The sequence below is a fragment of the Shinella sp. R2-11 genome (genome assembly GCF_055330205.1).
In genome coordinates, this window is the sequence record NZ_JBVAPC010000002.1 from 432318 (window position 1) to 545761 (window position 113444).

The 113444-nt window shown below is 66.1% G+C and carries 102 protein-coding genes (2 of these 102 cut by a window edge); 50 read left to right on the top strand and 52 right to left on the bottom strand.

Features of this window, described 5'->3' with window-relative positions; translation table 11 throughout:
* The 4 genes from map to ACZ1A1_RS06835 form a co-directional block, all read left to right on the top strand.
* Positions 1-222 carry the 3' end of a type I methionyl aminopeptidase gene (gene map, locus ACZ1A1_RS06820; RefSeq protein WP_203318795.1) on the top strand. It extends 606 nt beyond the left edge of the window, so the window shows 222 of its 828 coding nt (coding positions 607-828); the start codon falls outside the window, past its left edge; the stop codon is at positions 220-222.
* Between the two features lie 7 nt (positions 223-229).
* Complete coding sequence (gene radC, locus ACZ1A1_RS06825; RefSeq protein WP_463619278.1) at positions 230-1063, top strand: RadC family protein; 834 nt, start codon at positions 230-232, stop codon at positions 1061-1063.
* Between the two features lie 160 nt (positions 1064-1223).
* Positions 1224-2630: a Si-specific NAD(P)(+) transhydrogenase gene (gene sthA / locus ACZ1A1_RS06830; protein ID WP_415212038.1), complete on the top strand. Its 1407-nt coding sequence runs from the start codon at positions 1224-1226 to the stop codon at positions 2628-2630.
* 26 nt (positions 2631-2656) lie between these two features.
* On the top strand, positions 2657-3460 hold the full coding sequence (locus ACZ1A1_RS06835) for an endonuclease/exonuclease/phosphatase family protein (RefSeq protein ID WP_463619279.1): 804 nt from the start codon (positions 2657-2659) through the stop codon (positions 3458-3460).
* 39 nt (positions 3461-3499) lie between these two features.
* On the opposite strand, the gene ACZ1A1_RS06840 is transcribed toward ACZ1A1_RS06835, so the two are convergent.
* Positions 3500-4363 (bottom strand): AraC family transcriptional regulator, encoded by an 864-nt coding sequence (locus ACZ1A1_RS06840; RefSeq protein ID WP_463619280.1) that lies wholly within the window; start codon positions 4361-4363, stop codon positions 3500-3502.
* 182 nt (positions 4364-4545) lie between these two features.
* Here ACZ1A1_RS06840 and ACZ1A1_RS06845 point away from each other — a divergent pair, with 182 nt between their 5' ends.
* Positions 4546-6225 carry a SulP family inorganic anion transporter gene (locus ACZ1A1_RS06845; RefSeq protein ID WP_463619281.1) on the top strand — a complete coding sequence of 560 codons (1680 nt, stop codon included), beginning with the start codon at positions 4546-4548 and terminating at the stop codon, positions 6223-6225.
* Here ACZ1A1_RS06845 and ACZ1A1_RS06850 read toward each other — a convergent pair.
* The 3 genes from ACZ1A1_RS06850 to recA form a co-directional block, all read right to left on the bottom strand.
* Positions 6222-7451: a GGDEF domain-containing protein gene (locus ACZ1A1_RS06850; RefSeq protein WP_463619282.1), complete on the bottom strand. Its 1230-nt coding sequence runs from the start codon at positions 7449-7451 to the stop codon at positions 6222-6224. The genes ACZ1A1_RS06845 and ACZ1A1_RS06850 overlap by 4 nt on opposite strands.
* Positions 7452-7560: 109 nt before the next feature.
* On the bottom strand, positions 7561-10221 hold the full coding sequence (gene alaS, locus ACZ1A1_RS06855; protein WP_463619283.1) for an alanine--tRNA ligase: 2661 nt from the start codon (positions 10219-10221) through the stop codon (positions 7561-7563).
* 359 nt (positions 10222-10580) lie between these two features.
* On the bottom strand, positions 10581-11666 hold the full coding sequence (gene recA, locus ACZ1A1_RS06860; RefSeq protein ID WP_415212044.1) for a recombinase RecA: 1086 nt from the start codon (positions 11664-11666) through the stop codon (positions 10581-10583).
* Between the two features lie 231 nt (positions 11667-11897).
* Between recA and ACZ1A1_RS06865 the strand changes: the two genes are divergently transcribed.
* On the top strand, positions 11898-12845 hold the full coding sequence (locus tag ACZ1A1_RS06865) for a carbohydrate kinase family protein (RefSeq protein ID WP_463619284.1): 948 nt from the start codon (positions 11898-11900) through the stop codon (positions 12843-12845).
* A 57-nt stretch (positions 12846-12902) separates the two neighbouring features.
* Positions 12903-13829, top strand: a complete 927-nt coding sequence (locus ACZ1A1_RS06870; RefSeq protein ID WP_463619285.1) for a pseudouridine-5'-phosphate glycosidase — start codon at positions 12903-12905, stop codon at positions 13827-13829.
* 409 nt (positions 13830-14238) lie between these two features.
* On the opposite strand, the gene cckA is transcribed toward ACZ1A1_RS06870, so the two are convergent.
* On the bottom strand, positions 14239-16848 hold the full coding sequence (cckA, locus tag ACZ1A1_RS06875; RefSeq protein ID WP_463619286.1) for a cell cycle histidine kinase CckA: 2610 nt from the start codon (positions 16846-16848) through the stop codon (positions 14239-14241).
* 295 nt (positions 16849-17143) lie between these two features.
* On the opposite strand from cckA, the gene ACZ1A1_RS06880 reads away from it, so the two are divergent.
* Positions 17144-18136, top strand: a complete 993-nt coding sequence (locus ACZ1A1_RS06880; RefSeq protein WP_463619287.1) for a flagellar biosynthetic protein FliO — start codon at positions 17144-17146, stop codon at positions 18134-18136.
* A 36-nt stretch (positions 18137-18172) separates the two neighbouring features.
* Here the strand turns inward: ACZ1A1_RS06880 and ACZ1A1_RS06885 are convergent, their stop codons facing one another.
* Positions 18173-18547, bottom strand: coding sequence for a VOC family protein (locus ACZ1A1_RS06885; protein WP_463619289.1), 375 nt, complete (start codon positions 18545-18547; stop codon positions 18173-18175).
* 194 nt (positions 18548-18741) lie between these two features.
* Complete coding sequence (gene dksA / locus ACZ1A1_RS06890; protein WP_119256227.1) at positions 18742-19161, bottom strand: RNA polymerase-binding protein DksA; 420 nt, start codon at positions 19159-19161, stop codon at positions 18742-18744.
* A 361-nt stretch (positions 19162-19522) separates the two neighbouring features.
* Between dksA and ACZ1A1_RS06895 the strand changes: the two genes are divergently transcribed.
* From ACZ1A1_RS06895 to ACZ1A1_RS06910, 4 genes are all read left to right on the top strand, one after another.
* Complete coding sequence (locus ACZ1A1_RS06895; RefSeq protein WP_313192999.1) at positions 19523-20047, top strand: SixA phosphatase family protein; 525 nt, start codon at positions 19523-19525, stop codon at positions 20045-20047.
* Between the two features lie 69 nt (positions 20048-20116).
* Positions 20117-21592 carry a YcjX family GTP-binding protein gene (locus ACZ1A1_RS06900; protein WP_463619290.1) on the top strand — a complete coding sequence of 492 codons (1476 nt, stop codon included), beginning with the start codon at positions 20117-20119 and terminating at the stop codon, positions 21590-21592.
* A complete protein-coding gene (locus tag ACZ1A1_RS06905) occupies positions 21589-22653 on the top strand; it encodes a YcjF family protein (protein ID WP_463619291.1) in 1065 nt (354 codons plus the stop codon). The genes ACZ1A1_RS06900 and ACZ1A1_RS06905 overlap by 4 nt, the downstream gene beginning before the upstream one ends.
* Positions 22654-22800: 147 nt before the next feature.
* Positions 22801-23349: a hypothetical protein gene (locus ACZ1A1_RS06910; RefSeq protein ID WP_463619292.1), complete on the top strand. Its 549-nt coding sequence runs from the start codon at positions 22801-22803 to the stop codon at positions 23347-23349.
* A gap of 3 nt (positions 23350-23352) precedes the next feature.
* On the opposite strand, the gene folK is transcribed toward ACZ1A1_RS06910, so the two are convergent.
* The 3 genes from folK to folP are packed head-to-tail and all read right to left on the bottom strand — an operon-like array spanning position 23353 to position 25122.
* Entirely contained in the window at positions 23353-23868 is a 516-nt protein-coding gene (gene folK / locus ACZ1A1_RS06915; protein ID WP_463619293.1) for a 2-amino-4-hydroxy-6-hydroxymethyldihydropteridine diphosphokinase, read from the bottom strand.
* Positions 23858-24226 (bottom strand): dihydroneopterin aldolase, encoded by a 369-nt coding sequence (gene folB, locus ACZ1A1_RS06920; RefSeq protein ID WP_454635555.1) that lies wholly within the window; start codon positions 24224-24226, stop codon positions 23858-23860. Before folB ends, folK begins: the two co-directional genes overlap by 11 nt.
* Positions 24223-25122 carry a dihydropteroate synthase gene (gene folP / locus ACZ1A1_RS06925; protein WP_463619294.1) on the bottom strand — a complete coding sequence of 300 codons (900 nt, stop codon included), beginning with the start codon at positions 25120-25122 and terminating at the stop codon, positions 24223-24225. The genes folB and folP overlap by 4 nt, the downstream gene beginning before the upstream one ends.
* A gap of 151 nt (positions 25123-25273) precedes the next feature.
* Here folP and ACZ1A1_RS06930 point away from each other — a divergent pair, with 151 nt between their 5' ends.
* The gene (locus ACZ1A1_RS06930; RefSeq protein WP_463619296.1) at positions 25274-25882 is read left to right on the top strand and encodes a DUF922 domain-containing Zn-dependent protease; all 609 of its coding nucleotides are present in this window, start codon (positions 25274-25276) and stop codon (positions 25880-25882) included.
* Between the two features lie 402 nt (positions 25883-26284).
* Here the strand turns inward: ACZ1A1_RS06930 and ACZ1A1_RS06935 are convergent, their stop codons facing one another.
* A complete protein-coding gene (locus ACZ1A1_RS06935; RefSeq protein ID WP_119256218.1) occupies positions 26285-26605 on the bottom strand; it encodes a 2Fe-2S iron-sulfur cluster-binding protein in 321 nt (106 codons plus the stop codon).
* 184 nt (positions 26606-26789) lie between these two features.
* Positions 26790-27158, bottom strand: a complete 369-nt coding sequence (locus ACZ1A1_RS06940; RefSeq protein WP_313192992.1) for an Hpt domain-containing protein — start codon at positions 27156-27158, stop codon at positions 26790-26792.
* Between the two features lie 528 nt (positions 27159-27686).
* Here ACZ1A1_RS06940 and ACZ1A1_RS06945 point away from each other — a divergent pair.
* Together ACZ1A1_RS06945 and ACZ1A1_RS06950 are read left to right on the top strand one after the other, a co-directional pair.
* Positions 27687-33572, top strand: coding sequence for an apolipoprotein A-IV repeat region-like domain-containing protein (locus tag ACZ1A1_RS06945; RefSeq protein WP_463619297.1), 5886 nt, complete (start codon positions 27687-27689; stop codon positions 33570-33572).
* Between the two features lie 180 nt (positions 33573-33752).
* Positions 33753-34712 (top strand): Tim44 domain-containing protein, encoded by a 960-nt coding sequence (locus ACZ1A1_RS06950; RefSeq protein WP_463619537.1) that lies wholly within the window; start codon positions 33753-33755, stop codon positions 34710-34712.
* A 366-nt stretch (positions 34713-35078) separates the two neighbouring features.
* On the opposite strand, the gene ACZ1A1_RS06955 is transcribed toward ACZ1A1_RS06950, so the two are convergent.
* The 4 genes from ACZ1A1_RS06955 to ACZ1A1_RS06970 all read right to left on the bottom strand — a co-directional run bounded on the left by ACZ1A1_RS06955 (position 35079) and on the right by ACZ1A1_RS06970 (position 39189).
* Complete coding sequence (locus ACZ1A1_RS06955; protein ID WP_432430850.1) at positions 35079-35696, bottom strand: ABC-type transport auxiliary lipoprotein family protein; 618 nt, start codon at positions 35694-35696, stop codon at positions 35079-35081.
* A 130-nt stretch (positions 35697-35826) separates the two neighbouring features.
* A complete protein-coding gene (locus tag ACZ1A1_RS06960) occupies positions 35827-37197 on the bottom strand; it encodes an MlaD family protein (RefSeq protein ID WP_415214516.1) in 1371 nt (456 codons plus the stop codon).
* Between the two features lie 46 nt (positions 37198-37243).
* Positions 37244-38026 (bottom strand): ABC transporter ATP-binding protein, encoded by a 783-nt coding sequence (locus ACZ1A1_RS06965; RefSeq protein ID WP_463619298.1) that lies wholly within the window; start codon positions 38024-38026, stop codon positions 37244-37246.
* Between the two features lie 8 nt (positions 38027-38034).
* Complete coding sequence (locus tag ACZ1A1_RS06970; RefSeq protein WP_463619299.1) at positions 38035-39189, bottom strand: MlaE family lipid ABC transporter permease subunit; 1155 nt, start codon at positions 39187-39189, stop codon at positions 38035-38037.
* 128 nt (positions 39190-39317) lie between these two features.
* On the opposite strand from ACZ1A1_RS06970, the gene dgcA reads away from it, so the two are divergent.
* The gene (gene dgcA / locus ACZ1A1_RS06975; RefSeq protein ID WP_463619300.1) at positions 39318-40301 is read left to right on the top strand and encodes an N-acetyl-D-Glu racemase DgcA; all 984 of its coding nucleotides are present in this window, start codon (positions 39318-39320) and stop codon (positions 40299-40301) included.
* Here dgcA and ACZ1A1_RS06980 read toward each other — a convergent pair.
* Both ACZ1A1_RS06980 and ACZ1A1_RS06985 read right to left on the bottom strand, forming a co-directional pair.
* Complete coding sequence (locus ACZ1A1_RS06980) at positions 40271-41494, bottom strand: MFS transporter (RefSeq protein WP_463619301.1); 1224 nt, start codon at positions 41492-41494, stop codon at positions 40271-40273. The two genes, dgcA and ACZ1A1_RS06980, sit on opposite strands and share 31 nt — an antisense overlap.
* A 315-nt stretch (positions 41495-41809) precedes the next feature.
* Positions 41810-42655, bottom strand: coding sequence for a UDP-2,3-diacylglucosamine diphosphatase (locus ACZ1A1_RS06985; RefSeq protein ID WP_463619302.1), 846 nt, complete (start codon positions 42653-42655; stop codon positions 41810-41812).
* Positions 42656-42888: 233 nt separating this feature from the next.
* Here ACZ1A1_RS06985 and ACZ1A1_RS06990 point away from each other — a divergent pair, with 233 nt between their 5' ends.
* Entirely contained in the window at positions 42889-45201 is a 2313-nt protein-coding gene (locus tag ACZ1A1_RS06990) for an NADP-dependent malic enzyme (protein ID WP_415214522.1), read from the top strand.
* Between the two features lie 50 nt (positions 45202-45251).
* Here the strand turns inward: ACZ1A1_RS06990 and ACZ1A1_RS06995 are convergent, their stop codons facing one another.
* Entirely contained in the window at positions 45252-46829 is a 1578-nt protein-coding gene (locus ACZ1A1_RS06995) for an ABC-F family ATP-binding cassette domain-containing protein (RefSeq protein ID WP_463619303.1), read from the bottom strand.
* Positions 46830-47070: 241 nt separating this feature from the next.
* On the opposite strand from ACZ1A1_RS06995, the gene ACZ1A1_RS07000 reads away from it, so the two are divergent.
* Entirely contained in the window at positions 47071-48177 is a 1107-nt protein-coding gene (locus ACZ1A1_RS07000; protein WP_463619304.1) for a DUF2865 domain-containing protein, read from the top strand.
* 17 nt (positions 48178-48194) lie between these two features.
* Here the strand turns inward: ACZ1A1_RS07000 and ACZ1A1_RS07005 are convergent, their stop codons facing one another.
* Positions 48195-49013 (bottom strand): SDR family oxidoreductase, encoded by an 819-nt coding sequence (locus ACZ1A1_RS07005; protein WP_463619305.1) that lies wholly within the window; start codon positions 49011-49013, stop codon positions 48195-48197.
* Between the two features lie 199 nt (positions 49014-49212).
* On the opposite strand from ACZ1A1_RS07005, the gene ACZ1A1_RS07010 reads away from it, so the two are divergent.
* Positions 49213-50244, top strand: coding sequence for a LacI family DNA-binding transcriptional regulator (locus tag ACZ1A1_RS07010; protein WP_463619306.1), 1032 nt, complete (start codon positions 49213-49215; stop codon positions 50242-50244).
* On the opposite strand, the gene ACZ1A1_RS07015 is transcribed toward ACZ1A1_RS07010, so the two are convergent.
* The 3 genes from ACZ1A1_RS07015 to ACZ1A1_RS07025 form a co-directional block, all read right to left on the bottom strand.
* Complete coding sequence (locus tag ACZ1A1_RS07015; protein WP_463619307.1) at positions 50241-51737, bottom strand: sensor domain-containing diguanylate cyclase; 1497 nt, start codon at positions 51735-51737, stop codon at positions 50241-50243. The genes ACZ1A1_RS07010 and ACZ1A1_RS07015 overlap by 4 nt on opposite strands.
* A 96-nt stretch (positions 51738-51833) precedes the next feature.
* Positions 51834-52592, bottom strand: a complete 759-nt coding sequence (locus tag ACZ1A1_RS07020) for an NYN domain-containing protein (RefSeq protein WP_463619308.1) — start codon at positions 52590-52592, stop codon at positions 51834-51836.
* Positions 52593-52687: 95 nt separating this feature from the next.
* A complete protein-coding gene (locus ACZ1A1_RS07025) occupies positions 52688-54367 on the bottom strand; it encodes an NAD+ synthase (protein WP_463619309.1) in 1680 nt (559 codons plus the stop codon).
* Between the two features lie 299 nt (positions 54368-54666).
* Between ACZ1A1_RS07025 and ACZ1A1_RS07030 the strand changes: the two genes are divergently transcribed.
* The 4 genes from ACZ1A1_RS07030 to ACZ1A1_RS07045 all read left to right on the top strand — a co-directional run bounded on the left by ACZ1A1_RS07030 (position 54667) and on the right by ACZ1A1_RS07045 (position 59561).
* Positions 54667-56589 (top strand): LTA synthase family protein, encoded by a 1923-nt coding sequence (locus ACZ1A1_RS07030; RefSeq protein WP_463619538.1) that lies wholly within the window; start codon positions 54667-54669, stop codon positions 56587-56589.
* Between the two features lie 158 nt (positions 56590-56747).
* Positions 56748-57278: a DUF1003 domain-containing protein gene (locus tag ACZ1A1_RS07035; RefSeq protein ID WP_463619310.1), complete on the top strand. Its 531-nt coding sequence runs from the start codon at positions 56748-56750 to the stop codon at positions 57276-57278.
* A 143-nt stretch (positions 57279-57421) separates the two neighbouring features.
* Positions 57422-57844 carry a TadE/TadG family type IV pilus assembly protein gene (locus ACZ1A1_RS07040; RefSeq protein ID WP_313192977.1) on the top strand — a complete coding sequence of 141 codons (423 nt, stop codon included), beginning with the start codon at positions 57422-57424 and terminating at the stop codon, positions 57842-57844.
* A gap of 1 nt (position 57845) precedes the next feature.
* Positions 57846-59561, top strand: coding sequence for a pilus assembly protein TadG-related protein (locus ACZ1A1_RS07045; RefSeq protein ID WP_463619311.1), 1716 nt, complete (start codon positions 57846-57848; stop codon positions 59559-59561).
* Between the two features lie 3 nt (positions 59562-59564).
* Here ACZ1A1_RS07045 and ACZ1A1_RS07050 read toward each other — a convergent pair whose 3' ends face one another.
* The 3 genes from ACZ1A1_RS07050 to ACZ1A1_RS07060 form a co-directional block, all read right to left on the bottom strand.
* A complete protein-coding gene (locus ACZ1A1_RS07050; protein ID WP_463619312.1) occupies positions 59565-59960 on the bottom strand; it encodes a GFA family protein in 396 nt (131 codons plus the stop codon).
* A gap of 121 nt (positions 59961-60081) precedes the next feature.
* Entirely contained in the window at positions 60082-61455 is a 1374-nt protein-coding gene (locus ACZ1A1_RS07055; RefSeq protein WP_463619313.1) for a class II 3-deoxy-7-phosphoheptulonate synthase, read from the bottom strand.
* Between the two features lie 170 nt (positions 61456-61625).
* Positions 61626-61856: a hypothetical protein gene (locus ACZ1A1_RS07060; RefSeq protein ID WP_463619314.1), complete on the bottom strand. Its 231-nt coding sequence runs from the start codon at positions 61854-61856 to the stop codon at positions 61626-61628.
* Positions 61857-62006: 150 nt separating this feature from the next.
* Between ACZ1A1_RS07060 and ACZ1A1_RS07065 the strand changes: the two genes are divergently transcribed.
* Positions 62007-62909 (top strand): LysR family transcriptional regulator, encoded by a 903-nt coding sequence (locus ACZ1A1_RS07065; protein ID WP_463619316.1) that lies wholly within the window; start codon positions 62007-62009, stop codon positions 62907-62909.
* Here ACZ1A1_RS07065 and gor read toward each other — a convergent pair.
* Positions 62887-64275 carry a glutathione-disulfide reductase gene (gor, locus tag ACZ1A1_RS07070; RefSeq protein ID WP_463619317.1) on the bottom strand — a complete coding sequence of 463 codons (1389 nt, stop codon included), beginning with the start codon at positions 64273-64275 and terminating at the stop codon, positions 62887-62889. The genes ACZ1A1_RS07065 and gor overlap by 23 nt on opposite strands.
* Positions 64276-64545: 270 nt before the next feature.
* Here gor and ACZ1A1_RS07075 point away from each other — a divergent pair, with 270 nt between their 5' ends.
* Positions 64546-64881, top strand: coding sequence for a hypothetical protein (locus ACZ1A1_RS07075; protein ID WP_463619318.1), 336 nt, complete (start codon positions 64546-64548; stop codon positions 64879-64881).
* A gap of 82 nt (positions 64882-64963) precedes the next feature.
* On the opposite strand, the gene ACZ1A1_RS07080 is transcribed toward ACZ1A1_RS07075, so the two are convergent.
* Both ACZ1A1_RS07080 and rpiA read right to left on the bottom strand, forming a co-directional pair.
* On the bottom strand, positions 64964-65503 hold the full coding sequence (locus tag ACZ1A1_RS07080) for a DUF2059 domain-containing protein (RefSeq protein WP_463619319.1): 540 nt from the start codon (positions 65501-65503) through the stop codon (positions 64964-64966).
* An 18-nt stretch (positions 65504-65521) separates the two neighbouring features.
* On the bottom strand, positions 65522-66220 hold the full coding sequence (gene rpiA, locus ACZ1A1_RS07085) for a ribose-5-phosphate isomerase RpiA (protein ID WP_463619320.1): 699 nt from the start codon (positions 66218-66220) through the stop codon (positions 65522-65524).
* Between the two features lie 192 nt (positions 66221-66412).
* Here rpiA and ACZ1A1_RS07090 point away from each other — a divergent pair, with 192 nt between their 5' ends.
* A complete protein-coding gene (locus tag ACZ1A1_RS07090; protein ID WP_463619321.1) occupies positions 66413-67087 on the top strand; it encodes an HAD family hydrolase in 675 nt (224 codons plus the stop codon).
* A 60-nt stretch (positions 67088-67147) separates the two neighbouring features.
* Here the strand turns inward: ACZ1A1_RS07090 and ACZ1A1_RS07095 are convergent, their stop codons facing one another.
* The gene (locus ACZ1A1_RS07095) at positions 67148-69028 is read right to left on the bottom strand and encodes a L,D-transpeptidase family protein (RefSeq protein ID WP_463619322.1); all 1881 of its coding nucleotides are present in this window, start codon (positions 69026-69028) and stop codon (positions 67148-67150) included.
* Between the two features lie 503 nt (positions 69029-69531).
* Between ACZ1A1_RS07095 and fumC the strand changes: the two genes are divergently transcribed.
* From fumC to ACZ1A1_RS07110, 3 genes are all read left to right on the top strand, one after another.
* Positions 69532-70956, top strand: coding sequence for a class II fumarate hydratase (gene fumC, locus ACZ1A1_RS07100; protein WP_463619323.1), 1425 nt, complete (start codon positions 69532-69534; stop codon positions 70954-70956).
* Between the two features lie 167 nt (positions 70957-71123).
* Entirely contained in the window at positions 71124-72194 is a 1071-nt protein-coding gene (locus tag ACZ1A1_RS07105; RefSeq protein WP_313192964.1) for a GGDEF domain-containing protein, read from the top strand.
* A 387-nt stretch (positions 72195-72581) separates the two neighbouring features.
* Positions 72582-73229 carry a L,D-transpeptidase gene (locus ACZ1A1_RS07110; protein WP_463619324.1) on the top strand — a complete coding sequence of 216 codons (648 nt, stop codon included), beginning with the start codon at positions 72582-72584 and terminating at the stop codon, positions 73227-73229.
* Positions 73230-73244: 15 nt separating this feature from the next.
* On the opposite strand, the gene ACZ1A1_RS07115 is transcribed toward ACZ1A1_RS07110, so the two are convergent.
* The 3 genes from ACZ1A1_RS07115 to ACZ1A1_RS07125 all read right to left on the bottom strand — a co-directional run bounded on the left by ACZ1A1_RS07115 (position 73245) and on the right by ACZ1A1_RS07125 (position 75399).
* Positions 73245-73991: a M15 family metallopeptidase gene (locus ACZ1A1_RS07115; RefSeq protein WP_463619325.1), complete on the bottom strand. Its 747-nt coding sequence runs from the start codon at positions 73989-73991 to the stop codon at positions 73245-73247.
* Positions 73992-74028: 37 nt separating this feature from the next.
* Positions 74029-74415 carry a hypothetical protein gene (locus tag ACZ1A1_RS07120; RefSeq protein ID WP_463619326.1) on the bottom strand — a complete coding sequence of 129 codons (387 nt, stop codon included), beginning with the start codon at positions 74413-74415 and terminating at the stop codon, positions 74029-74031.
* A gap of 75 nt (positions 74416-74490) precedes the next feature.
* Entirely contained in the window at positions 74491-75399 is a 909-nt protein-coding gene (locus tag ACZ1A1_RS07125) for an alpha/beta hydrolase (RefSeq protein ID WP_463619327.1), read from the bottom strand.
* Between the two features lie 47 nt (positions 75400-75446).
* Between ACZ1A1_RS07125 and ACZ1A1_RS07130 the strand changes: the two genes are divergently transcribed.
* Entirely contained in the window at positions 75447-75923 is a 477-nt protein-coding gene (locus ACZ1A1_RS07130; protein WP_463619328.1) for a MarR family winged helix-turn-helix transcriptional regulator, read from the top strand.
* Between the two features lie 19 nt (positions 75924-75942).
* On the opposite strand, the gene ACZ1A1_RS07135 is transcribed toward ACZ1A1_RS07130, so the two are convergent.
* From ACZ1A1_RS07135 to ACZ1A1_RS07150, 4 genes are all read right to left on the bottom strand, one after another.
* Positions 75943-77154, bottom strand: coding sequence for a low temperature requirement protein A (locus ACZ1A1_RS07135; protein WP_463619329.1), 1212 nt, complete (start codon positions 77152-77154; stop codon positions 75943-75945).
* Positions 77155-77169: 15 nt separating this feature from the next.
* A complete protein-coding gene (locus tag ACZ1A1_RS07140) occupies positions 77170-77736 on the bottom strand; it encodes a TMEM175 family protein (RefSeq protein ID WP_463619330.1) in 567 nt (188 codons plus the stop codon).
* A gap of 71 nt (positions 77737-77807) precedes the next feature.
* The gene (locus tag ACZ1A1_RS07145) at positions 77808-79640 is read right to left on the bottom strand and encodes a monovalent cation:proton antiporter-2 (CPA2) family protein (protein WP_463619331.1); all 1833 of its coding nucleotides are present in this window, start codon (positions 79638-79640) and stop codon (positions 77808-77810) included.
* A gap of 47 nt (positions 79641-79687) precedes the next feature.
* Entirely contained in the window at positions 79688-80062 is a 375-nt protein-coding gene (locus ACZ1A1_RS07150) for a gamma-butyrobetaine hydroxylase family protein (protein ID WP_463619332.1), read from the bottom strand.
* A 200-nt stretch (positions 80063-80262) separates the two neighbouring features.
* On the opposite strand from ACZ1A1_RS07150, the gene moaA reads away from it, so the two are divergent.
* On the top strand, positions 80263-81249 hold the full coding sequence (gene moaA, locus ACZ1A1_RS07155; RefSeq protein WP_463619333.1) for a GTP 3',8-cyclase MoaA: 987 nt from the start codon (positions 80263-80265) through the stop codon (positions 81247-81249).
* Positions 81250-81268: 19 nt separating this feature from the next.
* A complete protein-coding gene (locus ACZ1A1_RS07160; RefSeq protein ID WP_463619334.1) occupies positions 81269-81907 on the top strand; it encodes a DUF1176 domain-containing protein in 639 nt (212 codons plus the stop codon).
* A gap of 60 nt (positions 81908-81967) precedes the next feature.
* On the opposite strand, the gene ACZ1A1_RS07165 is transcribed toward ACZ1A1_RS07160, so the two are convergent.
* Positions 81968-84511 carry a methyl-accepting chemotaxis protein gene (locus tag ACZ1A1_RS07165; protein ID WP_463619335.1) on the bottom strand — a complete coding sequence of 848 codons (2544 nt, stop codon included), beginning with the start codon at positions 84509-84511 and terminating at the stop codon, positions 81968-81970.
* A gap of 358 nt (positions 84512-84869) precedes the next feature.
* Between ACZ1A1_RS07165 and ACZ1A1_RS07170 the strand changes: the two genes are divergently transcribed.
* Genes ACZ1A1_RS07170 through mobB form a run of 3 tightly spaced genes read left to right on the top strand, consistent with a single transcriptional unit; the run spans position 84870 to position 86971 of the window.
* Positions 84870-85772 carry a DMT family transporter gene (locus ACZ1A1_RS07170; protein ID WP_463619336.1) on the top strand — a complete coding sequence of 301 codons (903 nt, stop codon included), beginning with the start codon at positions 84870-84872 and terminating at the stop codon, positions 85770-85772.
* 57 nt (positions 85773-85829) lie between these two features.
* Positions 85830-86465, top strand: coding sequence for a molybdenum cofactor guanylyltransferase MobA (mobA, locus tag ACZ1A1_RS07175; protein ID WP_463619337.1), 636 nt, complete (start codon positions 85830-85832; stop codon positions 86463-86465).
* The gene (gene mobB, locus ACZ1A1_RS07180; RefSeq protein WP_463619338.1) at positions 86462-86971 is read left to right on the top strand and encodes a molybdopterin-guanine dinucleotide biosynthesis protein B; all 510 of its coding nucleotides are present in this window, start codon (positions 86462-86464) and stop codon (positions 86969-86971) included. The genes mobA and mobB overlap by 4 nt, the downstream gene beginning before the upstream one ends.
* Before the next feature lie 61 nt (positions 86972-87032).
* On the opposite strand, the gene ACZ1A1_RS07185 is transcribed toward mobB, so the two are convergent.
* Positions 87033-89141 (bottom strand): OmpA family protein, encoded by a 2109-nt coding sequence (locus ACZ1A1_RS07185; RefSeq protein ID WP_463619339.1) that lies wholly within the window; start codon positions 89139-89141, stop codon positions 87033-87035.
* 340 nt (positions 89142-89481) lie between these two features.
* Between ACZ1A1_RS07185 and ACZ1A1_RS07190 the strand changes: the two genes are divergently transcribed.
* The 4 genes from ACZ1A1_RS07190 (at position 89482) to ACZ1A1_RS07205 (ending at position 92508) form a co-directional block, all read left to right on the top strand.
* Positions 89482-90264 (top strand): ABC transporter substrate-binding protein, encoded by a 783-nt coding sequence (locus ACZ1A1_RS07190; RefSeq protein ID WP_313192947.1) that lies wholly within the window; start codon positions 89482-89484, stop codon positions 90262-90264.
* Between the two features lie 201 nt (positions 90265-90465).
* On the top strand, positions 90466-91269 hold the full coding sequence (locus ACZ1A1_RS07195) for an ABC transporter permease (protein ID WP_313192946.1): 804 nt from the start codon (positions 90466-90468) through the stop codon (positions 91267-91269).
* Positions 91266-92096, top strand: coding sequence for an ABC transporter permease (locus tag ACZ1A1_RS07200; protein WP_313192945.1), 831 nt, complete (start codon positions 91266-91268; stop codon positions 92094-92096). The genes ACZ1A1_RS07195 and ACZ1A1_RS07200 overlap by 4 nt, the downstream gene beginning before the upstream one ends.
* A 145-nt stretch (positions 92097-92241) precedes the next feature.
* Complete coding sequence (locus tag ACZ1A1_RS07205; RefSeq protein WP_463619340.1) at positions 92242-92508, top strand: usg protein; 267 nt, start codon at positions 92242-92244, stop codon at positions 92506-92508.
* Positions 92509-92520: 12 nt separating this feature from the next.
* Here ACZ1A1_RS07205 and ACZ1A1_RS07210 read toward each other — a convergent pair whose 3' ends face one another.
* A complete protein-coding gene (locus tag ACZ1A1_RS07210) occupies positions 92521-93249 on the bottom strand; it encodes a DUF2270 domain-containing protein (protein WP_313192943.1) in 729 nt (242 codons plus the stop codon).
* A 127-nt stretch (positions 93250-93376) separates the two neighbouring features.
* Here ACZ1A1_RS07210 and ACZ1A1_RS07215 point away from each other — a divergent pair, with 127 nt between their 5' ends.
* The 3 genes from ACZ1A1_RS07215 (at position 93377) to ACZ1A1_RS07225 (ending at position 95560) form a co-directional block, all read left to right on the top strand.
* Positions 93377-94192, top strand: coding sequence for a methyltransferase (locus ACZ1A1_RS07215; RefSeq protein WP_463619341.1), 816 nt, complete (start codon positions 93377-93379; stop codon positions 94190-94192).
* A gap of 125 nt (positions 94193-94317) precedes the next feature.
* Complete coding sequence (locus tag ACZ1A1_RS07220) at positions 94318-95190, top strand: NAD(P)-dependent oxidoreductase (protein WP_415213982.1); 873 nt, start codon at positions 94318-94320, stop codon at positions 95188-95190.
* 1 nt (position 95191) lies between these two features.
* Complete coding sequence (locus ACZ1A1_RS07225; RefSeq protein WP_463619342.1) at positions 95192-95560, top strand: hypothetical protein; 369 nt, start codon at positions 95192-95194, stop codon at positions 95558-95560.
* Between the two features lie 7 nt (positions 95561-95567).
* On the opposite strand, the gene ACZ1A1_RS07230 is transcribed toward ACZ1A1_RS07225, so the two are convergent.
* From ACZ1A1_RS07230 to ACZ1A1_RS07240, 3 genes are all read right to left on the bottom strand, one after another.
* Entirely contained in the window at positions 95568-96056 is a 489-nt protein-coding gene (locus tag ACZ1A1_RS07230; protein ID WP_160784461.1) for an Lrp/AsnC family transcriptional regulator, read from the bottom strand.
* Positions 96057-96123: 67 nt separating this feature from the next.
* Complete coding sequence (locus tag ACZ1A1_RS07235; protein WP_463619343.1) at positions 96124-96762, bottom strand: uracil-DNA glycosylase family protein; 639 nt, start codon at positions 96760-96762, stop codon at positions 96124-96126.
* Positions 96762-97331, bottom strand: a complete 570-nt coding sequence (locus ACZ1A1_RS07240; RefSeq protein ID WP_463619344.1) for a thermonuclease family protein — start codon at positions 97329-97331, stop codon at positions 96762-96764. Before ACZ1A1_RS07240 ends, ACZ1A1_RS07235 begins: the two co-directional genes overlap by 1 nt.
* Positions 97332-97497: 166 nt before the next feature.
* On the opposite strand from ACZ1A1_RS07240, the gene ACZ1A1_RS07245 reads away from it, so the two are divergent.
* A complete protein-coding gene (locus ACZ1A1_RS07245; RefSeq protein WP_313192937.1) occupies positions 97498-99033 on the top strand; it encodes a sensor histidine kinase in 1536 nt (511 codons plus the stop codon).
* A gap of 14 nt (positions 99034-99047) precedes the next feature.
* On the opposite strand, the gene ACZ1A1_RS07250 is transcribed toward ACZ1A1_RS07245, so the two are convergent.
* Positions 99048-99425 (bottom strand): diacylglycerol kinase, encoded by a 378-nt coding sequence (locus ACZ1A1_RS07250; RefSeq protein WP_463619345.1) that lies wholly within the window; start codon positions 99423-99425, stop codon positions 99048-99050.
* Positions 99426-99521: 96 nt separating this feature from the next.
* Positions 99522-100538: a nicotinate-nucleotide--dimethylbenzimidazole phosphoribosyltransferase gene (gene cobT, locus ACZ1A1_RS07255; RefSeq protein ID WP_463619346.1), complete on the bottom strand. Its 1017-nt coding sequence runs from the start codon at positions 100536-100538 to the stop codon at positions 99522-99524.
* A gap of 261 nt (positions 100539-100799) precedes the next feature.
* Between cobT and ACZ1A1_RS07260 the strand changes: the two genes are divergently transcribed.
* Genes ACZ1A1_RS07260 through ACZ1A1_RS07270 form a run of 3 tightly spaced genes read left to right on the top strand, consistent with a single transcriptional unit; the run spans position 100800 to position 102575 of the window.
* Complete coding sequence (locus ACZ1A1_RS07260; protein ID WP_463619347.1) at positions 100800-101633, top strand: adenosylcobinamide-GDP ribazoletransferase; 834 nt, start codon at positions 100800-100802, stop codon at positions 101631-101633.
* Positions 101634-101682: 49 nt separating this feature from the next.
* Positions 101683-101880, top strand: a complete 198-nt coding sequence (locus ACZ1A1_RS07265) for a DUF1289 domain-containing protein (RefSeq protein WP_463619348.1) — start codon at positions 101683-101685, stop codon at positions 101878-101880.
* Positions 101877-102575, top strand: a complete 699-nt coding sequence (locus ACZ1A1_RS07270; RefSeq protein ID WP_463619349.1) for a retropepsin-like aspartic protease family protein — start codon at positions 101877-101879, stop codon at positions 102573-102575. The genes ACZ1A1_RS07265 and ACZ1A1_RS07270 overlap by 4 nt, the downstream gene beginning before the upstream one ends.
* 43 nt (positions 102576-102618) lie before the next feature.
* On the opposite strand, the gene ACZ1A1_RS07275 is transcribed toward ACZ1A1_RS07270, so the two are convergent.
* The 6 genes from ACZ1A1_RS07275 to ACZ1A1_RS07300 form a co-directional block, all read right to left on the bottom strand.
* On the bottom strand, positions 102619-103005 hold the full coding sequence (locus tag ACZ1A1_RS07275; RefSeq protein ID WP_463619350.1) for a VOC family protein: 387 nt from the start codon (positions 103003-103005) through the stop codon (positions 102619-102621).
* Between the two features lie 141 nt (positions 103006-103146).
* Entirely contained in the window at positions 103147-103908 is a 762-nt protein-coding gene (locus ACZ1A1_RS07280; RefSeq protein WP_313192930.1) for an ABC transporter permease, read from the bottom strand.
* Entirely contained in the window at positions 103905-104831 is a 927-nt protein-coding gene (locus ACZ1A1_RS07285; RefSeq protein ID WP_454633432.1) for an ABC transporter ATP-binding protein, read from the bottom strand. Before ACZ1A1_RS07285 ends, ACZ1A1_RS07280 begins: the two co-directional genes overlap by 4 nt.
* A gap of 416 nt (positions 104832-105247) precedes the next feature.
* On the bottom strand, positions 105248-106033 hold the full coding sequence (locus ACZ1A1_RS07290) for an aminoglycoside adenylyltransferase domain-containing protein (protein ID WP_463619539.1): 786 nt from the start codon (positions 106031-106033) through the stop codon (positions 105248-105250).
* Positions 106030-107190 carry an extensin-like domain-containing protein gene (locus ACZ1A1_RS07295; protein ID WP_463619540.1) on the bottom strand — a complete coding sequence of 387 codons (1161 nt, stop codon included), beginning with the start codon at positions 107188-107190 and terminating at the stop codon, positions 106030-106032. Before ACZ1A1_RS07295 ends, ACZ1A1_RS07290 begins: the two co-directional genes overlap by 4 nt.
* A 255-nt stretch (positions 107191-107445) precedes the next feature.
* Positions 107446-109266 carry a methyl-accepting chemotaxis protein gene (locus ACZ1A1_RS07300; RefSeq protein ID WP_463619351.1) on the bottom strand — a complete coding sequence of 607 codons (1821 nt, stop codon included), beginning with the start codon at positions 109264-109266 and terminating at the stop codon, positions 107446-107448.
* A 189-nt stretch (positions 109267-109455) separates the two neighbouring features.
* Between ACZ1A1_RS07300 and ACZ1A1_RS07305 the strand changes: the two genes are divergently transcribed.
* Positions 109456-109842 carry an acyl-CoA thioesterase gene (locus ACZ1A1_RS07305; RefSeq protein ID WP_119256151.1) on the top strand — a complete coding sequence of 129 codons (387 nt, stop codon included), beginning with the start codon at positions 109456-109458 and terminating at the stop codon, positions 109840-109842.
* 15 nt (positions 109843-109857) lie between these two features.
* A complete protein-coding gene (locus ACZ1A1_RS07310) occupies positions 109858-110448 on the top strand; it encodes a hypothetical protein (protein ID WP_313192926.1) in 591 nt (196 codons plus the stop codon).
* A gap of 4 nt (positions 110449-110452) precedes the next feature.
* Here ACZ1A1_RS07310 and ACZ1A1_RS07315 read toward each other — a convergent pair whose 3' ends face one another.
* Positions 110453-110806 (bottom strand): DMT family protein, encoded by a 354-nt coding sequence (locus ACZ1A1_RS07315; RefSeq protein ID WP_415215648.1) that lies wholly within the window; start codon positions 110804-110806, stop codon positions 110453-110455.
* A gap of 176 nt (positions 110807-110982) precedes the next feature.
* Here ACZ1A1_RS07315 and ACZ1A1_RS07320 point away from each other — a divergent pair, with 176 nt between their 5' ends.
* Positions 110983-112971 (top strand): putative bifunctional diguanylate cyclase/phosphodiesterase, encoded by a 1989-nt coding sequence (locus ACZ1A1_RS07320; RefSeq protein WP_463619352.1) that lies wholly within the window; start codon positions 110983-110985, stop codon positions 112969-112971.
* An 85-nt stretch (positions 112972-113056) separates the two neighbouring features.
* Positions 113057-113444, top strand: the 5' end (the start) of a protein-coding gene (gene uvrB / locus ACZ1A1_RS07325) for an excinuclease ABC subunit UvrB (protein WP_463619353.1). It continues 2675 nt past the right edge of the window; the window shows 388 of its 3063 coding nt (coding positions 1-388); it begins with the start codon at positions 113057-113059; its stop codon lies beyond the right edge, outside the window.

The window sequence follows — 113444 nt, forward strand, 5'->3', positions numbered from 1 at the left end:
AATGAAGGCCCGGAAATGAAGGAAGGCATGATCTTCACCATCGAGCCGATGATCAATCTCGGCCGCCCGCATGTGAAGGTGCTGTCCGACGGCTGGACGGCGGTCACGCGCGACCGCTCCCTCTCGGCGCAGTACGAGCACACGGTCGGCGTGACGGCCGACGGCTGCGAGATCTTCACGCTGTCGCCCGGCGGCCTCGACCGCCCCGGCCTTCCCGCATAGGCCGCCCATGACGGGATCGCGCGGCCGCACGGACATTTCGCCCTCCATCTTCACGGCGGACGATCCGGCGGGCGTCGACGATCTTTTCGGTCCCGGCGACGAGCGTGGGCACTTCTACGAGCGCCCTGCCCGCGCCGCGCCCGCCAAGCCGATCCCCGCCGCCGTGGAAGACAAGCACTATCACGGTCACCGCGAACGCCTGCGCACCCGCTTCCGCGACAATGGCGACACGGCGCTCGCCGATTACGAGATCCTGGAGCTGCTGCTCTTTCGCCTGATCCCCCGCCGCGATACCAAGCCGGTGGCCAAGGCCCTGCTCGACCGCTTCGGCACGCTGTCCGGCGTCTTCGGCGCAACGCCCGCGCTGCTGCAGGAGGTCAAGGGCATCGGCGAGGCGGTGGCGCTGGACCTCAAGCTCGTCTCCGCCGTCGCCCAGCGCACGCTGAAGAGCGAGATTCGCAACAAGACGGTGCTCGCCTCCTGGTCCGCGGTCATCCAGTATTGCCACGCCGCCATGGCGCACGAGCCGCGCGAACAGTTCCGCATCCTCTTCCTCGACAAGCGCAACACGCTGATCGCCGACGAGGTGCAGGGCCACGGCACGGTCGACCATACGCCGGTCTATCCGCGCGAAGTGGTGCGCCGCGCCCTGGAACTTTCGGCGACGGCCATTATCCTGGTGCACAACCATCCTTCCGGTGATCCGACCCCGTCACGGGCGGATATCGACATGACGAAGACCATCGTGGAGACGGCCCGGCCGCTCGGCATCACGGTGCATGACCACATCATCATCGGCAAGGACGGCCACGCCAGCCTCAAGGGGCTGCGGCTCATGTAGTTCCGAAGCGGCTTCGGGGCGCGATACGGGAAACCGGGGAGCGCGCCTTCATCCGTTTGAAACGGTTTGATGCCACATTCGGTTGACGGAAATTGCTCGGCGGAGAAAATTGCTGCAACGCAATACGATTCTCCGCCGCAGAAGACTGGGACAATCACACATGCAGGAATATGATCTCGTCGTCGTGGGCAGCGGCCCCGCAGGCCGCCGCGGCGCCATCCAGGCAGCAAAGCTCGGACGCAAGGTGCTCGTCATCGAGCAGGGCAAGCGCGTCGGCGGCGTGTCGGTGCATACCGGCACGATCCCGTCGAAGACGCTGCGCGAAACGGCGCTCAACCTTTCCGGCTGGCGCGAGCGCGGCTTCTACGGCCGCGCCTACCGCGTGAAGCAGGAAATCAGCGCCGACGACCTGCGCCGCCGCCTGCTCATCACGCTCGACCACGAGGTGGAGGTGCTTGAGCACCAGTTCGCCCGCAACCGCGTGCAGCATATCCGCGGCAAGGCGAAGTTCCTGACGCCCGAGACCATGGAGATCGTCAAGGACGACGGCGAGACCATGCATGTCAGCGGCAAGAGCATCATGCTCGCCGTCGGCACCAAGCCCTACCGCCCCGACAACATCCCCTTCGACAGCGAGAGCGTGCTCGACAGCGACGAGCTGCTCGACATCAAGGAACTGCCGCGCTCGATGGCCGTCATCGGCGCGGGCGTCATCGGCATCGAATATGCGACGATCTTCTCCGCGCTCGACACGCAGGTGACGGTGATCGATCCGAAGCCGACAATCCTCGACTTCATCGACCGGGAAATCGTCGAGGACTTCATCTACCAGCTTCGCGACCGCAACATGAAGCTCATCCTCGGCCAGAAGGCCGACAAGGTGGAGAAGCTTGCCAACGGCAAGTGCGAGATCACGCTGGACAACGGCCGCCACGTCACTTGCGACATGGTGCTCTATGCCGCCGGCCGCGTCGGGGCGACGGACAGCCTGAACCTTGCCGCCGCCGGCCTCACGGCCGATTCGCGCGGCCGCCTCAGCGTGAACCCGGAAACCTTCCAGACCGAGGTACCGCATATCTACGCCGCCGGCGACGTCGTCGGCTTCCCGAGCCTTGCCTCGACCTCGATGGAACAGGGCCGCATCGCCGCCCGCGTCGCTGTTGGAGCGATCGCCAAGGAGCCGCCGAAATATTTCCCCTACGGCATCTATGCCGTGCCGGAAATCTCCACCTGCGGCCTCACCGAGGAAGAGGTGAAGGAGCGCGGCATTCCCTATGAATGCGGCATGGCGCGCTTCCGCGAGACCTCGCGCGGCCACATCATGGGCCTCGATTCCGGCCTGCTGAAGATGATCTTCTCGCTGAAGACCCGCCGCCTGCTCGGCGTGCATATCGTCGGCGAGAACGCCACCGAGCTCGTCCATATCGGCCAGGCCGTCTTGAACCTGAAGGGCACCGTCGAATATTTCGTCGAGAACACCTTCAACTATCCGACGCTCGCCGAAGCCTACAAGATCGCCGGCCTCGACGCCTGGAACCGCATGGGCGACCTGTCCCAGACCGGCTGACCACTTGCCGGGAAGGAGCGGCGCGCATGAGGATCCTGTCGCTGAATGTCTGGGGCGGGATGCTGCATGCGCCGCTCCTCGACTATCTCGCCGCCGTCGACGCCGATATCTATTGCCTGCAGGAGGTGCCGCGCGCCGTCGCCGCCCGTTCCGAATGGCTGACCTATCGCGACGGCGCTATGGAGCTTCAGCAGCGCGCCAATCTCTACCGCGAGATCGCCGCCGTCCTGCCCGGTCACGACGGCTTCTTCGCCCCGACCGCCCGCGGCGGGCTGATGGATGGCGACCGCCCCTGCCACCAGGAATTCGGCCTCGCCACCTTCATCCGGCAGGACATCGCCGTCATCGGCCAGGCACTCGATTTCGTGCACGGCGCCTTCTCTCCGCACGGCTTCGGCGCCCATCCCCGCGCCCGCAACGCCCATGCCTTCCGGCTCTACGACTACAAGGCGGACCGCCCGCTTTCCGTCGTGCAGTTTCACGGGCTTCGCGAGATCGACGGCAAGGGCGACACGGCGAGCCGCGCTGCGCAGGCCGAAGCCCTCACGGCCCTCATCCAGCGCCTTCATCGGCGGGAAGAAGGCCTTATCCTCTGCGGCGATTTCAACGTGCTTCCCGAAAGCCGCACCTTCCAGACCCTCTCGCGCCTCGGCCTCACCGATCTCGTCACCACGCGCGGCTTCACCGACACGCGCACGTCGCACTACACCAAGCCCGGCCGCCATGCGGACTACATGCTGGTGAATGCGGCCGTGCCTGTCTCGGATTTCACCGTGGTGGAAACACCGGAGGTTTCCGACCACAGGGCGCTGCTGCTGACTGTCGATTGACGGTCGGGCCGCTTTGGGAACGACCCGAGCATGTCTCAACTAGACGGCAACCGGCTGTAGCGGCAGGCAGATTTCCGTCAGCAACTCGTTCGGCGGCACCTCGCGGGGATTGTTGAGATATAGCTCGAACATCACCTCGTCGCGGATCGAGCGGCCGGAGCCGGGCAGCCATGTGCCGTAGAGCCACCGATAGGCCGCGCCCATATTCGCATAGGGCCCCTGATGGCGCAGTACGGCATAGTCCCCGCCCGCCAGGACGCGCCGCGTCAGGGGCGGCTCGACGGGGATATTCTCGTCAGCGGTAACGCAGGCGAAGGAGCGCAGCTTTTCTTCCGCCACCAGATCGGGATCGTCGAGGAAGACGCCGATCATGCGCATGTCCGGCCGGAAGAGGTTGCGGGAAAAGAGCGTGCCGTAAAGCGCCTCGAAGGCCTTGCCGATACCCATATAGGATCCGGCATGGGGAACGGCGAGCAGCGGCTGCCCGGCAAGGGTGCGGATGGTGACGTCGAACATGCGCGAAGACTCCTCGTCGCTTTCGGGGGCATAGGCGCGATGGGAACCCTCCCTGCGGTAGCGCGCCGGCGGCATGCCATAGGCGGCCGCGAAGGTGCGCGTGAAGGATTGCAGGTTGGGATAGCCCCATCGCACGGCGATGTCCCGGACGGAGCGCTCGCTGCGCACCAGATCGCCCGCCGCACGATGGAGACGCAGCCGGCGCACGGTCGCCGCCAGCGTCTCGTTGTGCACGGCCCGGTAGACGCGGTGCCAGTGATGGGCGGAAAGGCAGGCGATCTCGGAAAGCCGGTCGAGGTCAAGATCCTCGTCCAGATGTTCGTGGATATAGGCCGAAACCCGCAGCAGGCGTTTTTCATAGGCCGCCCAGATCTCGTTCTCGCTCATGCTGTTTCCTCTCGCCGGAACGCATTGAACCAAGCACGAAGCAATTTCACAAATCCTGCGCTTCTGTCTTGCCTTGCAATTTTCGCATAGCCTTGCCTTCCGTTATTGCAAAATCGGGCGACTCGGCGTGAGATGCCCTCGCCGGCCCCTTTCCCCCAATCCACCGGCCTTTCGAGGCTCCCATGACCGATACATTGATGCCGAAGCTCGCCAGCGTTTTCGCGGAGGGCTACAGCCCCGCGCGTCTGCGCGCCGATGCGCTTGCCGGCCTCACCGTGGCGATCGTCGCCCTGCCGCTTTCCATGGCGATCGCCATCGCCTCGGGCGTCACGCCCGACCGCGGCCTCTACACCGCCATCGTCGGCGGCTTCCTCGTCTCCGCGCTCGGCGGCAGCCGCTTCCAGGTGGGCGGGCCGGCGGGCGCCTTCATCGTGCTGGTCTCGGCAACCGCCGCCCGGCACGGGGTCGAGGGCCTGCTGCTCGCCACCTTCCTCTCCGGCATCATTCTGGCCATCGCCGGCTATCTCCGGCTCGGCAAATACATCAAGTTCATCCCCTATCCGGTGACGGTCGGCTTCACGGCCGGCATCGCCATCATCATCTTCTCCAGCCAGATCGGCGAGCTGCTGGGGCTGAAGCTCGAAGGCCGCGAACCGGGACCGTTCATCGAGAAGCTCGCCGCCCTCTGGGCCGCGCGGCCCACCTTCAACCTCGCCGCCTTCGGTGTTGCGGGGCTCACCATCGCGGTCATCCTGCTTCTGCGCCGCTTCCGCCCCTCCTGGCCGAACCTTCTCATCGCGGTCGCCGTCGCCTCGGCCGCGACCGCGCTCCTCGCCCTGCCGGCGGATACCATCGGCACCCGCTTCGGCGGCATCCCGCGCAGCCTGCCTGTTCCGGCTCTGCCCTCCTTCTCGCCCGACCTCGTCGTCGCCGTGCTGCCCGATGCGGTCGCCTTCGCCCTGCTCGGTGCGATCGAATCGCTGCTCTCCGCCGTCGTCGCCGACGGCATGACGGGCCGGCGGCATCGCTCCAGCATGGAGCTCGTCGCGCAGGGCTTCGCCAATGTCGGCTCGGCGCTCTTCGGCGGCATCTGCGTGACCGGCACCATCGCCCGCACGGCGACGAATGTCCGCTCCGGCGCCACCAGCCCGGTCTCCGGCATGCTGCATGCCCTCTTCCTGCTCATCTTCATGCTCCTCGCCGCGCCGCTCGCCAGCTACATTCCGCTCGCCGCCCTTGCCGGCGTGCTCGCGGTCGTCTCCTTCAACATGATCGAACGCCCGGCCATCGGCGCACTCTTCCGCTCGTCGCGCGGCGATGCGGCGGTGCTCGTCGTGACCTTCCTCCTCGTCGTCTTCCGCGATCTCACCGAAGGCATCGTCGTCGGCTTCCTGCTCGGCGCCGTGCTCTTCATCGACCGCATGGGCAAGGCGGTGGATATCCGGGAGGAAACCGTGCCGCGCCTCGTGCGCGCCATCGAGGAGGCCGGCGAGGACAGCGGCCTGCCCGAGCGGCCGGTCGTGGCGGACGACCCGGATACGGTCGTCTATCGCATCAGCGGCGTGTTCTTCTTCGGCGCGGCCGCCAGCGTCGGCTCCGTGCTCGACCGCATCGCCGACCAGCGGCGCAATTTCGTGCTCGACTGCACCGACGTTCCGCTGCTCGATTCCACCGCCGCCAGCGTCATCGAAGGGCTGGTGCGCAAGGCCGACCGCGCGGGCGTCCGCGTCTTCATCGCGGGGCTGAAACCGGACATGCGGCGGCTGCTGGAGGCCCATGAACTGCACGCCCCGCGCGTCACCTATACCGCGACAGCCAATGCCGCCCTGGCGGAAATCGCCGGCAGGCCGGCGGAAAATTAGCCGGCTATGGAAATACCACTCTGCTCAGGGGAAATCCGCATGCGCTCGGCAAGCGCGGTAAGGTTTCCGCCGGGCCGGGCGAGCATCACCCGGTTGCGCCCCGCTTCCTTGGCAGCATAGAGCGCGCTGTCGGCCGCCGAATGCAGGCGGTCGAAATCCGCGCCGAAGGCCGCCACATCGGCAAGGCCGATGCTGACCGAAACGCCGATCTCGCGCCCCTCGCAGGTCACCGACATGGCGGCGATCTCGCGGCGGAGCGCTTCGGCGAAGGGTTCTACCCGTTCGGCGCCCTGCCCAGGCGCGAAAAGCGCGAATTCCTCGCCGCCGAACCGGCAGAACAGCATGCCCTCGTCCAGCCAGGAGGAAACCCGGGCGGAAAAGCGCTTCAGCACCGCATCGCCCGCGACATGGCCATAGGTATCGTTGATCGCCTTGAACCGGTCGAGGTCGAAGATCATCAGCGTGCCCTCGCCCTTGCCGGAAAGATGCAGCCGCACATCCTCCAGGAACGAGCCGCGATTGGCGATACCGGTCAGCGCGTCGGTGCGCGAGGCCTGGCGATAGATCGCCTCGCCGCGCTCCTTGATCAGCACCAGCATGGCGACGGCCGCCAGGATCGTATGGGCGAAGAGCTCCAGCGAGAAGATGGCGAACCAGGCCGAATGCGCCGTTCCGTCGGCGAGCGGCGCCGGGAAGAAGATCGCCAGCGGCACGCGCAGGAAATAGATCAGGCCATGCGTCACGAAGAAAAGCGCAGCGATGGAGCGGGTCGGCAGCCGCTCGGTCCTGCGGCCGCGCCAGATATCGATACCGATGGCGCCCGAATAGCCGGCGATGATGATCGAGGACAGGATGATGCGGTTGTTGACATTGCTCGCCACCGCATCGAAACCGAGATAGGCTGCGGTCCAGAGCAGCGGCCCGGCCAGCACGACCAGAAGACTGGCGGACCGGCGGTCGAAGACCCGGAAACCGGCCCACATGAACGCGTAGCCGAAAGCGGCGAACGCATTGCCGAGGCCGACGGTCAGGACCGGAAGGCCGATGGGCCGCAACGCGAAGAGCAGCGTGCAGGCCGAACCCACCCACATGGACATGCACCAGTAGCCGGCCGCCGCATGGCGCCGGTCGGTAAGCCAGACCTGCAGCATGAAAATCCCGACGACCATGGTCGACAGGAAGGTACAGATCATCAAGGTCGAGATGCTGATAACGTCTTCAATCAATATGGGCACTCCACACGCCGGAATGCTAGGTGCAAACCTTGAAGACTTCGCAAACGAAACGGCGGGCCAAGGCCCGCCGTTCGATGGATTGTGGAGTAAAAAGGAACGTTTAGCCGGCCAGCGCCGCAGCGACGGCCTCGACCGCATCGCCGGCCCTCGAACCATCCGGCCCGCCGGCCTGCGCCATGTCCGGACGGCCGCCGCCGCCCTTGCCGCCGAGCGCCTCGGAGGCGCGGCGGACGAGATCGACGGCGCTGAAGCGGCCGGTGAGGTCTTCCGTCACGGCGACCACGGCGCTCGCCTTGCCGTCGGGCGAGACGCCGACGAAGGTGACGACGCCCGAGCCGAGGCTCTTCTTGCCTTCGTCCGCGAGGCTCTTGAGGTCCTTCGGCTCGACGCCGGTGACCACCTTGCCGAGATATTTCACGCCGGCAACCTCGCGCATGCCGTCGTCGCCGCCGGCAGAGCCGCCGGAGAGCGCCAGCTTCTTCTTGGCTTCCGTCAATTCGCGCTCCAGCTTGCGGCGTTCGTCGACCAGCGCCTCGACACGGGAGAGAACCTCGCCCGGCTGGGCCTTGAGCGCGTTGGCGAGCGCCTTCACGCGCTCGTCCTGCTCGGCGAGATAGGCGCGGGCAGATTCCCCGGTCAGCGCTTCGAGACGGCGCACGCCCGAGCCGACGGCGCTGTCGGAAAGGATGCGCACGAGGCCGATCTCGCCCGTGGAGGAGACATGCGTGCCGCCGCACAGCTCGACCGAATAGGGCCGGTTGGCCTTGGCGCCGCGGATGCCTGTGCCCATGGAGACGACACGGACCTCATCGCCGTATTTCTCGCCGAAGAGCGCCATGGCGCCCTCGGCGATCGCGTCGTCCACCGTCATCAGGCGGGTGGTGACCGGCGAATTCTGCACGATGATCTCGTTCGCCATGTCCTCGATGACGCGCAGTTCCTCGGCCGTCATGGGCTTGGGATGCGAGACGTCGAAGCGCAGGCGCTCGGGCGCGACCAGCGAGCCCTTCTGGGCGACATGGGTGCCGAGCACTTCGCGCAGCGCCTCGTGCAGGAGATGCGTTGCCGAATGGTTGGCGCGAAGGCGCGAGCGGCGGGCATGGTCGACGGTCAGGGCAACCGCATCGCCGACCTTGAGCGCGCCTTCGGCGACGGTCGCGACATGCACGAAGAGGCCTTCGCCCTTCTTCTGCGTATCCGAAACGGTGAGCTTGGCGTTGTCGGCGGAGATCGTGCCGGTATCGCCCATCTGGCCACCGGATTCGCCGTAGAACGGCGTCTGGTTGATGACGAGCTGTACCTGCTCGCCGGCATTGGCGGTTTCGACCGCCTTGCCGTCACGCACGATCGCCTGGACGACGCCCTCGGCGGTCTCGGTGTCATAGCCGAGGAATTCGCTCGCACCGAACTTTTCCTTCAGCTCGAACCAGATCGTTTCCGTCGCCTTGTCGCCCGAACCGGCCCAATGCGAGCGGGCCTCTGCCTTCTGGCGCTCCATGGCGTCCGTGAAGCCGGAAAGATCGACACCGATCTCGCGAGCGCGCAACGCGTCCTGCGTCAGATCGAGCGGGAAGCCATAGGTGTCATAAAGCTTGAAGGCGGTCTCGCCGTCCAGCATGTCGCCCTTGTGCAGCGTGTTGGTGGCGTCGGAGAGGAGGTTCAGGCCGCGCTCCAGCGTGGTGCGGAAACGGGTTTCCTCCAGCTTCAGTGTCTCGGAGATCAGCGCTTCGGCGCGCTGCAACTCCGGATAGGCGCGGCCCATCTCGCTGACCAGCGTCGGCAGCAGCTTCCACATCAGCGGCTCTTTCGCGCCGAGAAGCTGCGCGTGACGCATGGCGCGGCGCATGATGCGGCGCAGCACATAGCCGCGGCCGTCCTTGGCCGGCAGGACGCCGTCGGCGATCAGGAAGGCGGAGGAGCGCAGGTGGTCGGCGATGACACGGTGGCTGGCGCGGGCCTCGCCTTCCGCCGGAACGCCGGTCGCCTCGACGGAGGCGTCGATCAGCGCGCGGAAGAGGTCGATATCGTAGTTGTCATGCTTGCCCTGCAGCAGCGCGGCGATGCGCTCCAGGCCCATGCCGGTGTCGATGGACGGACGCGGCAGGTCGAGGCGCTCTTCCTTCGTGATCTGCTCGAACTGCATGAAGACGAGGTTCCAGATCTCGATGAAGCGGTCGCCGTCCTCTTCCGGCGAACCGGGCGGGCCGCCCCAGATATGATCGCCATGATCGTAGAAGATCTCCGAACAGGGGCCGCATGGGCCGGTATCGCCCATCGCCCAGAAATTGTCGCTGGTCGGGATGCGGATGATGCGGTCGTCGGAAAAGCCGGCGATCTTCTTCCAGAGGTCGAAGGCCTGGTCGTCCGTATGGTAGACGGTGACGAGCAGCCGGCTCTTGTCGATGCCGAATTCCTTGGTGATCAGGTTCCAGGCAAGCTCGATGGCGCGCTCCTTGAAGTAGTCGCCGAAGGAGAAGTTGCCGAGCATCTCGAAGAAGGTGTGGTGGCGCGCGGTATAGCCGACATTGTCGAGGTCGTTGTGCTTGCCGCCGGCGCGCACGCATTTCTGCGCGGTGACCGCCGTGGAATAGGGACGCGACTCCAAGCCGGTGAAGACGTTCTTGAACTGCACCATGCCGGCATTGGTGAACATCAGGGTCGGGTCGTTGCGCGGCACGAGCGGGCTCGACGAGACGACCTCGTGGCCTTCCCTGCGGAAATAGTCGAGGAAAGTCGACCGGATCTCATTCACGCCGCTCATGTCGCGTCCTTCATCTTGGCGCCGCCTGCCCCGCAGGCTGCGCATCATCCACCCAATGTCATATTCGGCAGACGCGAAACCGCCCCGCCGGCCGGAGTGCCCGCCGGAAGCCCCTTGCGAGGCTCTCCATCCGCCAGTTCCGTCGAAACTGCACACGCCGGCCGCCTTTCCCGGGAAAGGCCGTAAACCGCGGGCGCGCGCGAGAATTGATGGCTTTTATCGCCCGCACCCTTCCCTGTCCAGACACCAAAAAACCGGCCTTTCACGAAGAAGAGGCCGGTTTCCGGATTATCGTTCCGCATGGGGCGCAATCGCAGACCGATCCGCGTCATGCGCAGGCGCACGCGGCGCCGGGGCGATCAGGGCTCGCCGTCATCGCCGTCGTTCGGGTCCGGGCCGCCGTTTTCCAGGAAGCGGTCGGCGATCAGGCCGGCATTCTGGCGCAGCGTCATCTCGATCTCTCGGGCGAGATCCGGATTGTCGCGCAGGAACGTCTTGGCGTTCTCGCGGCCCTGGCCGAGACGCTGGCTGTTGTAGGAGAACCAGGCGCCCGACTTCTCGACGATGCCGGCCTTGACGCCGAGGTCGATGAGCTCGCCCGTCTTGGAGACGCCCTCGCCATACATGATGTCGAACTCGACCTGCTTGAAGGGCGGGGCCATCTTGTTCTTGACGACCTTGACGCGGGTCTGGTTGCCGATGACCTCGTCGCGCTCCTTGACCGCGCCGATGCGGCGGATGTCGAGGCGGACGGAAGCGTAGAACTTCAGCGCGTTGCCGCCCGTCGTCACTTCCGGCGAACCGTAGACGACGCCGATCTTCATGCGGATCTGGTTGATGAAGATGACCATCGTGTTGGACTTGGAGATCGAGGCCGTCAGCTTGCGCAGCGCCTGGCTCATGAGACGTGCCTGGAGGCCCGGCAGGCTTTCCCCCATCTCGCCCTCGATTTCGGCGCGCGGCGTGAGCGCGGCGACCGAGTCGACGACCAGCACGTCGATGGCGCCGGAGCGCACCAGCGTGTCGGTGATCTCAAGCGCCTGTTCGCCGGTATCGGGCTGCGAGATCAGCAGGTTTTCGAGGTCCACGCCGAGCTTGCGGGCATAGACCGGATCGAGCGCGTGTTCGGCGTCGACGAAGGCGCAGATGCCGCCCTTCTTCTGTGCTTCCGCGATGGTCTGCAGCGCCAGCGTCGTCTTGCCCGAGCTTTCCGGACCGTAGATCTCGATGATGCGCCCCTTCGGCAGGCCGCCAATGCCGAGCGCGACGTCGAGGCTGAGGGAGCCCGTCGAAACGGTCTCGACCTCGATGACGCTGTCCTTTCCGCCGAGCTTCATGATGGAGCCCTTGCCGAAGGAGCGCTCGATCTGAGAGAGAGCCGCTTCGAGTGCCTTGCTTTTATCCACTGTTTTATCCTCTACGAGCCGCAAAGTGTTCTGTGCCATTTGGTCCACCTTTAGGTTATTGAAGCAAGACAGGCAACGAAGCCGCCGATGAAAGCTATGTACACTCTTTGTTCTCGTTTCGCAAGATATATTCATCCCATTGAATAATTTTGGAAATCTTGACCGTGTTCTATTTTCATTTCAGGTGGATGAGCGCCTTGCAGGAACAAAAGAAGACTCACCGCCTGGCGAGGCTGCCATAGCCGAATCGGCGGGATGCGAAGGAAGACCATGACGGACAGGACGATACTGGTGATGGGCGGCGCCCATGTGGACAGGCGCGGACGCATCGCCGGCGAGACGGCGCCTGGCGCGAGCAATCCGGGCGCATGGTTCGTGGAAGCGGGCGGCGGCGCCTTCAATGCGGCGCGCAATCTTTCCCGGCTCGGCCACAAGGTGCGGCTCGTTTCGCCGCGCGGCGGGGATTCCGACGGCGATATCGTTGCCGCCGCCGCGGTCGCCGCCGGTGTGGAGGATACGCCCTTCATCTTCCTCGACCGCGCGACGCCCAGCTATACCGCCATCATCGAGCGCGACGGAAACCTCGTCATCGCGCTTGCCGACATGGAGCTCTACCGGCTGTTCTCGCCGCGCCGCCTGCAGCAGCGCGCGATGCGCGAGGCGATCGGCACGGCTGCACTCATCCTCACCGATGCCAACCTGCCGGGCGAGACGCTGGCCGCCATGGCCGAGGCGGCGAAGGCGGCGGGCGTTCCAGTCGCCGGCATCGCCATTTCCCCGGCCAAGGTGGTGCGGTTCCAGGACAGCCTTTCCGCCCTCGCCTTCCTCTTCATGAATGAGGCGGAAGCCCGCACGCTGACGGGCGAGACGCCGAAAGACCCCGCCGACTGGCCGAAGGCGCTCAACGCCGCCGGGCTTTCCGCCGGCGTCGTGACCCGCGGCGGCAGGGGTGTGGTCGCCTTCGATGAAACGGGCGCGGCGCTCGTCATCCCGCCGGACATCCCGGCTCTGGGCGACGTGACCGGTGCCGGCGATTCGCTCGCCTCCGGTTTCCTCAACGCCTGGACGGGCGGCGCGACGGTCGGCGAGGCGCTACGCCACGGCGTTGCGGCAGCGGCGATCACCGTTCGATCACCCCTGGCTGTGGCCGAAGAAATGTCGCAAGCCGCCCTTTCGGACGCACTTTCTCTTGTGCCGGAGGCTGAAATCCTGTCATGAGACTTTTTTGCTCGAAATCCAGAGCAAGATTCCTCCCAGGACTCTCAAGGAAACAGCATGACCAGACCCGTCTCTCCTCTCCTGCCCATGCGCTATTCGGCCGAAGTGGCTGCCGCGAAGGAACGCAGCGCGCCCATCGTCGCCCTCGAATCGACGATCATCACGCACGGCATGCCCTATCCGGGCAATCTCGACATGGCCCGCAGCGTCGAGCGCATCATCCGTGAACAGGGCGCAGTGCCCGCCACCATCGCCGTCATCGACGGCGTGCTGCATGTCGGCCTCGAAGACGCCGAGCTCGAAGCGCTCTCGCAGACCAAGGGCGCCCTGAAGGTCTCGCGCGCCGACATCGCCTTCGCGATCGCCGAGCGCCGCACCGGCGCCACCACCGTCGCCGCCACCATGATCGGCGCGGCCCGCGCCGGCATCAAGGTCTTCGCCACCGGCGGCATCGGCGGCGTCCACCGCGGCGCGGAAGAGACCTTCGACATTTCCGCCGATCTCGAGGAACTGGGCCGCACCGGCGTCATCGTCGTCTGCGCCGGCGCCAAGGCGATCCTCGACATTCCGAAGACGCTGGAGGTTCTGGAAACCCGCGGCGTGCCGGTCGTGACCTATGACAGCCCGACCTTCCCGGCCTTCTGGTCACGCGATTCGGGCCTCAAGAGCCCGCTGACGCTGAACAGCCCGGCAGCCATCGCCAACTTCCAGAAGGTGCGCGACCAGCTCGGCATCGACGGCGGCATGCTGATCGCCAATCCCGTTCCGGCGGCCGACGAGATCCCGCGCGACGAAATGGAAATCTACATCGCCCGCGCGATCGACAATGCCGAACGCGACGAGATCGCCGGCAAGGCCGTGACGCCGTACCTGCTCGACAACCTCTTCCACCTGACGGACGGCCGCAGCCTGAAGACGAACATCGCGCTGGTGGAAAACAATGCGCGGCTTGCGGCGGAAATCGCCGTGGCGCTGGTCGACTGACAAAGAGGCGGCCGGTTCTTCCGGCCGCCATTCTGACAGAAACCCTTCACCCCTCCTTCGTCATGCTTGGGCTTGCCCCGAACCTCAAGGCTAACGGTGACGCATGGATCCCTCGGGTCAGGCCCGAGGATGACGTCATTGGGTGGGGCGGCTGTTTTCCCGGAAGGACTTCTCTAGCAGGTTCCTTCAGCAAGGTTCCTGATGAAGCCGATAGGTCAACCTTCCCATCGCACACCTCTTCCATCGTCATGGTCGGGCTTGACCCGACCATCCACAATCGGGAGTGCCGCATTCACCTTCGGCTCAAGGCCGAGGACGATGTCGGTAGGGAAGATAACGCTTCGACCTTGTGATTCCTGGCAGAAAGACGACCGCGTCCGCCCCGAAGTGTCGCCTGCCTCGAAGAGCCTCAAGCGTCCAGCATTTCCCTGACAGCTTCGGCGAGTTGCTTCAGCGAGAACGGCTTCGGCAGGAAGCCGAACTTGGCGTCGGCGGGCAGGTTGCGGGCGAAGGCGTCCTCGGCGTAGCCGGAGACGAAGATGAACTTCATGTCCGGATAGGACTTGCGCAGTTCGCGCAACAGCGACGGGCCGTCCATCTCCGGCATGACGACGTCGGAGACGACGATGTCGACCGCGCCGTTCAGCTCTTCCATGATGTCGAGCGCCTCGACGCCGGAACCGGCCTCGTGCACCGTGTAGCCGCGCGTTTCCAGCATGCGCTTGCCGCCGCGGCGCACCGCCTCCTCGTCCTCGACGAGAAGGACGACGGCCGAGTCGCCGGTGAGGTCGCGCGGTTCCTTTTCCGGCGCCTCCGCGACGGCCGCGGGCTGCTGCCCGCCGGACTGCGAGGTCGCGGCGGCCTCGGCGGCCGGCACGGCCTCTTCGGTATGGCGCGGCATGAGGATGCGGAAGATCGTGCCCTTGCCGACTTCGGAATCGAGATAGATGTAGCCGCCGGACTGCTTGACGATGCCATAGACCATCGACAGGCCGAGGCCGGTACCCTTGCCGACTTCCTTGGTGGTGAAGAAGGGCTCGAAGATCTTGTCGATGATCTCGGGCGGAATGCCGGTGCCCTGGTCGGCGACCTCTACTTCCACATAGTCGCCGGGCGGCAGGTCGCGCAGGTTCCGAGCTGCGGCCTCCTCGGCCTCGACATTGCGCGTGCGGAAGGTGATCGTGCCGCCCTCCGGCATGGCGTCGCGCGCATTGACGGCAAGGTTGATCAGCACCTGCTCGAACTGGCCGAGATCCGTCTTCACCGGCCAGAGGTCCCGGCCGTATTCGACATCGATCTTGACATTGGTGCCGGTCATCCGGTCGACGAGCATGCGCAGGTCGCCGATGACGTCCGTGAGGTTCAGGACGGTCGGCCGCATCGTCTGCTTGCGCGAGAAGGCGAGAAGCTGGCGCACCAGCACGGCGGCGCGGTTGGCGTTGCGCTTGATCTCCATGAGATCGGCGAAGCTCGCATCGGACGGGCGCGCGGACAGGAGCAGGTGGTCGGAGGACAGCAGGATCGCCGTCAGCACGTTGTTGAAGTCGTGCGCGATGCCGCCGGCGAGCGTGCCGACCGCATTCATCTTCTGCGTCTGCGCCATCTGCGTCTCGAGCGCCTTCTGCTCGGTGATCTCGACGGCATAGACGATGGCGGCCTCTTCCGGCGTCTCGTCGCTCTGGTCGATGACGGCGTTCACATAGAAGCGGAAATGCCTTCCGTCGTCGCCGGGATGCAGCGAATCGAGCGGCGGGATGTCGCCCTGCCGGTCCTTGGCCGCATCGAACGCCGATTGCAGGCGCAGGCGATCCGTCTCGTGCACGATGGTTTCGAGCTTGGCGCCGCGGTCGATGTCGTCGCGCGAGACGACGCCGGAGAAGAGCTTGAGGAAGGGCGCATTGGTGCGCAGGATGCGCCCGTCGCCGTCCACCGAGGCGATCGCCATCGGCGTGTTGTTGAAGAAGCGCGTGAAGCGCATCGAGGCGATGGAGGCGGACTGGTCGTTCTGGCTCCCGTCCTCGCGCGCCAGCACGATGGTGCGGCTCTCGCCCGGCGCGCCGTCGCGCATGGAGGAGACGCGGTGCACGATGCGCACCGGCAGGCTCTGGCCGTTGGTCTTGCGCAGATCAAGGTCGAGCGTCTCGGTGCGCTTGAGGCCCGGCTCGGCCTGCACGGACTGGATGAGCGCCAGCCCCTCGCCCGCCACCACATCGGCGATGGAAAGCGAGCCCGGATGGAACTTCGTCAGGTCGATGCCGAGCCATTCGGCGAGCGTGGCGTTGAGATAGACGATCTCGCCCTTGCGGCCGGCGGAGAAGAAGCCGGCAGGCGCGTGGTCGAGATAATCGATGGCGTTCTGCAATTCCTTGAAGAAGCGCTCCTGGTCGTCCCGCTCGGAGGTGATGTCGGAAATCTGCCAGATATAGAGCGGCTGGCGGGCATTGCCGGAATTCGGCAGCACGCGCGCCTTGAGGCGATACCAATGGGCACCCGAACCGTTGGCGGAAGACGGGTTGAGCGCCTTCTGGACGCGGAACTCCTCCGCCCCTTCCTTGCCCTCGTGCAGACCGTTCGTCAGGCGGTAGACCGCTTCGGTGGCGTCGCGGTTGCGCGACAGCAGCGTTTCCAGCGTCTGCACCTCCGCCTCGCCCTTCGCCCCCGTCAGCGCCCCATAGGCGGCGTTGGCATAGACGATGCGGCCCTTGCGGTCGGTGACGACCGTGCCGTCCGGATGCGAATCGACGAAGGTGCGCGCAAGCCCGTCCGAGCCGTTCGCCTGCGGCATGATCTCGATGAAGCCGATCAGCGCGGAAACGACGAAGAAGATTCCGGCCATGGCGAGCACGCCGAGGACGCCGAGCACGATCTCGTTGTCGAGCTGGTTCTTGAAGAGGATGAAGGCCCCGGCGGACACCGCCAGGACGAGCGCGAGCAGCACGACGCGCAACGCCACCGCCGGCCGCAGGCCGCGGTCCACGATCGGCACATTGTCCTCGTCCGGCCGCTTCATCGTCGTCATCAATCCCTCGTCTGCAACTGTCCGGCCTTGCGCTGTGGCCGGACCCGATGCCAGAATCATGTTTATCCGCCCGAGGGAAGCGCAAAAAGCCGCCCGAGGGAAGCAAGGCGGCGAATTCACAGGGAATATTCGAGGCCTTACCCTCGCAATTTCCGCATGCTGCCATAGTTGGGCGGCGATGACGACGGCAATAGGTGCTGGACAAGCGGCGTGCCGCGCTTGTACGAGCCCGTAAAAAGCCGTCAAATGCTGTCAGTTTGACGAAGCAACCCGTCCACCGAGGAGTGACTGCGCCATGCCCCAGGAGATCCTAGCAGAGAACGGCATGAAATTCGCCATTGCCGCGGCGGTGGTGCTGCTCGGCCTTCTCTGCCTCGCGCTGGTGCTGTGGATCATCCGCGGCCGGCCCTCCTCGCCCTTCATTCGCGGCGGGCGCAACCGGACGCCGCGCCTTGCCGTGCTGGACGCCGCCGCGATCGATACGCGCCGCCGCCTCGTGCTGGTGCGCCGCGACGATGTCGAGCATCTCGTCATGATCGGCGGCCCGACGGATATCGTCATCGAATCCCGCATCGTCTCCGCCTCCGCCGAAACGGCCCCGACCGCGGAAAAGCCGGTCGAGAAGGCCCAGCGCGCCGAGCCCTCGCCCGCCGTGCAGGAGACAATCGCCAAGACTGCGGAGACCCCGCTCGCCGCCCGCTCCGCCACGGCGGGCGCTGCCGCGGGAACCGTTCCCCTCGCCGCCGAGCGCCGGCCGGCCGCGCTGCCGGAAGGCGTCTCGGCCATGAGCAAGGTACTCTATTCCGGCGACGAGGATGCCGCCGTCCGCGCCCTGCCCGCGCGCCCGGTCCAGCAACCGGCCGCCGTCGCGCAGCAGGCGCAGACCGGCACGCAGCAGCGCGCACCCGAACGCCGCGTCGAGGAGATGCTGGAGCAGAACCGCCAGCGCGTTCTGTCGCCGCAGACGGCTGCAACCACGGCGCAGGTCACGACCGCCCAGACCGTGCAGCGCCCCGTCACCAGCGCAGCGATCACCAACCCAACGGCGAGCGCCGCCGACAATCCGGCGCTGGTGAGCGAATTCGAAAAGATCCTCGAAGCGGAAATGGCGAACAATGCCGCTGCCGCGGCGGCCGTTCCGGCCCGCACCGTCACCCAGCCGACGACCAATCCCACGCAGACCGCGGCGATGATCGGCCAGGGCCAGTCCGCCGCCAAGAGCCGCGAGGAGACGGAAGCGGAAATGGCCCGCCTGCTCGGCGAGATCGCCGCGAACCGCAAGGCCTGATCTTCCGGCCCGACAAGGGAACCGAGGCGTGAAGGATCACGCCTCCGGCGCGTGACAAACCGCTTCGATATTGTGCCCGTCGGGACCGATGACGAATGCCGCGTAATAGTTCGCGTAGTAGCGGGGACGCAGGCCCGGCGCGCCATTGTCCTTGCCGCCCGCTTCCAGAGCGGCACGGTGGAAGGCATCCACCTGTTCCCGGCGCTCGGCGACGAAGGCCAGGTGAAGATGCGCCGGCTTCTCCTCTGTCCGGCAAAGACACAGCGACACCTTGCCGTCCGAACTCATCTCCACGCCATAGGCCGGCGTTCCTTCCGAGACGACGGCCACGCCGAGCGGCGCGAGCGCCTTGAGAAAGAAGGCCTTGCTCGCCTCATAGTCGCTGACGCCGAATTTCACATGATCGAACATGGTTCCTCCTCAAGCCCGGGCAGCGCTGGCCGGGAATCGAAAACCGGAAACCAAAAAGCCGCCGGGATATCCGCGGCGGCTTTTGGCAGTCTTCCCGATGTCACGCGGTCCGAAAACCGCCCGCACCGGACAATGTCCGATGTTCGATCCTTGCCGGCGCGGCCTGCGAGCCTCCTCGGACCCGCAGGAAACGCCTACTCGTCGCGATACACCTTCTCCCGACGCTCATGGCGCTCCTGCGCCTCGATCGACAGCGTTGCGATCGGGCGGGCGTCGAGACGCTTGAGGCCGATCGGTTCGCCGGTTTCCTCGCAATAGCCGTAGGTGCCTTCGTCGAGACGCTGGAGCGCCGCATCGATCTTGGAGATCAGCTTGCGCTGGCGGTCGCGAGCGCGAAGCTCGATGGCACGGTCGGTTTCCGAGGATGCCCGGTCCGCGAGGTCCGGGTGGTTGGCGCTTTCTTCCGCCAGGTGATCGAGGGTTTCGCGCGCTTCGCGCAGGATATCGTTTTTCCAGGCGTTCAACTTCGCTCGAAAGTAGGCGCGCTGGTTTGCATTCATGAATTCCTCGCCCTCATCGAGGACGAAATTGCTAAGATCGATCTTCTCACTCAACGCGATTCTCCTGAAGAACATCTCAAGGCGCGCTGTATATCCCCACGGGTAACGCGATTCAAGCCTGCCGGGACTTACCCACGGTTTTCGCGCGTGCCTCTATTTTAAACCCTGCCAGACTAATATTTCATCAAGATTACAACGGGATGGGGAAAACGTCCCCGAATCGGCCCCAAATTTGCTTGCCGCTTCACACGAAAAGGTGTCCCCAGAATGGGCCAAGCGCCATCCCTGCCGTGAATTTAAGCACAGAATTCTTGCCTTGCCGGCAACGGCGCAAAACCGGTTGATCTTTCCGGCAAGGAAAGACATGAAGTCTGGAGACGGCATCGATCCTGCCGCAGGCGGATGGAGGACAGACTTGGCATCTCTCGGCACGCCGGCCTTCCGGCTCTATATCCTTCGCCACGCCCGCGCCGCCTGGGCCCAGCCCGGCCAGTCGGATTTCGAACGGGCGCTCGACGACGACGGCTTCGCCGAAGCCGAGGTGATCGCCGAGGAAGCGGCCGACCAGGGCTACCGGCCGGACCTCATCATCTCCTCGACCGCCGTGCGCTGCCGCCAGACGGCGGAACCGTTCCACCGCACCGTCAGCGAGGAGCTTTCCATAGATTATGTCGATTCGCTCTATTCCGGCACGATCGACGCCTATGCGGAGCTCGCCTTCGCGAACCGGCGGGAAAGCGCCGTGATGATCGTCGGCCACAATCCGATGATCGAGGAATTCTTCCACCGCCTCGTCGGCAAGGAGATCGCCGAGACCGCCGCGCCCTTCGGCTATCCGACGGCAGGCCTCGCCATCCTCGATTTCGACCGGCGCCCGACGGAAGAGGATTACACCGGCGCCTGCCTTGCCGGCTTCATGGCGCCGCGTCCGGCCCATTGACGAAACGGCGCCGCCTCTTTTCCTGCCGGATTTCGTTTCCTATATCGCCCTCGATGCTGGAAAGAGACCTTGCCGCCTAGCCTGACCACCTTCACCGACGAAGCCCGGCTCGCGCTCGATGCGCTCACCGGCCGCGCCGCCAATCTCGTCAGCCCGTCGATCCGGCTCGGCGTGACAGGCCTTTCGCGCGCCGGCAAGACGGTCTTCATCTCCTCCCTCGTGCACAATCTGCTGAACGGCGGACGCCTGCCGCTCTTCGAGGCCGGCCGCTCCGGCCGCGTCTCGAAGATCCGGCTGGAACCCCAGCCGGACGACGCCGTGCCGCGTTTCCAGTACGAGGACCATATCCGCGCGCTCGTCGCCGACCGTCTCTGGCCGGACTCGACCCGCGCCATCTCGCAGCTCCGCATCACGCTGGATTACGAGAGCGCATCCGGCTGGGGCCGCCTGTTCTCGCCCGGCAAGCTCTCCATCGACATCATCGACTATCCCGGCGAATGGCTGCTCGACCTGCCGCTGCTAGCGCAGGATTTCCGCACCTTCAGCCAGAACACCGTCGCGCTCGCGCAGTCCGGCATCCGCGCCGAGCTTGCCCGCGACTGGCTCGCACTTTCCGGCACGGTCGATCCCGCCGCCCATGCGGAAGAGGCCACCGCCCGGTCGCTCGCAGAAGCCTTCACCGCCTATCTGAAAGCCTGCAAGTCCGACGAGCGCTCGCTTTCCACCCTGCCGCCCGGCCGCTTCCTCATGCCGGGAGACCTTGAAGGCTCGCCGGCGCTTACCTTCGCTCCCTTGCCGAACCTTGCCGCGGGCAGTCCCGCCAGGGGCTCGCTGCATGCGATGATGGAGCGCCGCTACGAGGCCTACAAGGCCCATGTCGTGCGCCCCTTCTTCCGCGAGCACTTCGCCCGCCTCGACCGGCAGATCGTGCTGATCGACGCGCTTCAGGCGATCAATCGCGGCACTGAAGCAGTGCACGACCTGGAGCGGGCGCTCGGCGACGTGCTCGACTGCTTCCGCGCCGGCGCCAACAGCTTCCTCTCCTCCTTCGTCACGCGCCGCATCGACCGCATCGTCATCGCCGCCACCAAGGCCGACCACCTGCATCATGAAAGCCATCCGCGGCTGGAGGCCATCACCCGCCGGCTGGTGGAGCGCGCCATCGAGCGCATCGGCATGAGCGGCGCAGGCATCGAGGTCATGGCGCTCGCCTCCGTGCGCGCCACCCGCGAGGCGACCGTCAAGCACGATGGCGAGGACCTGCCGGTCATCGTCGGCGTGCCGATGGCGGGCGAGAGGATCGATGGCGAGGTCTTCGACGGCGAACGGAAAACAGCGATATTTCCCGGGGACTTGCCGAAGGATCCGGATTCACTTTTTCAAGCGCTTGAATCGTCCCCTGAAGGCGAAGCGCCGCATCTTCTCAATTTCGTCCGCTTCCGCCCGCCGCATATCGAGGAAACGGGCGGCGGCCTGAAACTGTCGGTGCCGCATATCCGCCTCGACCGGGCGCTGCAATATCTCATCGGAGACCGGCTCGCATGACAGACCGTCCGCGCAGGCCCGCCGCCTTCTCGCTTCCGCCCGCCGCCGCGGCGAAGGAACCGGAGCGCAGCAAGCCCCGCACGCCCGCCGCCTTCGACGATGCCGTGACGCTGACGCCGGACGCGGACGATCCCTTCATCGCCACCACGGCCGACCTGCCCGAGCTGATGCCGCCCGTCGCGACGCCCCGCCCGCGCCGCCTGACGCTCGGCCGCATCGCCTTCGGCGCGCTCGGCCTCCTTCTCTCGCTCGCCGTCGGCCTCTGGGTGGATGCGCTGATCCGCGATCTCTTCACTCGCAACGACTGGCTCGGCTATCTCGCGGTCGCCGCCGCGGCGGTCGCCGTGCTCGCCCTTCTCGGCGTGGTGCTGCGCGAGCTCATCGGACTGCGCCGGCTCGCCGCCGTGCAGGACCTCAAGCACGATATCCTCGAAGCCGCCGCCTCCCCGACGCCGTCGGTCGGCCGCGCCATCGTCTCCCGCCTCGTCCATCTTCTCGCCGCCCGGCCGCAGACGGCCCGGGGACGGGCAAGGCTCGCCGAGACCGAGGGCGAGATCATCGACGCAGCCCATCTCGTCGACCTTGCGGAGCGGGAGCTGATGGCCCCGCTCGACCGCGAGGCGCGGGCATTGATCCTCGGCGCCGCCAAGCGCGTCTCCATCGTCACCGCCGTCAGCCCGCGCGCGCTGGTCGACCTCGGCTATGTCATCTACGAAAGCAGCCGGCTGGTGCGCGGCATGGCGGAACTCTATGGCGGAAGGCCGGGCAAGATCGGCATGCTGCGCCTGATGCGCGACGTCATCGCCCACCTCGCCGTCACCGGCTCCATCGCCATGGGCGACAGCCTCGTCCAGCAGGTGCTCGGCCATGGCATCGCCTCCAAGCTCTCCGCGCGGCTCGGCGAAGGCGTCATCAACGGCCTGATGACGGCACGAATCGGCATCGCCGCCATGGACCTCTGCCGGCCCATGCCCTTCCGGGCGCTGAAACGGCCCGGCATCGGCGATTTCATCGGCGACCTGACGCCGGGAACCGGGAGCAGCCGCCGCGACGAGGCGTGACCGGACTGCAACACCCCGGTTTTCAGGGCCTCGGCCGTCATCAAATACGAATGGACAGGGCGGCGGGAAACCGTCCATTAACCATTTTCGCGCAAATCTCCTCTCACCAGAGCAGGCCAGATGGCCGTCGCCCATCAAGGATCGTTCATGTACTCGCGCACCTCTTTGATCGCCCGCGTCTCCGTAGCGGCCATTCTCGCAACCACCGCCTTCGCCCTTCCGGCCGCCGCCGGTTCACACGACAAGGCATTCTTCCAGCAGGTCGCGGGCAACTGGCAGGGCAGCGGCGAAATCGTCGCCGGAAAGTACAAGGGCACCAAGTTCAGCTGCGACCTCACCGGCGACACCGCCGCCGCGAAGGATGCCGGCATCCAGCTCGACGGCTTCTGCCGCGTCGGCGTGTTCAAGCAGCCGATGTCCGCGCTGATCACCAAGGCGGGCGCCACCTACAAGGGCAAGTTCCTCGACGGCGCGAACGGCAAGGGCCTCGACATCACCTCCGGCCAGGTCGCTGGCAACAAGGTCGTCGTCGGCATCAACCGCCAGAAGCTCAACGGCGCGATGATCGCGCGGCTGGAGAGCGACAACAAGATGAACATCACCATCTCGGTGAAGGTCGAGAACAAGATGGTCCCGGTCATCGGCCTGTCGCTCGACCGCAGCCTCGACGACATCGCCGTCGGCTCGATCAAGTAAGGCTCAGGCCTTCCACCAGTCCGGGCCGGCGCTTGCCGGCTCGATCCCCGCGACATCCGCCTCCTTCAGCCACGCCTCGGCGGTCCGTCCCTCGACATCTAGCGTTGGCGTGACGTCCGCCAGCGGCATCAGCACGAAACCGCGCGCCGTCATGCGCGGATGCGGCAGTTCCAGCCGGCCGCCGGCCTGCGACACGCCCTCATAGGTCAGGACATCGATATCGATGGTGCGCGGCCCCCAGCGCTCCTTGCGCTCGCGCTTCATGTCGCGCTCGATCCCGAGACAGGCGTCGAGAAGCGCCTCCGGGGCAAGCATCGTCTCCACCAGCGCGCAGGCATTGAAGAACCAGTCCTGGTCCGTCTTGCCCCAGGGCGGCGTGCGGTAGAGCCGTGAAACGGCGACGACACGGCAGTCCGGCCGCGCATCGAGCATGCGCAGCGCCTCCGCCATCGATCGTACCGGATCGCCGACATTGCCGCCGAGGCCGAGCGTCGCCCGACGGAAGGGCTCAGACGACATGGTCGACCGTCACCTGGACATAATCGAGCACGCCGGGAACCGGCGCGTTCGGCTTGCGCACGGTGATGCGCGCGCGGGAAATCTGCGGGAAGCGCGCACAGAGAACGGTGGCGATCTCCTGCGCGAGCGCCTCGATGAGGTAGCGCCGCTGGCCGGTGACGATCTTCTCGATCTCCTGGAAGGCGACGCCGTAGTCGACGGTCGATTCGATCGAATCGTCGGAAAGCGGGCGCAACGGCCGCACGTCCAGCTCGGCATCGACGAAGAAGCGCTGCCCCAGGAATTCCTCGGCATCGTGCAGGCCGTGGCGGGCGAAGAAGGCGCAGTTCTTGAGCGTGATCGTATAAGTCGTGGTCATGGTCTATCCTGTCCGGTTGGCTCTCCGGCGCGCGCCTCGCGCACCTTCACCTTGCGCCCTGCGTCGAGCATAGCATCCGCCATGGCAAGCGCATCCCTGTTGATTGCGACATCGTGCACCCTGAAGACCGCCGCGCCGGCAACACGCAGCAGCGCCGTCGTCGCGGCCGTGCCCGCATCCCGCTCCGCCGCCTCGCGGCCGGTGACCGCGCCGACGAAGCGCTTTCGCGACGTGCCGGCGAGAATGGGCAGTTCGAAACCGAAAAGCGCGCCGAAACGCGCCATGAGCTCGATATTCTCGTCGGTATCCTTGGCAAAGCCGAAGCCGGGATCGAGCACCATGGCCTCGCGGGCGACACCGGCCTCCCGCGCGATTTCCAGCGAACGGCCGAGGAAGAGATACTGGTCCTCCACGACGTCGGGGAGCTTCTGCCGGTCGCGGCCGGTATGCATGATGCAGAGCCCCGCCCCGGTCTCCGCCGCCACGCGCGCGATATCGGGCTCGCGCTGCAGCCCGTGCACGTCGTTGACGATATGTGCGCCGGCGGCAACGGCAAGGCGGGCGGTTTCGGCGCGGTAGGTATCGACGGAGATAATGGCGTCCGTCGTGCCGGCAAGCGCCTCGATGACGGGCAGAATCCGGTCCTGCTCCTCAGCGGCCGTCACGGCCGCGGCGCCGGGCCGGGTCGATTCCCCACCGATATCGACGATCTCGGCGCCTTGTTCCAGACAGAGGATCGCCTGCGCCACCGCGGCATCCGCGCTGTCGAATTTTCCGCCGTCGGAAAAGGAATCGGGGGTGACGTTGACGATCGCCATCAGAATGCCACGCGGGCCGAGTTCCAGATGCCGGCCGTGCGCAAGCGCCCAGCGGAAGGGTTCGAACGGCGAGAACATGGCGGTTTCCTCCCGCGATTAACCAGTGCCCCGAAAGGGTGTTGCGCTCGCCGAGCCTATGCCCCAAGCTTAAAGGAAGTTCAACCGGCTCAGCGTATCGAGCCGGCACACCATCGGGCGGATCCGGTGGCGAAAGGAATGCTGAACCGAAATGAAGACCATCGCCCGCCTGATGGCCCTTGCCGCCCTCGCCTGCCTCGCCCTCCAGCCGGCCCGCGCCGAGACGATCACCTCGAAGTCCTTCGCCTATTTCTCCGTCGGCGGGCGCACGGCCGCCGAACTCGACGAGGAATTGTCGAAGCGCGGCCCCGTCATGAAGCACAGCGGCTCGCGCCATCCCGGCGCCACGCGGATCAAGTGGGGCGGGTCCGTCACCTATGTGCGGCGCGGCGACCGCTGCGCGGTGGGCGATGCCAAGGTCACGCTCTCCACCCAGATCATCCTGCCCCGCTGGAAGAACCGCAAGCGCGCGACGCCCTCGCTCGCCCTCATCTGGGACACGCTTTCCGCCGACATCCGCCGCCATGAGGAACGCCACGCCGAAATCGCCCGGAGCCACGCCCGCGACCTGGAGCGCACCCTCAAGCGCCTGCCGCCGGAAGCGAGCTGCGAGCGCATGCAGGCACGCGTCGACCGGGTGACCGCCGACGCCGTCGCCAGGCACGACGCCGACCAGGCGCGCTTCGACCGGATCGAGTCCAAGAACTTCAACGACCGCATGATGCGCCTGCTCACCCACCGCATCAACAACGGCAAGTGAGTAAAGGCCGCAGGGCCCAGCATGTATTTCCCGTAGGATTCCGAGTGCAACCGGAACGGATCAAGCCGAGAGCGGCTCGACCTGCACAAAATCAGTGGTGAAATCTAGCGATAGCGCAATTCTGCAAATCACCTTATCGTCATCCCAACAGCGATCGGAAGGTTTCTCTTGGTTTCCGAAGCGGCATGCATGGGTTTTGACAGGTTCTCCTGGCGCATCTCTATCGAAGCAGCAGGTGTTCTCCTCCCTCTCCTGACTGCGATGCGCCCTCCTGGCCTCGCTCGTCCCTGGTGACCGGCGAGGCATTTTTTTGCCCATCTATTCTTGAAAAAGAACAGACCTCACCCGTTCTCTTCTTCACGCGGGAAGAAGAGCGGGAATGTTTTCGTGCGGGGGATGATGTCAGGCCTGGCGTTCCGGCACGTGGACGACGAGCCCGTCGAGCGCATCCGACATCTTGATCTGACAGGAAAGCCGCGAGGTCGGGCGGACGTCGTAGGCGAAGTCCAGCATGTCCTCTTCCATCGCCTCCGGCGGACCGACCACTGCGCTCCAGGCATCGTCGACATAGACATGACAGGTCGCGCAGGCGCAGGCACCGCCGCATTCCGCCTCGATGCCGGGCACGGAATTGCGCACGGCATTTTCCATCACCGTGGAACCGTTGGCGACATCCAGTTCGTGGCGCGTGCCGTCGAAGGCGACGATGGTGAGTTTGCTCATGATGACTTCCGGATCCTGTAGGCTGCCCGGTGCGGGCACGTGACTGGACGGCAGAGAGGGTGCGCGCCGCCGGTTTTCCGGCGGCTGTTTCCAACAAAACCTGTCACCAGTCAACATAGTGCGCCGCGCCCGGGACTTTAAGGACCCGGCGCCGCACGGCTGCCCCTGCGGCAGGGACTGCCGCTCAGCGGCAGAGTTTCAGGATGAAGTTCTCCGCCTCGACCACGGCGGCCGTGACATTCGCCAGCGCGACGGCATTTGCGGGGTTGCGTTCCAGCGCCTCGGCGGCCGCGCCGACGATGGTCGCGCCGACGGACTGGGCCGAGCCCTTGAGACGATGGGCGACGGCGGCGCGGTCGGGGCCCTGCGTCTCCGCGATCTCCTTCATGCTGGCGCGGGCCTGCCGCGCGAACATCTGCAGCACTTCCAGTTCCAGTGCCTTGTCGCCCATGGTCTGTCGGGCAAGGTGTACCAGATCGATCGGCCGTCCATTCGGGGGACACATGCCGCCCGCATTGTCGGGCGCCTCGAATGCGATGTTGAGCGCTGCCATTGCCAATATCCTTATATACGCTACGTACGCTTGTTTCGTTGTGATGCACGCAGATGCCGGCGGGGGCGCAGGCGTTTTCCGCCCTTATGCACCGTCCGCCCGGCAATTCATTCTGCGCGGCCGGCGCGCCTATCCGATTAAAAGACGGCGCAAAATGGGCATGAATCGCAAACTATGGTTAACGGCTGAAAAATTGCCGTTTTCTCAAGTTTTCCATCGCGATACGGATTCGCCCGTTTTTAACTTCCTGTTAAGTTTCGGGCGAAGGGAGATGGCAATGAATTGTGTGATACAGGCTAATGTGTCACTACGATACGACCGGTAGTCCCGGTGGATAAACCGTGCGCGGAGATACACCCTTTCACCGTTTCGGTTTATCGAGCGAAGTTGGAATGAACGGCGGTCCGGACGCTGCTTGCCATGAGGGTTTGCAGCAAGACCGGCCACCACCCGGACGGTTCCAGTGCGCCTGAGCAGCGGCAGCGCGCATGAAGGCCGATCCCGGACATGGTAACGAGGCGTAACCGCATGGCGACGAACAAGTCCATTGAGTCGATCGACGAAAAGGCCTTCCAGGCCCTCGAAGAAGCATTGAAGATCGACTTCGACGATCTGGCGCCGGAAACGCCCGCAAAGCAGGACGCCTCGGAGGCCCGCGTGTCGGAACCAGCAAGCCGCATTCCCAACAAGACACAGGAAAAGACGGCGGCCCAGCCGGCCGGCGGAGAAACCCCGCGCAACCTTTCCCCCGAGCCCGGCCCGAAGGCCCCGGTCTTCACGCCGGCCAACGACGGTTCGCGCAAGACGCCGGCCGCGATCCTGAAGTCGCTCGACATGCGCTCCTCGCGCGGCCCGATCCGCATGGCGGTGCTTGCCTCCATCCTCTGGGTCATCGGCGGCCTCGGCGTCGCCAACCTTCTTTATGCGCCGCAGATCTGGCAGATCCGCTCGGTCGCCGACCTCGTCGCCCTGCCCGGCGCCATCGGCATGATCGTCGCCATCGTCATGCCGATCATGCTGTTCTTCGCCTTCGCCATCATGATCGCGCGCGCCCATGAGCTGCGCAGCGCCGCCCGCTCGATGGCCGAGGTCGCCCTTCGCCTGTCCGAGCCGGAAACGGTCGCCACCGACCGCATCATGTCCGTCGGCCAGGCCGTCCGCCGCGAAGTCTCGGCGATGAACGAAGGCATCGAGCGCACCATCGCCCGCGCGACCGAGCTCGAAACCCTCGTGCATTCCGAAGTCAACGCGCTCGAACGCAGCTATTCCGACAATGAAATGCGCGTGCGTACGCTCGTGCAGGAACTCGGCTCCGAGCGCGAGGCGATCGTCAGCCATGCCGAGCGCATCCGCTCCTCGATCTCCGGCGCTCACGAACAGCTGAAAGACGAGCTCGCCAGCGCCGGCGAAAGCATCACGGCGCGCATCGCGACGTCCGGCGAAGCCTTCGCCTCGATGCTCGACACCCGCGCCGCCATGCTGATGGAAAAGTCCGACAGCGCGACGCAGACCATCGGCGCCATGCTCTCGGCCCGCACCGACAGCCTGCTCTCCACGCTCAGCTCTTCCGGCCTTGCGCTTGCCAACGAGTTCGACAGCCGCCTCGACCAGCTGACGGCGAGCCTCGATTCCCGCGGCCGCGACCTGCTGCAGCAGTTCGAGACCCGCGCCTCCTCGCTCGACACCAACACCGAGAAGCTGAACGCCGCCCTCAACGAGCGCGCCAAGCAGCTCAACGAGACGCTGATCGCCCGCACCCGCGAGATCAGCGAAAGCCTCTCCATCGGCCAGCAGGCCGTAACGGGCGGCCTTGACCATGTCCTCCAGTCGATGAATGCCGCGCTCGACGAAAAGGGCGCGCAGTTCCGCCAGAGCCTCAAGAACGCCGCCGACGACACGGTCATGGACCTCGACCTGCGCACCGGCTTCTTCGATGAGCGCATGCAGGCGACGGTCGGCCAGATCGCCAGCGCCTTCGACCAGCGTGTCGAGGAATTCGCGAACGCCTTCGACCAGCGCGCCGGCTCGCTCGACTCCAAGCTGATGGAGAGCCTTGCCCGCATCAACGAGACGGTCGCCAGCGGCCACGATTCCATCGACGGCATCCTCACCTCCAGCATCGAGCGCCTCGGCAATACGCTCACCGACCAGTCCTTTGCGCTGGCGACCACCCTCGCCACCAGCCAGGAAGTCATCGAGCACGCCGTTTCCGGCCATGCCGAATCCATCGGCAACGCCGTCGGTGGCGCGCATGAGCGCATGAGCGCGATCCTCTCCGAAAAGTCCGCGACGCTGCTCGGCGGCCTCTCCGACGTGCAGAACCGCATCGAGACCGGCTTCGGCGCCCGCGCCGACGCGCTGGCCGAAAGCATTTCGGGCAGCGAGCGCCGCCTGACGGAAGCGCTGGATTCGCGCGGCACCACCATCGCCAGCGACATCCACGCCGCCCAGACCCGCATGGAGGAGGCGCTGAGCGCCCGCGCCAACGCGCTGGTCGAAAGCATCTCGGGCAGCGAGCGCCGCCTGACGGACGCCCTCGACACCCGCGGCGCGACCATTGCCGGCGGCATCGAGGCCGCACAGGCCCGCATGGAGGAAGCGCTCGGCGCCCGCGCCGACGAGATCACCTCCACCATCGCGGCAAGCCACAACCGCATCGACAATGCGCTCACCGAGCGCACGGCCGCCCTCTCCTCCATGCTGAACGAGACCGGCAGCCAGCTCGAGCAGTCGGTGGGTTCGGCCGCAAGCCGCGTCGAGACCGCACTGACGGGCGCCGCCCGCCAGATCGACGAGGTCATCACCGGCCGCACGGCCAACCTCGCCTCGGTCCTTTCCAACAGCGCCGGCTCCATGCAATCCGCCATCGACGCGGCCGCCGACCGCGTGGAAACCGTCCTGACGGAAGGCAGCCAGCAGCTCGGCGGCGTCCTGCATGGCCAGGCGGCCGAGTTCGCCGACGCCTTCTCCGGCCGCGCCGCCGAAATCGCCGAAGCCCTGTCGGGCCGTGCCTCCGAACTCGCCGGCTCGCTCGTCTCCACCCACGAGCAGATCCGCACGACCCTCGACGACCGCATCAATGCGATCAATGTCGCGATCACCGAAGGCCGCAACCAGCTCACCGAGACGCTGAACGACCAGGCGACCTCCATCGGCACGTCCATTGCCACCAGCGCCGGCATGCTGGAAATGTCGCTGGAACAGCACGAGGAAACGCTGCGCCGCACCATCGACGGCAGCGCCGCCCTTCTCGACCAGCGCGTGCGCGAAAGCGCGGGCGCCGTCGCCGAGCGCCTCGGCGAGACCTCCTCGAAGATCGCCGAAGCAGCCCATGCCTTCGGTACGCGCATGGAGCAGACCGTCGACAGCGTCGCAAGCCGCTTCGACACGACGGGCAGCCGGCTGGAGGAAAACCTCGGCAAGCTCGAAGCCCGCATCGAACACAGCGTCGAGAATGTCTCCGGCATCGTCGACACGGCCGCCGCCCGGATTTCGGACACGCTGTCCGAGCGCCTCGCCGATCTCGACCGCGTGGGCGGCGACGTCTCGCTGCGCGTTTCCGACGCCCTTTCCCGCCCGATCGCCGAAGTCGACCGCATCGGCGACGAGACGACCGCACGCATCGCGGCAGCCCTCGCCGGCCGCGTGGGCGATATCGAACGCATCAGCGTCGACGCAGCCGACCGGATCGAAGGCGCGCTTTCGGGCCGCCTCACTGATATCGAGCGCGTCAGCGCGGATGCCGCCAACCGCATCGAGGGCACCCTCTCCAACCGCCTCGGCGATATCGAGCGCGTGACCGGCGAAGCCGCCGAGCGCATCGACGGAACGCTCGCCGAGCGCGCCACCCAGATCGAGCGCATCACCGGCGAGGCTGCGGCCCGCATCGACGGCACGCTCTCCACCCGCACGGGCGACATCGAGCGCATCTCCACGGAAGCCGCCGAGCGCATCGCCACCACCATCGACGAGAAGACCGGCCGCATCGAGGAACGCCTCGGCACGATGGACCGGGCGCTCACCATCGGTCTCGACAGTGTCAACCGCACCATCGACGGCAAGGCCGCCGGCCTCGCCCAGACGCTGCGCGACGCCGTCTCCCAGGCCGCGCAGGACATGGATGCCGAAGCCATCCGCTCGGCGCAGTCGCTCGCCAAGACCGGCGAGGAATTCGCAAGCCTCAGCAGCACGCTACGCGGCGCGGTCTCCCGCGCGGCACAGGAAATGGGCGCCGAAGCCCAGCGCGCCGCGGAGAACATCGCCAAGACCGGCGAGGAATTCGCGGAAAACCTTTCGGCCCGCAACGAAGCCTTCACCCGCGCCGTCGAGGAAACCACCTCCTCCGCCGTCGCCCGCTTCGTCGATACGGAAAGCCGCCTCGCAAGCCAGGCCCAGTCCCTGCACGCCGGCCTCGGCGACGTCGAGAAAGCGCTTGAAACGCGCGGCGCCTCCATCCGCACGGCGCTCGACGACCGCACCCGCGAACTCAACTCCATGCTGGCAAGCCGCACGGAGGAACTGTCGCGCCTCATCAACGAGGAAGCCCGTCCGGTCATCGACGACTATGCCGCCGTCGGCCGCGAAGCCGCCGAGCGCATCACCGGCGTCGCCCGCGAGAGCGCCGAGCGCCTGCGCAACGAGAATGCCGCGCTCATCAACGCGATCTCCGCCCGCACCGCCGACACGCTGGCCGCCATTTCCGCCCGCACGGAGGAAGCCGCCAGCACGATGCGCGCCATCGAGAGCGGCCTGCAGTCGAATGTCGAGAGCCTGATCGTCCGCCTTTCGGAAAGCAACGGCGCCATCGCCGGCATGATCGACGAGGCGAGCCAGACGCTCGGCGCCATCGACGGCCGCCTCACCTCCACGGCAGAGCGCTTCACCGCCTCCGCCGAGCGGGCATCCGACATGGTCTCCACCACATCGCGCCTGCTCGAAGGCAAGGTCGACCGCCTCTCCGACATTTCCGCCGGCACGCTCTCGCAGATCGGCGGCATCGTCGGCCGCTTCGAGGACCATTCGAAGATCCTGTCGCAGGCCTCCGACCTCCTCGCCGCCGCCCAGTCGAACCTTGTCTCCACACTGGAAGAGCGGCAGGACGCCCTTCGCTCGCTCTCCGTCGGCCTCGTCCAGCGCTCGGAAGAGATCGAGAAGACCATGCAGTCGCTCGAAGGCATGGTGGAAGGCGTCTTCAGCCGCGCCGAGGAGCGTTCCAACCTGATCGCCGGCAACCTGCGCGGCGGCATCCAGTCCTCCTTCAACGAGGTCGGCCGCATTCTCGGCGAGACCGAGAAGCGCGCGGAAGCCGCCGCCAACACGCTGCGGGATTCGCTGGTCAAGGCCGGCGAGGAAGCCGGCCAGTCGGTGGAAGGCGCCTTCACCCGCGCCGAAGAGCGCACGAAGGAAGTGGCAAACCGCTTGCGCGGCAGCGTCGGCGCCTCGCTCTCCGACGTCGACCGCCTGCTCGCCGAATCCGGCCAGAAGTCGGAAGCCGCGACGACCGTCATGCGCGAAACGCTGCGCCAGGCCGTCGAGGAAGCCGTCGGCAAGTTCTCCGGCGCCACGGAGGAAATCCGCCGCGCCGCCGCCGATATCCGCAAGGAACTCGACCAGACCCGCGGCGAACTGAAGCGCGGCGCCTTCGACCTGCCGGAAGAGGCCAAGGAAAACGCCGCCCAGATGCGCCGCGCCGTCAGCGAGCAGATCAAGGCCCTGCAGGATCTTTCCGACATCATCGGCAAGTCCTCCTCGGCGCTGGAAGTCTCCCGCCCGGCCGCGCAAGCGACCGTCGCCCAGCCGGTGCAGCAGCAGCCCCGCGTCGAGCCGCGCCGTGAAGAGCAGCCGGCCCAGCAGTTGCGCGGCAGCCTCGGCATCGAGCGTGCGGCAACCGCCGCCAGCGTCCCGCAGCGCGCGCAGCCCCTGCCCGCCGAGGCCGACGCCAAGGCGGCCGGCGAAGGCGGCTGGATGCGCGACCTCCTGCGCGGCGCCGTCTCGCGCGAGGAAGCGCAGTTCGCCCAGCCGCGCGGCGAAGGCCAGGCCGCCCGCCCGGCGGACACCCGCAACCCGCGCCATGTCGTCGAATCGCTGAATTCGCTGTCGGTCGACATCGCCCGCGCCATCGACCACGACGCCTCGGTTGAGCTGTGGCGGCGCTACCAGCGCGGCGAGCGCGACGTCTTCACCCGTCGCCTCTACACGCTGAAGGGCCAGCAGACCTTTGACGAGATCAAGCGCAAATACGAGCGCGAGCCGGAATTCCGCACCGCGGTCGACCGTTACATCTCGGACTTCGAGAAGCTGCTCGCCGACGTCGCGCGCAACGACCGCGACAAGGTCATGACGCAGACCTATCTCACCTCGGATACCGGCAAGGTCTATACCATGCTGGCCCACGCCGCCGGCCGCTTCAACTGAGCGGATCGGAACCGGAACAGGGAACGGCCGCCCCTCGGGGCGGCCGTTCTGCTTTTAGGGAAGGTCGAGAAACCCGCGCCTGCCGCCCCACTTTTCGCCGCCCAAACCTTAAAATCGGATGCTCGCCCCTCTATATGCCTTCCGACACAGATGGAACGCAGGGGAAGAGAAGCGAAAATGATGTCGATACAAGGATTTGGCCGCGCGCTCGCAATGGTCGCCATGGCGCTGGTGGTGGTGATGACCGTGGTGGACGTCGCCGAGGCCCGCCGCGCCGGCGGCGGTTTCGGCAGCCGCGGCACGCGCACCTTCTCGACGCCCTCGACGACGCGCACCGCACCGACCGACGCCATGCCGATCGACCGGACGATGACGCGCCAGCCGTCCGCGCAGCAGCCGTCCGCAGGCCGCAACACGACGGCCAATCCACGCCCCGGCCTCTTCGGTGGCTTGGGCGGCTCGCTCCTCGGCGGCCTGATGCTGGGCGGCCTTGTCGGCATGTTCCTCGGCCACGGGCTCGGTGGCGGCGTCGGCTTCCTCGGCCTCATCCTGCAGGTGCTGCTGATCGCCGGCGTCTTCATGGTCCTGCGCCGCATGTTCGCGCAGACGAACGCGCCCGCCTATTCCGGCAATGCGCGAAGCCAGTACAGCAATGGCGGCTCCGATTTCGAGATTCCGCGCATCGGCGGCGGTGGCCGGCAGGCGCCGCAGCCGAAGGCTGGTGACGAGATCGGCGTCCAGCAGACGGACCTCGACCAGTTCGAAGACCTGCTGAAGGAATTGCAGGCAGCCTATGCAGCCGAGGATTTCCGCACGCTTCGCCAGATCACAACGCCGGAAGCGATGTCCTATCTCGCGGAGGAAATCGGCGACAACGCCACGAAGGGGCTGCGGAACGAGGTCCGCGACATCCATCTCGTCCAGGGCGACGTGGCGGAAGCCTGGCGTGAAGGCGCGGACGACTACGCGACCGTCGCGATGCGCTATGAAAGCATCGACGTGATGCGCGACCGTTCGAGCGGGCGCGTCGTTTCCGGCGATCCGGACAGTCTCACCGAGGCCGTGGAAGTGTGGACGTTCCTGCGCCGCAATGGCGGCGAGTGGAAGGTCTCGGCCATCCAGGGCGTCGAAGCCGCGTGATGGAGGGGCGCTCGCCCCTCATCCCGCTGCCGCGACCTTCTCCCCGCAAGCGGGGAGAAGGCGAGGATGCCCGCCTTTCCTGAAACATTCAGGTCCTTTGGAAGGGAAACCCCGTCATCCCTCCCTTCGCCCCGCTTGCGGGGAGAAGGTGGCCGGTAGGCCGGATGAGGGGCATTTCTGGAGGGACGCTCGCCTCTCGTTCCGCTGCCGCGACACTCTCCCCGCAAGCGGAGAGAAGGCGAGGATGCCTGCCTTTCCTGAAACGTTCAGGTCCTTTGGAAGGGAAACCGTGTCATCCCTCCCTTCGCCCCGCTTGCGGAGAGAAGGTGGCCGGTAGGCCGGATGAGGGGCATTTCGTTTTCCGGATCAGATGGACTTCAACGTCCAGCCGACGATATCGGCGGTCACCGTCGCAAAGGCCGCATCGAGCCCCTTCACGAAGGCCGTGCTGTCCGCGCCGCGCACCGGAGCCGTCGCGCGGAAGACCTTCTGCGTGCGCACCGTACCGTTGCGGTCGTTGAGCAGCTTGGCGGAAATCTCCACGACGGCCGTCGCCGTGCCCGAGGTCTGCACCTCGAAGGTGCGGATATCCGTGACGACCTGGTAGTCGATGGCCAACCCCTGCCCCGGCATGCCGACGCCGCCGACTCGGCCGGTATTCTCGAAGGCCTGCACGAGCTTTGCCTGCACCATCTTGCTCAGGCTGTCGCTCCACTGCGACTTGGCGAGATACTGGATTTCGGAGGACGACGGACGGATGACGATCTGGTCGCTGTCGATTGCCTTGAGGGCGGAAGGCTGCGGCACGAGGATCTGCCGGTTCTTCGCCGAAGGGCCTTCCGCGGAGGCCGTGGCCGAGAGGCTGAACGTGTCGTTCTTCGCAGGCGCCCCGCCGCAGGCGGCGAGCGTTGCCGCCAGAACGGCGATGAGAGCGGCGCGCGCCGCAGTCCCGTTCCGCAACAACTCCATACCCGATACCGTCATTTCATCCTCAAACCCTGGGAATCGATGTGTAGCAGCGGCACGGCACGCTGTCACGGTTGCGCGGGCGGACAAATTCGCGTCCGCCTGCTGCGGCCTCCCCGATGTGGGGATCGGGCCACACTTCGGGCCGTTACCGCCGGGTGCGCCCGTCATATTGCTTGACGGTATCGCCGCCGAAGAGCAGGCGCTGCGGATTGCGCTCGAAGCCGGAAATAGCGCTGTCGAGATTCTGGATTGTCCGGCGCGTGTCGAGCACCAGGGCCTCGACGTCGCGCAGGCCCGAGCCCGAGAAGCGCTGCAGGCCATCGGCGATGGGGCCGATGCGGCCGTTCAGCGTATCGGCGGCCTGCTTGATCGATTGCAGCGTCGCCTTGGCCTCGGCGAAGAGCGACTCGGAATCCCCCTCGCCCAGGAAGCCGTCGAGCTTGGCCAGTACGCCGTCGACGCGCGAGGACGCGGCGTTCAGCTTGTTCGACATCTGCTTCACGTCGGTGATGATCTGGTCGATGTCTTCCTTGCGCTCACCGATGCGGTTAGCGACGCCCGTAACGGAGGCGATCGCCTTGCGCGCATCGTCCGTCGCGACCGAGATGTTGTCGATCGCGCCGCTGACCTTCTGCGTGTCGACCGCGGCCATCAGCGTATCGACCTTGTCGAGCGTTTCGCTGGCGCGCTTGCCGAAGGCGTCGAAGGTCTCGGCCGTCTTGCGGAAGCCCTCGACGGTCGCCTTCACGTCGCCCGAGGCGTCCGCGATGTCCCTGCTGACCTTGTCGACATTGCCGACGAAGTCCTCGACCTTCTTCGGATCGACCGCCTTGATGAGCGAATCGACGGAGGCGAGCGTCGAATCCAGACGGCCGGAGAGGTTCCTGAACGTATCCGACAGTCCGCCGACGCTTTTCAGGAAGGCGTCGATGTTCTCGCCGTTGCGGGCGAGCGAATCGGAGAACTTCTCCGCATTGCGGACCGTGTTGGTGAGCGGGCCGCGCGCATCGGCGACGAAGCCCTGGATATCGGAGATCGCCGTGTCCGCACGCTTCAGGATCTTGTCGGCGGTCGAAAGGATGTTCGTCACGCTCGACTGCTCGGCCTGGAGGACTGCGGTCGTCTCGTTGTCGAAGGCCTCGCGCAGGATGTTCGGGTCGCCCGCGTTGCCGCCGCCGAGCTCGATATAGGCCGCGCCCGTCAGGCCCTGCACTTCTAGAACCGCGCTGGTCGACTTCTTCACCGGCGCGCTCGTCAGCACCTCCGTCATGGCGACGGAAAAGCGCGGGTCCTTGGAATCGATGGCAAGGCTGCGAACCGAGCCGACGGGAATGCCGTTGAAGCGCACCGGCGAGCCGACGGAAAGGCCGTTGGCCGAGCCCGGAATACGGATCGCGAGCTGCGCCATGTCACCGCCGCGGCCGTATTGCGACATCCAGTAGACGAAGACGAACGCGGCCGCCATGACCAGCACGGTGAAGAAACCGACGAGGGCGTAGTTGGCTTTCGTTTCCATGCGTCCATCCTGCCGCAATTCTATCCGCCGGGGCCGAAAGGTCCCGTTATTCCTGCTTCCGCACGATCGACCGTGCCCGCTTGCCCCGGAAATAGGACTGCACCCACGGATCGTCGAAGGCCAGCATGTCCTCGATCGTGCCTTCGACCAGAACCTTCTTCTGCCCGAGCACGGCGATGCGGTCGCATACCGAAAACAGGCTGTCGAGGTCGTGAGTCACCATATACACGGTGAGGCCCAGAGTGTCGCGCAGTTTGGCGATCAACTCGTCGAATTCCGCCGCGCCGATGGGATCGAGACCGGAGGTCGGCTCGTCGAGGAAGACCAGCGCCGGGTCGAGCGCCAGCGCACGGGCCAGCGCCGCGCGCTTGATCATGCCGCCGGAAAGCTCGGAGGGGAACTTGTCCGCCGCCTCGGGCGCAAGGCCGACCAGCTCGATCTTGAGGCACGCCAGCTCGTCCATCATCGCCTGCGGCAGGTCGAGATATTCGCGCATCGGCACCTGGATGTTCTCCTTCACCGTCAGCGAGGAGAACAGCGCGCCCTGCTGGAAGAGCACGCCGAGCTTCATGTCGAGCGCCAGCCGCTCTTCTTCCGACGCCTTGTCGAAATCCGTGCCGAAGATGCGGATATTGCCGGAACGGCGCGGCAGGAGGCGCAGCACGGTGCGCATCAGCACCGACTTGCCGGTACCCGACGCGCCGACGAAGCCGAGGATCTCGCCGCGGTAGATGTCGAGATTGAGCCTGTCGAGGACGATGTTGCTGCCGAAACCGACGGTCAGGTCCTCGACCGAGAGCACCACGTCGTCCTGTTTTGCCGGATCCATGGGCATCCCTAGAAGTCGATTGAGGCGTAGAACATGGCGAACAGGCCGTCCATGAGGATGACGACGAAGATCGACTTCACCACCGAGGCGGTGACGTGCCGGCCGAGCGATTCGGCGCTGCCGCCGACCTTCAGGCCCTCCACGGAGGCGACAATGCCGATGATGAGGGCCATGAACGGCGCCTTGATCATGCCCGAGACGATAGTCGAAAGGTCGATCGCCTCGCGAAGGCGCGACTGGAACGTGTCGAAAGTGATCCCGGAATAGGCCCAGGCGACGACCGCCGCGCCCGCAAGGGCCGCGAAGTTGGCGATGATGGTCAGGAGCGGCAGCGCGACGGTCAGCGCCACCAGCCGCGGGAAGACGAGCACGCCGATGGGGCTGAGGCCCATGACCTTCAGCGCGTCGATCTCCTCGCGCATCTTCATCGAGCCGACTTCGGCCGTGATCGCGCTGCCGGAGCGACCGGCGATCATGATCGCCGTCAACAATACGCCGATCTCGCGGAGCTGCAGGATGCCGACGAGGTCGACCACGAAGACTTCCGCGCCGAAATAGCGGAGCTGGAAAGCGCCCTGCTGCGCGATGATCGCCCCGATGAGGAAGGACATCAGGAGGATGATCGGCACGGCGCGAACGCCCATATGGTCGATCTGGTTCACGATGGCGGCCGGCGACACGCCGCTCCTGCGGCCGAGCTTCAGCTGCGCGCCGCGCACCGCCGAGCCGAGGATGAACATCGCAGCGACGGCATCGTCCCAGAGATTGTACATGATCTTGCCGACCGGCGTGAACAGGCGCTCGAACAGGGTGCCGGGCGGGCGCTTGTCCTCGCCGGGCTCGGCGAGCTTTTCCGGCAGGGCGGCTATCAGGTCGGCATAGCGCGTGCCCTTGCGGTCGCTGACGCTGACCTCGGCCCCCTTGGCCTGCCGCGCGGTGATGGCGCGGCGCAGCAGCCAGGCGCCGGCCGTATCCATCTCCTCCACCGCGCTGAGGTCGATTTCGAGCGTCCCGCCCTCGCTCCCCGCGACCTTGTCGAGCCGCTTGCCGGCGGCGACGGCGGTCGTATTGATCCAGGGGCCGGAGAGACGCCAGATCTCCCCGCCATTGTCCGGCAGGCGCTCGGTCGCGATTTCGGCTGTGGGGCTGGCGGCGGCGGTCAAGTCTCTTGCATCTTCCCGTGCTTGGGACAACATGCGCCTGTCTTACCGGCTCGCCGGCCATCTGTCACCGAACGAACGGCCGAAAGCCTCAATCCGCCCCGAAATTTTCTGCCCCGTCAGGATCGCCCATGCGCCGCACACTCCTTGCCAAAACCGAAAGCTTCCCGATTGCCGGGGCCTTCACCATTTCGCGCGGCGCGAAGACGACGGCCGAGGTGGTGACCTGCACGATAGGCGCCTCTGGCCTTTCCGGCCGTGGCGAATGCGTGCCCTATGCCCGCTACGGCGAATCGGTCGCCGGCGTGCTCGACGCCATCGAGGCGATGCGCGGCGCTATCGAGGACGGCATGGGCCGGGAGGACCTCGCCCGCGCCATGCCCGCAGGCGCGGCGCGCAACGCCCTCGACTGCGCGCTCTGGGACCTGGAGGCCAAGCTCTCCGGCGTGCCGACCTGGCAGGTCATCGACACGGCCGCCCCGCAAAAGCTCGTCACGGCCTATACGCTCTCGCTCGGCGAGCCGGAGGCGATGCAGCGCCAGGCGGCCGAACATGCCTGGCGGCCGCTGTTGAAGGTCAAGGTCGGCACGCCGGACGATGCCGCCCGTATTCGCGCCGTGCGCGCGGGCGCGCCGGAAAGCGCCATCATCCTCGACGCCAACGAGGGCTGGACGCCGGAAAACCTCGCCCATCATTTCGCGCTCTGCGCCGAAGCGCGCATCGCCCTCGTCGAGCAGCCGCTTCCGGCCGGGGGCGATTCGGCGCTGCGCGACCATGCGCGCGCCGTCCCGGTCTGCGCCGACGAGAGCGTGCACCGCACGCAGGACGTGGCGGCGCTCGCCGACCGCTACGACGCCGTCAACATCAAGCTCGACAAGACCGGCGGGCTGACGGAAGCGCTGGCGCTGAGGCAGGCCGCGCGCGACCACGGCCTGAAGATCATGGTGGGCTGCATGGTCGGCACGTCGCTCGGCATGGCCCCGGCGGTGCTCCTGGCGCAGGGCGCCGATTTCGTCGATCTCGACGGCCCGCTGCTGCTGGCCCGCGACCGGGAGCCCGGCCTTCGCTACGAGGGCTCGAACGTCTATCCGCCGGAAGCCACGCTCTGGGGCTGATCGCAAAGGCGCGGCGCGGCGAGCCGCCCCGCGACGACGCAGACGAGCCCCGACGCCGCGATGACGGACATCAGATAGAACCCGTCGACGCCGTACCAGTTGAAGGCATAGCCGGAGATGAAGGTGGCCGCCGCCATGAAGATGCCGGTGTAGAAGAAATAGAGCCCCTGCGCCGCCGCCTCCTGCTCCTCCGCCACGCGCTCGACCATGCGGCTCTGCACGCTGACATGCAGGATCGCGAAGGTGAAGGCGTGCAAGCATTGCAGCACGAAATAGCCGGCGAACGGCATGTCGAGCGGAAAGACCAGCCAGCGCCCGACCGCGGCCGAACAGCCGAAGATCATCATGGACCAGAGGTTGAACCGCCGCCGCAGCCGGACGGCGCAGGCGAAGAGAATCACCTCGGCAAGGACGCCGACGCTCCAGAGAATGCCGATATCCGTGCCGCTGAAGCCCTTCTTGCGCCAGTAGATCACCGAGAAGGCATAGAGCATGGCATGGCTGGCATTGACCAGCGAAACGCCGATCAGCATGAGCTGCACGTCGCGCTGCCTGAGCGTGCGCGCCGCCGGCATGGTGGCGATCGCCGCGATAGGGGATGGACGGCGCGGCCGGCCGATCTTCGGCACGATCACCGCCCCCACCACCGTCAGCACGAAGGCAGCCGCCATCGCCGGCAGCACCATCGCCCCACCATAGAGCCCGGCAAGCCAGCCGCCGATCATCGTCGCCACGATGAAGGCGAGCGAGCCCCAGAGCCGCATCCGGCTGTAATCGAAATTCCAGCGCCGCACGCCCGAGAGCGCGATGGCGTCGGTGATCGGCACATAGGGCGAATAGACCGCGCATTGCAGCGTATAGAGCAGGAGCACCGGCCAGAAGCCGTGCACGCCGAAGAACAGGAACGCCGTCGCCAGCGACAGCACGCCCGACCACATGAGCACGACCGAGCGCTCGCCGATGCGGTCCGCGACAATGCCCGCCGCGGGCGCGGTGAAGACGCGTACGAACATCGGCAGGGCAAGCACGATGCCGATCTGGAAATCGTTCATCGACAGGGTTTCGAGCCAGACCGGGAAGAACGGCAGCGCAATGCCGTTGACCATCATCGGCGCGCAGAAGACGAGGGCGATGCGCGCGGCGAAATACGGCGGCGCGCCGGCGGTCACGGTAAACCCGGAAGGGGCGGTCATTGGCGGGGAACCTGCGTTGGAACGCCCTCCGCTCTATCACGCCGATGTACGTACGCCAATCCGCTATTTCTGCGGGTGGCGGTGGATAATTCTGCAAGGCGGCGCCTCCCCGCGAGAGCGGCTTTCACGGTGGATGCCGTGCCCCTCATCCGGCCTGCCGGCCACCTTTTCCCCGCAAGCGGGGCGAAGGGGATATGCCGCACCGGTTTCCCCAATTTCCCCCAACGTCGCTTGGGGCAAGTTCCCTCTCCCCGCCTGCGAGGAGAGGGTTAGGGTGAGGGGCGAGCTCCAAAGATTACCCTAACGGAAATCCCCTTACGCAGCCTCCACGCCGGCCGGCTCCCGCACCTCGATGACGGGCATCTGGCGCGAGACCGGCAGAACCTCGACGGGCGCGGCGGCCATCTGCTGCCAGGTGATCAGCTCCATCCGGCCGTCGTGATGCTCGGCGATGGCCGTGCAGCTTTCCACCCAGTCGCCGCTGTTGATGTAGCGGATGCCGTCGATCTCGGTGATCACGGCATGGTGGATATGGCCGCAGATGACGCCGTCCGCATCGTTGCGGCGCGCCTCCTCGACGACCACCCTCTGGAATTCGCCGATGAAGTTCACGGCCGTCTTCACCTGCTGCTTGGCCCAGGAGGAGAAGGACCAGTAGGGCAGCCCCAGCCGGCGGCGGATGGCAGCAAAGACCACGTTGATCGCGATGGCCGCGTCATAGGCCCAGTCGCCGAGATAGGCGACGACGCGGGCATGGCGCACCACCACGTCGAACTCGTCGCCGTGCAGCACCAGGTAGCGCCGGCCGTCTGCAGCCTCATGGATGATACGCTCGGCCACCTCGACGCCGCCGAAATGCGTGCCGGGGAAGTCGCGCAGGAATTCGTCGTGGTTACCGGGAATATAGACGATGCGGGTGCCCTTGCGGGCCTTGCGCAGGAGCTTCTGCGTCACGTCGTTGAAGGCCTGCGGCCAGTACCAGTTGCGCTTGAGGCGCCAGCCGTCGACGATGTCGCCGACGAGCACGATGGTCTCCGCTTCGTGATGCCGCAGGAAGTCGATCAGGAAGTCCGCCTTGGCGGCCTTCGATCCGAGATGCACGTCCGAGATGAACAGCGTGCGGAAGTGGCGGACATTGGGGTCGACGGGGGTCGCGGTCATGCGTCTGTCTCCGGGTGGCCGGCCGCCGCGATCCTCTTCGGACGGGCGGCTTTCCTCCCGTTGAAAACCAGACTCCTGTTTCAGATTGATGACACACCTATGCCTTTTCCGACAGCAAATAGGCATTGCACAGGCCGGCGATTGCGGCTTTATGGGAGACTCCGGAAACTTACCGTTGCGGCAGCTTCGCCCCCGAGAAACCGCGACGAAAACAGCATATGGCAGGACGCATCATGAGCACGGCTGATAAATCGAGGACGCAGGACGGCCCCGCAAGCGGCGACATCGACCAGCAGGCCCTCTTCTTCCACCGTCACCCGCGCCCCGGCAAGCTGGAGATCAACCCGACCAAGCCGCTCGGCAACCAGCGCGACCTCGCGCTCGCCTATTCGCCGGGCGTCGCCGCGCCCTGTCTTGCGATCCGCGACGATCCGAACACCGCCGCCGACTACACCGCCCGCGCCAACCTCGTCGCGGTCGTCTCCAACGGCACGGCCGTGCTCGGCCTCGGCAATATCGGCCCCCTCGCCTCCAAGCCGGTGATGGAGGGCAAGGCCGTCCTCTTCAAGAAATTCGCCGGCATCGACGTCTTCGACATCGAGATAGACGCGCCGACCGTCGGGGAGATGGTCGATGTCGTCTCCGCGCTGGAGCCGACCTTCGGCGGCATCAACTTGGAAGACATCAAGGCGCCGGAATGCTTCGAGGTGGAGCGCCAGCTCCGCGAGAAAATGGACATCCCCGTCTTCCACGACGACCAGCACGGCACGGCGATCATCGTCGCGGCCGCCGTCCTGAACGGCCTGGAGCTCGCTGGCAAGTCGCTGCCCGACGCCAAGATCGTCGCCTCCGGCGCGGGCGCGGCCGCCCTCGCCTGCCTCAACCAGCTCGTCGCCCTCGGCGCGAAGGTCGAGAACATCTGGGTCCACGACATCGAGGGCGTCGTCTACAAGGGCCGCGAAGAGCTGATGGACCAGTGGAAGGCCGTCTATGCGCAGGAAACGGACAAGCGCCAGCTTTCCGAGACCATCGACGGCGCCGACGTCTTCCTCGGCCTTTCGGCCGCCGGCGTGCTGAAGCCGGAGCTTCTCGTGCGCATGGCGGAAAAGCCGCTGATCATGGCGCTCGCCAACCCGAAGCCGGAGATCATGCCGGAGGAGGCGCGCGCCGCCCGTCCCGACGCGATGATCTGCACCGGCCGCTCCGACTTCCCCAACCAGGTCAATAACGTCCTCTGCTTCCCCTACATCTTCCGCGGCGCGCTCGATTGCGGCGCGCGCACGATCAACGAGGAGATGAAGATGGCGGCCGTGCGGGCCATCGCCGCGCTCGCCCGCGAAGAAGTCTCGGACGTCGCCGCCCGCGCCTATTCCGGCGACACGCCGAGCTTCGGCCCGAACTACCTGATCCCCTCGCCCTTCGACCAGCGCCTCATCCTGCGCATCGCGCCGGCCGTCGCGCGCGCCGCGGCCGAAACCGGCGTCGCCTCGCGACCGATCACCGATTTCGACGCCTATCTCGACCAGCTCAACCGCTTCGTCTGGCGCTCCGGCTTCATCATGAAGCCGATCTTCGCCGCCGCGAGGAAGGCCGAGAAGAAGCGCGTGATCTTCGCCGAAGGCGAGGACGAGCGCGTGCTGCGCGCCGCCCAGGTGCTGCTGGAAGAGGAGATCGCCAAGCCGATCCTCATCGGCCGTCCGCAGATCATCGAGGCGCGCCTCAACCGCTACGGCCTGCGCATCCGCCCGAACACCGATTTCGCCGTGGTGAACCCGGAAGACGATCCGCGCTATCGTGACTATGTCGACGACTATTTCCGCATCGTCGGCCGCCGCGGCGTGATCCCGGAAGCCGCCCGCACCATCGTTCGCACCAACCAGACGGTCATCGGCGCGCTCGCCGTCAAGCGCGGCGAGGCCGATGCGCTGATCTGCGGCGTCGAAGGCCGCTACGCCAAGCACCTGCGCGACGTCAGCCAGATCATCGGCAAGAAGGAAGGCGTGCTCGACTTCTCCGCGCTCAGCCTGCTCATCTCGCAACGCGGCGCCACCTTCTTCACCGATACCTATGTGACGATGGACCCGACGGCCGAGGAGGTCGCGCAGATGACCGTCATGGCCGCGCAGGAAATCCGCCGCTTCGGCATCACGCCGCGCGCCGCCCTCGTCTCGCATTCCAATTTCGGTTCGCGGGATTCGGACAGCAGCTTCAAGATGCGCAAGGCGATGGAGATCGTCCGCGAGGTGGACCCGACGCTGGAAGCCGATGGCGAAATGCACGGCGATTCGGCGATCTCCGAGGTGCTGCGCCAGCGCGTCATGCCGGATTCGACGCTCACCGGCGAGGCCAACCTCTTGGTCTTCCCGAACCTCGACGCCGCCAACATCACGCTCGGCGTGGTGAAGACGATGACGGACAGCCTGCATGTCGGCCCGATCCTGCTCGGCGCCGCCATGCCCGCCCACATCCTCTCGCCGTCCGTCACCTCGCGCGGCGTCGTCAACATGGCCGCGCTCGCCGTGGTGGAAGCCTCCAACCCGGCCTGAGCCGCGCCATCCGCCTTATGAAACGGCCGCCTTCCGGCGGCCGTTTTCGTTCAGAGTTCCAGCCGGCGCGTGATATCGATAGCTTGCAGGAACGGCTCGTCGTGGCTGACCACCAGCAGCGCGCCGTCATAGGATCGCAAACCCGCCTCCACCGCCTCGATGGAATCGATGTCCAGATGGTTCGTCGGCTCATCCAGGATGAGGAGCGCCGGCGGCCTGGCCCCGCCCAGCACGGCGGCAAGGCCGGCGCGCAGCATCTGCCCGCCGCTGAGGCTGCCGGCGACCTGCAGGGCTGAATCCGCCCGGAACATGAAGCGCGCCAGCGCCGCCCGGCAGGCATTCTCGTCCGCCTCGGGATTGATGCGCCGGAAGTTGTCGCGGATCGACAGCGCCGGGTCGAGCAGGCCGACGCGCTGGTCCAGTATCGCGGCATCGGTGAAGAGACGCACGCTCCCCTGCCAAAGCTGCAACTGTCCGGTGAGGAGCGCGAGGAACGTCGTCTTGCCGGGGCCGTTCGGCCCCGTCACCGCGACCCGCTCCGGCCCCGTCATCGCGAAGGAAAGGTCGTGGATCACCGGCCGTTCCGGCAGGTAGCCGGCCGTCACGCCCTCCATGCGCAGCACCGTCCGGCTTGCGGGAAGATGCGTCGGCGGCACGGAGACGGTGAGCGGCTGGAGGACCTCGATGCGCTCGCGCGCTGTCGTCACCGCCTCCGCCGCCTGCGCCTGCCGGCTTTCGGCAAGCCGCGCATTCGCGCCGCTCGTCAGCTCGCTCCGCTCCTTCATCGCGCCCAGCATGATGCGTGGAATGTCGCCTCGCGCCTTCTTGCGGCGCCCGGCGCTGTCCTTTTGTGCCTTGCGCTCGGTAACGGCCTGCGCTGTGCGCGCGATATCGGCCGCATGCTTTTCCGCGTCAGCAAGATCGCGATGCGCGGCCGCGAGCTCCAGCGCCTTTCGCGCGCGATAGGCGCTCCAGTTGCCGCCGTAGCGCGTCGCGCCGAGGCCCGTCAGCTCAACGATGGCGTCCATGGTATCGAGAAGTTCGCGGTCGTGGCTGACGACGATGGCGCCCGCGCGCCAACCGGCGAGCATGTCGATGACCGCCCGCCGTCCGTCGCGGTCGAGATTGTTGGTCGGCTCGTCGAGCAGCAGGAAATCCGGCTCGCGGAAGATGAGGGCGGCAAGCGCCGCCCGCGTCCCCTGCCCGCCGGAAAGCGCGGCCAGCGGCGTTCCCGCCTCCACCTCCAGCCCGACGCGGGCGAGCGCGGCGGCAAGCCGGGCCTCCAGCGTCCAGTCGGCCCCGGCAAGCACCTCGACGCTCGCCTCGCCGCGCTCCGCGCAGGCGAGAAGGTCGAGGGCCTCGGTAATGCCGAAGAGGCCGGCGACCGTCTCATCCGGTGCGACCTGCACGCTCTGGCGCAGGAGGCCGAGCGTGCCGTCGACCGTGACGGAGCCGGATTGCGGCGCAAGATCGCCGGTGACGAGCTTCAGCAGCGTCGTCTTGCCGACGCCGTTGCGGCCGACAAGGCCGGCGCGCTCGGAACCGAAGGTCAGGTCGAGGTCGGAAAGAAGCGTGTGCCCGTCAGGCGTCGACCAGGTGATTTTCGAAAGTGTGATGGAATGCGGCATGGATACGGATTTCCCCGAGGACAAAACGAAGTCGGTTTGCGGTCGGGTCGAATTCCATGGCGCACCATCCGGTCGGCATTGACGATGGCCGATATCTAGGGCCCGGCAGCGGCGGTTGCAAGGCAGGCCCGTTAATCACAAATGCGGGAGAACGTTGCGCTCCCCTCCGCGCGGCCTATGATGGAGCCTCGAAAACGGCCTTCAGGCCCTAGGAATTCAGGCATTCAGGGATCGAATCGACGTGAAGGCACGCGCCCGTCTTCTTTTCGCCGCTCTCGCCGGCCTGCCGCTCGTCCTTTTGGGCGGCACGGCGGCGGCGGGCGTGTGCGAGGGCATCCGGGCCGGGCTTGCGAACCTGCCGAAGGTCGTCGTCGACACGGCGAGCGCCCGTAAATATGCCAGCGCCATCGCCCGTCAGAACATCCAGTTGCGCAAGGCGAAGAGCGACCAGCGGCGCCTGCGCTGCTCCAGCGGCAGCATCATCGTGATCGGCGGGGCGAATGCCGACGCCTGCGCGACGCTCGCCTCCGTCATCGGCCGCATGGAGCAGAACCTCCAGGTTCTCGACGGCAAGCGGCGGGAATTTTCCGGCGGCGTATCCTCTTCGGGCAAGCGGAACCGCCTGCTCGCGGCCCTGGAGGCCAATGGCTGCAACGACGAACCGGAAATCATGCCTATCGCCGCGACGGAGCCCCTGCGCACGCTCGACGACACCCGCACGCTGCCGCTCGGCACGGCGCCGGAGGGCAGCGAGCGGCTGGAACTGCGCTCGCTCGGCGGCAGCTCCGGCCATGGCAACCTGCGCACTGTCTGCGTGCGCACCTGCGACGGCGGCTTCTTCCCGATCTCCTCGGGCGCGACGCCCCTCGATTTCCGCCGCGACCAGAAGGTCTGCGAGATGATGTGCCCACAGACCGAGACGCAACTCTTCTATCAGTCGATGTCGAGCGGCCAGGAAACCGAGCACATGACCTCGACGGTCACCGGCCGCCCCTATTTTGAATTGCAGAACGCCTTCGCCTACCGCACGCGCGACCTCTCCAAGCCCGGCGATTGCGGCTGCAATCTCTCGGCCTACTATCAGGAGATGATCAGGCGCGAGAAGGCGGTCGGAGGCAACGGCGCGACCGCCGGCACCGGGGAAGCGGGCGGCGGCGAGAACGGCTCCGTCACCACCATTCGCACCCTGCCGAAGAAGGAAACGGTCGCCGAAAAGCCGCCGGTCGCCGTCGAGGAACGCGACTACGATCCTGCCAAAAGCAAGGTGCGCACCGTCGGCCCGGTCTTCCTGCCGGAGAACTCCACCGCCATCGACCTTGGCCGCCCGGCCGATGCCGACGTCAACTGACGCCGGCGGCCGGCCGCTCAGAGCGGCGCTTCGGGATGCGGCGAGCCGTCATAGGCGCCCCAGATCGACTGGTCGAAGCAGATGACCGAACCCGTCATCAGCCCGGATTCCGCCGAGGAGAGATAGACGCAGGCCCGCGCCACTTCCGCCGGATCGACGAGCCGGCCAAACGGCTGGGCCGCCGCCGCCTTCGCCAGCCAGTCCTCCGCAGCGCCGTGATATTCGCGCTGGATGCGGTCCTCGCCCTCCGAGGCCATCCAGCCGATATTGAGGCCGTTGACGCGGATGCGGTTGCGCAGCACGGCATAGGCCGTGTTCTTCGTCAGCGTCTCCAGCGCTCCCTTGGAAGCGCAATAGGCCGAGATGAAGGGCTGGCCCGCCTTGGCGGACATGGAGCCGATATTGACGATCGTGCCCTCGATCTTCTCGCGCCGCATCACCTTGATCGCCTCCTGCATCAGGAAGAACGGCGCACGCACATTGACGGCGAACATCCTGTCGAAGAGTTCCGGGCTCGTATCGAGGATCGTGCCGCGATCCGTGATGGCGGCGGCATTGACCAGCGCGTCGATGCGCCCGAAAGCCTTGTCCGCGGCGGCGATCACCGCCCTTGCATCCTCGACCTTCTCGAGATCCGCCTGCACATAGACGGTCTTCACGCCCGTCGCATCCGAAATCTCGCGCGCCTTCGCCTCGCCCTTGGCCGCGTTGCGGCCGCAGATGACGAGGCCGGCCGCGCCGCGCTCGGCGAAAAGCCGGGCGATCGTCGCGCCGAGCCCCTGCGTTCCCCCCGTGACGACGGCGATCCTGCCGTCGAGTCGTGCACCATCGCTCATTGCATTCCTCCATCCGGGCCTCGTCACGAGACCGTTTCCCATTGACTCTTTTTCTCAGCCGTGACGGCCATCCATCTGTTTCGGAAGGTTTTCCTTCGAAAAGCGGATATCCGGCACCATGCGATATCGAACGGGAACTATACGGCCTACCCCGATCCGCGATAGATCGGGAAACCATCAAAAATCCATCAGGAACGCCATGGCCCATCCCTTCCTTGTCAAGGACATCGCCTTCCAGGCCGGCCTCAGCACGGCGACCGTCGACCGCGTGCTGAACGGCCGTCCGGGCGTCCGCCGGCAGACGGCGGCGCGCGTGCACGCGGCCATCGATGAACTGGAGCGTCAGACGGCGACGCAGGAAAGCCCCGCCCGCCTGCATGGCATCGACGTGGTCATGGAGGCGCCGGATCGCTTCACCAGCGCTGTGCGCCGCGCCTTCGAAAGCGAGGCGGCAACATTCGCCGCCGCCGTTTTCCGCGCGCGCTTCCATTTCGCCGAACTCATCCGCCCGGCGGACATGGCGCAGATGCTCGACCGCATCCGCCTGCGCGGCACCGACGGCGTCGCGCTCAAGGCGGCGGACGTGCCGGAAGTGGCCGGCGCGGTCGCCCGGCTGGAGGCGGCGGGAATCCCCGTCGTCACGCTGGTGACGGACCTGCCGAACACGCCGCGCACGGCCTATGCCGGCGCGGACAACCGCGCCGCCGGCGAAACGGCGGCCTATCTCATCGGCGAGCGGCTGAAGGGGGAGAGGCTCCATATCCTCGTCACGCTCAGCTCCAACCGCTTCCGCGGCGAGGAGGAGCGCGAGATCGGCTTTCGCCGGCTGATGCGCGAGCGCTATCCCGAGCTCGGCATCGTCGAGGTCAGCGAGGGCTTCGGCCGCGATACGGCGACCGGCACCCTCGTCGCCGTGGCCCTCGCAAGGCACCCGGACATTGCCGGCGTCTATTCCATCGGCGGCGGAAACCGCGCCGTGCTCTCGGCCTTCGAGGCGGCGGCAAGACCCTGCCGGGTCTATGTCGCGCATGACCTCGATGCCGAGAATCTCGATCTCCTGCGGGCGGGAAAGCTTTCCTTCGTGCTGCACCACGACCTGCGCACGGATGCGCGGCGGGTCTTCGAGGCGGTGCTTGCCCGAAGACGCCCGCAGCACCCCGGCAACGCCACCCGGCTCTCGGCAGTCGAAGTGGTGACGCCCTTCAATATTCCGGCCGATCTCACCCGCTAGGCGGCGCGCGTGCCTGCGACCTCGTCGTCGCCGATATCGCCGGCATGGACGGCGCGGTTGCGGCCGGCATTCTTGGCCGCATAGAGCGCGGCATCGGCCTTCACCATGACATCGTGCACGATCTCGCCATGGGCCGGGAACTGCGCGATGCCGGCGCTGCCGCCGATCCGCAGCAACTGGCCGCCATAGGCGATGGGCAGTTGCGTATCGAGCACGAGGCTTCCGGCCAGCGCCACAAGGCTTTCACGGTCATGCTCGCCGATCAGCAGCACGCAGAATTCGTCGCCGCCGAGCCGCGCCACGCAGCCGCGCCCGCCGATCCGGTCGGAAAAGCGCCGGGCGACGGCCTGCAGCACGATATCGCCCGCCGCATGGCCATGCCGGTCATTGACCGCCTTGAAGCGGTCGAGGTCGATGGCGAGGATGGCAAAGCCATTGCCCGTGCCCTCGACGCGAAGCATTTCCTCGTCGAAGCCGCTGCGGTTCCTCAGCCCCGTCAGCGGATCGTGCCGGGCGAGAAAGGCGTTCTTCTCCTCGCTGCGCTGGAGCGCCCGGACGAGGGCGGAAAATCGGGCGGTGACGAAGAGCATCACGCCGGCGAAGACCAGCACGAACAGGGTGATCTGCGGCAGGGCCGAGCGCCAGACGAAGGATCCCGGCATGTTCGGCCGCCACGAGGCGACCATGGGATTATAGGCATCGGCGCCGACCGGCGTCATCGCCAACCCCGGCTCCACGCTAACGATGGGAGTGAAGGCGAGGCCATGCACGCCGAGCCGCTGCTCGGCATCGGCCAGCATCTTCTGCGAGACCGGCTTGACGGTGACGAGCAGCGTGGGCTGCAAGCGGCCCGCCGGCACATAGAGCGTCTTCGGAATGACCGCCTGCACGACGACGATGCTCATCACGCTGTCGATGAGCCGCATGCCGGTGACGTGGATCTCCGGCAGCGCCGGCGTCAGGAGGTCCGGGTCCTCCTTCGCGGGGGCGACCTGCCAGCCGCCGCGATCGGGCGAGAGCGCGTTGCGGTAGGCCTGCTCGGCCCTGCGGGTGAGATCGCTCACCCATTGCAGCTTCTCGCGGGCCTTGCGGTCCGAAACCCTTTCGCCGCGATGCACGCCGAGGACCTTCCCGCCGTCCGGCGCGGCGAAGATCATCCACGAGAAGCCGAAATCCGCCCACATCCAGTCGCGGAGCTGGTCATGCACGAAAGCATCGCCGGGCATGCCGTTCGCCAGTTCCTTGAAAGTCCTGTCCCCGAAGGAAAGCTGGCTCTGATACTGCACCACCTGATCGATCTGGTGGCTGAACTCGTTGCGGACCAGCGTACGCTCCGTCTCGATGACGAAGCTGTCGGCGCGGTCGATGGCGTGGTCGAGGACGAGATAGTTGGCGGCGCCGAACAGGACGATGATCGTGACGGCCGCCATGCGGATCGCCGTCCCGACACCACGCCGCCGCCTCGCCCGGCCCTTGTCCGCCCTGCCCGCCATCGTTTCCCCTGTCCGGCCATCCGGTTTTCCGGATTGTTGGGGGAAGGCTAGCGGACAGACGGCAAAATTCGCTTAAACAGGCTGGTGAGCGAAAGCTTAACCCACGGCCGCAACGGAAGGTCGCCCATTATCGACCACCTTCTTCAGCGCCTGCTTGCCGACACGCACCTTCCTGTTCTTGTCGGCCAGTTCGGCACCGGAAAAGGCGAGCAGCTTGCAAAGCTGGCTGTGCCCGTAGGCCTTGACGCCGAAAGTCGGCGCGCATTCCTTCAAGGCCTTCATCATGTCCGGCAGGCCCACCCAGTCGCCACCATCCAGCCGCGGCGCCGCGACAAAGGCCCGCTGGAGGAGATCGGCCTCCAGCCTGCGCGGCGCAGATGCGTTGTTTGCCGGCGGCGTGGCCTTGGCGCAGACGGTTGCCGGCTTGCTGGTCTTTGCGACCTCCACGAAAGCATCGCACGCCTGCCTGAAATGGGCCGACGCCGTTGCGCTGCCGAGGCCGATAACGGTTTTTCCCTCCTGACGGATGCGCATCGCCAGTTGCGTGAAGTCTCCGTCGCAGGTGGCGATGCAGAAGACGTCCACCTCGTTCCGGCACAGCATTTCGACGGCATCGATGACGAGCGCGATGTCCGCACCGTTCTTGCCTGTCGTGCCCCCGGCCGTCTGGCGCGGCGTCAACGCGTGGCGAGGCGCGGCGTCAAGCCAGGAAGCAAGATGCGGCCGCGCAAAGTCGCCATAGAGCCGCCTCTCCCGCACAAGACCGTGCCGGGCCGCCTCGTCGACAATCCTTGCCGCTGCCGAGACCGACACATTCTCCGCATCGATAAGAACCGCTACATACTGCGCCGTCATGGCCATCGCCTCCGCCACTTTGCGGAAACGATAGCAAAAGGCGGCGCTGTCGCAATCGACGGCACCGCCTTTTGCTTGCAACGGTTAACGCGGAACTACCCCCGGTCACGGTATCGGTTGGTGATCGGATAGCGGCGGTCGCGGCCGAAATTCTTGCGGGTGATCTTCACGCCCGGCGCGGACTGGCGGCGCTTGTATTCGGCGATGTAGAGCAGGTGCTCGATGCGGTGGACGGTCGCCGCGTCGTGGCCGCGCGCGACGATCTCCTCCGTGCTCATCTCCATCTCGACGAGGCATTCGAGGATATCGTCGAGCACAGGATAGGGCGGCAGCGAATCCTGGTCGGTCTGGTTGGGGCGCAGCTCCGCGGACGGGGCCTTGTCGATGATGTTGTGCGGAATGATCTCGCCCGAGGGACCGAGCGCGCCCGGCGGCACATGCCCGTTGCGCCAGCGCGACAGGGCGTAGACCTGCATCTTGTAGAGGTCCTTGATGGGATTGAAGCCGCCGTTCATGTCGCCGTAGAGCGTGGCGTAGCCGACCGACATTTCCGACTTGTTGCCGGTCGTCACGACCATCGAGCCGAACTTGTTGGAGATCGCCATGAGGATCGTGCCGCGGGCGCGGCTCTGGAGGTTCTCCTCGGTGATCCCCTCGTCGGTCCCTTCGAAAAGCTCGGAGAGCGAGGAGAGGAAGCCGCTCACCGGCGCCTCGATCGGCACGATGTCGTAGCGGCAGCCGAGCGCCCTGGCGCAATCGGCCGCATCCTTCAGCGAGTCCTTCGAGGTGTAGCGGTAGGGCAGCATGACGCAGCGCACCCGCTCTTCGCCGAGCGCATCCACGGCGATGGCCGCGCAGATCGCCGAGTCGATGCCGCCGGAAAGGCCGAGCACGACATTCTTGAAGCCGTTCTTGTTGACGTAGTCGCGGAAGCCGAGGAGGCACGCGCGATAGTCCGCCTCCTCTCGCTCGGGAATGCGCGACATCGGCCCGCCGTCGCAGACCCAGCTCCCGCCGTGCTTCTTCCAGGTGGTGAGCGCGATCGTCTCCTCGAACTGGCTCATCTGGAAGGCGAGCGTCTTGTCCGCGTTGAAGGCGAAGCTCGCGCCGTCGAAGACGAGCTCGTCCTGCCCGCCGAGCTGGTTGGCGTAGAGAAGCGGCAGGCCGGTCTCGATCACCTGCTTCAGCACGACCTGATGGCGCACGTCCACCTTGCCGCGATAATAGGGCGAGCCGTTCGGCGACAGCAGGATTTCCGCGCCGCTCTCGGCCAGCGTCTCGCAGACGCCGAGATCGCCCCAGATGTCCTCGCAGATCGGGATGCCGAGCCGCACGCCGCGGAAATTGACCGGGCCGGGCATGGCGCCCTGGTCGAAGACGCGTTTTTCGTCGAACTCGCCGTAGTTCGGCAGGTCCACCTTGTCGCGCACCGCGATCACCTTGCCGGCGTCGAGCACGGCGACGGCATTGTAGCGGCCGGTCTCGTCCTGGCGCGGAAAGCCGATGACGACGCCGGGACCACCCTTGGCCGTGTCGGCGGCAAGGTCGTCGATCGCCCGGCGGCAGGCCTTCAGGAAGGCCGGCTTGAGCACGAGGTCCTCCGGCGGATAGCCGGAGATGAAGAGTTCCGTCAGGAGAAGGAGATCGGCGCCCTGCCGGGCCGCATCCTCGCGGGCGGCGCGCGCCTTGGCGAGGTTGCCGGCGACGTCTCCGACCGTCGGGTTCAATTGCGCGACAGCGATGCGCAGCGTCGTCTTTTCAGTCTCGGAAGTCATGTCTGCGGACCCGTCTCCTGCTCGTGTCCGCCTTTCCCGCGCGATGCCGGGGGAAACGACGGACGGTCGATACGCTCTTTAGAGCATGGCAGGCGTTTTGGGAATGAACGGCGGCCGGTTTGCATTCGATTTCGGCAAAACCCTTCGGTTTTCAGGGGGTTCCGCGACCATTGCCGCAATGCAACAGAAGGAACCAAAGCACGCCGGAAACGTTGGGCAACCCATTCATGTTCTGTTCAAGATGACATCCGTATGACAGATACAAGAAAGTTTTATGACAACCGGAGAAGGCCTTGGCCCTGTTCACTTCCGCAGCCGTGGCGATCGAAGCCACCGAGATTTCCGCCGCCGAGGCAGGTTTTTTCGCGCGCCATGCCAAGGCGCTGGCGGTCCTGCGCTCGCTGGCCGTCTCGCTTCTCCTGGCGCTTGCCACCGTCGTCGTCGTCGAACTCATCACGCGCGGCTCATTCAAGCAGACCTATGCCTATCTGACCAATCTCCAGCAGCCCGGCTGGACGACGGCCGGCGTGTTCTTCCTGCTCTATCTTGCCATCGACGCCCTGATCGGCCGCCAGCACAAGGCGGTGCTGCTGGTCTCCCCGCTCGTCGTGCTGATGGGCGTCATCTCGCAGCAGAAGCAGGTGTTCCTCACCGATCCGCTCTATCCGACCGACCTGCTCTTCGGCCGCCAGATCCTCGAACTCATGCCCGTGCTGGTGCAGGACCGCCCGTGGACCGCCGCTGGCCTTGCGCTTGCCGTCCTCGCCGCGGTCGCCGGCCTCATCGCCCTCTGGATCTTCGCCTGGCGCCGCTTCCGCCCGCTGACCAGGAAGGAGCGCCTGACGCGCCTTGCCGTCACGCTGCCACTGCTCGCCGGCTTCGCATCCATCATGGACTACAACGATTTCTCCTGGATGCGCGACCGGTTGAAGGTCTTCCCGATCATGTGGGACCAGGCGGAGAACTACCGCCATAACGGCTTCGTCATGGCCTTCGCGATCAACCTGCCGATGGCGAACGTGCAGGCGCCCGCCGGCTACATGATCGACGCCATCGACAAGATTCCGTCCAAGCCCCTGCCGGCCGGCACGACGCACCGCTCCAAGCCGGACGTCATCGTGGTGATGAGCGAGTCCCTCTGGGATCCGACGCGTCTTCAGAGCGTCAAGCTCTCGCCCGATCCGATGCCGGTCATCCGCGAAAGCTCCAGCGGCAACGTCTTCTCGCCGGAATTCGGCGGCCTGACGGCCAATGTGGAATTCGAGGCGCTGACGGGCTTCTCCAACGCCTTCCTGCCGACCGGCAGCATTCCCTACCAGCAATATGTGCGCAAGCCGATCCCCTCGCTCGCCACGTTCTTCCGCGCGGAAGGCTACACGGCGCGCGCCATCCATCCGTTCTCCGGCTGGTTCTGGAACCGCACCAGCGTCTACAAGGCCTTTGGCTTCGAGACCTTCAAGGACAAGGAGCAACTGCCGCCGCTGGCAAAGCGCGGCAACTTCACCTCGGACGAGGCGCTGACCAAGGAGATCATCCGCCAGGCGGACACGCAGGAAAACCCCTTCTTCTTCTTCGCCGTTACGCTGCAGGGCCACGGCCCCTATGACGACGGCCGCTACCAGAAGACCGACATCGCCATCGACGGCAAGCTCGACGCCCGCGAGAACCGCATGCTGGCGAGCTACGCCCAGGGCGTGAAGGAAGCCGACCAGAGCCTCAAGATGCTGATGGACTGGGCGAAGGAACGCGACCGCGAGACGATCATCGTCGTCTTCGGCGACCACCTGCCGCCGCTCAACACGGTCTACAAGTCCTCCGGCTACATGCAGGGCATCACCGCCTCGCGCAAGGGCTCGGCCGAGCAGATGAAGAAGGAGCACGAGACCCCGCTCGTCATCTGGTCGAACAAGACCGGCGTGGAAAAGGAAGTCGGCACGATCAGCCCCGCATTCCTCTCCTACTACATCCTCAAGGAAGCGGGCTACGAGCACCCCTACTACACCGGCTTCCTCGGCGCGGTGCACGACAAGCTGCGCGTCATCGACCGCTACATGCTGATCGACGCCAAGGGCAATGCCACCCCCGACTGGGCGCGCAAGAAGACGCTCGACCCGCTGGTGCGCGACTTCCGCTTCCTGCAGCACGACATCATGTTCGGCAAGCAGTACGGCCTCGAACGCTTCTTTGACTCCCATGCGGAACTGATGGCGGCAGGCTACTGATTTTCGCCGGAATGAAGCCAGAGCATTTCCAGCAAAAGTGCGAAGCGATTTTGCATTCGGAAACGCGGTGAAACAAAGAGTTAGAGCGTTTTCGCGATTCGGGGAAAAGCGGAAATGCTCTAGGCTAGGGCTCCGATTCCCGCTTCCGGAGCCCGGCCATGAGACCCTTCGACGACGCAGCCCAGATACTCTTCGGCAAGCCGGCCGACCAGCTCGACGAGACCGAGCGCGACGTGCTGCTTCACTCCCGCGAGGGCCGCATCCTTTCGGAAGACCGCAACATCGCCTACGAGGCGAAGCAATCGGTCGGCGAGCGTATCGCTGATGGCATCGCCCGCATCGGCGGTTCCTGGGCCTTCATCGTCGGCTTCCTCGCCTTCCTCGTCGTCTGGACGCTCGCCAATACGCTGCTGCTGACGAAGGATGCCTTCGACCCCTACCCCTTCATCTTCCTCAACCTCGTGCTCTCCATGCTCGCCGCCTTGCAGGCGCCGATCATCATGATGTCGCAGAACCGGCAGGCCGCCCGCGACCGCTTCGAGGCATCCAAGGACTACGAGGTGAACCTCAAGGCGGAAATCGAGCTCATGGCGCTGCATCACAAGATCGACACCCATTTCCTCGAGGAGATCGCCGCGCTCAAGATGGAAATCCTGCGGCTGCACGACGTCCTGCGGGAACGGGGCTGACAACCCGCCACAACCACCAATCGGCAAACTTTACAAAAATCAATCTATAGGAGAAATTAAGATTCTCAGCGCACGATAAACGTGCATCCACAACAGGGATGCGGGAATGCCATGCCGTCACACAGTCCGAAGGAGGAGATGTCGTGCACGCCTTGTCCCGCCTGTCGAAGGATCGCGCCGGCACATCGGCGCTGGAATTCGCGATCATCGCCCCGCTCTTCTTCCTCGCGCTCTTCACGCTGATCGCCTACGGCATCTACCTTTCCGTCACCCATTCCGTGCAGCAGATCGCCGCCGATGCGGCCCGCACGGCGGTCGCGGGGCTCAACCCGGCCGAACGCGTCACGCTCGTCAACCGCTATCTGGATGCCTCCCGCCTCGACTATTCCTTCATCAACCGCGCGAAGATGAAGGTGCTCGTCACCGACGATTCCGGCAATCCGGACCAGTTCACCGTCACCATCACCTACGATTCCAGCGACCTGCCGATCTGGAAGCTCTTCACCTTCGCGCTGCCGAAGGAGGAGATCCAGCGCTACGCCACCGTGCGCATCGGGGGGATGTGAGATGAAGCCTCCCCGCCTCCTCGAAGACCGCGCCGGCAATATCGGCGTGCTCGCGGCGATCAGCCTGCCCCTGATGATCTTCTCGCTGGCGCTGGGCGTCGACTACGGCTACCTCACCGTGCAGCGCCGCCAGTTACAGACCTCCGCGGACCTTGCCGCGATCGCCGCCGCCTCCAACGTTGCGGAGGCGGAAAAGGCAGCCGCGACCTATTTCGCGCTCAACCACCTGCCGGCCTCCGTCTCCGGCACGAACGGCGTGACGATCCCCGCCGCGACGCCGGTCGGCCTCAAGGCCGCCGTCACCACCGCAAAGGTCGAGCGCGGCCGCTACGTCGCCGATCCCGACATCCCGCCCGAGGACCGCTTCAAGCCGGCAACGGTCGATGCCGACGCCGCGCGGGTAACGCTCTCCCGCCCCGCCGACCTCTTCGTCGCCTCGGTCTTCATGCCGAAGTCGCCGCTGCTTTCGGCGACGGGCTCGGCCTCGCGCACCAAGGTCGCCGCCTTTTCCATCGGCACGCGCCTCGCCAGCCTCAACGACGGCATCCTCAACGCGCTGCTCGGCAAGCTCCTCGGCACGAAGCTCTCGCTCAAGGTGATGGATTACCGCGCGCTGGTCGATACGGACCTTTCGGTGCAGCCCTTCCTGAAGGCCGTCGCCACGCAATTGAATCTGACGGCCGGCACCTATGAGGACGTGCTGAATGCCGGCATCACCATGCCGCAGCTTCTCGCCTCGATGCGCGCCGTCGAGGGGCTTTCCGGCCCTGTCCGCTCCGCCCTCCACGCCATCGAGACGGCAACGTCGGGCAGCAAGGTGAAGCTCCCCCTCTCCCGCATTCTCAACATCGATCCGAGGAAGGGCATTGCCGTGGCGACGGGCGGCGACTGGGCGATGTCCGTCAACGCCCTGCAGATCGTCACGGCCGCCGCAGCCCTCGCCAACGGCAAGAACCAGGTGGCGCTCGACACCGGCCTTGCCATTCCGAGCCTCGCCTCGGTGACCGTCTCGCTCGCCATCGGCGAACCGCCGGTCGAAACGCCCTCCCACCGGCTGGGCGCACCGGGCAGCGCGGTGCGCAGCGCCCAGACGCGGCTTGCCGTCGAGGTCGGCATCGACGGGCTGGCCGCGCTGGCGGGACTCAGGATCAAGCTACCGCTCTATGTCGAGGTCGCCGCGTCCGAGGCGAAGCTCGCCGACATCCGCTGCCTCGGCGGTTCGCCGTCCAATGCCAATGTCGCGGTCGATGCCGTGGCGGGCGTGGCGGAACTCGCCATCGGCAAGGTCGATCCCTCGGTGCTCGCCGATTTCTCCGACGAGCCGCGGGTGCAAAAAGCCCGGATCGTCGATGCCCTGCTCCTCAGCATCGACGCGCTGGCGCATGCCGAGGCCAAGAACCTCACCAAGGACCGCCTCACCTTCACCCCGACGGAGATCGCCGCCAAGGCGACGAAATCCACCTCGACGCGCGACACGCTCACCTCCACCATCCAGAGCCTCTTCGGAAAGCTCCAGGTCGAGATCAACATCAAGCTGCTCAATCTCGGGCTCAACACCTCGCTCGTCACGCAGGCGCTCGCCTCGACGCTCGGCGCGGTGACGCCGGCACTGGACGAACTGCTGTACAACCTGCTGCTCGCCGTCGGCGTGAAGGTCGGGGAAGCGGATATCCGCGTGACGGGCGTCGCCTGCCAGCGCCCCGCCCTGGTGCAGTAAGGCCTATCCAGCCTGCGGAAATTGCGGCGCGCCGTCGGCAATCTCGTAATAGTCGCCCTTGTCGGCGCAATAGATGTGCACGCCGATGGAAAACCCCGTCGGCCTGTCGAAGGCGCCGGCCAGGACCGAGGTGTAGTCGGAACAATCGCCCTTCCAGAACAGGGCGGAGCCGCAGGTCCGGCAGAAACCTCGGCCCGCCCGGTCGCTTGCGCGGTACCAGGCGACGTTCTCCGACCCTTCCACCGCGAGCTTCTCGTCGCGCACATTGACCGCGGCGTAGAAATGCCCGGTCTGCCGCCGGCACTGGCTGCAATGGCAGGCGATGACCCTGCCGAGGTCTCCCTGCGCGCGGAAGCGCACCGCGCCGCAGAGGCAATGTCCCCGATGTTCCTCGCCCATGTTCCCCCCAAATGAAAACCGGGCCAGCTTTGCCAGCCGGCCCGGTCCTGTCAAATTCACATTCCTGAATGCATGCATCAGCCCCGCTCATCGACGGAACCGAAGCGTGAACGGAAGGCGATCAGCCGTTCACGACCATCCGCTTCTCGTCGCGGCCGCCCTTCATGCGCTCGGCAAGAAGGAAGGCGAGCTCCAGCGCCTGGTCGGCGTTGAGGCGCGGGTCGCAATGCGTGTGGTAACGGTCGGCAAGGTCCGCGCCCGAAAGCGCCCGTGCGCCGCCCGTGCATTCCGTCACATCGTTGCCGGTCATCTCGATATGGATGCCGCCCGGATGCGTGCCTTCGGCGCGGTGGATCTGGAAGAAGCTTTCGACTTCCGACAGGATCCGCTCGAAGGGGCGGGTCTTGTAGTTGTTGAGCGTGATCGTGTTGCCGTGCATCGGGTCGCAGGACCAGACGACCTTCTTGCCTTCCCGCTCGACGGCGCGGATGAGGCGCGGCAGGTTTTCCGCGACCTTGTCGTGGCCGAAGCGGCAGATCAGCGTCAGGCGGCCGGCCTCGTTCTGCGGGTTGAGAAGGTCGATGAGCTCCAGAAGGCCGTCGCCGGTCAGCGACGGGCCGCACTTGAGGCCGATCGGGTTCTTGATGCCGCGGCAATATTCGATATGCGCATGGTCGGGCTGGCGCGTGCGGTCGCCGATCCAGATCATGTGGCCGGACGTCGCGTACCAGTCGCCCGAGGTCGAATCGACGCGCGTCAGCGCCTGCTCGTAGCCGAGCAGCAGCGCCTCATGGCTGGTGAAGAAATCCGTCTCGCGCAGGTTCGCGTGGTTATCCGAGGTGATGCCGATGGCCTTCATGAAGTCCATCGTCTCGGAAATCCGGTCGGCGAGCTTGCGGTAGCGCTCGGCCTGCGGGCTGTCCTTGACGAAGCCGAGCATCCACTGGTTGACGTTCTCCAGGTTGGCATAGCCGCCCATGGCGAAAGCGCGCAGGAGGTTCAGCGTGGCGGCGGACTGGCGGTAGGCCATGATCTGGCGTTCCGGGTTCGGCACGCGGGCCTCTTCCGTGAACTCGATGCCGTTGATGATGTCGCCGCGGTAGGAGGGCAACGTCACGTCGCCCTGCTTCTCCACGCCCGAGGAACGGGGCTTTGCGAACTGGCCGGCGATGCGGCCGACCTTGACCACCGGAAGCTGGGCGCCGAAGGTCAGCACCACGGCCATCTGGAGGAAAGCGCGGAAGAAGTCGCGGATCGTATCGGCACCGTGCTCGGCGAAGCTTTCGGCGCAATCGCCGCCCTGAAGCAGGAAGCCCTTGCCTTCGGCCACGTTCGCAAGCGCGGTCTTGAGGCGGCGTGCCTCACCGGCGAAGACGAGCGGCGGAAACTTCGCAAGGCGCTCTTCGGTCGCCGCCAATGCGGCGAGATCGGGATAATCCGGAACCTGCTGGATGGGCTTCTGCCGCCAGCTGCTCGGCGTCCAATTCTGTGCCATGATACTCACCTGTCCTGAAGCGCTCCCAACAAGCCTGGAGCGCCCCTCCGTTTCAACGATGCGGGCTTATAAACCGTTAGATGGTTCTTGCATAGCCGAAGTTCCAGCGGCTGTGACGGTTCTGCCCTTGGTGTGACATGGCGATGAATGGAGGCGAACGACAGCTCCGCCTAGAGGCGGCGCCAAGCCGCGTCCCGGGCGAATGTCCGGTGAAAGACAGGCTCGACGAAGGGTGCCGGAATGAGCTTGCGGCGGCCGTTCCCGAGCCGGCCGAACAGGCGGATCGCCCATTCCAGCCCCGCCCATTCCTCCCGCTCCAGCGGGTCGGAGAACGGGTCTTTCCGACGGCGGCCAGCCATCCTCTCCATCCTGTCGAGGGCGATCATCCATTCCGGGCTCATGGCAAGCCTCCTTCAATCGAGTGTGTTCCATGAGGTAGCGAGCGCGGCAGGCGGATCGTAGATGCGGAAATGAAACGGCCGTTTCACCGACGGGCGATGCCGGTCGGCCGGTTTTGCGCTAGATTGGCAGGAATGAACAAGGAAACGGCAATGTCCGAAGTCGACTGGAACGATCTGCGGCTTTTCTTCCATGTAGCCTCGGAAGGCGGGCTTGCGGGCGCTTCATCGATCACGGGCATCAGCGCGCCCACGATCGGCCGCCGCATGCTGGCGCTGGAGCGTGCCATGGGGCGCACGCTCTTCATGCGCAGCCAGCAGGGCTATCGCCTCGCCCCCGACGGGATCGTTCTCTTCGAGCACGTCCAGACCATCCGCCGCACGACGGCCGACATCACCCGCTGGCACGGCGATGCCTTCGCGCTTCCCATCGTCGCGATCGCCGGCAATATATGGCTGACGGGCTTCGTCGCGGAAAACACGGCGGATCTGCGCGGCCCCACCGAAAGCTTCCGCCTGTGCTGCAAGCAGCTCCCGCCCGGCGAGGACCTGACCTATCGCCACGGCATGATCGCGCTCTTCAACGCCGCGCCGAAGACCGGCAATGTCGCGGTGCGCAAGTCGGTCGATGTCGCCTATGCCGTCTACCGGCCCGTCGGCCGCGCCGGCGAGGCCGATCTGCCATGGGTCTCCATCGGCACGGAGGTCGCCACGTTCGATGCGGAGAAATGGGTGTTCCGCAACCACGAACAGCAGATCCACACCTGGACGAACGCGCCTGACCTCCTGGCCCGGCTGATCGCCAGCGGCGCCGGGCGCGGCGTCCTGCCGGTCTTCGTGGGAGATGCGATGCCCGCGCTCGTGCGCGAGGGCGAGCCGATCGCGGAGCTCACCCATCCCCTCTGGCTCACGGTCAACGACGACGACCGCCACCGGCCGGAAATGCGCCTCGTGATCGATCGCCTCTCCGCGCTTTTCAAGCGCAATGAGGATCGTTTCGCCGGGCGCCCGCCGGCCGAAGAGAGGATGCCGGCTAGATCCGCTGCCCGTTCCTGACGCGGTAGCTCGGCTGGTACATCGTCACCAGTTCCTCCGCCGCCGTAGGATGCACCGCCATGGTGCGGTCGAAGTCGTCCTTGGTGACGCCCGCCTTCAGTGAGACGCCGAGGAGCTGCGTCATCTCGCCCGCCTCGTGGCCGAGGATATGCGCGCCCACCACCTTGCGGTCGGCGGCATTGACGATAAGCTTCATGATCGTCTTTTCCTGCCGACCGGAAAGCGTCGCCTTCATCGGGCGGAACTCGGCGCGGTAGATCTCGAGGTCGTCGAACCTTTTGGCCGCCTCCTCCTCGCTGAGGCCGACCGTGCCGATCTCGGGCTGCGAGAACACGGCGGTCGCGATGAGGTCATGGTCGGGCGAGACCGGATTGCCGCGGAACTCCGTCTCGATGAAGCACATCGCCTCGTGGATTGCGACCGGCGTCAGCTGCACGCGGTCGGTCACGTCGCCGAGCGCGAAGATGCCGGCCACGTTGGTGCGCGAATACGCGTCGACGACGATGGCGCCGCGCTCGTTCATGGCGACGCCCGCCGTCTCCAGCCCGAGGCTGCCGGTATTGGGCACGCGGCCGAGCGCCAACATCACCTGGTCGACGGTCAGCGTCTCACCGGCCTTGGTCTTCACGACGCGGCCATCGCCCTCGCCTTCGGCGACGCTGGTAATGATGTCCTCACAGATGACGCGGATGCCCTTGGCGATCATCGCCGACTGCACACCCTGCCGCATGTCCTGGTCGAAGCGCGAGAGGATCTGCTTGCCGCGATAGATCAGCGTCGTCTCGACGCCGAGGCCGTGGAAGATATTGGCGAATTCGACGGCGATATAGCCGCCGCCGGAAATGAGGATGGATTTCGGCAGCGCCGGCAGGTCGAAGGCCTCGTTCGAGGTGATGCAGAGGTCGTGGCCGGGCAGGTCGAAATGCGGCGTGGGATGGCCGCCGACGGCGATCAGGATGCGTTCGGCCGTCACCAGCTCGTCGGTGGCGGTGAGGCGGATCGTGTTCGGCCCGACGAGCACCGCGCGCGTCGCGAGGATGATCGCGCCGGCATTTTCCAGCCCCTTGCGGTAGAGGCCTTCGAGGCGCGTGATCTCCTTCTCCTTGGCCGCGACGAGCGCCGGCCAGTCGAATGTCGTCTCGCCGACCTGCCAGCCGAAGCCGGCCGCATCCTCGAAATGCTCGTGGAACTGCGAGGCATAGACATAGAGCTTCTTCGGCACGCAGCCGCGGATGACGCAGGTTCCGCCGAAGCGGAATTCCTCGGCGATCGCCACCTTCTTGCCCATGGCGGCGGCAAGGCGCGCGCTGCGCACGCCCCCGGAGCCTCCACCGATGACGAAGAGGTCGTAGTCGAATGTCGTCATGTCGCGATCTCCTGCGGGCAAGCCTGGCCGGACGGCCGTCTGAGGACGCGGACGGCGAATCCGCCCGCTGCGCCCGACACATATAGGAACAGCGCGCCCAAAAGGAAAAGGCCGGATCGCCGGTTGAGCGCCACTCCCGCTCCGCTCGCTTTACATTACCGGGAAATCTGCCCCAAATGGCTGGTCGGGCGGCATGGATGCCGGATTTACGCCGGGGCGAAGGGGCATTAGGACATACCTGACCGATTGTGGTCCAAGCGGATGATCATCATGAAAAAGCCCCTATCCATCGCAGCCTGCGCGGCCGCACTCGCCCTCTTGGCCGGCCCGGCCATCGCCGAAGACCTCGTCTTCGAGCTGAAGAACGGCACAGGTTCCACGCTCACCGCCTTCTACACCTCCCCGGTCGGTGAAGACCGGTGGGAAGAGGATGTGTTCGGCGACCAGGTGCTGGAACCCGGAGAATCGATCGAAATCACCATCGCCGACGGCCGCGACGTCTGCGAATACGACATGCGCTTCGAGTTTTCGGAGGATTCCGCCTTGGATACGACGACCGACACGCAGAACCTCTGCGAACTCGGCTCCTACACGATCCACGAATAACGGGGCGGCCCGTTTCATCCGGCGCGCGCCGGATATGAAGGCTATGAAAAAGGCGGCCGATGGCCGCCTTTTTCGTCGATGCTTATTGCTGCGGCTGCGCGTCACCGCCCTCGGCTGGCTTGGCGCCGAGCATCTTGTCGAGCTTGTCGCCGCTTTCGGTGCGCAGGTCGCGGTCGACGCCCGAGGCCCAGATTTCGGCGGCCTTCATGACTTCGCGCGTGGCGATCGGGCCGTCCGACAGCAGCTTCTTGCCGACGGCCGAGCCGTAGAAGTCGGCGATGGCCTTCAGCTCGTCCTGCGTGAAGGTCTTGGCGTAGATGGTCGCTGCTTCCTTCTCGAGGTCGGCGCGGCGCGGCGCGAGCGCAAGCGCCTGCTCGTCGACGACGGCGTTGATTTCCTGCTCGTGGTTCGGCGAGGCCTGCACGAAGGTCGCCTTCACGCGAGCGGCAAGGCCCGGAAGGATGCTGTCGAAGCGGCTCGTCGCGCCGATGGCGTCGATGGCGGCGCGGGCCGCCTTGATCTGCGCGTCCGTGACGTCCTGCGCCTTGACGGCGCCGGCAAGGCCCGCCGAAACGATGAGGGTCACCGCAAGGGTCCGGCCGAAACCAGCAAATTTGATCATGTCGGTCTGTGCTCCTGTCTATTCTTTCGCCGTCAGCGTGCGCGCACCAGCGGGTCCCGCGATGATGGCAAGCGACGCCATATTGATGAAGAGGCCGTGTTCGACGACGCCCGGTATGTCATTGAGATTGCTTGCGAGCGCATCTGCATCAGGAATGCGGCTAAAAGATGCGTCGAGAATGTAGTGTCCACCGTCCGTCATGAACGGGCCGTCGCCGGAAGTGCGCAGCGCGATCGGGCCGGAAAGGGAAAGGCGCGCGGCGGTCTTCTCGATGGCGATGCGCGTGGCGGCAAGGCCGAACGGATTGACCTCGATCGGCAGCTTGAAGGCGCCGAGCGTCTCGACGACCTTGCTCTCGTCGGCAATGACGATCATGCGCTGCGAGGCGCTGGCGACGATCTTCTCGCGCAGCAGCGCGCCGCCGCCGCCCTTGATGAGGCGCAGCCTGCCGTCCACCTCGTCGGCGCCGTCGATGGTGAGGTCGAGTTCCGGCAGCTCGTCGAGCGACTTCAGCGGCACGCCGAGTTCGACGCAGAGCCGCGCCGTGCGCTCGGATGTGGGCACGCCCTCGACCTTGAGGCCGTCGGCCACCTTCTCGGCCAGGAGCCGCACGAATTCCTCGGCGGTCGAGCCGGTGCCGATGCCGAGGCGCATGCCGTCTTCCACATGGGCGAGCGCTGCCTCGGCGGCCTTGATCTTCATTTCACGGGCGTCCATGCCCCAAAACTCCCTGAACGGTTGCAAACAGGCGCGCGAAGCGGCCGGAATTCCGGTGAGACACTTACACGCCCCGGCCGGCAAACGAAAGCCAAAATCGCCGCTTCCCTGCGGCGGGAAAGCGGATTGCAAATGCCGCCCCGCCGTCGCATACCGGAAACATCCTCCCTCTTTCCATCCGCAAGGTTTTCCATGTCCGCTCCTCTCGTAGTCTTCGATCTCGACGGCACCCTCATCGATACGGCACACGATCTCGTGGCGAGCCTCAACCACACGATCGGCCTCGAAGGGCTGGAACCGGTCGGCTACGGCGACCTCACCTATCTCGTCGGCCATGGCGGCCAGGTGATGATCAAGCGCGCCTTCGCGCTGCGCGGCCGCGAGATTTCCGACGAGGAGCTCCAGCGCATGCTCGCCGTCTTCGTCGAGCACTATGCGGACGCCATGCCCGGCGTCTCCGTGCCCTATCCCGGCCTCACCGACGCCATGGACCGCCTTGCCGGTACCGGCTACCGCCTCGCCGTCTGCACGAACAAGATGGAAGGGCTGGCCCGCCGTCTCGTCGACGGCCTCGGCCTCAGCGCGCGCTTTGCCGCCATCACCGGCGGCGACACCTTCGCCGTCCGCAAGCCGGATGCCGAGCACCTGCTCGGCACCGTTCGCCTTGCGGGGGCCGACCCGAAGCGCACGGTGATGATCGGCGACAGCCTCAACGACATGCTCGTCGCCCGCAATGCCGGCGTCCCGTCGATCGGCGTGCCCTTCGGCTATTCGGACGTGCCGGTCGCCGAGCTCGAGCCGAACCACGTCATCGCCCATTTCGACGAGCTGACGCCCGATCTCGTGGAACGCCTCATCGCCCGCTAATAAAAAGGGGCACGCCTCCCTGGAGGCGTGCCCCTTGCATTCATGAGCCGGTTCGCAGGATCAGCCCTGGACCTGCCGTGCCGAGCGCGTGGCGGCGAAGGCCTTGCGCATGTAGTCGTCGCGACCGTAGACGTCGTCGAAATACTCGACCGCGCCGTTCCTGTTCGGCCAGGCAGTGAAATAGGCGATGTAGATCGGGATATCCGCCTTCACGCTCAGCGCCTTGTTGCGGCCCGCCGCGATCTCCTTGCCGACATCCGCCTCGCTGACGCCGAGCACGGCCGCCGCCATCTTGCGCGGCTCGGCAAGACGCACGCAGCCGTGGCTGAGCGCCCGCATGTCCTTCTTGAAGAAGCTCTTCGACGGCGTGTCGTGCATGTAGATGGCGTGGCTGTTCGGGAAGAGGATCTTCAGTTCGCCCAGCGCATTGTCGCCACTCGGCGGCTGGCGCACGGAAACGCCGGCGGTCGAGCCGCTCCAGTTGACGGAGGACGAAGGCACCGCCCGGCCGCCCACGGCCACCTCGTAGCCCATCCGGTCGAGATAGGACGGGTCGTTGCGCAGCTTCGGCAGCATCTCGTTGATGATGATCGACTGCGGCACGCCCCAGTACGGATTGACCTCGACGGTCTGGATGCGGTCCTCGAAGAAATAGGTCTGGTTCGACTTGGAGCCGACGACCGTGCGCATCGAGAACTTTTCCGCGCCGTCCTCATGGTAATAGACCATGAAGGCCGGCTGGTTGATGAAGACATGGCGCGCGCCGAGATCGGTCGGCAGCCAGCGGGCCTGTTCCAGCGCCACTTCGAGCTTGGCGACCTTGTCGACCACCGAATCGCCGCCGACGAGCTTGCGGATCGATGCCTTGCCGACGACGCCGTCCGGCTTCAGCCCGTTCTCCTTCTGGAAGGCCTCGACGAGCGCGACGAGTTCCTGCGTATAGTCCGGCGTGCCCGCATAGCTTGCGATGGTCACCGAATGGTCGGTCTTCAGCGCATCCGAGCCGTGCTTGACGATTCCCTTGACGATATTGGCGAGCTCCGGGCTGCTCTGGCCCGGCTTCAGCAGGGTGTTTTCGGCGATCACCACGCGGTCGTCGCCCTCGGTCTCGGCACGCAGCCTGGCAAGCTCGGCCTTCAGCGCCTGGAATTCGGCATTGGCCGGCGAGCGGCTTTCGAGATAGCCCTTCACGTTGCCGCTCAGCGCCACGTTCTTCAGCGCCGCGACGAGATTGACGTCCTTGCGCTTAAAGTCGTGATAGCCGGAAATGCGGTTCGGATCGATGCGGCCGCGCACGGCGTCCTGCACATAGGTCGCGACGGCCGACGAAAGGGCGATCTCGAAGGTCGCAAGCTCGCCGTAGCGCGCGTTCATGTCGGCGCTGTCGAAGCTGTCCGAGGGGATCTGCACCGCATAGTCCCAGGGATCGAGGCCGACGGCGGCGGCATCGGCGAGCACCGCGATGGCGGCCTTGGCCTTCTCGTTGATGCCGGCGCCCTCGACCCAGACGAGTTTCTTGTGGTCGGCGTAGAACGTCTCGACCGCCTTGGCGGCATCCGGCGTGGTGCGCACGTTGACAGAGGCGAAGGCGGCGCGGATGCCGGAATCTCCGGCCGGCACGATGTCCGCGGAGATCGAGCTGGTCACGACTGGATCGGCCAGCTTGTCGACGGCGACGCGCTTCAGGGCGTCGGCCTTGTAGGTGTAGTAGCGCGGGCCGGTGACGCGCGGCAGGGGCTTTGCCTCCTGCCTTGCTTCGGCGTTCGGCATCACCGCGCCGGTCTGCACGCCCGGAAGCTCCTCTCGCTTCGGCTCCTTCTTCTTGCCGCCGCGAAGGATATCCATCAGCGTGATGGCATTTGCGGGCGCGGCGTGCAGCGTGATGGTGGCGCAGGACAGAGCCAGCGCAGCGGCCAGCACGGCAGTCTTTGTCAGCTTCATATGTATTCCATTCCCCGAATGAACCGCACCTTGCGGTCTCTGGCGGCGCCCGAACCAGCAGGCCGGTAAGTTATAGGAAAGGATGGTGAATGAAAAGGAAACGCCCTTCCCCGCCGGCCCTTCCGGACCTCACGAAACCGTTATGCCGGAACCTGGAAAACAGGACGGGCGACACCCGGTAAAAATTTGAATTGACGCGGATTTTTTTGCCCGGAGCCAGTTTTCCGACCCCTTCGGCAGAAAATCATAAAAAATTTGTGCCGGCGGTTGTGATGGAAAAGGCACAGCGCCCGCGGCGCCTTCGAGCCCCCCTGCGGGACCATATCCGCCGCCTAATCGATTTTAACCGAAAGTCTCGTCCCGCACCGCCAATCCGCCCTTGCAACCGGGTCTGAGATGGGCCAGAGATTTGCGCGATTTTTTCGCGCCAGCGCGGCCCTCCCCGAACGGCCCGCGCTCGCCCGGCCTGCCGCGCCCCATGCGGCGGCATCGCCGGCGGCAGGATGGAGCGCATGGGCTTTAAAGCGGGAAGCACAATGACATCGACGCGCACGGAAACGGATACATTCGGCCCCATCGAAGTGGACAACAGCCGCTATTGGGGCGCGCAGGCCCAGCGTTCGCTCGGCAACTTCAAGATCGGCTGGGAAAAGCAGCCGCTTTCAGTCGTGCGCGCCCTCGGCATTGTCAAGCAGGCCGCCGCCCGCGCCAACATGGAGCTCGGCCGTCTCGACCCGAAGCTCGGCGAAGCGATCGTCGCCGCCGCGCAGGAAGTCATCGACGGCAAGCTCAACGACCATTTCCCGCTCGTCGTCTGGCAGACGGGCTCGGGCACCCAGTCCAACATGAACGCCAACGAGGTGATCTCCAACCGGGCCATCGAAATGCTCGGCGGCGTCATGGGCTCCAAGAAGCCGGTGCATCCGAACGACCACGTCAACATGAGCCAGTCGTCGAACGATACCTATCCGACGGCCATGCACATCGCCTGCGCCGAGCGCATCGTCCATGACCTCCTGCCGGCGCTCAAGCACCTGCACGCCGCGCTCGAAGCCAAGGTCAAGGCCTTCGACCACATCATCAAGATCGGCCGCACGCACACGCAGGACGCCACCCCGCTGACCCTCGGCCAGGAATTCTCCGGCTATGCCGCGCAGGTCGCCTCCTCGATCAAGCGCATCGAACTGACCCTGCCGGGCCTTTGCGAGCTCGCCCAGGGCGGCACCGCCGTCGGCACCGGCCTCAACGCCCCGGTCGGCTTTGCGGAAAAGGTCGCCGATCAGATCGCGAAGATCACCGGCATCGCCTTCAAGACGGCACCGAACAAGTTCGAGGCGCTCGCCGCGCACGATTCCATGGTCTTCTCGCACGGCGCGATCAACGCGGCCGCCGCCGCCCTCTTCAAGATCGCCAACGACATCCGCTTCCTCGGCTCCGGCCCGCGCTCCGGCCTCGGCGAACTCTCCCTGCCGGAAAACGAGCCCGGCTCGTCCATCATGCCCGGCAAGGTCAACCCGACCCAGTGCGAAGCCCTCACCCAGGTCTGCGCCCAGGTCTTCGGCAACCACGCGTCCCTCACCTTCGCCGGCAGCCAGGGCCATTTCGAGCTCAACGTCTTCAACCCGCTGATGGCCTACAACTTCCTGCAATCCGTCCAGCTCCTGTCGGATGCCGCGATCTCCTTCACCGACAATTGCGTCGTCGGCATCGAGGCGCGCGAGGACAACATCAAGGCCGCGCTCGACCGCTCGCTGATGCTCGTCACGGCGCTCGCCCCGAAGATCGGCTACGACAATGCCGCCAAGATCGCCAAGACCGCGCACAAGAACGGTACGACGCTCCGCGAGGAGGCCGTCGGCGGCGGCTACGTCACGAACGAGGAGTTCGACGAGGTTGTGCGCCCGGAAAAGATGATCATGCCGGGTTGAAAAAGTTTTTTTTAATATAACATGCAAAAAGGCCGCAGATCATTGGATTTACGGCCTTTTTTCTTTCTACATTCCGTTACGGAATACACAATCGTTAATCTTTCCCAAAGCTTTTGCGCAGTATTTTACGGGATGGGAGCCAACGAAGGAAATCAGGAGCAGCCGCAATGAACACGGCAGTCGCGCAGAAGGTCCAGGTGCCCGATATCGCGGCGCAGGTGACCTATGCCATGCGCATAATGGGCGTTTCTCCCATTCCGCGGAATTACGAGCTGTTCTACGAAGCCTATATCGGCTCGAACCCCAAGCTGACGCGGGAACTGGCCGCCCTCGGCAGCAAGGCCTCGCAGGAGGAACTGGACGAGATCGGCGCCCGCTATTTCGGCCATCACCACGGCGAGACCGTCATCGACGGCGCGCATACGAAGATCGTCGGCGAGCTGGAAGGCCTCCTGCGCCTTCTCAAGCAGGAACAGACCTCGCTCGAAAGCTACAACAAGCTGCTCGGCGAAACCGTCGTGCGCATCAGCGGCAAGAGCGTCGCCAGCGCCGAGATCATCCGCAGCGCCATCGGCGTCCTGACGGAAGCGACCGGCGACACCATCACCCAGGGCAAGGAGATGGTCGAGAACGTCACGCAGAAGTCCATCGAGATGGAAAACGTCCGCAAGGAGCTGGACGAATACAAGCGCATCGCTAACACCGATTCGCTGACGCAGCTCTCCAACCGCCGCGCCTTCGACGACAAGCTCTCGGCGATCTACAATTCCTCCATGTCGCGCAACGTCACCGCGCTGGTCCTTGCCGACATCGACCATTTCAAGAAGATCAACGACACCTACGGCCACCCGGTCGGCGACAAGATCCTCGCCTCCGTCGCCAGCCTGATCCGCGCGAACGTGCGCAAGGACATCCTCGTCGCGCGCACCGGCGGCGAGGAATTCGCGATGATCGTCGAGGGCAATACCGAGGAAGAGGCCATGGCGATCGCCGAGCGCATCCGCACCGCGCTGGAGCACACGCCGTTCAAGAACTCCAAGACCGGCGTGAACTACGGCCCGATCACCATCTCGCTCGGCTTCTGCATGGCCTCCTGGGCGGAAGGCCCCGGCGAACTCTACTCCAAGGCCGATATCGCGCTTTACTGCGCCAAGAACGGCGGGCGCAACCGCACCATGGCCTTCGAGGACGGCATGAAGAAGGACTTCACCAAGAGCTGGCTGATCTACCGCAAGTAGGACATCCGCTCCTGTCCCGAAACGGCGCCCTTCGCGGCGCCGTTTGCATTTCGGCAACGAAATTTTTTCCCCGACCAAATCCGGCGGAACCGTGGCGGTACCTGAGCGTTTCTACGGCAAACGGAGGATCGTGCCATGCAGAACGGATTTCTCGAAATGACGATCATCGCAGTCCTGATGGTCAGCAGCCTCGTCTGGATCCAGCCCTTCTAGAGCATTTCCGAATGCAAAAGCGCTTCGCACTTTTGCTGGAAATGCTCCAGGGGCATAAGCAAGCCGGCGGGCGCCTGTTCCCGCCGGAACATCGCGGCGCACGCCGCCGTCCTACAACGTCCCCATCGGAACACGCCGGGAAAAACGCCCCGGCCTCAAGACAGGGGACAGGACATGAAAAAGCTCGCCATCGCGCTCATCGCCGGCCTTCTTTCCACCACGGGCATCGCCGCCGCCACCGACAAGACGGTCGATCCGATCGAGGTCGCGTCGCTCTCCTCCGCCTCGCAGAAGACCGGCTGGCTGCAGGTGCTCTCCGGCGGCAAGCCGGTGAAGTCCAATGCGAAGATCGCCGCCGTCTCCCGCGCGCCCATCGCTCGCGAACTCGTCGCCTTCAACGAGGACGTCGCGCCCGGCACGATCATCGTCGACAATTCCGAGCGCCGCCTCTACCACGTGCTCGGTTCCGGCCTTGCCATGAAATATGCCGTCAGCGTCGGCCGCGAGGGCTTCATCTGGACCGGCACGGAAAAGGTGACACGCAAGACCGAATGGCCGACCTGGACGCCGCCGGAGGATATGCGCGCCCGCGAGGCGAAGAAGGGCAAGGTCCTGCCGGTCACCATGAAGGGCGGCCTCGACAACCCGCTCGGCTCGCGCGCCATCTATCTCGGCTCCACCATCTACCGCATCCACGGCACCAACCAGCCGTCCTCGCTCGGCAAGGCGCAGTCGTCCGGGTGCATCCGCATGGCGAACGAGGATGTCGAGCACCTCTATGCGCAGGTGACGCCCGGCACGACGGTCATCGTGCGCAATTGAGGAAGACCGGAACGATCAGCGGCAGGCCGATGCGCCTGCCGCTTTTGCTATTGCGATGAGTTCCGGGCGGTATTCGAAATGCATGGTGTCGTAGTGGTACCAGCGCCCGCCCCAGACGAAGCCGTGCCGCTCGAAAATCTCGACGATCTCCAGCGGATACCGGTTGGCATGGCGCGGTACCTTGCCGGGCTTGCCGCCGGACCAGACCCAGTAATCGGCGAATTTCGTGTTGAGGTCGATGGCCGCGCCGAAGCTGTGCACCGACATGTTCGGCGCGCCGGAAACCTTGCGCCAGTTGAAGGTGCCGGCGGGCGGCGCCAGGTAGCGCTTCAGCGCCGGCCTTTCCGCAAGCTCGTCCCGCACCTTTTCCAGCGCCGCCGCGGCGCCCTGCCGCTTCGTGACGCGCAATGTCGTGCCGAACCAGGCGACGGGAACGAGGTCGCCTTCCACCGCCTTCGCGGTCCGGCCATAGAGCCGCATCATCAGAGCATCGCTGCGGATGCGGCCCGGGTCGAAATCGACCACCGGCTTCGCCTCGCAGGCGCCGAGCGGGTAGATCTGCCGCAGGCTGTCCTCGATGTCCCCGCCGGCCAGCGCCGCCTGGTGATCCTTCGCCTTGCCGTCGTCGATCGGAAGCGGCTCGCCGCCGTCGCGCAGGAGAAGCATGTTGCCCTCGACGCCGGAAAGGCTCTCGGGATAGGCCTCGACGAGCAGCCCGAGCCGCGTGGCAAGCTCTGGCTCGGCCGCGCGCGCGGCCGGCACGGCCGCCGCCAGCGCGAGCGCGGCGGCGAACCAGCGCTTAGTCGACGGAGATGTTGATATAGTCGCCTCCCGCGCCGCGCCAGATTTCGACGGAGATGCGCACGTCGCCATCGAGGATGCGACGCGCGGCGCTGCCCTCGATCCGGCCGCCGCGGATCATGCGCTCGGCAAGATCGCGGTTGCGGGCGGATGCGAAGAAGCTGTCGATATCGTCGCCGGGCTGGCGGATGCCGAAGCGGTGCACATTGGCGCGATCCTGGCGGATGACCTGCCAGGGCTGGGTCAGGCGCTCGTTGCTGGAATTGTAGAGATCGTCCTGCCCGATATAGGCGTCATAGCTTTCCAGCAATTCGTCGGCATGGGCCGCACCCGTCGAAACCACCAATGTTGCAGCACAAGCCGCCGCGAAAATTCCTGTCCGCATTTCTCACTCCAAATCCGGCCGAAGCCCTTAGCAATGACAAGACGGGCGGGCAGGTCCGGATATTCGCAGCCTTCTTCAGGCGGCAAGGCGCCGCCGGTCCTCCGCAAGGAAATCGACGATGCGGTCGATCACGGGCTCCGCCGAGACGATGCGGCGATGGCCGAAGCCGTTCGCCCATTCGAGCGTCACGTTCGGCCCGGCGGCGGCATAGCGGCGGGCGTGCAGCGCCGGCACCTCCTTGTCGTCCTCGGCATGGAGGACCAGCATGGGCGTTGCGAGCCGCCCTGCCCCGTTCGCCGCATCGAAGGCCGAAAGCGGCGCGCCGGCGATTCGTTCCACATGGCTCTCCAGCGCCGCCTGCGCCCGGGGCCCGAGCTTCAGCAGCCGGCCGAGATCCTTGAAAAGCCACATCATCTCGCTCGGCGAGCCGATGGTGACGAGCCGGCGCGGCCGGTGGGCCGGCACCGAGGGCACGAGGCCGCTTGCCGCGCAGGCAAGCGATGCGCCGCCGAAGGAATGGCCGCAGAAATAGTCGAAGCCGCCGAAGCGCTGCCAGGCCGCGTCGATCGCCCGGACGGCCATCGGCAGCGTCAGCGTGCGCCCCCGCGAGACGCCGTGGCCCGGCAGGTCGAGCGCGACGACCTCATGGCCCGCGGCGACCAGCCCCTCTGTGAGGGCCGCAAGATAGGCCGTGCGCGAGCCCCATCCATGCACTACGAGGACGCGCCCCGCAAACGCCTCGCAGGGGCGCGCGGCAAAGCGGTGCGCGACGGCACTGCCGCCCTCGAAGGAAAGCGTGACGCGCTGCGCCTGCCGCATCCAGCCGCGCGAGCGGGCGAACAGCTCCTTCTCCTTCGCCGTGCCGGGGCGCCGGCGGGGCGTCGTCGCGAAGAGACGGAAGGCGGCGCGGCCGGCCGCATCGGGAGACACCGCGGCCACGCCCGAAAGCGCCAGCCGGATGACCTTCAAGCCAAAGGATGCCATAGTGGGAATCCATAAAAATGTTCAATGCTGAACAATAAAGTACAACCATGAACGAAAATCAAGCCTTCCCCTGGGATCATCCGCGCTTTCGCAGCTGGATCGGCGTGGCGCGCGCCTGCCAGCTCATGCAGCAGGCGATGACAAGGGCGATCGCGGACCTCGGCATCAAGACGCCGCATCTCGACATCCTGATCAATCTCTACCGCTTCGACGGCATTTCCCAGCAGGAGCTGGCCCGCAAGCTTCTGGTCGGCCGCTCGAACATGAGCATGCTGCTGCCGCAGCTCGAAAAGCGCGGCCTGATCGTCCGCCGCCCGGATACGAAGGACAAGCGCATCCTGCGCCTTTCGCTGACGGAAGACGGCCGAGAACTCACCATGGAAGCCATGGCCATCCAGACGGGAATGATCGAGAAGATCATGTCGCAGACGCCCGCCGACCGCTGCCTCCAGGTCGCAGAGGCGATGGAGGACATCATCCGCCTTCTCCAGACGATGGAGACGGACGAGGACGCAGAGAACTAGGGCTGAATGACGATCGGTCCTAGACGGCGGCGACGTCGTCCGCCCGGGTCGACCGCAGCGACAGGAACTCCCAGACGGCGACGCCGAACAGCACCGCGCCGGCCGCCATGAAGAGCTGGTAGGGTTCGACGACCGGCACGACCAGCGACAGCGCCAGCAGCGCGCCGATGCCGACGAGATGCGACAGCGGCGAGCGCCCGCGGATCGCCGCCTTGAACCAGATATTGCCGAGCAGGAAGACGACCGGCCCGCCGATGATGGCGCTCGCCGTCCTGAAATCGAGATGGCCGTGCGGATGGGCGAGCGCGAACTCCTCCGCCACCGCCGAAAGGACGATGCCGGCGACGATCGGAATATGGGCGTAGGTGAAGGCCATGCGCGCGATGCGGCCGGGCGTTGCCGAATGCTCGATGAGATGCGCCGCCTCGCCATGGCCGAAGCGGAAGTAGATCCACCACATGGTCGCCGTCGAGACGAAGGCCGCGGCCAGCATGAAGATGGTGAAGCCGTCGAGCAGTTCCATGCCGGCGACCGTGCGGCCGGTCACGAGGATGGTCTCCCCGAGGCAGATGATGACGAAGAGCGCGCAACGCTCGGCCATGTGCTCGCCCGACACCTGCCAGTCGCTCACCGACGAGCGACCGAGGCCGGGCACCGCGAAGCCGAGCGCCGGCGAGACATATTCGACGCCGAGCGCGACCAGCCACAGCGCCAGCCGCGCCTCGTGCTCGACGAAGGCGCCGGCCAGCCAGAACACGGCGGAAAACACCGTCCAGGCGGTGATGCGGGTGAAGTTGCGGCTGTTTTCCGGCCAGTCCCGCCGCATCGCGAAGGCGGTGAAGGCCGAGCGGCCGACCTGCATGGCGGCATAGGTCAGCGCGAACAGCAGCCCGCCGTCGCCGAAGGCGGTCGGAATGGCGATGGAGAGCATCAGGCCGAGGAACATCAGCACGAAGAGCAGGATGCGCACCGGCGTCTTGTCCGGGTCGAGCCAGTTGGTCGCCCAGGTCGTGTAGATCCACACCCACCAGACCGCCAGCATCAGCATGCCCGCCTCGACAAGGCCGAGCGCCGAATAATGCGCGGCGAGCGTATGGGAAAGCTGGATGATCGTCAGCACGAAGACGAGATCGAAGAAGAGCTCGGCGAAGGCGACCTTGCCTTCCTGCGCGGTGCCGCGCGCCCGCAGGCTCGGTGAATGGGCGAAGCGTTCGTCGTTCGGCGCCGTCATGACGGGTTTCCTCGGTTAGAGCTTTTCGAGACGACGGTCCGGCACCACCCAGAGCAGCGCGACGGCGGCGTAGATGAGGTGGGAGATCGTCGGCGAGACGAAGGCGAGCAGGATCGCGGCGAGATAGAAGAGCGGCGAGAAGCGCCCCTTGAAGTCCTTCCCCAGGACATGCCTCACCTGCTCGCGGTCGGGATGGACCGCGACGATGCGCGCCTGCAGGATGGCATAGGCGATGGCCGACAGCAGGAGGATCACGCCGTAGAGCGCGGTCGGAAGCGCCGCGGACGGGTTGTTGCCCATCCAGGCGGTGACGAAGGGAATGAGCGACATCCAGAAGAGCAGGTGCATGTTGGCCCAGAGCACGCTGCCGCTGGCATTGCCGCACACCGTCAGCAGATGATGATGGTTGTTCCAGTAGATCGCCACATAGACGAAGCTCAGGAGATAGCCGAGGAAGACCGGCACCAGCGGCAGCAACGCCGCGAAGCTCGGCTCCTTCGGCACGGTGAGCTGCAGCACCATGATCGTGATGATGATGGCGATCACGCCATCGCTGAAGGCTTCCAGACGTCCCTTGTTCATGCGCACCCCATGTCCATTCTCATTAGAGATGCCGCACGTTGGGCTGAGTCGCCACACAAGGTTGCGTAACGTCAATTCGCCTCTTCCTCGGCGTGGCGCTGGCGCTCCTCTTCCGCCGCCGCCCGCACCCTGCCGGTGCGGGCCGCAACGATATCGGCGGGCTGGGCATTGCCGCGGATGAGCTGGCGGCCCGCATAGATGCCGCCGACCGTCTCGATGGCGAGGCGCTCGCGGTCCGTGTCGCGGAATTCCTCGACCACCTCGCCCGCCAGTTCCTCGTCCTCGCCGAGCGCCTTCAGCGTCTCGCGGCTGAAGATCATGGCGGATTCGAAGGTCTCGCGGATCTGGAAGTCGACCCCGGCATGGACGAGGTCGATGGCATGGCCGCGGTCATAGGCGCGGGCAAGCAGCGGCACGAGCGGGAACTCCTCCTTCACCACCTCGGCGATCTTCACCGCCGCCTCCTTGTCGTCGACGCAGATGAGGATGGCTTTCGCCGTTGCCGCGCCCGCCGCATGCAGGATGTCGATGCGCGAACCGTCGCCGTAATAGACCTTGAAGCCGAAATCCGAAGCGTCGCGCACGAATTCCGCATCCTTGTCGATCAGCGACAGCGTATAGCCGCGGGCAAGCAGCGGCTGGCTGACGATCTGGCCGAACCGGCCGAAGCCGATCATCAGCACCGTGCCCTCGACATTTTCCGGCAGCGTCAGGCCCTCGATGGAGGGCTGGCTCTTCGGCACCAGCCGGTCGTGCAGCATGACGAAGAGCGGCGTCAGCACCATGGAGATGATGATGGTCGCCGTGAGGATGGCGTTCTGCTCGCCGTTGAGGATGCCGGCGGCGACGGCGGCGGCATAGAGCACGAAGGCGAACTCGCCGCCCTGCGCCATCAGCACCGCCCGCTCAAGGCTTTCGCCATGGCAGGTGCCGACGAGGCGCGCCACGACGTAGATCAGCAGCGTCTTCGCCACCATGTAGCCGGCGACGCTCGCCAGGACGAGCTTCCAGTTGGCGGCGATGACCGAGAGGTCTATCGCCATGCCGACGCCGAGGAAGAACAGGCCGAGCAGGATGCCGCGGAACGGTTCGATATCCGCCTCGAGCTGGTGGCGGAAGGACGATTCGGAGAGCAGCACGCCGGCAAGGAAGGCGCCCATCGCCATGGACAGCCCCGAGAGCTGCATGGCGAGCGCCGAGCCGAGCACCACGAGCAGCGCCGCCGCCGTCATCACCTCCCGCGCGCCGGATGCCGCCAGCATCCGGAAGAGCGGGTTCAACAGGTACCGCCCGGCCAGCACCAGCGCGACGATGGCGCCGATGGCAATCGCGATCGACAGCCAGCGGTCGGACGCATCCGTCGCCGCCGCCCCCGTGCCGAGCAGCGCGACGATGGCGAGCAGCGGCACGATGGCAAGGTCCTCGAAGAGCAGGATCGCGATGATGCGCTGCCCCTTGAGCGTGGAGAGCGTACCCTTCTCCTGCAGCATCTGCATGACGATGGCGGTGGAGGTGAGCACGAAGCCGGTGCCGGCGACGAAGGAGGGAATGAGCGGAAAGCCGAAGGCAAGCCCGATCCCGGTGAGCGCCGCCATGGCGCCGAGCACCTGGAACGTGCCGAGGCCGAAGATGTCCTTGCGCATGCCCCAGAGCCGCGAGGGCTGCATTTCAAGGCCGATGATGAAGAGGAACATCACCACGCCGAGCTCGGCGACATGGATGATCGCCTGCGGATCGGAGAAGAAGCCGAGGCCGAACGGGCCGATGGCGAGACCCGCTGCCAGATAGCCGAGCACCGAGCCGAGGCCGATCTTCTTGAAGACCGGCACGGCCGCAACGCCCGCCGCCAGGAGCACGACAACCTGGGTGAGATCGTTTGCGTTCGCTTCTGCTGCCAAGGGCATCTCCCGGGGGATGGGGGTGGACCCCACCTTCGGCAGGCGGTCCAGGTTTATCGCGGCTTCTCGGAAATATCGCGGCTCATGCCCTTCTCCGCAAGCTCGCGCTCGTAATCGGCAAAGAGCCCGGCGCCCTTTTCCCCGAGTTCCCGGAGATAGGACCACGTATAGATGCCGGTATCATGAAAGTCGTCGAAGCCGATGCGGATGGCATAATTGCCGGTCGGCGTCATGGAGATGATCGCGACATTGCGCTTGCCGGGCACCGTGACCTTCTGCCCCGGCCCGTGGCCCTGCACTTCCGCCGACGGCGAGAGCACGCGCAGGAGCTCGGCGGAGAGATCGAAGCTCGCGCCGTCGTTGAAGGTGACGACGAGGCGCTGGCGGTCCTTGGAGACGCGCAGCTCGGTCGGCCAGAGGTCGCTCATGCCTGATCCCTTTCCATTCGATTTCGCGAAGGACTATGCCGCAAGCCGGGGATGCGCAAGGCTGAAAATGCTGTCATAATCGCCGCATCGGCTTGACGGCGCGCGCCCCGCGCACGACATGTCGGCAAAGGAGACGTGGTTTGAATTCGCATGCAGGACCCTGGAACGGCGCGAACGCGGTCGCGCGATCCGAAGCGCCGATGATCGACCCCTTCGGGCGGGCGATCACCTATCTGCGCGTCTCGGTCACCGACCGCTGCGATTTCCGCTGCACCTACTGCATGGCGGAGAACATGACCTTCCTGCCGAAGAAGGATCTCCTTACGCTGGAAGAGCTGGACCGGCTCTGTTCCGCCTTCATCGCCAAGGGCGTGCGCAAGCTGCGCCTGACCGGCGGCGAGCCGCTGGTGCGCAAGAACATCATGCATCTGGTGCGCGGGCTCGGCGCCCATATCCATGCCGGCCGCCTCGACGAACTGACGCTGACGACGAACGGCTCGCAGCTTGCAAGGCATGCCGCCGAGCTTGCCGATTGCGGCGTGCGGCGCATCAACGTCTCGCTCGATACGCTCGATGCGGAAAAGTTCAGGACCATCACCCGCTGGGGCGAGCTTTCCAAGGTCATGGAAGGCATCGACGCGGCGCAGGCGGCGGGCCTGAAGATCAAGATCAACGCCGTGGCGCTGAAGGACTTCAACGACCGCGAAATCCCCGAGCTGATGCGCTGGGCGCACGGCCGCGGCATGGACCTCACCCTCATCGAGACCATGCCGATGGGCGAGATCGAGGAAGACCGCACGGACCGCTACCTGCCGCTCTCGCAAATGCGCGCACGGCTTTCCGAGGAATTCACCCTCACCGAAAATGCCTACCGCACCGGCGGCCCCGCGCGTTACGTGACGGTCGGGGAAACCGGCGGCCGCCTCGGCTTCATCACGCCGATGACGCACAATTTCTGCGAAAGCTGCAACCGCGTCCGCCTCACCTGCACCGGCACGCTCTATATGTGCCTCGGCCAGAACGATGCGGCCGATCTTCGCCTGCCGCTGCGCGCCTCCGAGGACGACGCGCTGCTCTCGCAGGCGATCGACGAGGCGATCGGCCGCAAGCCGAAGGGCCACGATTTCATCATCGACCGCCGCAACCGCCCGGCCGTCGCCCGCCACATGAGCGTCACCGGCGGCTGATCGCCGGAACGGAGGCCAGGTGAAACGCCTTCTTGCAGCCCTCCTCTGCACCGCCCTTCCCGCGCCCGGCGTCACCGCCGACCGCCCGGCCGGCATCGCCGCCGCCGAGGTCATCGCCAAAGCGGCTCTCGGCGAGAACTGCGACATGAACGGCATGGAGGAGGTTCCGATGGCCGGGCCCGAGGCGGAAGGCTTCGCCCATTCCGTCTACCGCTTCTCCTACAAGCCCGCCTACGACCCCGACGGCGAGGATGTTCAGGCCGAGCTCTACCTGCTCTTCTGCGGCGCCGGCGCCTACAATATCCGCAATGCCGTCGTGCTGAAGACGAGCAACGACGACACGCCGAAGCTCATCGCCTTCGCGATGCCCGACGTCGACTACAGCTATACGGACGACAACCGGAACAGGCTGAAAGCCGATCCGACCGTGCGCGGTTTCCGCGCAACGCCGCTCCTGGTGAACGCCGGTTTCGACGAGAAGAGCCGGACCATCAACAGCCACACCGCATGGCGCGGCATCGGCGATGCCTGGGACAGTGGTGAATGGGCATTCCGCAGCGGCGATTTCGTGCTGACCCGCTTCGAGTTCGACCCCACCTATGGCGACCCTCTGCCGGACGTTCCGGAAAGCTACGTCGTCTACGAGGCGGGCAGGTAGGGCCTGATGTGAAAACGGCCGGGCTTCCGCCCGGCCGCCTCCAACCGAAAGATTTTGCCCTCAGGCCGCGTGATACCGGCCGTAGCCGTCGTCCTGCCGAAGGTCGAGGTCGCGGGTCTTGAAGTGGTCGATCTTCTCGTTGAGGTTCTGCACGCGCCGGCGCAGGCCGTGGATTTCGGCGGTGTTCTCCTCCACCATCGCGGCGTTCTGCTGCGTGATGAGCTCGACCTGGTGCACCGCCTGGTTCACCTCGTTGATGCCTTCGTACTGCGCGGCCGCCGCCGCCTCGATCTTGCCGACGAGCGTATGGATCGAGGAGATGTGCTCGTTGATGACGGTCAGCGCCTCGCCTGTCTCGGTGACGAGCGCGACACCGTTGCGCACCTGCGCCGAGCTGTCGGAGATGAGGCCCTTAATCTCGCGGGCAGCGCCCGCACAACGCTGGGCAAGCTCGCGCACCTCCTGCGCGACGACGGCGAAGCCGCGCCCCGCCTCGCCCGCCCGCGCAGCCTCGACGCCCGCATTGAGGGCGAGCAGGTTCGTCTGGAAGGCGATCTCGTCGATGACGCCGATGATCGTGCCGATCTTCTCCGAGGAGCGGTTGATCTCGCCCATGGCGTCGACCGCCTTGGCCACGACCTCGCCGGAGCGCCGGGCATAGCTGTGCGTCTCATCGACGGAAACGGCGGTCTGCTGCGCGCTTTCGGCCGTCGAGCGGACGATGTCGGTGAGCTGGCGGAGCGCCCGGGAGCTTTCCTCCAGCGCCGCCGCCTGCTGCTCGGTGCGGCGGGCGAGGTCGTCGGCAGAAGCGGCAAGGTTGCCGGCGCCGCCGTTGATCTCCATCGTCGTCGCGCGGACGTCGGAAAGCGTGGCGCGCAGCGCCTCGACCGCATTGTTGTAGGTGCGGGCCATGGCGACATATTCGGCGGCCAGCGCCTCCGTCATGCTTTCCTCCAGATTGCCCGCGGCAAGCTGGCCCAGCACGTCGGAAAGCGCCGTCAGCGCCTCGGTCTGCTCCGCCTCGATGCGGGCGCGCTCGCTGGCGCGGCGGGCCTCCTCCTCCGCGGTGAGCTGGCGCTGGGCTTCGGCCTCCTGCTCCAGCCGGATGTTCTCCAGCGCGGCATCGCGGAAGACGGCGACCGAGCGCACCATATCGCCGATCTCGTCGCCGCGGTTGCGCCCGTCGATGCTGATGTCGAGGTCGCCGCTGGCAAGCCGCGACATGGCCTCGGTGACGCGCTTCAGCGGACCGCGCAGGGTTTCCACCAGCATCAGGCCGCCGATGATGGCCAGCAGCGTGCCGGCGACCATGGCGATGATGGAGACATTGGCCGAGCGCTGGCTGTCCTTCTTGCCGGCTTCCTGCGCGCTGGAGACGAACTGCTCGAGCGTCTGGCTGGCATCGGCGACCGAGGCATAGGCGGCAACACGCGCCGCCTGCCACTTCTCGCCAACGGAGATGAGGTCCTGCGTGCCCTTCTTGATCCGGGCGAGCGAGGGAGCGAGCTTCTCGGCAAGGCCGCGCAGCGCCGCATTCTTGGCGCCGAGATCGGCGAGCTTGCCGGCGCTTTCGGAAACCGTCTTCACGTCCACCAGCACGGCATCGCGGCTCGCCTGGTCGAGCTTGCGGTGCAGCTCGCTGATATGCAGGCGGGTCTCGTCGATGCCCTTGAACGTATCGCCCATCAGCGCGATCAGCGTCTTCAGCAGGGCGATCTCGGCATCCATGCCGACGAAACGCTTGGCAGCGGTGTCGGAATTCTTGCCGGCCTCCTTCACGAAATCCGCGTCGAATTTCGAAAGCCGCGTCAGCACCGGCACGAATTTCGTCTTCTTGGCCTCGGCATCGTCGCCGGCGGCGAGGATTTCCTTGATGGCGGCGATCTCGGCCTCGAGCGGCCTGATCTGCTCCAGCGCCTTGGCCGAGGCGATCGCCTTGGATTCGCCGAGCTGCTTGAGAAGCGGCGGCAGGTAGGTCTCGGCCGCCTTCACCTTGTCCTCGGCCTTCATCGCCAGCGCGACGGGCTTGCGGAACTTGCCGATGCGCTCGGCAAGGCCCTGGTAGGCGGCGGCGTCGAAGAGCAGCGCCTTGGCGAAGGCTTCCTTCTCGCCCGATTCGCCGCGGATGACGCCGATCTGCTTTTCGGCGAATTCGCCGTCGCGCGTCATGGCGGCAAGCGCGCCTTCGAGGTCCGCCGTCACGGCGTTGCGTTCCTGGTCGATGGCCCAGAGCGTCTCGCTCTGGCTGCGCATGGTCGCGGCAAGCGCGACGACGGAGGCGATCTTCGCCTTTTCCGCCGCATCGGGCAGGAGGGCATCGAGATCGTGGATGCCGGCCTCCTGCTCGTCGATCCGCGCGCCCAGCGCATCGCGCGTTTCCTGGCCCGGCCGGTCGACGAAGTCCTGAAGCCCGGTGCGCAGGTTCTGGAAATGCGACAGGCTGTTGATCGTCTCGCGCGTCACGGTCATGTGCCCGTTGAGCGTGCTCGCGGTGAAATAGCCGACAAGGCCGATGCCCGCGATCAGGGCGACGAGAGGAATGACGAACAGCAGCACCTTCGTGACGATGCGACGCTGCTGCAGCAGGCGGTCGATGAATGACATGGATTCCCCAACATGTTCTTCTTATGAGAGCCAAGATTTCCCAGGGTGCTTCTCAAAGCCGAAGCGGCCGCGCGGCTCGTCCTTCGAGCCCGGCCGTTCTCCTCGCTGTCGGGGCTTCGGCCGATCTTCCACCAGGCGGCGCGCCCTCACCCGTCGCATCATGCGATCGCTCATCGGGATGACGCAACGATAGGTGGGGAAACTTAATGAAACCCTTCGGCGGGAGGGCAGCAATTCAGGCTGGAGCGGCACGGCAACCGGGCTTTCGCCCCTCTTTCGGCATTACCCCTGATTGTTCCGGTCGATCAGGCGCGCCATTCGGCCTATGACAGGGCGATAGAGGCTCGGAATCACCCGCATGAACACGTCAGGAAACGCAAGGGGCGCGCTCTACATGGTCATCGCCATGGCGGCCTTCACCTGCAACGACGCCCTCGTCAAATCCGTCACCCATGACATGAATACCGGCCAGATCCTCTTCGTGCGCGGGCTGATGACGAGCGCGCTGGTCCTTCTCATCGCGCGCAGCATGGGGGCTCTCGGCTCCTGGCGGGTCGCGCTGCAGCCGGCCGTGGCGCTACGCCTTGCGGCGGAGATATTCGCCTCGCTCACCTATATCTCGGCCCTCGGCGCCATGCCGCTCGCCAATACGTCGGCGATCCTCCAGTCCCTACCGCTCGCCGTCACGCTGGGCGCGGCGCTGTTCCTCGGCGAGAAGGTCGGCTGGCGGCGCTGGCTCGCCATCGCCGCGGGCTTTGCCGGCGTGCTCATCGTCATCCGGCCGGGCCCGGAGGGCTTTTCCATGGCCGCCGTCTATGTCGTCGGCTCGGTGATCGGCGCCGCGGCGCGCGACCTCTCCACCCGCAAGATCCGCAGCGACGTGCCCTCCATCTTCATCAGCGCCGTGACGGCCGTCGCCATAACGTTGTTTGGCGGGGCGCTCATCGTGCCGATGGGCGGCTGGCAGCCGATGCCGCCCGATATCCTCGCGCGGCTGGGGGCGGCGAGCGTGCTGCTTCTCGTCGGCTACCAGACGATCGTCAGCGCCATGCGCGTCGGCGAGATCTCCTTCATCGCGCCCTTCCGCTATACGAGCCTCGTCTGGGCCATCGCCATCGGCTTCCTGTTCTTCGCCGAATTGCCCGACGCCTGGATGACGATCGGCATCGCGATCATCGTCGCCTCCGGCCTCTACACCTTCTACCGCGAGAACCGGCGGCGGGCCGAGGCGGCCGAAACGCAAATCCCCGTGGCATCGTAGGCACTTGCGGGAGAAGGTTACAGCGCCTAGATCGGATGGAGGAAAGGCGGGAAGGAAATGGCACTGACCGAGGCGATACCGGGCGTGATCCTGGCCGGCGGCCTGTCGTCCCGCATGGGGCAGGACAAGGCGCGCATCCGGCTCGGCGGCCTCTCGCTGATCGACCGCGCCGCCCGGCGGCTGCGCCCGCAGGTCTCCGCCCTCGCCGTCAATGCCAACGGTCCCGTGCTTTTCGAGGAGGGCGAGGAGCTGCCGGTCTTCGCCGATCTCGATGCCTCCCGCTCCGGCCCGCTCGGCGGCGTGCTCGCCGCCCTCGACCATGCAAGGCGCTTCCACCCCGAAGCGAGCCACGTCGCGACCGTGCCGACGGACAGCCCCTTCTTCCCCGCCGATCTCGTCGCGCGCCTCACTGAAGCCGTCGACAGGCCGGAGCGCATCGCCGCCGCCCGCTCGGTGAGCGGCCCCCATCCGGTCTTCGCCCTCTGGCCCGTCGCGCTCATGGACGACCTTGCCGCCTGGCTGGCCGGCGGGGGCGCGCTCAGGGTGCGCAGCTACCTGGAGCGCCACCAGGCGCGGGAGGTCGCCTTCCCCGCGGTCGAGACCCCGCGCGGCGCCTTCGACCCCTTCTTCAACATCAACACGCCGGACGATCTCGACGCGGCGGAAAACTGGCTCTGGATACTGGAACGATGACGCGACCGAAGATCTTCGGCATTGCCGGCTGGAAGAATTCCGGCAAGACCGGCCTTGCCGTCCGCCTCGTGAGCGAACTCGTCGCCCGCGGCTACCGCGTCTCGACCGTCAAGCATGCTCACCACGACTTCGACATCGACAAGGTCGGCGCCGACAGCTACCGCCACCGGCAGGCCGGTGCCCATGAGGTCACTATCGTCTCCGGCACGCGCTATGCCATCATGCACGAGCTGCGCGGCGCACCGGAACCCTCCTTCGAGGAGATCCTCGCCCGCCTCGCCCCCTGCGACCTCGTGCTGATCGAGGGCTACAAGCGCGAGCCGATCCCGAAAATCGAGGCGCGCCGGCTGGACGCGGCCAACCGCACGCCGCTCGCCCCGGAAGATCCCCATATCGCCGCCATCGCCGCCGACCATCCGGTCACGGACACGGCGCTGCCCGTCTTCGACCTCGACGACACGAAGGCCATCGCCGATTTCGTCGTCCGCCTGACCGGCCTTGCCTGACCGCCGGACATGAAAAAGGCCGCGGGATTTCTCCCGCGGCCTTTCCTGTTCATGCCTGCGATCAGTTCTGTGCGACCGGGCGGACCAGCGTGGTGACGCGGCGGATGGTGACGCGGCGGTTCTGCTGCTCGGCGGACTGGGTGCGAACCTTCAGGAAGCGCTCGCCATAGCCCTGCGTCTGCAGGTTTTCCGGCGGGATGCCGTAGACGTCGGTGAGCAGGCTCGCGACGGATTCGGCGCGTTCGTCGGAGAGGATGAGGTTCGACTTGTCCGACCCCACCGCATCCGTATGGCCTTCGATGAGGAAGGTCTCGCCCGGATCCTTGTCCAGCACCTTCTGCATGGCGTCGGCGACCTTGCGCAGGGTGCGGGCCTGCGACATCGGCACTTCGGCGCTGCCGGTGGCGAAGGTGATCGTATCGAGGTCGATACGGCGCACCTTGTCGCGCAGGCGAGCCGAATTCTTCACCTCGTCGATCGTGTAGACGCGCTCGACGCGCTCGACCGGCGGCTCGGCGAGGAAGTCGTAATAGTCGCGGTCCGGATTGCTCGACGTGTCGATGATGTAGTCGCGTACCGGAATGCGCAGGCGCATCGGCGGCAGCTCGTAGCCGACATCGACGAAATCGGGCCGCGGCGCGTCATCGCCGAGGTCGGGCGCATAGACGAGGATGTGTTCGTCACCGTCGCGGCCGATGCGCGAACGCTGGATGATGTCGCCGTAACGGTTGTAGATCGTCACCAGCCGCACACCGCCCGGACGCACGATGGTTTCACGGACGCGGCCGCGGGCGAGGTTGTCGTAATAGACCTCTTCCGAATCGTGCCGCAGGCGCTCCCGGTCGTCGCCACGCACGACGAGCTGGTTGCCGATCGACAGGACCATGCGGTTGTCGACCTTCTCGACCACGTTCACATGCGTGACATTGTTGTTCACCGTGTTGTTGTTCACGACAGTGTTGTTGATCACGGTGTTGTTGATGACATTGGTCGTCTGCGGGACTTCGAAGACCGGCGCGGCATCGAGCCGCTCGCCCTTCTCCTTGATCGCGGCATCGATCCGCTGCGGCAGGGCCTCGCGAACCTCGTCCGAGATGGGAGCCTGGGCCGACATGTCGGATTCCGGCATGGGAGCGGCCTCCTCCTCGGCGCGCAGTTCCTCGCGCTTCTTGCGGCGCTGGTCGCGGCTCTTCTGGCCGCCGGCATTGTCGGCGTCCTTGTCGCTGTCGAGCACGGCGGCACCGTTTTCCACCGGCAGGACGACGGTTTCGTCGGTCTTGCTCGGGTCAGCGGCGATTTCCTGCTTCTGCTCTTCGGAAAGGGTCTCGACGACGGCCGGGGCCTTCTTCCTGCCGGTCGCCTCGCCATCCTCGGCGGTGGCCGGCTGCTGTTCGGCATCCGCCGGCTGTTCGGCGGTCGAAGGCTGCCCTTCCGTTTCGGCGGGCGTGCCTTCGCCGGTCATCGCCGGCTGTTCCTCGGTCGGCTGCTGCCCTTCGGTCTGCTGCTGCTCCTGCTGCTGCCGCTTCTTGCCCTTGCGCTCCTTCTGCGAGCGCTGCTCTCCCTCGGCAGGCTGGACACTTTCTTCGCCGGCCTTCTGCTCCTCGGCCTGGCGCTGGGTGTCGGCATTCTGTTCCTCGGCGGGCTGCTGCTCTTCCGTCTGCTGCGGCTCCTGCTGCTGGCGCTTCTTGCCCTTGCGCTCCGTCTTCGGGCGCTGCTGCTCCTCTTCGGCAGGCTGGGCGCTTTCCTCGGCCTGCCGCTGGGTGTCGTCACCGACAGCGTTCTGCTCTTCGGAAGGCTGCTGCTCTTCGCTCTGCTGTTCCTGCTGGTGCTGCTTCTTGCCCTTGCGCTCGGCGCGCGGCTGCTCCTCTTCGGCGGCCGGCTGGGCGCTTTCCTCGGCGGCCTTCTGCTCCTCGGCCTGGCGCTGGGCCTCCTGTTCGGCCGCGCGCTGCTGATCCTCGGCAGCCTTCTGCTGCTCTTCGGCCTGGCGCTGTTCCTCCTGCTGCTTCTTCAGCAGGAGCAGTTCTTCCTCGCTCGGCTGGCCTTCATCGGAGCTTTCCTGGGCGACCTCGAAGGGCTTCGACAGGGCATCGGCCAGCGAGGGCGTGGCGATCAGCGATGCCGAAAGCAGCGGAAGCGCCACGGTTGCAAAAAGTCTTGAGCGAAAAGTCATCGTTCTGTCCTCACGGTGTCCCGTCTGTTGTTTCGAGAGCTGCCGGCCGGCTTCTGCGGCCGGTCGGCAAATCGCCGTTTTCCCCGGAAGGCGTAGCCACAGGCGCCTGAACGCCCGCTGAACAACCTTCTGTTGACCGGCGAGATAGGTCGCGCCTCCCGCCGAACCAGAGGCGGGCGCAGAAATTGTCGGGGAAACGGGGCGGAATGACGGCGGAAAACCAGTTGATTTTTTGGCGAAAACGGGTCGATTATCCGGCCCAAGCGGGCAGCCCTGCCCGCTGGACTTAAAGGCCCGGACAAAAAGAAGAAGCCGAGCGCCTTCAACTGAGAGGACTAAAATGCGTATTTCCAAACGTTTCACGCTGGCGGCTTCGGCTGCGGTCATCGCGCTGTTCGCCTCGTCCGCCGCGATGGCGGACGGCGAGAAGATCACGATCGCCACGGAAGGCGCCTACCCGCCCTTCAACAATCTCGAATCCGACGGCACGCTGACCGGCTTCGACGTCGACATCGCCAAGGCACTCTGCGAAGAGATGAAGGCCGACTGCACCTTCGTCGCGCAGGACTGGGACGGCATCATTCCCGGCCTGATCGCCAAGAAGTTCGACGCCATCGTCGCCTCCATGTCGATCACCGAGGAGCGCAAGAAGCAGGTCGACTTCTCCAAGAAGTACTACAACACGCCGCCGGCCATCATCGTGCCGAAGGATTCCGAGATCAAGGAAGCGACCGCCGAGGGGCTGGCCGGCAAGACGCTCGGCGCGCAGGGCTCCACGACCCACGCCAACTATGCCGAAGCGCATATGAAGGATGCCGAGGTCAAGCTCTACCCGACCGCCGACGAATACAAGCTTGACATCGCCAACGGCCGCATCGATGCCGCCATCGACGACGTGGTGGTGCTCTCCGAATGGCTGAAGACGGATGACGGCGCCTGCTGCAAGCTGCTCGGCACCCTGCCGATCGACCCGGTCATCAACGGCGAAGGCGCAGGCATCGCGGTGCGCAAGGGCGACCCGCTCGCCGACAAGTTCACCGCGGCGATCGCCGCAATCCGCGAGAGCGGCAAGTACCAGGAAATCAACGCCAAGTACTTCCCGTTCGACGTCTACGGCGACTGATAGGCAACATCTTTTTCTTCATGCGGGTTTTTTCTGACCCCATCACCAGAATGCAGTGGCGGGAGGGCTTGCTCTCCCGCCTCATTTGTTTGAGAAGTCGAACATAGACGCGGTTTCGCTGGCGGAACGGCGTCGATACAACAAAAGAAGGGCGCGCAAAGCGCCTTAACAACAAGCGCAAAGCGCATCGGGGGTTCTGGCATGAGCGGGTTCTTCACCGCCATTGTCGAGGCGGTATACGCGTTTTTCGGGATCATCGATCCCTTCTGCGGACCGGTCGGCATCTTCAAACTGTTTGCGGGCAATACGCTTCTGGCATGCGGCGACGCCGGATGGGGCGACGAGGTCGCCTTCGGTTTCGTCGTCACCGGCACGCTCGCCGTCGCCACGCTGCCCGTCGGCCTCGTCATGGGCTTCTTCATCGCGCTCGCCAAGCAGTCGGAAGAAAAGTCGCTGCGGCTGGCGGCGAACATCTACACCACGCTCTTCCGCGGCCTGCCGGAACTGCTGACGCTGTTCATCGTCTATTACGGCCTGCAGATCCTCGTGCAGAACTTCATGACCGCCGTCGGCTACGGGGGCACGGTCGAGATCAACGCCTTCGTCGCCGGCATGGTGGCGCTCGGCGTCGTCTTCTCCGCCTATTGCTCGGAAGTGCTGCTGTCGGCCTTCAAGGCCATCCCCCGCGGCCAGTACGAGGCGGGCTACGCGCTCGGCCTGCACCATGGCCGCACCATGCAGCTCATCGTCCTGCCGCAGCTCATCCGCGTCGCCCTGCCCGGCCTCGGCAATCTCTGGATGGCGCTGCTCAAGGACACCGCCCTCGTCTCGGTCATCGGCCTTCCCGATATCCTGCGCCAGACGGGCGTTGCGGCGCGCGTGACCAAGCAGGCCTTCGAATTCTACGCCATCGCCTGCCTGCTCTTCCTCATCCTCGCCTTCCTCTCCTCGCTGGTCTTCTCCTCGATCGAGAGCTGGGCCAAGCGTTCGGAGGCCGCGCGATGAGCCACATCACCACGCTCCTGCCGCCGCAGGCCCCGCCCCCGGCGCCCGCCAGGCCCTTCACCGCCGGCCGCTTCTTCGGCAACATCTTCCTCGGCGTCTGGCTGGCGCTCACCATCGGCGTCTTCCTGATGATGGTCGAGGGCTGGGATCCGGAGAAATTCACCAAATACGGACCGAACTACCTTTCCGGCCTCGGCGTCACGCTGCTGCTGGTCGGCTTTTCCATCGTGCTCGGGGGCCTCCTCTCGCTGCCCATCGCCTTCGCGCGCATGTCGAAGAACAAGGTCCTGTCCTGGCTTGCCTATGGCTATGTCTACTTCTTCCGCGGCACGCCGCTGCTGACGCAGCTCTTCCTCGTCTATTATGGCCTCGGCAGCTTCTCGGCCGAGCTGAAGGCCTGGGGGCTCTGGTGGTTCTTCCGCGACGCGTGGAACTGCGCGCTGCTGACCTTCACCCTCAACACCGCCGCCTACCAGGCCGAGATCCTGCGCGGGGCGATCGAGAGCGTGGCGCGCGGCCAGCACGAGGGCGCCGCCGCCCTCGGCCTGCCCAAGAGGATCGCCTTCTTCAAGGTCATCCTGCCGCAGGCGCTCATCGTGGCGCTGCGCCCCTACGGCAATGAGATCATCCTGATGATCAAGGGCTCGGCCATCGTCGCCATCGTCACGGTCTTCGACCTGATGGGCGAGACCCGCCGCGCCTTCTCGCGCACCTTCGACTACCAGGCCTATCTCTGGGCGGCGGTGCTCTACCTCATCATCGTGGAGCTGCTGCGCAATATCTGGGCCTGGCTGGAAGCCCGCCTGACGCGCCACCTCAAGCGCTGAAGCCTTTGGCAGCACTTGGCGACGAGTGCTGCCAACATCCTGTTTTCACGGAAATATTTCCCGATACGAGGCAGATTTTAAGCTCCGGTTAATCATGCCGGCGCATACTCACAAGGACCATCATTCGCAAGCAATGAGGTCCGTTATGACCGACGACATGGCACTGCAGCTCAGGGGCTACGGCATGACCACGGCCCAGATCCTCTACCGCATGCCGGACCACCGGCAGTTCCTGCAAACCTACATCTGGCAGCACTACGATCTCGCCCCGGATTTCCCGGAGATGAAGAGCTTCCTGAAATTCTGGCAGGAGAAGCTGGACGGTCCCATCCACTCCGTCCGCTACGTCCACCGCCGCCTGATATCGGCGACGGAATGGCGCGCGCTGAAGGGGGAATTCGTCATCAACTGAGACGGTCTCCGCTCACACATGCACGGAGCCGTGCGCCAGCTCCGTGTCGGACATGTCCACCTTGAGCGAGAAATAGGCGATGGCGACGTAGAAGATCAGCACCAGCGCGATCACCACGCCGCCGGGCACCGGCCCGAGCGCCGCGTTGCCCACCACATGCTCCACCGCGAGCGACATGTCCCGGCCCGCCGTCGCCGGCCGCTGCAGGGCCGAGGACGAGATCTTCAGCGCCCAGGCGAGCAGCAGGATGAGATACATCCAGCAATAGTTGCGCCGCAGCCGGCGGCAGGCGGCATCCCGGTAGCTGATCAGGAATTCCGGCTTGCGCAGGCTCTTTGCGATGGGCGCCGCCCAGTCGAGGGCAAGCTGGTCGCGCGGATTGAGGATTTCGGCGAAATAGAACCGCTCGAGCTGGCGCACCCGCGCCCGGTAGACGTCGAAGAACCGGTAGCGCCGCGCCTCGATCAGGAGCAGCAGCGTCACCAGCAGCATGGCGAAGAGCAGCACGCCGTGATGCGCGTTGGGCGTCGACAGCGACACCGAAAGCAGCGCGGCGACCACCGTGATCGCCCAGTTCGAGGTGCGGTCGATGCGGTCGCGCCAGCCGGCCATGCGGCCGAGCTCGCCACGGTAGTAGTGCACCATGGTGTTGATCGTCTCCATCGGCGTCGACGGCAGGCCCGGACTGGCGGAACGCTTGGCATCGGTGGAGAGCGACGTGAGGGGCATATCGGCGGGCATGTCATTCCTCCCAATGGTCTTTTTGGTCTTGGGAGCGATCATGCGCCTCTTTCCGTGATTGATAAATGCCTATTTGCACGTGCATCCTTCATTGCCAAAGCCCGCACCGGACCGTAAGAGACGCCGCATGAAGAAGATCGACGAAGACGCGCTCGCGGAAGCCTATAACCGCGCCCTTTCGCTGGAGAAGTCCGGCGATTTCGACGCCGCCGCGAAGGCCTATGCCGAGGTGCTGGCGCTCGACCCGGAAGACCATGGCGGAGCGGCCGTGCGCCTTGCCTCGATGGGCCGCGGCGACACGCCCGAAAAGGCGCCCGACGCCTATGTCACCACGCTCTTCGACCAGCATGCCGAGGTCTTCGACAACGTGCTCGTCGACCAGCTCGGCTATTGCGTGCCGCTCCTCGTGCGCCAGCGCTTCCAGGCGCTCGGCCTGGGGCCGTTCAAGCGCGTGCTGGACCTCGGCTGCGGCACGGGCCTCACCGGCGGGGCACTGCGCGACATGGCCGAGGACATCACCGGCGTCGACCTCTCGGAGAACATGGTCGAGGTCGCCCACGACAAGGACCTCTACGAGACGCTCTACGTCGCCGAGGCCGTTGACTTCCTCGACGACAACGAGGACGAGCCCTTCGACCTCATCACCGCGACGGACGTGCTGCCCTATCTCGGCGCGCTCGAGCCGCTGTTCTTCGGCGCCGCCGACAATCTCGTGCCGGGCGGCCATTTCATCTTCTCCTCCGAGACACTGCCTGACGACACCTTCGCCGGTCGCCCCTTCATGGTCGGCCCGCACCAGCGCTTCGCCCATTCCGCCGGCTATGTCCGCCAGCGCCTCGACGAAACCGGCTTCGACCTCATCGAGATCACGGATATCACCGTGCGCCTGGAGGAAGGCGAGCCCATTGCCGGCCATCTGGTGCTGGCGAAACATCGCGGCTGACCGCGGGGTTTCGCGGATGGCGGATCCTCGGGTCGAGACCGCCACCATCACCTTTTGCGAGAAACACTTTCGCCGAAATCGATCATCCGCTACACCACCTGCCAGCAATTGCAGGAGGTTACGACATGGCAAAGGTTGCATTCATCGGTCTCGGCGTCATGGGCTATCCCATGGCAGGCCATCTGAAGGTCAAGGGAGGCCATGAGGTGGCGGTCTACAACCGCACCTTCGCCAAGGCGGAGAAATGGGCGGCCGAGTTCGGCGGCAAGGCGTTCCGCACGCCGGCGGAAGCGGCGAAGGACGCCGATTTCGTCTTCACCTGCGTCGGCAACGACGACGACCTGCGCTCGGTCACGATCGGCAAGGACGGCGTCCTCGAAGGCATGAAGCCGGGCGCGATCCTCATCGACAACACCACCGCCTCCGCCGAGGTCGCCCGCGAGCTCGACGCCGCCGCGAAGGAAAAGGGCTGCGGCTTCATCGACGCCCCTGTCTCCGGCGGCCAGGCCGGCGCGGAAAACGGCGTCCTCACCGTTATGTGCGGCGGCGACGAGGCGACCTTCGAGAAGGCCAGGCCCGTCATCGACGCCTATGCCCGCATGGTTGGCCTGATGGGCCCGGCCGGCGCCGGCCAGCTCACCAAGATGGTCAACCAGATCTGCATCGCCGGCCTCGTGCAGGGCCTCGCCGAGGGCATCCATTTCGGCAAGAAGGCCGGCCTCGACATCGAGAAGGTCGTGGAGGTGATCTCCAAGGGCGCCGCCGGCTCCTGGCAGATGGAGAACCGCCACAAGACGATGAATGCCGGCAAATACGACTTCGGCTTCGCCATCGACTGGATGCGCAAGGACCTCGACATCGTATTGTCCGAAGCCCGCCGCAACGGCGCCAAGCTGCCCGTCACCGCCCTCGTCGACCAGTTCTACGGCGACGTGCAGGACATGGGCGGCAACCGCTGGGACACGTCCTCCCTGCTGGCGCGGCTCGAAAGGAAATAGGATGTCGCGGCGCGCGATCCTCCTCACGCTGGCCACCTTCGCCCTCGCCGCACCGGCGAGGGCCGAGGACGCCACGCTGGCGCTCGCCACGACGCTGCACCAGCAGATCGCCCGGTGCTGGGCGGTCCCGACAGATACGCCCGCCAATATCGAGATGGTGCGCGTGAAGGTCTCGCTGACCGAATCCGGAGAACTCGACGGATCTCCGACAATCGACGGCCCCGTCGCCGGCGATCCGGCGACGAAGGCTTTTGCCGCAAGCGCGGTGCGCGCCGTCGTCCGCTGCGCGCCTTTCAGGGGATTGGCCGAGCTTGCGCCCTATGCGACGTGGAAGACGCTTCTCATCACGTTCAGGCGACCGGATATGTGAGCGGCGTCTATTCCTCGCCGCTCTTCTGGTTGTCCACGACCATGTAGTCGAGCGGAAGCTCGGTCGTGTACTTGATCTGCTCCATGGCGAAGGCGGAGGAGACGTCGCGAATCTCGATGCGGGCGATCATGCGCTTGTAGAAGGCGTCATAGGCCGCGATATCGGGCACGACGACGCGCAGCAGGTAATCTACCTCGCCGCTCATGCGATAGAACTCGACGACTTCCGGGAACTCGACGATCACCTCGGAGAAGCGCTTCAGCCATTCCGTCGAATGCGAATTGGTGCGGATCGAGACGAAGACGGTGACCTTGGTGTTGATCTTGACGGGATCGAGCAGCGCGACGCGCTTGCGGATCACGCCGTCCTCTTCCATCTTCTGGATGCGCCGCCAGCAGGGCGTGGTGGAAAGGCCCACCTTCTTGGCGAGGTCCGCCACTGCGAGCGTGGAATCTTCCTGTAGCAGACGCAGGATCTTGCGGTCCAGACGGTCCATTGTGTCCCCCTTATGAAAATTAATTCCCTCATACACCCAAATCAGGCCGGATGGGAAGAATTACATTTCACCCTGCCAGCGTTTTCACACGCTTTCGCAGCTCGGGCAGCACCTCTTCCTCGAACCAGGGATTGCGCTTGAGCCAGGCCGTGTTGCGCCAGCTCGGATGCGGCAGCGGCAGCACGGCCGGCCCCGTGTTGCGGTGGAGATGCCGGCGCCAGTCGCGCACCGTCTCCGTCATGCTGGCGGCCTTCGCCGCGCCGAGATGCCAGGACTGCGCATATTGGCCGATCGCCAGCACCAGCTCGACCTGCGGCATGGCCGCCATCGCGCGCGAGCGCCACAGCGGCGCGCATTCCCGCCGCGGCGGCAGGTCGCTGCCATGGGCGTCGTAGCCGGGAAAGCAGAAGCCCATCGGCACGATGGCGAATTTACGCGGATCGTAGAAGTCCTCGCGGGTGACGTCCATCCAGGCACGCAGCCGGTCGCCGGATGCGTCGTTGAACGGCAGGCCGCTTTCGTGCACCCGCAGCCCCGGCGCCTGCCCGGCGATCAGGATGCGGGCGCTTTCGGAAAGCACCGCGACCGGCCGCGGCTCGTGCGGCAGCGGATTGTCGGCCTTCGCGGGCGCGTCGCGACAGAGCCGACAGGCCGCAATGGCGGCGGCAAGCGCCGCCAGATCGCGTTCCCGTCCGTCTGCGTCCATCAGTTCAGTCCCAATGCTTCCAGAATATCGCCGAACAGGCCGGGTTCGGCCATATGCCGTCCCTCCTGCGGCCGGCCGTTCATCCGCCGCCACTCCTGCGGAATATCGAACTGCGAGCCCCAGAGCCCCTTGCGCTCGGCCTTGGCGAGCCGCTCCTCGCCCTCGTAATCGCCATAGGCGACGGCAAGCCCCTCCCGCACCATGCGCTCGCCGAGATCGGCGCCATCGGCGCCGGTGCAACGCGCCAGCCATCGCTCGTACTTGTCCGTGGCCTGCGTGCGGCAGGTGATCGGCCCGGCGCGCAGCATCTCCGCCATGCGCGAGCGCGCGGCGACGCCGCAGCGCCATTCCGCGCCGTCCCTCCGGCACATCTGCATGAGCTCCGGCGCATCGAAGCCGAGGAGGCGGATGCGGTGGCCCTCCAGCGTCAGCGTGTCGCCGTCCGCCGCCCGCGCCGTGCCGGTGATAGTGCCGCCGCTCTCGCCGCCGACCCGCAAGACGATCAGCGCCGTCAGCGCCAGAAACGCAACCGCCACGCCGACATCGCGTCCCCGCCTGGAAAGTCCCATGGACCGTATTCCTATCCTGATTCCCGACATCGGTCCTATGCCGGAACATGGCCGAACGCATGTCACGGAAAATGCCGGAATGGTTCGCAAATGGTTTATGCGCGGCAGCATCTTCTTAAGGATTCCACCCTAGAATTCAATGCTGTCCGCAACAGTTGCAACCGTGATGAGTACCGGCGTCAGTACCTCGACCGACAAGATCATCGTCGACAAGTCGCGCAGCCATCGTAACAAGGCTGTCTCGCGGGCTGTCCGCGCGACTCGCGAGCGGTTGCAGACGGCAACGGGCAATTCGCCGGGCTTCGACCGCGAGATGATGCAGCTCCACATCAGCGCGACCGTGCAGGGCGCGCTCGCCATCCCGGTCGTCGTGGTGCTGATCGCGGCCGGCGGCATCTACCTCACGCAGGAGATCGGCCTTCTCGCCTGGGCCGTCCTGGCGCTCAGCGTCCACGCCATCGGCATGCTCGTCGCGCGCCGCGCGCGCAGGCACGACATCACCGGCGAGAACGTGCGCCGCTGGCAGCGCCGCTTCCTTCTCGCGCAGGTCCTCATGGGCCTTGCCTGGGCGACCTTCGCGCTGCAGACCTGCGGACGCTGCTCCGGCGTCGCCTTCGATTTCTACAAGGGCTCCTCGCTGCTGGTGGCGCTCGCGGTCACGGCCATGAGCACGCTCATGCTGCGCCATGCGATCCTGTGCGCCTTCATGCCCACGGTCATCGCGCTGTCGGCCTCCTCGCTGCTGCGCCCCGATCCCTCGACCGTTGGCATGACGGCCATCGTCGCCGCCGCCCTCGCCTTCCTCGTCTTCATGACGCACCGCCTGCGCCACACCAGCGCGCAGCTCCTCTCCTCGCAATCGGAGAAGGACGACCTCATCGCCGAGCTGGAGGTCGCCAAGTCCATGTCCGACGAGGCGCGCCGCCGCGCCGAGGAGGCGAACCTTGCGAAATCCCGCTTCCTCGCCTCCATGTCGCACGAGCTGCGCACCCCGCTCAACGCCATCCTCGGCTTCTCCGAGGTCATGTCGACGGAAGTGCTCGGGCCGCTCAACAACCCGGTCTACAAGGAATACACGTCCGACATCCACCGCTCCGGCCAGCACCTGCTCAACCTCATCAACGAGATCCTCGACCTCTCGCGCATCGAGGCAGGCAAGTACGACCTCGCTGAGGATTCGGTGGCACTCGTCGATATCGCCGAGGACTGCATCGGCATGGTGCAGCTGCGCGCCCGCGCCAAGAACATCACCATCACCGAGCAGGTCGAGAGCGGCATGCCGGCGGTCTGGGCAGACGAGAAGGCGCTGCGCCAGGTCATCCTGAACCTCCTGTCGAATGCCGTGAAGTTCACGCCGCAGGGCGGCGAAGTCGTCGTCAAGGCCGGCTGGACGGCCGGCGGCGGCCAGTATGTCTCCATCAGGGACAACGGCCCCGGCATCCCGGAAGACGAGATCCCCGTGGTCCTCTCCGCCTTCGGCCAGGGCTCCATCGCCATCAAGAGCGCCGAACAGGGCACCGGCCTCGGCCTGCCCATCGTCCAGGCGATCCTCGCCAAGCACAATGGCGAATTCATCCTGAAATCCAAACTGCGCGAGGGAACGGAGGCCATCGCCATCCTGCCCGCCAAGCGCGTCCTCCAGAGCCTGCCCGCCGTCAGCGAGACCCAGCCCGTTACCCCGCGCAGGAAGAGCTTCGCCTGAGGCGTCCGCCGCGTTCAGATAAACCTGGAAACCACCACATATCCGGCATAGCCGGCATTGGCGACGATCAGGCAGAAGACGGCGAAGGAGCCGAGATCCTTCGAATGCTTGCCCATCTCGGAAATCTCCGGCGACACCCGGTCGACGATCTCCTCGATGGCGGTGTTGAGCGCCTCGAAGGCGACCATCAGCAGGAAGAGGATCGCCATCGCCACATACTGGAAGAACGACGCGCCGACGAAGGCGAAGATTGCCATGGCGACGACGAAGGCGATCAGCTCGTGCCGGAAGGCCGATTCGCCGAGCAGGCGGCGCGCGCCGGCCGCCGAATAGCTCGCCGCCGCGAACAGGTGGCTGATGCCCGTCTTCTTCTCGATTGGTGCCTGACCCATTTCGATATCCCGCTCTCACCGTGCCTGCAGCATGCCCTTGGGACGGGCATGCAGGGCTCTCAATTCACGCCATTGGGGCTTTTTGCCGGCGATGCGCTACGAACGGTTGCTGACGCCCGCCTGAACGAAGGTCGCCATGCCGGAATGGCAGGCGGCGGCCGCCTTGACGATGCCGGCGGCGAGCGCCGCGCCGGTGCCCTCGCCGAGCCGCATGCCGAGCGCCAGCAGCGGCGTCTTGCCGAGCTTCTCGATGGCCTTCATGTGCCCCGGCTCGCCCGAGACGTGGCCGATCAGGCAATGGTCGAGCGCCGAGGGGTTGGCGGCGCGCAGGATCGCGCCCGCCGCCGTCGCGACATAGCCGTCGATGATGACGGGGATCTTCTGCATGCGCGCGGCGAGGATGGCGCCGGCCATCGCCGCGATCTCGCGGCCGCCGAGGCGGCGCAGCACTTCGAGCGGATCGGAAAGATGCGCGCGGTGAAGCTCCACCGCCCTCTTCACCGCCATGATCTTGCGCTGGAGCAGCTCGCCCTCCGAACCCGTGCCGGGGCCGACCCATTCCTCCGCCGTGCCGCCGTAGAGCGCGAGGTTGATGGCCGCCGCGATCGTCGTGTTGCCGATGCCCATCTCGCCGATGCACAGGAGGTCCGTGCCGCCGGCAACGGCCTCCATGCCGAAGGCCATGGTGGCGGCGCAGTCGCGCTCGGAAAGCGCGGCTTCCTCGGTGATGTCGGCGGTCGGATAATCGAGCGCGAGGTCGAAGACCTTCAGGCCGAGATCGTGCGTCACGCAGATCTGGTTGATCGCCGCGCCGCCGGCCGCGAAGTTCTCCACCATCTGCGCCGTGACGGTGGACGGATAGGGCGTGATGCCCTGTTTGGTGACGCCGTGGTTACCGGCGAAGATGGCGACGAGCGGACGCGTGACGGCCGGCGGACGGCCGGTCCAGGCGGCGAGCCAGAAGGCGATCTCCTCAAGCCGGCCGAGCGCGCCCGGCGGTTTCGTGAGCTGCGAATCGCGTTCGCGCGCGGCGACCAGCGCCGCCGAATCCGGGCCGGGCAGGTTACGCAGCAATTCACGAAAATCATCGAACGGCAGGCCGCTGGCACTCATCTTGGGGAATTCCTCGCTTCAGGCTTTCAAAGGCGGGTGTTTGGTGTCTCCTAATAGAGCGAGGGCGCGAATCCGACAACCGCAATTGCGGCGGTCTGCGCCGCCCTTTCGTCACAGGGCAACCGGATGCGAAGATGCAGCCGCGCGAAAGGCCCCTCACCTGCCTGCCGGCATCCTCTCCCCGCAAACGGGGTGAGGAACGATGGGCGCGCCGTTCTGCCCCCTTTTCCCCGCCTGCGGGGAGAAGGTCCCGGCAGGGGGATGAGGGGCAATCGCCGGCTTCGCCGTCGCTCCCAGGAAGGAGCACTCGCCTTGGCCATCCGCGACTTCATCGACGACACGGCACGCTCGGTCGCCTTCCTCTCGCGCGTGCCGGTACCGCAGCGCCATTTCACAGGCCATGACGGTCGCCTGTCGCGGGCCGTGCGCGCCTTCCCGCTGGCCGGCGTGCTGATCGCCCTGCCGGCGGCGGCGCTCGCCGCCGTGCTCTCGGCCATCCATGCCCCGCCCGCGCTGCTGGCCTTCGCCGCCCTCGCATTGCAGGTGCTCGTCACCGGCGCGCTGCATGAGGACGGGCTCTCCGACAGCGCCGACGGCATCGGCGGCGGGCGGGACCGCGACAGCGCGCTGGCGATCATGAAGGACAGCCGCGTGGGCTCCTACGGCGCCGTGGCGCTGATCCTCTCCTTCGGCCTGCGCGCCGCCGCCATCGCCGCGCTTGCGACGGTGCTCACGCCCTCCGGCCTCGGCATGGCGCTGCTTGCGGTCGCCGCCGCCAGCCGCACCGCGATGGTCTGGCACTGGTCGCTGCTGCCACCCGCCCGCCGCGACGGCGTCGCCGCCTCCGTCGGCGAGCCGAACGGCAGCGCCACCACCTTCGCGCTGGCAAGCGGCATCGCGATCGCCGCGCTCCTCCTCCTGCCGCACGGCACGGTCCTCGCGCTGCTCCTCGCGCTCGCCGCCGCCGTCGCCGCCGTGCTGGTCTTCAACCGTATCGCCGGCCGCAAGATCGGCGGACACACCGGCGACACGATCGGCGCGACCCAGCAGCTCGCGGAAATGTCAGTGCTCTTCGCCCTTGCCTTGGCGCTCTGAGCCGCCGATATAGAACCGGACCCGAAACGCAACGAAGCCCGGAGCCGCGATGGAATCGCCCTGCATCCTCGTCTGTTCGATCGATACGGTGACCGGCTATTGCCTCGGCTGCGGGCGCACGCGCGACGAGATCGGCGCCTGGACGCGCTACACCTCCGACGAGCGCAGCATGCTGATGGCGACGCTGCCGGCCCGGCTCGCCGCGATGCCCCGGCAGGCCCCGATGGCGGCGGAGCGCACCGCATGAGGCTCTATATCCTTCTCGCCATCCTCGCCGGCGGCCTTGCGCTTCTCATCCTCAACCATGACGGCGGGCGCACGCTCGGCCTTGCCAACGACGATTTCGGCCGGCTCGTCTCGCTCTCCGCCATCGGCACCATGCTCGCCGCCGGCATTCTGGCCGGCCGCCGGCAATGGGGCGAAAGCCTGCGGCAGGCGGCGATCTGGCTGGTGATCATCATGGCGCTGGCGACGGGCTATCTCTACCGCTTCGACCTGCAGGAGGTCGGCAACCGGCTGACCGCCGGCCTCATCCCCGGCCGCGCCGTGGTGACGACGAATGCCGAGGGCGAGCAGATCCTCGTCATCCACAAGGGCGTCTCCGGCCATTTCGAGGCGGATGTGAGCATCGACGGCATCCCCATGCGCATGCTGGTCGACACCGGCGCAAGCTCGGTGGTGCTCTCCTACGAGGACGCCATGCGCCTCGGCATCAACCCGGACAACCTCGTCTTCTCCATCGACGTCTCCACCGCCAACGGCCGGGCGCTCGCCGCGCCCGTGACGCTGCGCCAGATCGCCATCGGCCCCATCCTGCGCGGCACGATCCGCGGCATGGTCACCGAACAGGGCCGGCTCGACCAGAGCCTTCTCGGCATGAGCTTCCTGGAAACCCTCGGCTCCATCGAGATCACCCGCGACGAGCTGCGGCTGAAGGACTGACGTTTCGCGACAGGCGAAAACGGGGCGGACCATGCCACCCCGTTCATTCGCCTCGGATCGGCTGCCCCACATCGATGCGGTTGCCGTCCGGGTCCTCGAACACGAAAGCCCTGAGGCCGTAGTCCTTGTCCTGGAGGCGCTTGATGATCCTCAGGCCATGGCGCTGGCACAGGGCATGCAGCGCGTCGGCATCGTCCACCATCAGATGGACGACGTTGAAATTCGCCGCCTCGTGCGAGGGCTGCAGGGTGAGGTGCAACTCCCCCGCATCGCGCTTCAGGATCATGAAGCCGACGGGATTTCCGTTCTCGAAGACTTTCGTGAAACCGAGAACGCGCGTGTAGAAGTCATGAGCCTTGCCCATGTCCCTGACCGGCAGCATGGCCGCAATCCGTCCGAACCGGACACCGTGATCGGCGATGTCGTTCATCGCAGAACCTCCGTTTGCAACGGCGCGACACCGTGCCGGACGGTGCCGGCGGAAGGTGCGCGCGTTGATGTTTGGGTCAGCAGGACGGTGCCCACGATGTCGAGACTAGCGCGGCCGGGACCGCAAGGAAATGGGGCAGCCTCAGTTCTTCAGCTTGTATCCGGTCTTGAAGATCCAGGCCGTGATCGACAGGCACGCGACGAGGAAGCCGAGCACGATCACGAGGCTGACGACAGGATTGACGTCGGCGATCTCGTAGAAGCTCCAGCGGAAGCCCGAGACGAGATAGAGCACCGGATTGAAGTGGCTGACGGTCTGCCAGAAGGGCGGCAGCATCTCGATGGAGTAGAAGCTTCCGCCGAGGAAGACGAGCGGCGGGACGATCAGCATCGGGAAGAGGTTGAGCTGCTCGAAGTCCTTCGCCCATATGCCGATCATGAAGCCGAACAGCGAGAAGCTCACCGCCGTCAGCACGAAGAACAGCACCATCATGAAGGGATGCTTGATCGATATGTCGACGAAGAGCGAGGCTGTTATGAGGATGATCGTGCCGACGATCAGCCCCTTGGTCGCCGCCGCCCCGACATAGCCGATGACGATCTCGATCATCGAGATCGGCGAAGACAGGATCTCGTAGATCGTGCCGGTGAATTTCGGGAAGTAGATGCCGAAGGAGCCGTTGCCGATACACTGGTTGAGCAGCGTCAGCATGATGAGGCCGGGCGCGATGAAGGCGCCGTAGGAGACGCCCCCCACCTCCTGCATGCGCGAGCCGATGGCCGCGCCGAAGACGATGAAATAGAGCGAGGTGGTGATGACCGGCGACACGACGCTCTGTAGCAGCGTGCGGCGCGTGCGCGCCATCTCGAATGCGTAGATGGACCTGATGGCTTCGAAGTTCATGCGCCGGCTCCCACCAGTTCCACGAAAATGTCCTCCAGCGAGCTCTGCTCGGTGGAAATGTCCTTCACCCGCAGGCCGCATTGCGAGAGGGCGGTGATCAGCGAGGAGATGCCGGTGCGCTCGCCGGTGGAATCGAATTCGTAGACGAGGCGCGCGCCCTCGCCCGCGAGCGTCAGCCCGTAGGCCGACAGCGCGTCGGGGATTGCGGGGATCGGCTCGGCAAGCTCGACGGTCATCTGCTTGCGCCCGAGCTTGGCCATCAGCGCCTTCTTGTCCTCCACCAGCAGGATCCGTCCGTGGTTGATGACGCCGATGCGGTCGGCGATCTCCTCCGCCTCCTCGATATAGTGCGTCGTCAGGATGATCGTGACGCCGGCGGCGCGCAGGCGCTCGACGAGCTGCCACATGTCCTTGCGCAGCGACACGTCCACGCCCGCCGTCGGCTCGTCGAGGAACAGCACCTTCGGCTCGTAGGAGAGCGCCTTGGCGATCAGCACGCGCCGCCGCATGCCGCCTGAAAGGTGGCGCAGCATCGTGTCCTTCTTGTCGAAGAGCGAAAGGTCCTTCAGGATGCGCTCGATCAGCGCCGGATCCGGCTTGCGGCCATGCAGGCCGCGCGAGAAGGCCACCGTGTTCCACACCGTCTCGAAGGCGTCGAGCGTCAGCTCCTGCGGCACGAGGCCGATGATCGAGCGTGTCTCGCGATAGTCGCGCAGGATGTCGTGGCCCGCGACGGTCACGCTGCCGCCGCTCGGCGTGACGATGCCGCAGATGATCGAGATCATCGTCGTCTTGCCGGCGCCGTTCGGCCCGAGCAGCGCGAGGATCTCGCCCTCCTCGATGTCGAGATCGACGCCCTTCAGCGCCTGGAACCCAGAGGCATAGCTCTTGGTGAGGTTGCGAATGGAAACGATGGGCGCCATGGGAGGGTCCGGAAAGAGGAAAATCATGCGGAAGGACACCCTATATGGCGTGTCCTTCGTCAATTTTCACCCGTGCCGCGGAAAAAATTCGCCCGGCCCGGCCTTCGCAAAATCTTCATGCGACGAGGCCGCGCCTGTCATCAAACCGTGACCGATTTCGGGGAAGGTCGCGTCGAGGCCGAAGGGAACGGTTTGCACCCCCGCTCACCCCATCGCTCCCCTGCTTGCGCAGTGGCCTTGCTCCCATACCCTGCGGGAGCTTCCGGCGGCCCCATCCGCCCGCTTCCTTGCGGAAGCCCGCATGCATCCTCGCCGGACGCCCCCGGCGCGGATGGTGGAATGTGACAGTTCCAGGCAGCCGCCCTCCGCGCCTGCCAACCCCTTTCGACCGGCGCCCCGCCGGTCTTTTTTTGCCTTCAATCCGGCTCCAGCAGCGCGGATACCTCCATGGACATGGCATCCGCCGCGCGACGGGCAGCCTCTCGCCGGTCCAGCCAGACGTCCTTCGCCTTGCCGGTATAGCCGTCCCGCGCAAGGAGCAGCGTCTCAGCTTCGCCCGCGGCCATCAGCGGCGCGGCCCAGGCGGCTGCCACGTCCTTGGCGACGAAATCGCCAAGGACTGCGGTCCGCCACATCCGGGCAAGGGTCAGCAGCACATTGCGTTCATCGCCCTCAAGGCTCGCCAGAAGCGCGGGGAGCGCCTCACGCATCGCCCGGCGCACATGTTTCGCCGGGATTTCCGGCAGATGCGTCCGCGCATCCGGCCCGAGGAGCGTCATCGCCTCCCGGCGCGCCTGCGCCAGCACCAGCGTATTCTCCGCATCGTATGACGGTCCGGGAAGAACCCCGGTCTCGAATGCATCGCGCAGCCATTCGCCGTAAAGGAATTCGACCCGCGCCGGAAAGGCCGGACTTGCGAGATCCGCCTTCACGAAAATCATCACCTCAAGGCATCGGGGTCCGCCCGGCGGGGCCGGATGCGGACCCGACAGGGCAAGCAGCGCCGCAAGAAGCGCCCGCCGCTCCCCATCTGCCATGCGCCGCTCGATGACGGCGATCAGATCGACATCGCTTTGCGGCCGCAATCCGCCGGAAACCGCTGAACCATGGAGGTAGACGGCCAAGAGGGCGTCGCCGAGCACGCCGCGCAACACGTCGCACGCCGCGCTCGCCTGTTTCAGCTCGTCCGCCGTCACGCTCACAGGCTGCAATGCCGGTAGCCGGATTTGCGCGCGCGCAGGTCGAAGTGGAAATGGTCCTTGTGGAAGCGGTCGCTGCCGGGGCCGAGCACGGTCGAGAAATACTTGCAGCTGTCGCCGCGCACCGATTTCAGAAGCCCCTTCTCGCGGAAGGCGAAGAAGCCCTTCTTCTCGATGGCGATGGCCTTGCCGGAGGTCAGCACGATTTTGCCGACGTCGATGGCGTTGCCCTTGGCATGTTCCGACATCGCCGCGCCGCGCTGCGAATTCATGGTGCGGCAGGAATAGGACGACATCTGGTGGATGGCCGAGACGCCGGAAAGGTAGCGCATGCGCGTCGAGGGCACGAGCTCCTGCTTCACCCAGCGCGCGAAGGCCTCGGTGATCTGGCAGTTCACCTGCGCCGCCGGCTTGATCTGGATGCCGCCGGAAAGGCCGGAAAGCTCCACCGGCCACTCGATGCCGCAGGAACGGCCGCGGGAAATGCGCGGCACGTCGCGGAATTTCACGCCGAGCTTCTGCAGCCGCTGCCGGCAGGCCCGTTCGGAGGCCGGCATGCCGCCCATCGCTTCGGGCATCTGCATCGGATTGCTCATCCGCGGCAGGAAGGCGACCTGCTCGCCCTCGCTCGCCTGCCGCCGGCGCGTCGCCGCCTTGTCCGGCACGCGAAGATATCCGTCGCCATCGCCGCCGAGTTCCGCGCCCCCGTCCGACATCGGGATCGACGCCGGCTCGCCGACCTGCCGCGGCACATCCGTGCCGATGCCGTCGACGACGACCTGGCTGGCATTACCCTCGGCGATCTCGTTCGCCTGCGCCTCGGCCAGCCCCTCGACGCGCCCGACGCCGAGCCCCTCGTCCATGTTGACGCCACCCTCGGGAACGGTGAGCACGCCGGAAGAGGCCTGCACCGGCTGCGTGACGCCCATCGCCTCGTCGCTGTCGATCATCGGCAGGTGCTTCTTCTGCCGCGCCGGCACGGCCATCGCGGTCTCGACGGGCTCGCCGCCCGTATCGCCCATGTCGATGGCCGGCGTGAGCGCGCTGACGCCCGCGCCATCGATATCGTCGGGCGGCGCCATGCCGCCGGAACAGGCGGCCAGCATCGCCGGGATCAGCAGAAGCCCGAGCGGCCTTCTAAGACGAGAAACAAACGCAATACCCATGGTCACATCCGCCCGGCGCCCGCCTCCGCCCGCTGCGGAGTCTCGGTTGCACACAGTCCTGTCCGGCGATGGTGCAGGCCGCTTTTGTCCGCATTCGGACGAGACGGGCCTGAAAACCGGACGGCAGGCCGACATGCCTGCTTTCCCTTGGGATTTTGTCGCAACAGGGTAAACGAAGCGTTCCCGGCGGAAACGAAAAACCCCGGCGCGGGGGCGCCGGGGCAAGGTATTCCGGAGATGGTCTTCTGATTATGCCGCGCGGCGGCGGTGGTCCGCCGCTCCGGCCGTGTCCAGCCGGAAGTTTCCGAGCAGCGCCTTCAACTGCTCGCTTTCTCGGGTCAGCGTCTGGCCGGCGGCATTGGTCTCCTCGACCATGGCGGCGTTCTGCTGCGTCATCTGGTCCATCTGGTTGACCGCCGTGTTCACCTCGGCAAGGCCCGTCGCCTGCTCGCGGGCGGAGGTGGCGATAGAGGTCACCTGGTCGTTCACCCGGTTGACGAGGGTTTCGATCTCGGTGAGCGCATCGCCCGTCGAGCGCACCAGCGCCACGCCGTTGCCGACTTCGGCGGCCGAATTGCCGATCAGCCCCTTGATCTCCTTGGCGGCATTGGCCGAACGCTGGGCAAGTTCGCGCACCTCCTGCGCCACGACCGCAAAGCCCCGCCCCGCCTCGCCCGCCCGCGCCGCCTCGACGCCGGCATTGAGCGCGAGGAGGTTCGTCTGGAAGGCGATCTCGTCGATCACGCCGATGATCTGACCGATGCGGTTGGAGGCATCCTCGATGCGGCTCATGGCCGTGACGGCGTCGCGCACGATGGCGCCAGAACGGCCGGCCGACTGCTTGGTCTCGGCCACCATGCGGCTTGCCTCCGCCGCACGGTCGGAGGCGTTGCGCACGGTCGCGGTGATCTCGTCGAGCGCGGCGGCGGTCTCCTCGAGCGAAGCGGCCTGCTGCTCGGTGCGATGCGAAAGGTTGTTGGCTGCCTCGGCGATGCCCGATGCGCTGCCGTGCACGATGTCGGTGGAGCGGGCGATGGCATGGACGACGCCGGAAAGCGCATCCACCGCGCGGTTGAAGTCGTCGCGCAGCTTGGCATATTCCGGCGCGATCGCGCCGATCGAGACCGTCAGGTCGCCGCCCGCCAGCCGCTCCAGCGCCTCGCCGACGGTCTGCATGGCATCCGACTGGCTCTGGCTGACGGCGCGCTGGCGGCGCTCGCCTTCCGAGCGCTCGGCATCGAGGCGGGCCTGCTGCTCGCCCTCGCGGACGCGCAGCTCCGCCCGCTCGGCGACCGACTGGCGCAGGATCGAGACCACCTTCGCCATCTCGCCGATCTCGTCCTTGCGATCGGTCTCCGGCACCGCGCCGGAAACGTCCTCCTCGGCGATGGCCTGCATGGTCGCCTTGAGGCGCACGATGGGCCCGGTCACGCTCTTCACGATGGCATAGGCGGCAAGGATGATGACAAGGCCGCCGCCGGCGAGGATCGCCACCGTGCCGATGGCGTTGCCGCGGAACAGCGCGGCCAGATCGTCCGCATAGACGCCGGTGCCGACGATCCAGCCCCAGGGCGCGAAGCCCGCGACATGCGAATATTTCAGCACCGGCTCCTCGAAGCCGGGCTTCGGCCAGTAGTAATCGACGAAATCCTGCCCCGTCGGGCTCGCCTTCACGGCCTTCACGAATTCGGTGAAGATGTGCTTGCCCGTCGGATCGGCCATGCCGGACTGGTCGGTGCCGTCGAGCGCCGGCTTGATCGGATGCATGACGATCACGGCGTTCATGTCGTTGATCCAGAAATAGCCGCTGTCCTCGTAGCGCAGCGCCCGCACGGCGTCCTTCGCCCGCGTCTGCGCCTCCTCGCGCGTCAACGTGCCGGCAACCTCCAGCTCGTGGTAATGCTTGAAGAGCGTCAGCATGCTCTCGTCCATCGCCGCGAGCTTCGACTTGCGCTCGGCGACCATCGCCTCCTGGTAATGGTAGAGGCTGTAGACGAGTGCGGCGGCGAAGATGGTCAGGGCAAGGCCCACAAGCAACGACAGGCGCGTGGATATTCTGTAGTTCTTCACCGGGCTCTCCTCGACTTCGGCAGGCGCAATGCGCCTTGCAGACGAAGCTGCGGGAAACCCTTTAAAATGATCTAAAATTGCAATCGTCAATTTTTAGAGGTTGAAAATACTCGAAAATGCTCCCGCCCCTCCCCCTTTCTCCATGGCCCGCATTCGGCTAGACCAGAAGGAAAGTTGGAGAGGCCCCGCATGACCGATACGAAAATGCCGAACGGACAGCTCACCCTTCGCACGCTCGCCATGCCGGGCGATGCCAATGCCGCAGGCGACATCTTCGGCGGCTGGGTCATGGCGCAGATGGACCTTGCCTCGGGCATCCGCGCCGCCGAGCGGGCGCGCGGCCGCGTCGTCACCGCCGCCGTCAAGGAAATGGCCTTCGAGCTGCCGGTGAAGATCGGCGACACGCTCAGCATCTATACAGACATCGCCCGCGTCGGCCGCACCTCGATCACGCTGGCGGTGGAAGCCTGGGCGCAGCGCTATCTCACCACGACGCTGGAAAAGGTGACGGGCGCCACCTTCGTCATGGTGGCGCTCGACCAGCAGGGCCACCCGACCCCCGTTCCCGTCGAATAGCCGCCGGAGGGCGCCATGGAGCATGTCCAGCACGATCCCGCGCTCTTCGGCCATGTTCGGGTCGTCATCGGCATGGTGGTCAGCCTCAGCGTGGCGCGCATCCTCACCGGCGTCGCGCTCTTCGTCCAGCATCCCGGCAAGGTGAAAGCCTATCCGGTCCATCTGGCCTGGGCGGGCTTCCTGCTGCTGTTCCTGCTGCATTTCTGGTGGTGGGAGTTCCGCCTGCAGGCGCTGGCGACCATCGGCTTCGGCGTCTATCTCTTCCTGATCAGCTATTGCTGCCTGTTCTTCCTGCTCGCCGTCTTCCTGTTCCCGACCACGCTCGACGACTATGCGGGTTACGAGGACTATTTCTACTCGCGGCGCAAATGGTTCTTCGGCGCCTTCGCGCTGGTCTTCGCGGTGGATCTGCTGGACACGGCGCTGAAGGGAAAGGCCTATTTCGGCTCCTTCGGCTACGAATATCCGGTGCGCAACGCCGTCTTCATCGTGCTGTGCCTTCTGGCGGCATGGACGGCGAGCCGCCGCTACCACACCGCCTTCGTCAGCCTCGGCATCCTCTACCAGCTCAGCTGGATCTTCCGCGCCTTCGACATGCTGGAGTAAGCGCTCAGCCCTTGAAGACGAAGGCGGCGCCGGCGGCGATCAGCATGAAGCCGACGGCGTGGTTCCAGGTCAGGCTCTCCTTCAGCCAGAACACCGAGAAGCCGGCGAAGACCAGGAGCGTGATCACTTCCTGGATCGTCTTCAACTGCGCGGCCGAATAGACCTCGTGGCCGATGCGGTTGGCCGGCACGGCGAGGCAATATTCGAAGAAGGCGATGCCCCAGCTCGCCAGCACCGCGACGAAGAGCGGCGCCGACTTGAACTTGAGGTGCCCATACCAGGCGAAGGTCATGAAGACGTTGGAAAGGCAGAGCATGACGATGGGCCACACGGCCGCGGGGTTGAGGCTGAAGGGCATCGGCGAATCCTGAAAGGGAGGGAATATGCCATTGGCATAGCCCAGCCGCCGGCCACGTCAAGCCGGGCCTCATGGATTCTCGCGATCCCCCGTTAAGACTATCTTATGCCCCCCGCCCCACCCTCTCTGCCCAGACCGCGAAAAAGGCGGCATGCGCTTCTGGGCGGGGACAGAGAATGACCGATGCAGCCCGGCTGATGCCGGCGGACGAAACGACGAGACGCCAGATTCTCTCCGCGCAGGCCCTGTCCGTGCTGGACGGCATCGTGCTGTCGCTCACCGCCAACAGCTTCATCGCCGCCACCACCGCCGCCGTGCTGTGGCTCGACGGGCCGGCCTTCGGCATCCTCCTCTGGCTCGCCGCCGTGCTGGCGATCAACCTTGCGCGCTATGTCGCCGTGCGCATCGTCCGCCGGATGAACTGTGCCGTCGAGCGGCCGGAGCGTGCGCTCGGCGTGCTCTCCTTCGGCGCGCTCGGGGGCGGCCTTGCCTGGAGCCTGCCGCCGTTCATCGGCGCCGCCCATGGCGCGAACGGGCTCAACCCCTACCTGATCTTCATCATCTGCGGCATCTGCGCCGGCTCGCTGATGCAGAGCACCGCCTATGCCCGCACCGCGCTCCTCTTCGCCGGCCCGCCGCTTGCCGCGGCCTTCGCATCGCTGCTCTTCGCCGGCACGACGGAAGCCTTCGTCATCGCTGCCGACGCGCTGCTGCTCGCCGTGATGATGCTGCGCGCCAGCCAGTTCAGCGAGGCGAGCTTCATCCGCAGCCAGATGGACCGGCTGAAGGCGGTGGCGCTCGCCGCCTCGCTGTCCGACGCCAATGCGGAGATCCGCCAGTCCTACCACCAGCTCGCATCGCTGGCGAACCGCGACCCGCTGACCGGCCTCGGCAACCGCGCCCTCTTCAACGAGCGCCTGCGCAACCTCCTGACGAGCGGCCTGCCCGCCGATACGCTCGCTCTGCTCGCCATCGACCTCGACCGCTTCAAGGCGATCAACGACACGATGGGCCACGGCGCGGGCGATGCGGTGCTGGTCGAGATTGCCAGCCGCCTCGTCAGCCTGACCGGGCCGACCGATCTCGTCGTGCGCCTCGGCGGCGACGAGTTCGCCGTCATCGTCGAGGGCGAGAAGGCGGAAGCGCGCGGGCGCGCCATCGGCGACGGCATCGTGCGCCTCGCCGGCGATCCCATCCTCATCGGCGAGCGTCCCATCACCGTCGGCGCCAGCGCGGGCCTTGCCCTCTATCCGCAGCACGGCGACACGGCCGACGACCTCTTCGCCAGCGCCGACATCGCCCTCTATGCCGCCAAGGAGGGCGGGCGCCGCCGCCTCGGCCTGTTCAACCCCGTGCTGAAGGCCCGGATCGAGCATCAGCGCCTCATCGAGGCGACATTGACGGACGCCATCGAGCAGCGCCAGTTGCAGGTCGTCTTCCAGCCGCAGGTGGAACTCGCCACCGGCGCCGTCACCGGCTTCGAGGCGCTGCTGCGCTGGACGCATCCCGAGCTCGGCGCTGTCGCCCCGCCCGATATCGTCCGCGCCGCCCAGGCCCTGCACATATCGACGGCGCTCACCGGCTATGTCGCCACCCGCGCCGCGGAATTCCTGCGCACCCTGCCCCGGCTCGGCCTGCCGCAGGCAGCCGTCGCCGTGAACGTCTCGCCGCGCGAATTCTCCGGCGACACGCTCTCGCGCCTCCTGACCGGCATCGCGCAGGAACACGAGGTTTCCCCCGGCCTGATGGAGATCGAGATCACCGAGGAGGCGACGCTCGACACGCAGGCCGCCGGCGCCGAACTCGCCCGGCTGGAAGCCGCCGGCTTCCGCCTCGCCGTCGACGATTTCGGCATGGGCCATTCCTCCCTCGCCTATCTCGTCAGCCTGCATATCGGCCGGCTGAAGATCGACCGCAGCTTCGTTTCGGGGATCGCCACCAGCCGTGAGAACCAGGCGCTTATCTCCGCCCTCATCGGCATCGGCCGCGCGCTTTCCATCGATATCGTGGTGGAAGGCGTCGAGAAGGAGGAGGAGGCCGAGATCCTGCGCATGCTCGGCTGCCGCCATGCCCAGGGCTACCTCTTCGCCCGCCCCATGCCCGCCGCCGATATCCCGCGCTGGCTGAACGAGCACGCCGCGCGCACCCGGCCTTCCGCACGATAGCGCCCGCCGCCCGGCAGGCAGATTCGTTTCCCTTTTGTACTCGTCACCCCTTCCCTTTCGCGGTGACTCTCTCCATATTCCCCGCATGGCCAGATTACCGAAGAAATCCACCGCCCCGAACCCCGGTTTCGAGGAAGCCCCGCAATCGCCCTTGACTGGGACGCCCTTCGAGTGGAACGAGAAGGATAAGCGAGTCCCGGCGGAAAAGAGCGAGCCGCTGTCCGGCAGCGTCTCCGACTGGGTGAAGCAGCTCGAGGCCGAGGCGGAGGCCGCGAGCATCGAAAGCCGCCGCGAGGTCGCCTCCAAGGCCGGCAAGCACCGCAAGACGGTGGAGAACGCCGCGCGCCGCCACACGGAGCAGGTCACCGTCTCCAAAACCTCCCGCGGCGTATCCATCGGCGGCTCGTCCGATCCGAAGACCCGCGCCGCCGCCGGCCTCAACCCGGTCTCCGGCCTCGACGTCTCGCTGGAGG

Excerpts from the sequence above, each read along its gene's own strand:
- radC (WP_463619278.1), top strand. The coding sequence starts at position 230 with ATGACGGGATCGCGCGGCCGCACGGACATTTCGCCCTCCATCTTCACG.
- sthA (WP_415212038.1), top strand. The coding sequence starts at position 1,224 with ATGCAGGAATATGATCTCGTCGTCGTGGGCAGCGGCCCCGCAGGCCGC.
- ACZ1A1_RS06835 (WP_463619279.1), top strand. The coding sequence starts at position 2,657 with ATGAGGATCCTGTCGCTGAATGTCTGGGGCGGGATGCTGCATGCGCCG.
- ACZ1A1_RS06840 (WP_463619280.1), bottom strand. The coding sequence starts at position 4,363 with ATGAGCGAGAACGAGATCTGGGCGGCCTATGAAAAACGCCTGCTGCGG.
- ACZ1A1_RS06845 (WP_463619281.1), top strand. The coding sequence starts at position 4,546 with ATGACCGATACATTGATGCCGAAGCTCGCCAGCGTTTTCGCGGAGGGC.
- alaS (WP_463619283.1), bottom strand. The coding sequence starts at position 10,221 with ATGAGCGGCGTGAATGAGATCCGGTCGACTTTCCTCGACTATTTCCGC.
- recA (WP_415212044.1), bottom strand. The coding sequence starts at position 11,666 with ATGGCACAGAACACTTTGCGGCTCGTAGAGGATAAAACAGTGGATAAA.
- ACZ1A1_RS06865 (WP_463619284.1), top strand. The coding sequence starts at position 11,898 with ATGACGGACAGGACGATACTGGTGATGGGCGGCGCCCATGTGGACAGG.
- ACZ1A1_RS06870 (WP_463619285.1), top strand. The coding sequence starts at position 12,903 with ATGACCAGACCCGTCTCTCCTCTCCTGCCCATGCGCTATTCGGCCGAA.
- cckA (WP_463619286.1), bottom strand. The coding sequence starts at position 16,848 with ATGACGACGATGAAGCGGCCGGACGAGGACAATGTGCCGATCGTGGAC.
- ACZ1A1_RS06880 (WP_463619287.1), top strand. The coding sequence starts at position 17,144 with ATGCCCCAGGAGATCCTAGCAGAGAACGGCATGAAATTCGCCATTGCC.
- ACZ1A1_RS06885 (WP_463619289.1), bottom strand. The coding sequence starts at position 18,547 with ATGTTCGATCATGTGAAATTCGGCGTCAGCGACTATGAGGCGAGCAAG.
- ACZ1A1_RS06905 (WP_463619291.1), top strand. The coding sequence starts at position 21,589 with ATGACAGACCGTCCGCGCAGGCCCGCCGCCTTCTCGCTTCCGCCCGCC.
- ACZ1A1_RS06910 (WP_463619292.1), top strand. The coding sequence starts at position 22,801 with ATGTACTCGCGCACCTCTTTGATCGCCCGCGTCTCCGTAGCGGCCATT.
- folK (WP_463619293.1), bottom strand. The coding sequence starts at position 23,868 with ATGTCGTCTGAGCCCTTCCGTCGGGCGACGCTCGGCCTCGGCGGCAAT.
- folB (WP_454635555.1), bottom strand. The coding sequence starts at position 24,226 with ATGACCACGACTTATACGATCACGCTCAAGAACTGCGCCTTCTTCGCC.
- folP (WP_463619294.1), bottom strand. The coding sequence starts at position 25,122 with ATGTTCTCGCCGTTCGAACCCTTCCGCTGGGCGCTTGCGCACGGCCGG.
- ACZ1A1_RS06930 (WP_463619296.1), top strand. The coding sequence starts at position 25,274 with ATGAAGACCATCGCCCGCCTGATGGCCCTTGCCGCCCTCGCCTGCCTC.
- ACZ1A1_RS06935 (WP_119256218.1), bottom strand. The coding sequence starts at position 26,605 with ATGAGCAAACTCACCATCGTCGCCTTCGACGGCACGCGCCACGAACTG.
- ACZ1A1_RS06940 (WP_313192992.1), bottom strand. The coding sequence starts at position 27,158 with ATGGCAGCGCTCAACATCGCATTCGAGGCGCCCGACAATGCGGGCGGC.
- ACZ1A1_RS06945 (WP_463619297.1), top strand. The coding sequence starts at position 27,687 with ATGGCGACGAACAAGTCCATTGAGTCGATCGACGAAAAGGCCTTCCAG.
- ACZ1A1_RS06950 (WP_463619537.1), top strand. The coding sequence starts at position 33,753 with ATGTCGATACAAGGATTTGGCCGCGCGCTCGCAATGGTCGCCATGGCG.
- ACZ1A1_RS06955 (WP_432430850.1), bottom strand. The coding sequence starts at position 35,696 with ATGACGGTATCGGGTATGGAGTTGTTGCGGAACGGGACTGCGGCGCGC.
- ACZ1A1_RS06960 (WP_415214516.1), bottom strand. The coding sequence starts at position 37,197 with ATGGAAACGAAAGCCAACTACGCCCTCGTCGGTTTCTTCACCGTGCTG.
- ACZ1A1_RS06965 (WP_463619298.1), bottom strand. The coding sequence starts at position 38,026 with ATGGATCCGGCAAAACAGGACGACGTGGTGCTCTCGGTCGAGGACCTG.
- dgcA (WP_463619300.1), top strand. The coding sequence starts at position 39,318 with ATGCGCCGCACACTCCTTGCCAAAACCGAAAGCTTCCCGATTGCCGGG.
- ACZ1A1_RS06980 (WP_463619301.1), bottom strand. The coding sequence starts at position 41,494 with ATGACCGCCCCTTCCGGGTTTACCGTGACCGCCGGCGCGCCGCCGTAT.
- ACZ1A1_RS06985 (WP_463619302.1), bottom strand. The coding sequence starts at position 42,655 with ATGACCGCGACCCCCGTCGACCCCAATGTCCGCCACTTCCGCACGCTG.
- ACZ1A1_RS06990 (WP_415214522.1), top strand. The coding sequence starts at position 42,889 with ATGAGCACGGCTGATAAATCGAGGACGCAGGACGGCCCCGCAAGCGGC.
- ACZ1A1_RS06995 (WP_463619303.1), bottom strand. The coding sequence starts at position 46,829 with ATGCCGCATTCCATCACACTTTCGAAAATCACCTGGTCGACGCCTGAC.
- ACZ1A1_RS07005 (WP_463619305.1), bottom strand. The coding sequence starts at position 49,013 with ATGAGCGATGGTGCACGACTCGACGGCAGGATCGCCGTCGTCACGGGG.
- ACZ1A1_RS07010 (WP_463619306.1), top strand. The coding sequence starts at position 49,213 with ATGGCCCATCCCTTCCTTGTCAAGGACATCGCCTTCCAGGCCGGCCTC.
- ACZ1A1_RS07015 (WP_463619307.1), bottom strand. The coding sequence starts at position 51,737 with ATGGCGGGCAGGGCGGACAAGGGCCGGGCGAGGCGGCGGCGTGGTGTC.
- ACZ1A1_RS07020 (WP_463619308.1), bottom strand. The coding sequence starts at position 52,592 with ATGACGGCGCAGTATGTAGCGGTTCTTATCGATGCGGAGAATGTGTCG.
- ACZ1A1_RS07025 (WP_463619309.1), bottom strand. The coding sequence starts at position 54,367 with ATGACTTCCGAGACTGAAAAGACGACGCTGCGCATCGCTGTCGCGCAA.
- ACZ1A1_RS07035 (WP_463619310.1), top strand. The coding sequence starts at position 56,748 with ATGAGACCCTTCGACGACGCAGCCCAGATACTCTTCGGCAAGCCGGCC.
- ACZ1A1_RS07045 (WP_463619311.1), top strand. The coding sequence starts at position 57,846 with ATGAAGCCTCCCCGCCTCCTCGAAGACCGCGCCGGCAATATCGGCGTG.
- ACZ1A1_RS07050 (WP_463619312.1), bottom strand. The coding sequence starts at position 59,960 with ATGGGCGAGGAACATCGGGGACATTGCCTCTGCGGCGCGGTGCGCTTC.
- ACZ1A1_RS07055 (WP_463619313.1), bottom strand. The coding sequence starts at position 61,455 with ATGGCACAGAATTGGACGCCGAGCAGCTGGCGGCAGAAGCCCATCCAG.
- ACZ1A1_RS07060 (WP_463619314.1), bottom strand. The coding sequence starts at position 61,856 with ATGAGCCCGGAATGGATGATCGCCCTCGACAGGATGGAGAGGATGGCT.
- ACZ1A1_RS07065 (WP_463619316.1), top strand. The coding sequence starts at position 62,007 with ATGTCCGAAGTCGACTGGAACGATCTGCGGCTTTTCTTCCATGTAGCC.
- gor (WP_463619317.1), bottom strand. The coding sequence starts at position 64,275 with ATGACGACATTCGACTACGACCTCTTCGTCATCGGTGGAGGCTCCGGG.
- ACZ1A1_RS07075 (WP_463619318.1), top strand. The coding sequence starts at position 64,546 with ATGAAAAAGCCCCTATCCATCGCAGCCTGCGCGGCCGCACTCGCCCTC.
- ACZ1A1_RS07080 (WP_463619319.1), bottom strand. The coding sequence starts at position 65,503 with ATGATCAAATTTGCTGGTTTCGGCCGGACCCTTGCGGTGACCCTCATC.
- rpiA (WP_463619320.1), bottom strand. The coding sequence starts at position 66,220 with ATGGACGCCCGTGAAATGAAGATCAAGGCCGCCGAGGCAGCGCTCGCC.
- ACZ1A1_RS07090 (WP_463619321.1), top strand. The coding sequence starts at position 66,413 with ATGTCCGCTCCTCTCGTAGTCTTCGATCTCGACGGCACCCTCATCGAT.
- ACZ1A1_RS07095 (WP_463619322.1), bottom strand. The coding sequence starts at position 69,028 with ATGAAGCTGACAAAGACTGCCGTGCTGGCCGCTGCGCTGGCTCTGTCC.
- fumC (WP_463619323.1), top strand. The coding sequence starts at position 69,532 with ATGGAGCGCATGGGCTTTAAAGCGGGAAGCACAATGACATCGACGCGC.
- ACZ1A1_RS07105 (WP_313192964.1), top strand. The coding sequence starts at position 71,124 with ATGAACACGGCAGTCGCGCAGAAGGTCCAGGTGCCCGATATCGCGGCG.
- ACZ1A1_RS07110 (WP_463619324.1), top strand. The coding sequence starts at position 72,582 with ATGAAAAAGCTCGCCATCGCGCTCATCGCCGGCCTTCTTTCCACCACG.
- ACZ1A1_RS07120 (WP_463619326.1), bottom strand. The coding sequence starts at position 74,415 with ATGCGGACAGGAATTTTCGCGGCGGCTTGTGCTGCAACATTGGTGGTT.
- ACZ1A1_RS07125 (WP_463619327.1), bottom strand. The coding sequence starts at position 75,399 with ATGGCATCCTTTGGCTTGAAGGTCATCCGGCTGGCGCTTTCGGGCGTG.
- ACZ1A1_RS07130 (WP_463619328.1), top strand. The coding sequence starts at position 75,447 with ATGAACGAAAATCAAGCCTTCCCCTGGGATCATCCGCGCTTTCGCAGC.
- ACZ1A1_RS07135 (WP_463619329.1), bottom strand. The coding sequence starts at position 77,154 with ATGACGGCGCCGAACGACGAACGCTTCGCCCATTCACCGAGCCTGCGG.
- ACZ1A1_RS07140 (WP_463619330.1), bottom strand. The coding sequence starts at position 77,736 with ATGAACAAGGGACGTCTGGAAGCCTTCAGCGATGGCGTGATCGCCATC.
- ACZ1A1_RS07145 (WP_463619331.1), bottom strand. The coding sequence starts at position 79,640 with ATGCCCTTGGCAGCAGAAGCGAACGCAAACGATCTCACCCAGGTTGTC.
- ACZ1A1_RS07150 (WP_463619332.1), bottom strand. The coding sequence starts at position 80,062 with ATGAGCGACCTCTGGCCGACCGAGCTGCGCGTCTCCAAGGACCGCCAG.
- moaA (WP_463619333.1), top strand. The coding sequence starts at position 80,263 with ATGATCGACCCCTTCGGGCGGGCGATCACCTATCTGCGCGTCTCGGTC.
- ACZ1A1_RS07165 (WP_463619335.1), bottom strand. The coding sequence starts at position 84,511 with ATGTCATTCATCGACCGCCTGCTGCAGCAGCGTCGCATCGTCACGAAG.
- ACZ1A1_RS07170 (WP_463619336.1), top strand. The coding sequence starts at position 84,870 with ATGAACACGTCAGGAAACGCAAGGGGCGCGCTCTACATGGTCATCGCC.
- mobA (WP_463619337.1), top strand. The coding sequence starts at position 85,830 with ATGGCACTGACCGAGGCGATACCGGGCGTGATCCTGGCCGGCGGCCTG.
- mobB (WP_463619338.1), top strand. The coding sequence starts at position 86,462 with ATGACGCGACCGAAGATCTTCGGCATTGCCGGCTGGAAGAATTCCGGC.
- ACZ1A1_RS07185 (WP_463619339.1), bottom strand. The coding sequence starts at position 89,141 with ATGACTTTTCGCTCAAGACTTTTTGCAACCGTGGCGCTTCCGCTGCTT.
- ACZ1A1_RS07190 (WP_313192947.1), top strand. The coding sequence starts at position 89,482 with ATGCGTATTTCCAAACGTTTCACGCTGGCGGCTTCGGCTGCGGTCATC.
- ACZ1A1_RS07195 (WP_313192946.1), top strand. The coding sequence starts at position 90,466 with ATGAGCGGGTTCTTCACCGCCATTGTCGAGGCGGTATACGCGTTTTTC.
- ACZ1A1_RS07200 (WP_313192945.1), top strand. The coding sequence starts at position 91,266 with ATGAGCCACATCACCACGCTCCTGCCGCCGCAGGCCCCGCCCCCGGCG.
- ACZ1A1_RS07205 (WP_463619340.1), top strand. The coding sequence starts at position 92,242 with ATGACCGACGACATGGCACTGCAGCTCAGGGGCTACGGCATGACCACG.
- ACZ1A1_RS07210 (WP_313192943.1), bottom strand. The coding sequence starts at position 93,249 with ATGCCCGCCGATATGCCCCTCACGTCGCTCTCCACCGATGCCAAGCGT.
- ACZ1A1_RS07215 (WP_463619341.1), top strand. The coding sequence starts at position 93,377 with ATGAAGAAGATCGACGAAGACGCGCTCGCGGAAGCCTATAACCGCGCC.
- ACZ1A1_RS07220 (WP_415213982.1), top strand. The coding sequence starts at position 94,318 with ATGGCAAAGGTTGCATTCATCGGTCTCGGCGTCATGGGCTATCCCATG.
- ACZ1A1_RS07225 (WP_463619342.1), top strand. The coding sequence starts at position 95,192 with ATGTCGCGGCGCGCGATCCTCCTCACGCTGGCCACCTTCGCCCTCGCC.
- ACZ1A1_RS07230 (WP_160784461.1), bottom strand. The coding sequence starts at position 96,056 with ATGGACCGTCTGGACCGCAAGATCCTGCGTCTGCTACAGGAAGATTCC.
- ACZ1A1_RS07235 (WP_463619343.1), bottom strand. The coding sequence starts at position 96,762 with ATGGACGCAGACGGACGGGAACGCGATCTGGCGGCGCTTGCCGCCGCC.
- ACZ1A1_RS07240 (WP_463619344.1), bottom strand. The coding sequence starts at position 97,331 with ATGGGACTTTCCAGGCGGGGACGCGATGTCGGCGTGGCGGTTGCGTTT.
- ACZ1A1_RS07245 (WP_313192937.1), top strand. The coding sequence starts at position 97,498 with ATGAGTACCGGCGTCAGTACCTCGACCGACAAGATCATCGTCGACAAG.
- ACZ1A1_RS07250 (WP_463619345.1), bottom strand. The coding sequence starts at position 99,425 with ATGGGTCAGGCACCAATCGAGAAGAAGACGGGCATCAGCCACCTGTTC.
- cobT (WP_463619346.1), bottom strand. The coding sequence starts at position 100,538 with ATGAGTGCCAGCGGCCTGCCGTTCGATGATTTTCGTGAATTGCTGCGT.
- ACZ1A1_RS07260 (WP_463619347.1), top strand. The coding sequence starts at position 100,800 with ATGAGGGGCAATCGCCGGCTTCGCCGTCGCTCCCAGGAAGGAGCACTC.
- ACZ1A1_RS07265 (WP_463619348.1), top strand. The coding sequence starts at position 101,683 with ATGGAATCGCCCTGCATCCTCGTCTGTTCGATCGATACGGTGACCGGC.
- ACZ1A1_RS07270 (WP_463619349.1), top strand. The coding sequence starts at position 101,877 with ATGAGGCTCTATATCCTTCTCGCCATCCTCGCCGGCGGCCTTGCGCTT.
- ACZ1A1_RS07275 (WP_463619350.1), bottom strand. The coding sequence starts at position 103,005 with ATGAACGACATCGCCGATCACGGTGTCCGGTTCGGACGGATTGCGGCC.
- ACZ1A1_RS07280 (WP_313192930.1), bottom strand. The coding sequence starts at position 103,908 with ATGAACTTCGAAGCCATCAGGTCCATCTACGCATTCGAGATGGCGCGC.
- ACZ1A1_RS07285 (WP_454633432.1), bottom strand. The coding sequence starts at position 104,831 with ATGGCGCCCATCGTTTCCATTCGCAACCTCACCAAGAGCTATGCCTCT.
- ACZ1A1_RS07305 (WP_119256151.1), top strand. The coding sequence starts at position 109,456 with ATGACCGATACGAAAATGCCGAACGGACAGCTCACCCTTCGCACGCTC.
- ACZ1A1_RS07310 (WP_313192926.1), top strand. The coding sequence starts at position 109,858 with ATGGAGCATGTCCAGCACGATCCCGCGCTCTTCGGCCATGTTCGGGTC.
- ACZ1A1_RS07315 (WP_415215648.1), bottom strand. The coding sequence starts at position 110,806 with ATGCCCTTCAGCCTCAACCCCGCGGCCGTGTGGCCCATCGTCATGCTC.
- ACZ1A1_RS07320 (WP_463619352.1), top strand. The coding sequence starts at position 110,983 with ATGACCGATGCAGCCCGGCTGATGCCGGCGGACGAAACGACGAGACGC.